Genomic DNA, 115,343 nt, shown 5'->3' on the forward strand with positions numbered 1-115,343 from the left:
CATATCGAACCCGGAAGCTAAGCCTTACAGCGCCGATGGTACTGCAGGGGGGACCCTGTGGGAGAGTAGGACGCCGCCGAACAATCATTCAAAGGGTTGGACCCGGAACTTCGGTTCCGGGTCCAACCCTTTTTTGTCACCCGTCACTTCAAGTTCACGTTGCGCTACGACCATCACTCGTATGGGTACTGCAGCAATGCTCAGGGCCGCCGGCGTAGGCGTCGGTGACGAGGTCGTCGTACCTGCCTTCGGCAACGCGGAAGTCGCCGAAGCCGTCGCTCTGATCGGCGCGTCGCCGGTCTTCGCAGACATCGACCCGGAGACGTACTGTCTGGACGCTGCCGCCACGGAGGCGACGCTGACGCCCCGGAGTGCGGCCGTGGTCGCCGTCCACCGGTTCGGGAGGCCGGCGGACATGAGGGCGCTGCACGATGTCGGCCGGCGGCACGGGCTGCTCGTGCTGGAGCAGGGCGACTCCGAGATGCCGTACGAAGAGATGGCGCAGCGCAGACAGCGGGCCGCCTACCTCGACGGGAGGCTGAGGGGCGTTCGTATCCCGGAATGGGGTCACGGACACACCTACCAGCAGTACGTGGTGCGAGTGCCGGGCAACGGGCGGCCGGACCGTGACGCGTTCGCCCGGGCCGTGCGTGGACGGGGAGTCGAGTGCCGGGTGCCGGTGAAGACGCCCGTGCACCGGATGCCCGGCTTCCGGCTGTGTGTGTCGCTGCCGGAGACGGAGCGGGCCGCGGACGAGACACTCGCGCTGCCGGTCGACGCCTCGCTGACCAAGCGGGACATGCAGCGGATCGTGTCCGCCTGCAACGCTCTCGGCGGACTCCTCCAGACCGCGTACTGAAATCCCTGGTTGGGAGCACCGGCCTGTTCGGGGTATGATCTATTCCGTTGCCACGGGGAAACCCCCGAAAGCGACAGGCCCCTATAGCTCAGTCGGTAGAGCGTCTCCATGGTAAGGAGAAGGTCAACGGTTCGATTCCGTTTGGGGGCTCCACAGGGAAAGGCCCCGCCCGATTGGGCGGGGCCTTTCGCATGCCCGGACCGATCCCCGGCCCGGTGCGCTAATCCGTGTGCGGCTCCGGGACACGCATCGCGAGAATCGCCATGTCGTCCGACGGGGCGTCCGACGCGAAGCGTTCCACCGCGCGCATGATGCGGGCCGCCACCGCGCCGGCCGTCAGGCCCGTGCACGTGGTGAGGACGTCGGCGAGACCGTCGTCGCCCAGCATGCGCGTGCCCTCACGGCGTTCCGTGACGCCGTCCGTGACACAGAGCAGGACGTCGCCCGGGTCGAGGGTGACCGTCTGCTCGTACAGCTCAAGGTCCTCGATGACCCCGAGGAGGGGCTGCGGCTCCGCTGCCGGTTCGACCGTGCCGTCCTGGCGCAGACGCAGCGGGAGCGGGTGCCCGGCGCAGACCACCTTCAGCTCCGCGCTGCCGTCCGGCTGCGGGCGCATCTCGCCGTACAGCAGCGTGAGGAAGCGGCTGCGGGCGCCCTCGTCCAGGATGGCCGAGTTGAGGCGCTCCAGGACCGCCGGGCCGCTGAGGCCCTCGCGGGCCAGCAGGCGCAGCGCGTGCCGGGCCAGGCCCGTGACGGCCGCCGCGTTCGGGCCCGTACCGCAGACGTCGCCGATGGCGAAGCCGTACGCGCCGTCACTGATCGGGAAGAGGTCGTAGAAGTCGCCGCCGACCTCGTTGCCCTCGCCGGCCGCGCGGTAGATGACCTCGACCTCGACGCCGTCGATCAGAGGCAGCTCCGGGGGCAGGAGGCTGCGCTGGAGGGACTGGCTGATGGCCGTGCGCTCCGAGTACAGGCGGGCGTTGTCCAGGGCCAGAGCGGCCCTGCGGGACAGGTCCTCGGCGAGTTCCAGGATCTCCTGGCGGAAGTGTTCGTCGGTGGGCTTGCCGAGCGTGAGCATGCCGATGACGCGGTTGCGGGCGACCAGCGGAAGGACCACCGTCTCGCCGCCGACCGCGGAGGCCGTGGCCAGGGTCGGGCCGATGCCGGTGCTGAGCCGGTGCGTCGGACCGCCGCTGAGACCGAGGTCGCGCATGGATGTGCGCAGAGCCGCCTGATGGGCCACCTCGCCGGGCGCCGACCAGACGCGGGCGCCCGGAGTGGGCACCGGATCGGGCGGGGCGATCTTCGACAGCAGGGACTTGATGCCGTCGATGAGCTCCTCGTCCTCATGCAGGACGTACGAGAGATACGGGTCCGACGCCTGGTCGGCGATCGTGTAGACGGCGCACCAGGTGGCCAGGGTCGGCACGGTCATCTGTGCCATCAGGGCCAGCGTCTGGTCGCGGTCCAGAGTGCCGGCGAGCAGGTCGGAAGCCTCGACGAGGAAGCTGAGGGAGCCGCGGCGCAGCCGCTCCAGCTCGCCCAGGCGTGCCGACTCGACGGCCAGCGCGATGCGGTCGGCGGCGAACTGGAGGCGCAGCGCCTCCTCGTTGGAGTACCGGCCGGCCGACTCGGCCGCGACGCCCAGGGAGCCGGTGAGACGGCCCTCGACCTTGAGGGGGACGGTGACGACCGAGCGCATGCCCGTGCCGTTCAGCAGCGGGACGGCGCCGGGGACCGCGGCGAGGTCGTCGTGGACGGCGGGCATGCGCGCGGAGCCGTAGCGGCCGGGACCGGCCTCGACCGGGACGCGGGCGAAGCGCTGGCGGGCGGAGGGCAGGCCGGTGGAGGCACGGACCTCCAACTCCGTTTCGTCGTCGGTCGCCAGGAGCAGGAAGGCGGCGTCGGCGTCGAGCATGTCGCGGGCGCGTTCCACCGTGCGCTGGAGGAGGCCGTCGAGGTCGTCCGGCGCGGGGGAGCCGATGAACACCTCGAAAGGATCGGCACTCTGGCCCTCGGAGGAGGAGGAGTCCGCGGACGGTACGCGCAACGGCGTCTGCAGCACCGCGCGTTCGTGGTCCCGGACGAGGAGACAGACCGTGGACGGCTCGCCGCCGGCGTCCCGGACCCGGAGGTGCGAGGCGTAGACGGGTGTGACGCGGCCGTTGGCGCCTCTTATGCCGTAGCTGCCCTCCCAGCGGGAGAGTCGGAGCGCCTCGGCGATCCCGGTGCTCGTGCCCGGGGTGTGCGGCCAGGCGGCGAGGTCGGTCAGCGGCTTGCCGGTGACCTGATCGGCGGGATACCCGAAGAGTTCCTCGGCGTCCTCGTTCCAGGACGAGACGGCGCCGGTGCGGTCGATCTGGACGACGGCGACGCGGACGCGGGCGTCGGCGAGGGGGAGCAGGTCCGCCGGGAGGGAGGGGCCGGCGGCACGGGTGCCGACCGGACGCTCCGGAAGATGGAGGTGGAACCAGACGTTCTTCAGCGTGGACGTGTACTCGACGCCCCAGCGGTCGGCCAGGGCCGCGCACAACTGGAGTCCGCGGCCGCCCTCGCGGTCGAGGCTGCCCATGTGGGCGGGAGACCCCTGGAGAGGGACCTCGCGCTCCGGGTAGTGGTCGGCCACCTCGATCCGTACGCCGTCGTCGCCGCGCAGGCAGACGACGTCGGCGGTGGTGCCGGCGTGCACCACGGCATTGGTCACCAGTTCGCTGGTGAGCACCACGGCGTCGTCGACGATGTCGGCATGGCCCCAGCCCTGGAGCGTGTCCCGGACGAAGGACCGGGCGCTCGCCACCGATCGTCCGACGGGCTCGAAGCTGGCGGCCGCGCGCGCGGTGATCACAGAACTCCTCGACCCTCTCTCCCCGTGCACGGCCTCATGGCCGACCGGCTCACTCCGCTGCTGCGGCAGTCCGCCCGTCGGCCCGGGATCCGGGGGCTGCTCCCCCGGGATCAGTCCGGTGGTCATTCCGGCCGCCCCTCCGATGCCCGCTCGTCTCCGTGCCACAGCCGCCCAGACCGGACACACCGGCGTGGCTGGACAGCCGCATGCAAGGTTACTTACCTTCGCCGTCCGTTCGGATGCCGGTCTGCAGTGTTTCCGCCCAGAGGGTGTGCGGACGATGTGCGAAGCTGCCGAACTGTTATGGCCGGGTTCGACCGGGGTGAAACACTGGGCAAGCTTCCTGCGAAGGTCAGGGCAGGCTGAATGCGCACCGAGTGCGGCGGGCAGCAGCCCTGGAAGCGGTCCGGCGAGCCGGTCCGGATCGCGCGGCAGCACAGGAACACGCGGCAGTAACCGGTCCGCCGAGCGGTGGGACCCGGGCACAGCAGTAACGGTCGACCCCTGCGGGAGGGACACAGTGGAGTCTGGCGCAGCGACGCGGACCACGAAGACGCGCGCGAAAGGCGGACAGTCCCTGAGTAACCAGGGCAGAACGCGGGGTGGCAGTACGACGGTGGACACGGCCGCGCTGAATCGGCTGCTCGCGGCCCTCGTGTCCATGCGGGAGGGGAACTTCCGCAAGCGGCTCACGGTGTCCGGCGACGGCGTGATGTCGGAGATCGCGGCGGTCTTCAACGAGGTGGCCGACCGCAATCTCCACCTCACGGGTGAGCTGGCCCGGGTGCGGCGCATGGTCGGGCGTGAGGGAAAACTCACGGAACGGCTGGAGACGGGTGCCTGCGAGGGGTCCTGGGCTGCCGCGATCGACAACTCGAACGCGCTCGTGGACGACCTCGTACGGCCGGTCTCCGAGGTCAGCCGGGTGCTGTCGGCCGTGGCGGACGGCGACCTGTCGCCGCGTATGGAACTACGGACGCAGACGGCGGAGGGCACCGGGCAGCCGCTGCGTGGTGAGTTCCTGAAGGTCGGGCGGACGGTGAACAACCTGGTCGACCAGTTGTCGACGTTCACGGACGAGGTCACCCGGGTCGCCAGCGAGGTCGGGACCGAGGGCAAGCTGGGCGGGCAGGCCCGGGTGCGTGGCATGTCCGGTTCGTGGAAGGACCTCACGGACTCCGTCAACACCATGGCGTACCGGCTCACCGCGCAGGTGCGGGACATCGCGCTGGTGACGACGGCGGTGGCCAAGGGTGATCTGTCCCGGAAGGTCACGGTTCACGTGGCCGGTGAGATGCTCGAGCTGAAGAACACCGTCAACACGATGGTGGACCAGCTCTCCGCGTTCTCGTCCGAGGTGACGCGCGTCGCCCGGGAAGTGGGCACCGAGGGAGCCCTGGGCGGTCAGGCGCAGGTGCCGGGCGTGGCCGGTGTGTGGAAGGAGCTCACCGACTCCGTCAACACCATGGCAGGGAATCTGACGGCCCAGGTGCGCGGGATCTCGGAGGTGACGACCGCGGTCGCCAACGGTGACCTGTCGCGGAAGGTGACCGTGCCGGCCCGGGGTGAGGTCGCGCAGCTCGCCGAGACGATCAACCAGATGACCGAGACGCTGCGGATCTTCGCGGACGAGGTCACGCGGGTGGCGAGCGAGGTCGGTGCCGAGGGGCAGCTCGGCGGGCAGGCGAACGTGCCGGGGGCGGCCGGGATCTGGAAGGACCTGACGGACTCCGTCAACACCGTCTTCCGGAACCTGACGACTCAGGTGCGTGACATCGCCGCTGTGACGACGGCGGTGGCCAGCGGTGACCTGTCGCAGAAGGTCACCGTGGACGTGGCCGGTGAGATGCTGGAGCTGAAGAACACCGTCAACACGATGGTGGACCAGCTGTCGAGCTTCGGTGCCGAGGTCACCCGGGTGGCCCGCGAGGTCGGTGTCGAGGGCGAGCTGGGCGGTCAGGCGCAGGTGCCGGGCGCGGCGGGGACGTGGAAGGACCTCACGGACTCCGTGAACACCGCGTTCCGCAACCTCACCGGCCAGGTGCGCAACATCGCCCAGGTGACGACGGCGGTGGCCAACGGCGACCTGTCGCAGAAGGTCACCGTGGACGTCTCCGGCGAGATGCTCCAGCTGAAGAACACCGTCAACACGATGGTGGACCAGCTGTCGAGCTTCGCCGACCAGGTGACCCGGATGGCCCGGGACGTGGGCACGGAGGGCCGTCTCGGTGGACAGGCCCGTGTCGACGGGGTGTCGGGGACCTGGAAGGAGCTGACGGACTCCGTCAACTTCATGGCGGGCAACCTGACCTCTCAGGTGCGGCAGATCGCCCAGGTGACGACGGCCGTGGCGCGGGGCGACCTGTCGCAGAAGATCGACGTCGACGCGCGCGGGGAGATCCTGGAGCTGAAGAACACCATCAACACGATGGTCGACCAGCTCTCCGCCTTCGCCGAGCAGGTCACCCGGGTCGCCCGCGAGGTGGGCACCGAGGGCCGCCTCGGCGGTCAGGCGCAGGTGCCCGGGGTCGCCGGCGTGTGGCGCGACCTGACCGACTCGGTGAACGGCATGGCCGGGAACCTGACCGCGCAGGTGCGCAACATCGCCCAGGTCGCGACGGCCGTGGCCCGCGGTGACCTGTCCCAGAAGATCACCGTGGACGCGCGCGGGGAGATCCTGGAGCTGAAGAACACCCTGAACACGATGGTGGACCAGCTGTCGTCGTTCGCCCAGGAGGTCACCCGGGTGGCCCGTGAGGTGGGCACCGAGGGCATCCTCGGCGGCCAGGCGGAGGTGCAGGGCGTCTCCGGTACCTGGAAGGACCTCACGCAGTCCGTGAACGGCATGGCCAACAACCTGACCATGCAGGTCCGCAACATCGCCGAGGTCACGACCGCCGTGGCCAAGGGCGACCTGTCGAAGAAGATCACCGTCGACGCCAAGGGCGAGATCCTCGAGCTCGTCACCACCGTCAACACGATGGTCGACCAGTTGTCGTCCTTCGCCGAGCAGGTCACGCGCGTGGCGCGCGAGGTGGGCACCGAGGGCATCCTGGGCGGCCAGGCGAGCGTGCCCGGCGTCGTGGGTATCTGGAAGGACCTCAACGACAACGTCAACCTGATGGCCAAGAACCTCACGGTCCAGGTGCGGAACATCTCCCAGGTGGCCGCGGCCGTCGCCAACGGCGACCTGACCCGGACGGTGACGATCGAGGCGCGCGGCGAGGTCGCGCAGCTCGCCGACACCTTCAACACCATGGTGCGGACGCTGCGGTCCTTCGCCGACCAGGTGACCAAGGTGGCCCGCGAGGTGGGCACCGACGGCATCCTCGGCGGCCAGGCGCAGGTGCCGGGGGTGGCCGGCACCTGGAAGGACCTCACCGAGTCGGTGAACCAGATGGCGTCCAACCTGACCGGTCAGGTGCGCAACATCGCGATGGTCACCACGGCCATCGCCAAGGGCGACCTCACCAAGAAGATCGACATCGACGCGCGCGGGGAGATCCTCGAACTGAAGACGACCATCAACACGATGGTCGACCAGCTGTCCTCGTTCGCCGAGGAGGTCACCCGCGTGGCCCGCGAGGTGGGCACGGAGGGACAGCTCGGCGGTCAGGCACGCGTGCGTGACGTCGACGGCACCTGGCGGGACCTGACCGAGTCCGTGAACGAGATGGCCGGGAACCTCACCCGGCAGGTGCGTGCCATCGCGCGCGTGGCGACCGCGGTGACGCGCGGCGACCTGAACCTGAAGATCGACGTGGATGCCTCCGGGGAGATCTCCGAGCTCCAGGACTACATCAACAAGATGATCGCCAACCTGCGCGACACCACGATCGCCAACAAGGAACAGGACTGGCTCAAGGGCAATCTGGCCCGGATCTCGGGGCTGATGCAGGGCCGCCGCGATCTCCAGGACGTGGCCTCGCTGATCATGAGCGAGCTCACCCCCGTGGTCTCCGCGCAGCACGGGGCGTTCTTCCTCGCCATGCCGCACGTCGACGGCCAGGAGCAGGCCGGCGCCCAGAGCGACCAGTACGAGCTGCGCATGCTCGGGTCGTACGGCTACTCGATGGGCTCCATGCCCACCTCGTTCAGGCCGGGAGAGGCGCTGGTCGGCACGGCTGCCGAGGAGAAGCGCACGATCCTCGTGGAGAACGCGCCGAGCGGCTACCTGAAGATCTCCTCCGGGCTCGGGGAGGCCCCGCCCGCCCAGGTGATCGTCCTGCCGGTGCTGTTCGAGGGGCAGGTGCTCGGCGTCATCGAGCTGGCGTCCTTCACGCCGTTCACGAAGATCCAGAAGGACTTCCTCAACCAGATCGCCGAGATGATCGCGACGAGCGTCAACACCATCTCCGTCAACACCAAGACGGAGGTGCTGCTGAAGCAGTCGCAGGAGCTGACCGAGCAACTGCGGGACCGGTCCGAGGAGTTGGAGCAGCGACAGAAGGCCCTCCAGTCGTCCAACGCCGAACTGGAGGAGAAAGCCGAGCTGCTGGCACAGCAGAACCGCGACATCGAGGTGAAGAACACCGAGATCGAGGAGGCGCGGCAGGTCCTGGAGGAGCGTGCCGAGCAGCTCGCGGTCTCCATGCGCTACAAGAGCGAGTTCCTGGCCAACATGTCGCACGAACTGCGTACGCCGCTCAACTCGCTGCTGATCCTGGCCAAACTGCTCGCCGACAACGCCGACGCGAACCTGTCCCCGAAGCAGGTCGAGTTCGCCGAGACGATCCACGGCGCGGGCTCCGACCTGCTCCAACTCATCAACGACATCCTCGACCTGTCGAAGGTCGAGGCGGGCAAGATGGACGTCTCGCCGACGCGCATCGCGCTCGTCCAGCTGGTCGACTACGTGGAGGCCACCTTCCGGCCGCTGACCGCGGAGAAGGGTCTCGACCTGTCGGTGCGGGTGTCGCCGGAGCTGCCCGCCACGCTGCACACCGACGAGCAGAGGTTGCTCCAGGTGCTGCGCAACCTGCTGTCCAACGCGGTGAAGTTCACCGACTCGGGAGCGGTCGAGCTGGTCATCCGGCCGGCCCGGGACGAGGTTCCGCAGGCCATCCGGGAGCAGTTGCTGGAGGCCGGCTCGATGAGCGACCCGGACGCGGAGCTGATCGCGTTCTCCGTGAGCGACACCGGGATCGGGATCGCGGCCAGCAAGATGCGGGTGATCTTCGAGGCGTTCAAGCAGGCCGACGGCACCACCAGCCGCAAGTACGGCGGTACGGGACTGGGGCTGTCCATCTCGCGGGAGATCGCGCAGCTGCTGGGCGGTGAGATCCACGCGCAGAGCGAGCCGGGCCGTGGGTCGACGTTCACGCTCTACCTGCCGCTGCACCCGAGCGAGCTGCCCGCGCACGGTTACCAGCAGCCCCTTCCGACGCTGGAGCCCGGCGGGCAGCTCACCTCTCCGGGCGCCATGCCCGAGCTGCCGGGGACGCAGGCCGAAACGCCGGCCGAGGCGACGTCGTACCACGACGCGCGGAACGGTGCGGCGGCGCTCTTCCGGCGCCGCCGCAGGGCGGTTCCGGAGACCGAGGGCCGGCCCTCGGCGCAGGAGCAGCAGCCGGCCTCCGGGCAGGAGTCGGCGCCGCAGCCGAACCGGGGGATCCGGTTCGGCGGGCAGAAGGTGCTGATCGTCGACGACGACATCCGCAACGTCTTCGCGCTCACCAGTGTCCTGGAGCAGCACGGCCTGTCCGTGCTGTACGCCGAGAACGGACGCGAGGGCATCGAGGTCCTGGAGCAGCACGAGGACGTGGCGGTCGTTCTGATGGACATCATGATGCCCGAGATGGACGGTTACGCGACGACCACGGCGATCCGTCGGATGCCCCAGTTCGCCGGTCTCCCGATCATCGCGCTGACCGCGAAGGCGATGAAGGGCGACCGGGAGAAGGCCATCGAGTCGGGCGCCTCCGACTACGTGACGAAGCCGGTCGACCCCGATCACCTGCTGACGGTGATGCAGCAGTGGATGCGGGAGGAGTGAGGAGCGGGTCCGGACGGCACCTCCGGTCGGCCCGCTCGCGGTACGGTCGGGCACGGCGTCCGTGGTGCATCGGGGCACGCACTTCGTGGTACGTACGGGCACCGGCCGCGCGGCGCGTCGGGGCAGTGTGCGAACGTGGGGTGCGCATGAGCGGCGGGGACCTTCGGTCTTCACGCGAGTTGCTGACTCAGTGTGCCCGGAGTCGTGTAGAAGTACGGGATTCGGGGAACCTTCTGGTCCCCCGCCGCGTTTCTGCTACGTGCACAGTGACATCGCGGTGACAGGGTGTGGCGACAGGCGGGGTGCGGCTACGATGACCGGCACAAGGACGGGCGGCGCAAGGGAGTCGTCCCCTGGGGCGGCGCCCGCCGGTGCCGTCCCAAGTCCTGCGGACAGGGGAGGCCCCACGCCGGGGCGAGGAGGGCGGGCCATGGTGCAGAAGGCCAAGATCCTCCTGGTCGATGACCGGCCGGAGAATCTGCTGGCGCTGGAGGCGATCCTCTCGGCGCTCGATCAGACGCTGGTGCGGGCATCGTCCGGGGAGGAAGCGCTCAAAGCACTGCTCACGGACGACTTCGCGGTCATTCTGCTGGACGTGCAGATGCCGGGCATGGACGGTTTCGAGACCGCCGCGCACATCAAGCGACGGGAGCGGACCCGGGACATCCCGATCATCTTCCTCACCGCGATCAACCACGGCCCGCACCACACCTTCCGCGGGTACGCGGCGGGCGCGGTGGACTACATCTCCAAGCCGTTCGACCCGTGGGTGCTGCGCGCGAAGGTCTCCGTCTTCGTCGAGCTGTACATGAAGAACTGCCAGCTGCGCGAGCAGGCGGCGCTGCTGCGGCTCCAGTTGGAGGGCGGCGGCAAGGCCGCGGGCGGTGAGGCCAAGGAGCCCGCGGGGCTGCTCGCCGAACTGTCGGCGCGGCTGGCGGCCGTCGAGGAGCAGGCAGAGGCGCTCTCCAAGCAGCTCGGCGACGAGTCGACGGACGCGGCGGCGGTGGCGACGGCGGCGCATCTGGAGCGCAAGCTCACGGGACTGCGGCGGGCGCTGGACGCCCTCGAGCCGGGCTCGTCCGGAGACCAGACCGCGGTCAACTGAGGTCCGTCGACGGGCCGGGCCGGGAAAACCGGCGAGACCGGCCCGTGAAGGCATGTCAGCAGCTGTACCGGAGGCGTCAGTTCCGGTCTCGCCCGCGGGCGACACGAACGGGTGAAGCGGTAGGCACACGTGTCGACCGCCGTCTCCCCCGGTAACCTCACACCTATGGCCTCACGTCCCTCCGCAGCCAAGAAGCAGCCCGCGAAGAAGGCGGCCGCTCCCACGAAGGCTCCGGCGAAGAAGGCCGCTGCGAGAAAGGCACCCGCGAAGAAGGCGCCCGCCAAGAAGGCCGCGGCGAAGAAGCCCGCGCCGGGGCCGGCGCCCAGCCCGACCGGTGGCGTCTACCGGCTCGTACGCGCCCTCTGGCTGGGCGTCGCACACGCCGTCGGCGCCGTCTTCCGCGGCATAGGGGCGGGGGCGAAGAACCTCGACCCGGCGCACCGCAAGGACGGCGTAGCGCTGCTGCTGCTCGGCGTCGCGCTGATCGTCGCGGCGGGTACCTGGGCCGACCTCAAGGGCCCCGTCGGCGACCTCGTCGAGATCCTGGTGACCGGTGCCTTCGGCCGGCTGGACCTGCTGGTGCCGGTACTGCTCGGCGCCGTCGCCGTGCGCCTGATCCGGCACCCTGAGAAACCCGAGGCCAACGGCCGGATCGTGATCGGCCTGTCCGCGCTCGTCATCGGCGTCCTCGGCCAGGTGCACATCGCCTGCGGCTCACCGGCCCGCAGCGACGGCATGCACGCCATAAGGGACGCAGGCGGCCTCATCGGCTGGGGCGCGGCGACCCCTCTGTCGTACACGATGACCGACGTCCTGGCCGTGCCCCTGCTCGTGCTGCTCACCGTCTTCGGGCTGCTGGTCGTCACGGCCACGCCGGTCAACGCCGTTCCGCAGCGGCTGCGACTGCTCGGCGTGCGGCTCGGCCTCGTCCGCGATCCGGAGGCGGAGGCCGACGCGTTCGGCGACGACGACGAGCGCTACGAGGAGCAGTGGCGCGAGGCGCTGCCCGCGAAGCCCCGCAGACGCGGGGGACCGGCGTCGGAGCCGTACGACCCCGACGCGGCCGAGCAGGAGGCGCTCACCCGGCGTCGCGGCAGGCCCCGGCGTTCCACCGCGCCGCAGCCCGAGGCGAACCGGCCGATGGACGCCGTGGACGTCGCCGCCGCGGCCGCCGCCGCGCTCGACGGCGCCGTGCTGCACGGGATGCCGCCCTCGCCCCTGGTCGCCGACCTCACCCAGGGCGTGACGACGGGGGGCCGCGAGTCGACGACGCCCACTCCCACGCCCCTGCCGGCCGCGCGCCCGCAGCCGGGCAAGCTCAAGCAGGACAAGGCTCACCAGGGCGATCCCGGCAAGGGCACGGGGGTGGTCGCCGACCTCACCAAGACGCCGCCCCCCAAGGAACGGGACCTGCCGCCGCGCGCCGAGCAGCTCCAGCTCTCCGGCGACATCACCTACTCCCTGCCGGCCCTCGACATGCTCACCCGCGGCGGCCCCGGCAAGGCGCGCAGCGCCGCCAACGACGCCATAGTCGCCTCGCTGACCACCGTCTTCACCGAGTTCAAGGTCGACGCCGCCGTCACCGGTTTCACCCGCGGACCGACGGTCACACGGTACGAGGTCGAGCTCGGGCCCGCCGTGAAGGTCGAGCGGATCACCGCGCTGGCCAAGAACATCGCGTACGCCGTCGCCAGCCCCGACGTGCGGATCATCAGCCCGATCCCCGGCAAATCCGCGGTCGGCATCGAGATCCCCAACACCGACCGGGAGATGGTCAACCTCGGCGACGTGCTGCGCCTCGCGGAGTCCGCCGAGGACGACGACCCGATGCTGGTCGCCTTCGGCAAGGACGTCGAGGGCGGCTACGTCATGCACTCGCTGGCGAAGATGCCGCACATGCTGGTCGCCGGTGCCACCGGCTCCGGCAAGTCGTCCTGCATCAACTGCCTGATCACCTCGATCATGATGCGGGCGACCCCGGAGGACGTCCGGATGATCCTGGTCGACCCCAAGCGCGTCGAGCTGACCGCGTACGAGGGCATCCCGCACCTGATCACGCCGATCATCACCAACCCGAAGCGGGCCGCGGAGGCCCTCCAGTGGGTCGTGAGGGAGATGGACCTCCGCTACGACGACCTCGCCGCCTACGGCTACCGGCACATCGACGACTTCAACCGCGCGGTGCGCGAGGGCAAGGTCAAGCCGCCCGAGGGCAGCGAGCGCGAGCTCCAGCCGTACCCGTACCTGCTGGTGATCGTGGACGAGCTGGCCGACCTGATGATGGTGGCGCCCCGCGACGTCGAGGACGCCATCGTGCGGATCACGCAGCTCGCGCGCGCGGCCGGCATCCACCTGGTGCTCGCCACCCAGCGGCCGTCAGTGGACGTCGTCACCGGCCTGATCAAGGCCAACGTGCCCTCCCGGCTGGCCTTCGCCACCTCCTCCCTGGCCGACTCGCGGGTCATCCTCGACCAGCCCGGTGCCGAGAAGCTGATCGGCAAGGGCGACGGCCTCTTCCTGCCGATGGGCGCGAACAAACCGACCCGTATGCAGGGCGCGTTCGTGACCGAGGAAGAGGTCGCGGTCGTCGTCCAGCACTGCAAGGATCAGATGGCGCCCGTCTTCCGGGACGACGTCACCGTCGGGACCAAGCAGAAGAAGGAGATCGACGAGGACATCGGCGACGACCTCGACCTGCTGTGCCAGGCGGCCGAACTGGTCGTCTCCACGCAGTTCGGGTCGACCTCCATGCTGCAGCGCAAGCTGCGCGTCGGCTTCGCCAAGGCCGGGCGGCTGATGGACCTGATGGAGTCGCGCAGCATCGTCGGGCCGAGCGAAGGCTCGAAGGCTCGTGACGTTCTCGTGAAGCCTGACGAACTGGACGGCGTGCTCGCGCTGATCCGGGGGGAGTCTGAAGGGTAGGGAAGGGTACGCGTGGGTTCCCCGACGGGGGGCACGGTGGCCGGGCGGCCCATCGTGACTCACCCGTTAGGGATCATTGAGCAACCGTTCTCCCACGGCGTACGTCAAGTTGAGGGAAACGACAAACAGGTGATCCACCATCGGGACGCGGGGTCATTCCGATGGCGTACAAAGTACGACCGTCCGGTTGCCCCACCGGTTTGTACCCCCCCTAGACTGAACGTCCAGCGCAGGCGGCCATACGCTCGAAAGGCGCCCCCGTGTCCAACGGCAACTCCCCTGAAGACGAGCGTCCGATCGAAGACGTGTCCCACGACGTTCCCGAAGACCTTTCCGCGGAGGCCCGCCCCTCCGTCGGCCGCGCCCTGCACCAGGCGCGGATCGCGGCCGGGTTGACCGTCGACGACATCAGCATCGCCACCCGCGTCCGGATCGCCATCGTGCACGCCATCGAGGCGGACGACTTCACGCCCTGCGGCGGTGACGTCTACGCGCGCGGTCACATCCGGACCCTGGCCAAGGCCGTCGGGCTCGACCCGGCCGAACTGCTCGCACAGTTCGACGCCGAGCACGGCGGACGCCCGGCGCCGACCTCCGCCGCACCCCTGTTCGAGGCGGAACGTATCCGTCCCGAGCGGCGCGGACCCAACTGGACCGCCGCCATGGTCGCCGCGATCGTCGCGGTGATCGGCTTCGTCGGCTTCACGTTCGTCAAGGGCGGCGACGACGGCGGCTCCGAGGCGAGCGTCGCCGAGGGCTCCCAGCCGACGGCCGGCGAGTCGGCCTCGCCGAGCGCCAAGCCGAACAAGCCGGCCGACCCGAAGCCGGACCCGACCGACAGCGCCATCGCCGCCGCTCCGCAGGACAAGGTGACGGTCAAGGTCAGCGCCGACGACGGTCGCAGCTGGATCTCCGCGAAGGACCACAACGGCCGGCTGCTCTTCGACGGCCTGCTCAAGCAGGGCGACTCCGAAACCTTCCAGGACAACGAGAAGATCAACCTCGTCCTCGGCGACGCCGGCGCCATCCAGCTGTATGTCAACGGCAAGAAGATCGAGGACGACTTCCAGCCGGGCTCCGTGGAACGCCTGACGTACACGAAGGGCGACCCGGAGGTCGGATAGGGGCGCGAAACGCACCGGCGCGGACGGGGTTGTCCAAGATCGGGCAACCCCGTCGACGTGGGCTGTCGGCGGGACGAAGTAGTCTTGAGCCCATGCCTGAAAGCCGTACCGTCGCACTCGTCACCCTTGGCTGCGCCCGTAACGAGGTGGACTCGGAGGAGCTCGCAGGCCGTCTGGAGGCGGACGGCTGGAAGCTCGTCGACGACGCCGAGGAAGCGGACGTCGCCGTCGTGAACACCTGCGGCTTCGTCGAGGCCGCCAAGAAGGACTCCGTCGACGCCCTCCTGGAGGCCAACGACCTCAAGGGCCACGGCAGAACGCAGGCCGTGGTGGCGGTGGGCTGCATGGCCGAGCGGTACGGCAAGGAGCTCGCCGAGGCCCTTCCCGAGGCCGACGGTGTACTCGGCTTCGACGACTACACCGACATCTCCGACCGCCTGCAGACCATCCTGAACGGCGGCATCCACGCCGCCCACACCCCGCGCGACCGTCGCAAGCTGCTGCCGATCAGCCCCGCCGAGCGCCAGGAGGCCGGTGCCTCCGTCGCCCTGCCGGGGCACGGTCCGACCGACCTCCCCGACGGCGTCGCCCCCGCCTCCGGGCCCCGCGCGCCGCTGCGCCGCCGCCTGGACGGCTCCCCGGTCGCCTCGGTGAAGCTGGCCTCCGGCTGCGACCGGCGCTGCTCCTTCTGCGCCATCCCGTCCTTCCGCGGCTCCTTCATCTCGCGCCGCCCGAGCGACGTGCTGAACGAGACGCGGTGGCTGGCCGAGCAGGGCGTCAAGGAGATCATGCTGGTCTCCGAGAACAACACCTCCTACGGCAAGGACCTCGGCGACATCCGCCTGCTGGAGTCGCTGCTGCCGAACCTCGCCGACGTCGACGGCATCGAGCGCGTGCGCGTCAGCTACCTCCAGCCGGCCGAGATGCGCCCCGGCCTCATCGACGTACTGACCTCCACCCCGAAGGTCGTGCCCTACTTCGACCTCTCCTTCCAGCACTCCGCGCCGAACGTGCTCCGAGCAATGCGCCGCTTCGGCGACACCGACCGCTTCCTGGAACTGCTGGACACCATCCGGAGCAAGGCCCCCGAGGCCGGCGTGCGCTCCAACTTCATCGTGGGCTTCCCCGGCGAGAGCGCCTCCGACCTCGCCGAGCTGGAGCGGTTCCTGAACCACGCGCGGCTGGACGCCATCGGCGTCTTCGGTTACTCCGACGAGGAGGGCACCGAGGCGGCGACCTACGGCGACAAGCTGGACGAGGACGTCGTCGCCGACCGGCTGGCACGTGTGTCCCGCCTGGCCGAGGAACTCGTCTCGCAGCGGGCCGAGGAGCGGGTCGGCGCGACCGTGCGCGTGCTCGTCGAGTCCGTGGAGTCCGCGGACGAGGGGGACGGCGTGCGCGGCCGCGCGGAGCACCAGGCGCCGGAGACGGACGGCCAGGTGCTGCTCACGAGCGGCGAAGGCCTGAGTGTCGGTCGTATGGTCGAGGCGAAGGTGGTCGGTACGGAGGGTGTCGACCTGGTGGCCGAACCGCTGCCGGGCTCGCCCGAGTGGAGTGAGGAGGCCGGCAGATGACCGGAGTCCCGGCGTCCGCCGCGGGCGGCTCCTCCGGCGCGCGCAGGGTCGGCCCGCGTGGCGCCTCGGGCGCCGCGCAGGAACCGGCGGAGCGTACGACTCCGGGAGGCGCCGTGGAACGGGGCGCGGCGGAACGAGGTGCCACCGAGGGTGGTGCGGCCGGGCGCGGCGGCAAGATCGCGGCCGCCGCCGTCAACCAGGCGAGCGTCTGGAACGTCGCCAATCTGCTGACCATGCTCCGGCTGCTCCTGGTGCCGGCCTTCGTCGCGCTGATGCTGGGCAACGGCGGGTACGACCCGGCCTGGCGGTCGTTCGCCTGGGCGGCCTTCGCCGTCGCCATGATCACCGATCTCTTCGACGGTCACCTGGCGCGCACCTACAACCTCGTCACCGACTTCGGGAAGATCGCCGACCCCATCGCCGACAAGGCGATCATGGGGGCGGCGCTCATCTGTCTGTCCGCGCTGGGCGACCTGCCGTGGTGGGTGACGGCCGTCATCCTCGGCCGGGAACTGGGGATCACCGTGCTGCGTTTCGTGGTCATCCGGTACGGCGTCATCCCCGCGAGCCGCGGGGGCAAGCTCAAGACCCTCACCCAGGGCATCGCCGTCGGCATGTACGTCCTGGCGCTGACGGGTCCCCTGGCCACCCTGAGGTTCTGGGTGATGGCGGCGGCGGTCGTCCTGACGGTGGCGACCGGACTCGACTATGTGAAGCAGGCCATCGTGCTGCGCCGTCAGGGAATCGCCGAGCGCACAGCGGCGTTGAAGGAGACGGAAGCTTGAGTTCCACGGCCGCCGACGTGGTGCGACTACTCACCGTGAAGGGCGAGACCCTCGCGGTCGCCGAGTCGCTGACCGGTGGAATGGTGGCGGCCGAGATCACGGCGGTCCCCGGAGCGTCCAAGGCGTTCCGAGGGTCCGTGACCGCCTATGCGACAGAGCTGAAGCGGGAACTGCTCGGCGTCGACGCAACGGTGCTCGCGGCTCGTGGAGCGGTGGATCCGCAGGTCGCCGCCGAGATGGCGGCAGGCGTACGCGAGGCGCTGGGTGCCGACTGGGGTATCGCGACGACGGGCGTCGCCGGCCCGGATCCGCAGGACGGACAGCCGGTGGGCACGGTCTTCGTGGCTGTCGACGGGCCCTTCGGAGCAGACGACGGTTCCGCCTCTGGCGGAAAAGTGGAGGCGCTGCGGTTGAACGGCGATCGCGCGGAAATTCGTATGGAGAGTGTACGGAGCGTACTCGCACTCCTTTTGAGGGAGCTTGCGGGCGAACAGACCGGGAATGAGCGGGCACAGGATACGGAACGGAACGGGGGGTTTTGATGTTTGCAGCCCTGAGTGAACACGACATCGCTCCCCGCACGGCCGCGGCGCGAGGCGGTACGGTGGGGCGTGAAGGATGCGGTTACACGGTCCGAGGAGGGAGCCACCGATGATTCTGCTCCGTCGCCTGCTGGGTGACGTGCTGCGTCGGCAGCGCCAGCGCCAGGGCCGTACTCTGCGCGAAGTCTCCTCGTCCGCCCGAGTCTCACTCGGCTATCTCTCCGAGGTGGAGCGGGGGCAGAAGGAGGCTTCTTCCGAGCTGCTCTCCGCCATCTGCGACGCGCTGGACGTACGGATGTCCGAGCTCATGCGAGAAGTGAGCGACGAACTGGCCCTCGCCGAGCTGGCCCAGTCCGCTGCGGCCACGCCCAGCGAGACCGTGCCCGCGCCGGTGCGCCCAATGCTGGGTTCCGTGTCGGTGACCGGTGTGCCACCGGAACGGGTGACCATCAAGGCGCCCGCCGAGGCAGTGGACGTCGTCGCCGCCTGAGCGCTGAGAACGTGTGCGTGTGAGGCCCCGGCCGGGGTCTTTCCGGGAGACCGGAGAGGTGCGGTCGGGGTTTTTGCGTGCCTGGGCCTCAGCACTCGCCCGGTTTGCCGGTCCCCGGTGGTGCGGTCATCGTGGAGGGACATGGCCGGGGGGCCGACCGACGGAGGCGCGGATGTACGTCGTGAAGAGCCCGTTGTCCGATGCGAACCTGAAGACGGTGTCCGAGGCGCTGCAAGGCGCCCTCGTCGACCTGGTGGACCTGTCCCTGGTGGCGAAGCAGATCCACTGGAACGTGGTCGGTCCGCGGTTCCGCTCCGTACACCTCCAACTCGACGAACTGGTCGGCACCGCGCGCACGCACTCCGACACCGTGGCGGAGCGCGCCTCGGCGCTCGGTGTGTCCCCGGACGGGCGTGCCGCGACGGTGGCCGTCGGCAGCGGCATCGGTGTGACCCCGGAAGGGTGGGTCGACGACACCGCGGCCGTACAGACGATCGTGGACGCGCTGGGCGCGGTGATCGGGCGGATGCGGGAGCGTATCGCGGCGACCGGGGATCCGGATCCCGTGAGCCAGGACCTCTTCATTCAGGTCACGGCCGACCTGGAGAAGCAGCACTGGATGTTCCAGGCCGGAAACGGATGACCCGGTTATGACGTCCGCGCGGACTGCTCGCCGGGCGGCCGCGCTGGGGCTGGGTGCGTTGTGGTGGTGGGCCGTGCTGCGTCTGGCGCTCGAGCCCCGCGCCGGGGTGCTCGAAGGGGCGGTCGCGGCCGGCGGCTGGGGACTGAGCGTGCTGCCGGTGCACTGTGTGCCCAGACGCCGGGCCGTGGGTGCCTTGGAGGCGGGGCGGTGGAGACGCGCCCTGCGCACGGCCTCGGGCGCCTCGCCCTCGGGGCGGCCCGGGGCGGAGGCGGGGTCCGGATCGGAGGTGGGGTCCGGCAGCCCGTCCGGTGTGGACGGGCCGTGACGGTGACCGTCGACGCCCGGCGCTTTACAGGGGGACGTGACTCGACTAACGTACAACCAAATGGTTGTAGATGGGGTGCCCGAAGGAATCGAAAGAGCCGAGGAAGGTGTGAACCGCTTGTTCCACGCCCTCGCCGACATGACGCGCCGCGACATCCTGCGTCGCTGCCTACGGGACGACGTGTCGGTGTCGCGACTGGCCGAGGCCTATCCGATGAGCTTCGCCGCGGTGCAGAAGCACGTCGCGGTACTGGAGCGGGCCGGCCTCGTGGTCAAGCAGCGCCGCGGGCGGGAGCAACTCGTGCGTACCGAGCCCGACGCCGTGAACCGGGCCCGGCAGGCACTGGACGAACTGGAGACGGCCTGGCGCGGCCGGGTGGAGCGCATGTCCCAGATGCTCGCCCAGGACGCGGAACCCGAGGCACACCACCCGACGGAAGGACAGAACCGATGAGTGTCACCAGCCTTGACAAGGATCTCGACAACCTGACCCTCACCCTGACCGCCGACTTCGCCGCCCCCGTCGAACGGGTGTGGCAGCTGTGGTCCGACCCGAGGCAACTGGAGCGCTGGTGGGGCCCGCCGACCTACCCGGCGACGGTGGAGGAGTACGACCTGACCCCTGGCGGAGACGTCACGTACTTCATGACCGGACCCGAGGGTGACAAGCACCGCGGGTGGTGGCGGATCACCTCCGTCACCGAGCCCACGTCCCTCGAGTTCACCGACGGATTCGCCGACGCGGACGGCGTGCGGAGCGCCGGCATGCCGACGACGACGACCCGGGTGACGCTCACCGAGCGAGACGGCGGCACTCGCATGGAGATGCGCTCGGCCTTCGACACCCGGGAGCAGATGGACCAGCTCATGAAGATGGGCATGGAGGAGGGACTGCGGGAGGCGGTCGGTCAGATGGACGGCCTGCTCGCCGGCTGAGTCACCCGGTCCCGCGCCGCGGCCCGGTAGCGGCAGGGCCGTCCGGGCGCGGTGAGGGACCGGTCTGGCAGGTCGGGCACCAGTACGTGGGGCGCTCTCGGGAGCCGTCGCCCTGGTTCGCCACGCGCACCGATGTGCCGCAGCGCAGGCAGGGGCGGGGCGCTCGGCCGTACACGAACAGGTCCTGGCCCCGCAGGCCCGTCGTACGGCGGACCGGGCGGTCGCGGTTGGCCTCCAGGAGCTTCTTCGCGAGCGCGGTCAGCTTCACGGCGTGCGCGGCGGGCAGGTCCCCTACGGGGAGCCAGGGAGTCACGCCGAGCAGGAAGCAGAGCTCGCACTTGTAGACGTTGCCGATACCCGCCAGATTGCGCTGGTCGAGCAGGGCCTCGCCGAGCAGGCGGGCGGGCTCCGCGCGCAGGTTGGCCAGGGCCTGTCCGGGGTCCCAGTCCGGGCCCAGCAGGTCCGGGCCGAGGTGGCCGACGGCGCGCTCCTCGTCGGCGGTGCGGAGGATTTCCAGCACCGGGAGGCGGTAGCCGACTGCCGTGCGGTCGGCGGTGCCGAGGATCACCCGGATCTGGTGCGCGGGGCCGCCGCTCCAGCGCTGACCGGCCGCGAACACCTTCCAGGAGCCGTCCATCCGCAGGTGCGAGTGCACCGTCAGGCCGCCCTCGACGCGGGTGAGCAGGTGCTTGCCGCGTGGGGTGACGTCCAGGACCGTACGGCCGGTGAGGTCGGCCGTGGCGTGCCGGGGCACGCGGAAGTCGCTTCGGGTCAGCACTTCGCCCGCGAGGGCGTCGTGCAGCCTTCGTGCGGCCTGCCAGACCGTGTCTCCTTCGGGCATGGGACAAGGGTGCCAGGCTCAGGCTCTGATGCGCAGGCCGCGTGGGGTGGCGATGAACCCCGCCTCCTCCAGCAGGGGACCGAAGGGGGACGTCAGAGCCGCCGTGCCGTTGACGCGCTCCACCGTGACCGTGCCGAGCGAACCGGCGAGGGCGGCCGAGGCGAGGGCCTCCGTGGCGGCTCGCAGATGGGTGTCCTCGGTGGGTGGACCGTCCGGCGCGGAGGGCCACAGCAGGAGCGTCTTGCCGCCGCGCTCCATGTAGAGCGTCGGCTCGCCCTCCACGAGCACCACCAGGGAGCCTGCCTTGCGGCCCGGCTTGTGCGTGGCACCGGCCGGGGGATCGGGCCAGGTGAGGGCCGCGCCGTACGCGTTCGCCGGGTCGGCGGCGGCCAGGACGACGGCCCGTGGGGCGGCGGAGGGCCGGCCGTGGCGGGTGGGGAATCCGGTGTCGTACGAGTCGCGCGGGCCACCGAGGCCGCCGCCGCGTGGGCCGCCGAAGCCGCCGCGTGGGCCGCCGAAGCCGTCCTGTGCGCCGCCGCCGCGTGGGCCGCCGGCGCCCGGTTCCGCATGGTCGCGGGGGGAGACGTAGGCATCCTGGGAAGGCGGAAAGTGCCGGGATGCCGCGAAGGCGTCGCCGGGTCGGTCCGGGGCACCGGTGTTCTCGTGGCCGCTGGCCGCGAAGCCGGCGAAGGGTGAGTCGCCGGAGACGGGATCCTCCGGGCCGTCGGTGCCGTCGGTGCCGTCGGGTGAGGCGTGGTTGTGGGGGCCGGCGCCGGTGAACTCCGGCCGGCCGGGCGGGCCCTCGCCGCGCTCCCGGGCGTTCGAGACGGCGCGCAACCGGTCCACGGCGCCCTCCATGGCGAACTGCGCCGCGCCGAGCCCCTCCACGACATAGCCGCGCCGGGCCTGACCGCTCTCCTCGAAGGCGGCCAGGATGCGGTACACCGCCGAGAAGCCGCCTTCGACGCCCTCGGCGGCGACGGCGCCACGGGTCACCACGCCGTGCCGGTCCAGGAGGGTGCGGGCCAGGGCGTGGGCACGCACCGTGCTGTCACCCTCGCGGGCCGGGAGCAGCGACCAGCGGCCCGCGACAGTCGGCGGGCCGGTGCGGGACGCGGGACGGGCGGCGGCCGTCAGCGAGCCGTAACGTCCGCGTGGCACGGCGCGCTTGGCGCGGTGTGCGGTGGAGCCCGCGGTGCGGCCGGAGCCCAGCAGGGAGCGCAGGGGCGCGAGCGTGTCGTTCGTCAGCCGTCCGGACCAGGCCAGGTCCCACAGGGCGTCGGCGAGCTGAGGATCGGTGACGTCCGGGTGGGTGGTGGCGCGGACCTGGTCGGCGATCTGCCGGAAGAACAGGCCGTAGCCGCCGGAGAGGATGTCGAGCACGGACTGGTGGAGGGCGGTCGGCTCCAGGGGGTGCGGGTGCGGCAGGAGCAGCGGGGCCGCGTCCGCCAGATAGAGGGAGACCCAGCCGTCCTTCCCGGGGAGCGAGCCGGCCCCCGCCCACACCACCTCACCGGCGGCCGTGAGCTCGTCCAGCATTGCCGGGTGGTAGTTCGCCACCCGGGAGGGCAGGACCAGTTTCTCCAGGGCGGAGGCCGGGACGGAGGCGCCCTGCAACTGCTCGACGGCGCGGACCAGCCCGTCGATGCCCCGCAGCGCGTGCCCCTTGCCGATGTGCTGCCACTGGGGGAGGAACTGGCCGAGCGCGGCCGGCGGTACCGGCTCCAGTTCGTGCCGCAGCGCGGCCAGGGAACGGCGGCGCAGTCGGCGCAGCACCGTCGCGTCGCACCACTCCTGACCGATCCCGGCCGGATGGAACTCGCCCTGCACGACCCGGCCCGCCGCCGCGAGCCGCTGCAGGGCGCCCTCGGTGACCGCGACGCCCAGACCGAAGCGGGCCGCCGCGGTGACCGACGTGAACGGGCCGTGGGTACGGGCGTGGCGGGCGATGAGGTCACCGAGGGGGTCCTTGACCGGCTCGGTGAAGGCCTCGGGCACGCCCACGGGCAGCGCTGTGCCGAGCGCGTCGCGCAGCCGGCCCGCGTCCTCGATCGCGGCCCAGTGGTCGGCGCCGGCGATACGCACCCTGATCGCGCGGCGGGCGGCGGCCAGCTCCTGGGCCCAGTGCGGCTCGGCGCCCCGCTCGGCCAGCTCGGCGTCGGTGAGCGGGCCGAGCAGCCGCAGCCTGTCCGCGACGCCCTCCGGGTCCTTGATGCGGCGGTCCTCGGTGAGCCACTGCAGCTCGCGCTCCAGCTCGGTGAGCACCTCCGCGTCGAGCAGCTCGCGCAGCTCCGCCTGACCCAGCAGTTCGGCCAGCAGCCGCGAGTCCAGGGACAGGGCGGCGGCGCGGCGCTCGGCGAGAGGCGAGTCACCCTCGTAGAGGAACTGGGCGACGTATCCGAAGAGCAGGGAGCGGGCGAACGGGGACGGCTCCGGGGTGGTGACCTCGACAAGGCGCACCTTGCGGGCTTCCAGGTCGCCCATCAGCTCGACCAGGCCGGGCACGTCGAAGACGTCCTGGAGGCACTCGCGGACCGCTTCCAGGACGATCGGGAACGATCCGTACTCGCTCGCCACCTCCAGCAGCTGCGCGGCGCGCTGGCGCTGCTGCCACAGCGGGGTCCGCTTGCCGGGGCTGCGGCGCGGCAGCAGCAGCGCGCGGGCGGCGCACTCGCGGAAGCGGGACGCGAACAGGGCCGAGCCGCCCACCTGGTCGGTGACGACCCGGTCGACCTCGCCCTTGTCGAAGGCGACGTCGGCCGCGCCGACGGGCGCCTGCTCGGCGTCGTACTCCAGTCCTGGCTTGGCCGGCTCCTGGTCGAACAGGTCGAGGCCCATCAGGTCGGCGTCGGGCAGGCGCAGCACGATGCCGTCGTCGGCGTGCATGACCTGGGCGTCCATGCCGTACCGCTCGGACAGGCGGGCGCCGAGCGCGAGGGCCCAGGGGGCGTGGACCTGGGCGCCGAAGGGGGAGTGGATCACGACCCGCCAGTCGCCGAGCTCGTCCCGGAAGCGTTCCACGACGATGGTGCGGTCGTCGGGGACGTGGCCGCAGGCCTCGCGCTGTTCGTCGAGGTACGCCAGGACGTTGTCCGCGGCCCAGGCGTCCAGCCCCGCGGTGGCCAGACGCAGCCGGGCGTCCTCCTTGGTGAGGGCGCCGACCTCGCGCAGGAACGCGCCCAGCGCGCGGCCCAGTTCCAGAGGGCGTCCCAGCTGGTCGCCCTTCCAGAACGGCAGCCGTCCCGGCACGCCCGGCGCGGGTGAGACCAGGACCCGGTCGCGTGTGATGTCCTCGATCCGCCAGGAACTGGTGCCGAGCGTGAAGACGTCCCCGACGCGTGACTCGTAAACCATCTCCTCGTCGAGCTCGCCGACCCGGCCGCCCCCCTTTTTCGGATCGGCACCGGCGAGGAAGACCCCGAAGAGCCCCCGGTCGGGGATCGTGCCGCCCGAGGTGACCGCGAGGCGCTGCGCCCCCGGGCGGCCGGTGACCGTGCCGGCGACCCGGTCCCACACCACGCGCGGGCGCAGCTCGGCGAACGCGTCGGACGGGTAGCGGCCCGCGAGCATGTCCAGGACGGCCGTGAAGGCGGACTCCGGCAGAGAGGCGAAGGGCGCGGCGCGGCGGACGGTGGCGAGCAGGTCGTCGACCTGCCAGGTGTCCAGCGCCGTCATCGCCACGAGCTGCTGGGCCAGGACGTCCAGCGGATTCGCGGGGACCCTGAGCGCCTCGATGGCACCGCTGCGCATCCGCTCGGTGACCACGGCGGCCTGCACCAGGTCGCCGCGGTACTTGGGGAAGACCACGCCCGTGGAGACGGCGCCGACCTGGTGGCCCGCTCGGCCGACGCGCTGGAGGCCGGAGGCCACGGAGGGCGGTGACTCGACCTGGACGACGAGGTCGACGGCGCCCATGTCGATGCCCAGTTCGAGGCTGGAAGTGGCGACCACCGCGGGCAGGCGGCCCGCCTTGAGGTCCTCCTCGACGAGGGATCGCTGCTCCTTGGAGACCGATCCGTGGTGGGCGCGGGCGATCACCGGCGGGGCGCCCTGGGCGGCCCCCGAGCCGCCCATGAGTTCGGCGGGGGAGTGGTGCTCGCCCAGGGGCTCACCGGTCGCCCGCTCGTACGCGATCTCGTTGAGCCTGTTGCACAGGCGCTCGGCCAGACGCCGGGAGTTGGCGAAGACGATCGTGGAGCGGTGCGACTGGACGAGATCGGTGATCCGCTCTTCGACGTGCGGCCAGATCGACGGGCGCTCCGCGCCCTCGTTGCCGTCCGCGACGGGGGAGCCGCCCAGCTCGCCCAGGTCCTCCACCGGGACGACGACGGACAGGTCGAACTCCTTGCCCGAGTCCGGCTGGACGATCTCCACCCTCCCGCGCGGTGCGAGGAACCGCGCGACCTCGTCCACCGGGCGGACCGTCGCCGAGAGGCCGATGCGGCGGGCCGGCTTCGGGAGCAGCTCGTCCAGCCGCTCCAGGGTGAGCGCGAGGTGGGCGCCGCGCTTGGTGCCCGCGACCGCGTGCACCTCGTCCAGGATCACCGTCTCGATGCCGGTCAGCGCGTCGCGCGTGGCCGACGTCAGCATCAGGAAGAGGGACTCCGGAGTGGTGATCAGGATGTCCGGCGGGCGGGTGGACAGGGCCCGCCGCTCGGCGGGCGGGGTGTCACCGGAACGGATGCCGACCTTGACCTCGGGTTCGGGCAGGCCGAGGCGTACGGATTCCTGGCGGATGCCGGTCAGCGGGCTGCGGAGATTGCGCTCGACGTCGACGGCGAGGGCCTTGAGCGGGGAGACGTACAGGACGCGGCAACGCTTCTTGGGGTCGGCGGGCGGGGGCGTCGAGGCGAGCTGGTCCAGGGCGGCGAGGAAGGCGGCCAGCGTCTTGCCGGAGCCGGTCGGGGCGACCACCAGCACGTCCGAGCCCTCGGAGATGGCCTGCCACGCGCCCGCCTGGGCGGCGGTGGGCGCGGAGAAGGCACCCGTGAACCAGCCGCGGGTCGCGGGGGAGAAGCCGTCCAGGGCTCGGTGTGCGGAGCTGACCATGGATCCATCGTGCACCCGGCCACTGACAATCGGCCTGAGCTGGGCGGATGCCGGGCGGTGACTCGTGGGCGGGCTGGGGGTGGCTCCGGTCGGGAGCCACCCGGGCCAGAGCCCTGGAGGCCGACCACCGGCGGCACAGAAGCAGTGGCGCAGCAGCGGTGGCGCAGGGAGGCCGTGGCGGAGAGGCAGTGGCGGAGAATACGAGTATGACGGCATCGGGTGAGCGGGCACGGCACTGGCGGTACACAGAGCTGCCAGACGTCGATCTGCTGCGGGCCCGGTACATACGGAAAACCTTCGTACGCCACACGCATGAGCACTTCGTGATCGCCGCCATCGCCGACGGAGTGGAGGTCTTCCACCACGGCGGGAGCGATCAGTACGCCGGGGCGGGATCGCTCGCCCTGGTCAACCCGGACACACCGCACACGGGCCGGGCCAAAGGACCCGAGGGGTGGCGGTACGGGGCCGTCTATCCGGCGCCCGAGCTGGTGGCCGGCATCGCTGCGGAGACGACCACGCTGCGCGGGACGCCCGGGTTCGTCCGGCCGGTGCTCGACGACCCGTACGCCGTCGAGCTGGTGCACCGCGTGCTGCGGGCTGCCGACGAGGGGAACGCGCTCGCTGCCGACACCCTGCTGCGGGTGGCCGTGACCCGGCTGCTGCGGCTGAACGGCGGCCCGCTGCCGAGGCGGGAGGTGCGGACGGCCGGAACCCGGATCGCGGCACGCGCGCGTGCCGTGCTGGAGGAGCGCATGGCCGCCCCGCCGAGTCTGGAGCGGCTCGCCGGGGAGCTCGGGAGCAGCCCGTTCGCGCTGCTGCGCGCCTTCCGGGACGCCTACGGCATGCCGCCCCACACCTGGCTGACGGATGCCCGGGTGCGCCGTGCCCGGCGGCTGCTGGACGCCGGTACGACACCGTCCGAAGCCGCCGTCGCCGTGGGCTTCACCGACCAGCCGCACCTGAACCGGCACTTCGCGCGGATCGTGGGCGTACCGCCCGGCGCATACCAGCGGGAGCGCAAGAACGTACAAGACGCGCGGCGGCGGCTTCTTCTACCGTCCGAGGCGTGACAGAAAAGACAGCAGTCCCTGACACGGGCGTCGTCGTCGGAGCCAAGCCGGACGCCGCCGTCGTACGGGACGCCCTCGGGGTCGGGGTCGCCGTCGGACTCTCCGGGTTCGCCTTCGGGGTGACCTCGGCCGGCAGCGGACTGACGCTCATGCAGACGTGTGCCCTCAGCCTCCTGGTGTTCACCGGAGCTTCCCAGTTCGCGCTCGTGGGCGCGCTCGCGGCCGGCGGCAACCCGCTCACCGCCGCGGCGGGGGCCTTCTTCCTGGGCGTGCGCAACGCCTTCTACGGGCTGCGGCTTTCGCAGTTGCTGGCCCTCCCGCGCGCGGTGCGGCCGTTCGCCGCGCAGTGGGTCATAGACGAGACGACGGCCGTGGCCCTCGCCCAGCCCACGCGGCGAAGCGTCCGGATCGGGTTCACCGTCACCGGGCTCAGCCTGTATCTGCTGTGGAACCTCACCACACTGCTCGGTGCGCTGGGCGCGGAGGCCATCGGGGACACCGACGCCTGGGGGCTCGACGCGGCCGGCCCCGCGGTCTTCCTGGCGCTGCTCGCGCCGATGCTGAAGACCACCGCCGAGCGGGCGGTGGCCGCCCTGGCCGTCCTCCTGGGGCTCGGCCTGCTGCCCGTGCTGCCCGCCGGAGTGCCCGTCCTGGTGGCCGCGCTGGCGGCACCGGTCGTCCTGTGGGCACAGGGACGTCGCGGGAGCCGCGTTGTCGAGGACTGCGCGCGGTCCGCCCGGGAGGAGGAGCGATGAACGTCTGGATTGCCATCGGCGTGACCGCGGTCGGCTGCTACGCCGTCAAGCTTCTCGGCCTGCTGGTGCCCGCCGGTGCCGTGGAGCGGCCTCTGGTCCGGCGGCTCGCCGCCCTGGTGCCCGTCGCCCTCCTCGCCGCGCTCACCGCCCAGCAGACCTTCTCCGACGGGCCCGCGCTCGTGCTGGACGCGCGGGCCGCAGGAGTCGCCGCGGCCGCCGTGGCGCTGGTGCTTCGCGCGCCGTTCCTGCTCGTCGTCGCGGCGGCCGTGGTGGTGACCGCGGGCGTACGGGCCATGGCCGGGTGATACGCGTCAGCCGACGCAGCGGCCGTACGCGCGGAGCGTGCGCAGGGCCTGCAGTGTCACCTCGGGACGGGCTTCCAGCGTGGGGGCGGGTGCCCACTGGTGCCGGCGGACGGGCCAGCCGCCGTCGTCCTCCTGCCCTGCCGCGAGGAAGTCGAGTGAGCGGGCCATCTCGTCGTCCGTGAACCACGCGCGCGCGAGGGAGCGCGGGTGCCTCGCGTAGTCGTGCGGGAAGTGGTGCCCGCCCGGGGCGTAGCCGGGGGAGAGCGGGTATGTGTCGAGGTCGTCCGGGTCCAGCACCGCGAGGCGATGCTCGCGCACCAGGCGGCCCAGTCGACCGGCCGCCGCCTCCGCGCGCGGGCGGTCGGGGGCGGCGTCCAGGAAAGCGACGGCGGCCGTGACCTCGTACGGGTGCGAGGTCCGCAGCGACTCGGTCGCCTGCCAGCAGAAGTCCGTGGCCCGGAACAGCCACGCGTGCCAGACCTCGTTGCGGTGCAGCACGCCGACCACCGGGCCGGTGGCGAGCAGATCGCCGGGCGGATCGTCCACGACCGGCACGAAGGGTGCGCCCGGATACCCGCGGCGGCTGGGAGGGACCGCCGGGAGGGCGCCTTCCGGAGTGGACACGGAGGTCAGATAGCGGCACATCCGCTCCACGCGCTGTCCGCCGCAGCGCCCGACGGCGTCCAGGACGCGCAGTGCGTGCGCGGTGTGCCGCGGCTGGCTGACCGGGCCGCGCAGGTCGGGCTCCAGAGCGTGGCCGTACCCGCCGTCCTCGTTGCGGTAGGCGTCCAGCGCGGTCTCCACCGGACCGGCGTCGCCGCCGCGGAAGTGGTAGGCGAAGAGGCGCTGCTCCAGCACGCGCGCGGTGAGCCACACGAAGTGCTCCGCGCGCGCGAGCGGTGAGTGCGCAGGAGGAGCCGGGGGCGTCGGGGGAGTGGGGGAACTCCGGTTTTCGGCCATGGGTCAGACCGTAGGCCGAAAGGCGGTCTCGGCACCTGCGGTCCGGCTCAGGGCCCACTCCCAGGAGCGGGATACTGGAGTCATGCGGTTGACGGTCTTCTGGGAGCGGATGACGGATCACTTCGGTCCGGGGTACGCCGACACCTTCGCGCGCGATCACGTGATGGCGGAGCTGGGCGGGCGTACGGTGCACGAGGCGCTGGACGCGGGCTGGGACGCCAAGGACGTGTGGCGGGTGGTCTGTACCGTCATGAACGTGCCCCAGGAACAACGCTGATCCGTCATGAACGTGCCATGAAGGCAGCGCTGACCGGTCATGAACGTGTCCCAGGAACAACGCTGATCCATCACGAAGATCACCGGGCGGGACTCCGCTGTCCCTGGCGTGGGCGAGACTTGGTCCGTGGCACCCACTGACGAGACCGGGCAGGCGACCCGGCACGCATCCCCGACCGGTACTACGCCGCCCACCGGGCCCCCCTCCGGCGGCGCCGCCGGGCCGGGTGCACGCATGCCGCGCTGGCTGCCGCGCGCCATGGTGCTGGCCCTCTCGCTCATCGCCGTCTTCCAGTTGGGCAGCTGGGCCTTCCACCAGCTCACCGGCCTGCTGATCAACATTCTCATCGCGTTCTTCCTGGCCCTTGCCATCGAACCCGCGGTGAGCTGGATGGCAGGGCGCGGCCTGCGCCGCGGACTGGCCACGTTCCTCGTGTTCCTCGCCGTGCTGGTCGCCGCCGCGGGGTTCGTCACGCTGCTCGGCTCCATGCTCGCGGGCCAGATCGTCAAGATGGTCGAGGACTTCCCGGAGTACCTCGACTCCGTCATCAACTGGGTCAACGGCCACTTCCACACCGAGCTGAGACGGGTCGACATCCAGGAGGGCCTGCTCCGCTCCGACTGGCTGCGCAACTACGTGCAGAACAGCGCCACGGGCGTCCTGGACGTGTCGGCCCAGGTCCTCGGCGGCCTCTTCCAGATGTTGACGATCCTGCTCTTCTCCTTCTACTTCGCCGCCGACGGCCCCCGGCTGCGGCGCGCGCTCTGCTCCGTCCTGCCGCCTGCCCGGCAGGCCGAGGTGCTGCGCGCGTGGGAGATCGCCGTGGACAAGACCGGCGGCTACCTGTACTCGCGCGGTCTGATGGCGCTGGTCTCCGGCATCGCGCACTACATCGTGCTGGAGGTCCTGGAGGTGCCCTACGCCCCCGCGCTCGCCGTGTGGGTGGGTCTGGTGTCGCAGTTCATCCCCACCATCGGCACCTATCTCGCGGGCGCTCTGCCCATGCTGATCGCCTTCACGGTCAACCCGTGGTACGCGATGTGGGTACTGATCTTCGTGGTGATCTACCAGCAGTTCGAGAACTACGTACTGCAGCCCAAGCTGACGTCCAAGACCGTGGACATCCACCCGGCGGTCGCCTTCGGCTCGGTCGTCGCGGGCGCCGCCCTGCTCGGTGCCGTCGGCGCGCTGATCGCCATCCCGGCGATCGCCACGCTGCAGGCGTTCCTCGGGGCGTACGTCAAGCGTTACGACGTCACGGACGATCCTCGCGTCCACGGACGACGCAACCGCCGGTCGGGGCCCGGGGCACCCACGCGCTTGCGGAAACTGTGGGCCCGGCGACCGGAGCCAGGACGCCCCGGGACGGAGGGGGCCGGAGACGGCGGCTCGCCCTGAGGGCCGCGTTCAGTACGGGAGGCCGGCCCAGGGTGCCGCGCCGGCGAGGGCGGCCGCGCAGCGGCTCGACCTCGGGCCGCGACCCGCTGCCCTCTCCCCGCGCTCCACGGGGAGAGGGGCGGCAGCCAGGCCGGTGCCGGCAGTACCAGGACCCGCGCCGTACGCGGGAAGCAGCCGGGGCGGCCGGTCCCCGACGGACGGCTGCCGGGTGCGGGGTCAGCCGCCCTGCGGTTCCTGCGGCTTGGCGTCGACCTCGCGCAGGTTCCGGTCCGTGAACTCGGTGCGGGTCTCCGTGCGGTGGCCGCGGGCGATGTAATCCCGTACCACCGCCTCGACGGCGTCCTGGGGCGAGCCGATGCCCGCCAGGACCATCACCTCCACCACCAGTTCGGCGTCGAGACTGATGCTGACCTGGGCCATGGTGTCCCCCTCCTCCACGTGGCATCCGCACTCTAGTCACCCGACCACCGGCCCGGCAGACGTACTCTCGGAAGAGCCGTGGTGCGCTTGACACCAAAATCGAACATCCATTCTCATGGAGGCTCTGGCGAGGCTCGTGACGGGTGATTCGACTGGGTTTGGGCCGATAAGTGCCCGAGTTATCCACAGGCCGGACCCGCAGCAGGGTGGATTGTCAGTGGCAGGCATTAGCGTCTTTGACGTGAAGCGATCGAATCAAGCAAACCGGGTGGAACCCATGGCAGGAACCGACCGCGAGAAGGCCCTGGACGCCGCGCTCGCACAGATTGAACGGCAGTTCGGCAAGGGCGCGGTCATGCGCATGGGCGACCGGTCGAAGGAGCCCATCGAGGTCATCCCGACCGGGTCGACCGCGCTCGACGTGGCCCTCGGCGTCGGCGGCCTGCCGCGTGGCCGTGTCATCGAGGTCTACGGTCCCGAGTCCTCCGGCAAGACGACCCTGACCCTGCACGCGGTGGCGAACGCGCAGAAGGCCGGCGGCCAGGTCGCGTTCGTGGACGCGGAGCACGCCCTCGACCCCGAGTACGCGAAGAAGCTCGGCGTCGACATCGACAACCTGATCCTCTCCCAGCCGGACAACGGTGAGCAGGCCCTGGAGATCGTGGACATGCTGGTCCGCTCCGGCGCCCTCGACCTCATCGTCATCGACTCCGTCGCAGCCCTCGTGCCGCGCGCGGAGATCGAGGGTGAGATGGGCGACAGCCATGTCGGTCTGCAGGCCCGCCTGATGAGCCAGGCCCTGCGGAAGATCACCAGTGCGCTCAACCAGTCCAAGACCACCGCCATCTTCATCAACCAGCTCCGCGAGAAGATCGGCGTGATGTTCGGCTCTCCCGAGACCACCACCGGTGGCCGGGCGCTGAAGTTCTACGCCTCGGTGCGGCTCGACATCCGACGCATCGAAACCCTGAAGGACGGCACCGACGCGGTCGGTAACCGCACCCGCGTCAAGGTCGTCAAGAACAAGGTCGCGCCGCCCTTCAAGCAGGCCGAGTTCGACATCCTCTACGGCCAGGGCATCAGCCGTGAGGGTGGCCTGATCGACATGGGCGTGGAGCACGGTTTCGTCCGCAAGGCCGGCGCCTGGTACACGTACGAGGGCGACCAGCTCGGCCAGGGCAAGGAGAACGCGCGCAACTTCCTGAAGGACAACCCCGACCTGGCCAACGAGATCGAGAAGAAGATCAAGGAGAAGCTGGGCGTCGGCGTACGTCCCGAGGAACCGGCCACCGAGCAGGGCGCGGACGCCGCCGCCTCCACCGCTCCGGCCGACGCCGCTCCGGCAGTGCCCGCCCCTGCGACCGCCAAGGCCACCAAGACCAAGGCCGCGGCAGCCAAGAGCTGACCCGTGACACGACGAACCGACTGGGCCGAGTACGCCTACCCGGACAACGCCTCGCGGGGGCGCGAGCGGGGGAGACCGGGTGGCGAAGGCTCCGCCGGGACGGACGCCGGCGCGTACGGGGTGGCGGCGGCCCCGTACGGGACGGACCTGTCCGCCGTCGCGTACGGCACCGCGGACCCCTTCGCGCCGTACGGCGCCGAGGACCCGTACGACGCGGGACCACCCGGTGACGGCGGGGCGCGTCGCGGTGACGGCGGGGCGCGTCGAGCGGGCGGGCGGGACAGTGGAACGGGCGGTGGGCGGGGACGCCGGCTGCGCGGTCGCGCGGAGTCGTCCGGCGAGGACGGAGGCGCCACTTCCTCGTCGAGGGCCGAGAAGGGGGAGCCTCCGCGGGACCCGGTCGAGCAGGCACGGGCGATCTGCTTGCGCCTGCTCACCGGGACCCCGCGCACCCGCAAGCAACTCGCCGACGCGCTGCGCAAGCGTGAGATCCCCGACGAGGCCGCCGAGGAGGTGCTGTCCAGGTTCGAGGAGGTCGGCCTGATCAACGACAGTGCCTTCGCGGAGGCCTGGGTGGAATCCCGGCACCATGGCCGCGGACTGGCCCGGCGAGCCCTCGCCAGGGAGCTGCGGACCAAGGGCGTCGACGCCACGCTCATCGACGCGGCGGTCTCGCAGCTGGACTTCGAGCAGGAGGAGGAGACCGCGCGCGAGCTGGTCGCCCGCAAGCTGCGCGCCACCCGTGGCCTGGACCGTGACAAGCGGCTGCGCCGCCTCGCGGGCATGCTGGCCCGCAAGGGCTACCCCGAGGGCCTGGCCCTGCGGGTGGTCCGCCAGGCGCTGGAGGAGGAGGGCGAGGACACGGAGTTCCTCGGCGACGAGGGAACCTGACCCGGTGCCACGCCGGACCGGCCGACACGACACCAGGGCACGGGCCGGCTCGCCCCGGCCCTCCGGCCCCCCAGCGCTCTGCCCCGGGACGGTCGGCTACGGGCCGGCCACCGGCAGGCCCTCCGCCCGCCATGCCTGGAACCCACCGATCAGATCGGTGGCCCGGTGCAGACCCAGGCGGTGCAGGGACTCCGCCGCCAGACTGGAGGCGTACCCCTCGTCGCACACCACGACAACGCGCAGGTCGTGGCCCGTGGCCTCCGGGAGGCGGTGGCTGCCCCGCGGATCCAGGCGCCACTCCAGTTCGTTGCGCTCGATCACCAGGGCGCCGGGAATCACGCCGTCCCGCGCGCGCAGGGCGGCGTACCGGATGTCGACCAGCAGCGCCGTGCCGGCCTCGGCGGCGTCGTACGCCGCGCGCGGTGCGATCCGCAGGTATCCGCTGCGCACCCGCTCCAGTAGAACGTCGATTCCGATCGGCTCGCTCACTGCCAGTCCTGCGGGCGTTCGACCTGCTCCAGGCGCAGGGTCTGCCCGCTGCGGCTGTAGCGGCGGATCTGCGGCAGGGGCGGGTAGTAGGCGTGTACGGAGACCGCGTGCCGGTCGGGTGACTCGTTGAGTACCTCGTGCACGTGGTGCCGGCCGAACGCACGTCCCTTGCCGGCGGGCAGCCGGCGTTCCCGGTCCACCCCGTCGGTGAGTTCCAGGGTCTTCCAGCCGTCAGTGGGCAGCCGGGCGGCGAGTGCGTTCTCGGTGAGCTCGCCCGCGGCGGTCAGGAAGGCGCCCACGGACTCGGCGTGGTCGTGCCAGCCGGTGCCGGTGCCGGGCGGCCAGCCGATCAGCCAGGCCTCGCTGCCGCCCGGTCCGGCCAGCCGCACCCAGGTGCGGCCCTCCGGGTCGAGGGGGAGGGAGGCGATCAGGTCGGCGTCGGCGGCCGTACGCCGTACGAAGTCGAGGAGTTCGTCCTGAGTGGGCGCGGCCGTGGCGGCGGAGGAACGGGCAGGAGCAGGGGAGGACACAGACACGGATACCGTCCTGGAGTTTCGCGAGGGAGCGCGCGATGCCACATCCGAGCGGCACGCGCGAAGAAAGAGAGGCGAATTCAGCAGGACGGGCGACACATGCAGCCCGCATAGCGGACGAGGTCCATATGGACCCTCCGCCACAGGCGCACACAGGTGTCGGGCACGATCGGGAGTACACCACGGCGGTGTGGGCCGGTCAACTCACCGTCACCATACGGACAGTCCCGGGCCCCGCAGTCGGCCTCGGGCAACCACAGTCAGCAGCCGGCAGCCGCGTGGCAGCAGCCGGCAGCCGCGTGGCAGCAGCCGGCAGCCGCGTGGCAGCAGCCGGCAGCCGTGTGGCGACAGCCGGCCGCCACGAGCCTCCCGGGAGTACCCGGACGGCAGGTCAGCGGGACCCTGCCGCGGCTCCCGCCCCCGCCTCCTTCTCCGTGGCCTCCGTGTCTGGCGAGGCCCCCGCCGTCGCTCCGCCCAGTGCCGCCTCCGCTGCCGCGTACAGGTCGGCCGGGCGCACCCCGTTCAGCGCCGTGACCAGGTGGCCGTCGGGCCGTACCAGCAGCACCGTGTGGGCCGCGGCCCCCGGATAGGCCTCGGCGACCAGCAGCTCGGCATGGAGGGGCAGCGCCGTCACCGCCGCCGCCAGCCGGGGCATGATCCCGGCGGTCACCCAGTGCTTGCGGTCCCACACACCCGTGCCCGGCGCGATCAGCAGCACCAGCAGTGCCCCGCGCCCGAGCCGGTCGCGCAGCCGCACGAACGTGCCGTCCTCCGCCGTGACCCGCACGTCCGTGACGGGCGCCCCGGGCGGTGTGCCGACGGGCACCTCCCCGGCGAGTTGCCCGGGCGCGAGCGGCGAGTCGGCGTACGCACCCGGCGCAGCGAGCGCTCCGCGCCCCAGGTGGCCCTCCGCGAGCAGTGCGTCGTTGCCGCGGGTCGAGCCGGGGACGTAGGAACGCAGGCCCCCGCCGCCCCGCAGCAGCGGCAGGAGCTGGTCGGCGGCGCGCAGCCGTGCGGCGATCGCCGTGCGCCGCTCCGTCTGGTAGCTGTCGAGCAGTGCCTCGCGCGGCCCGTGATGCCAGGCCAGGGCCAGTTTCCAGGCGAGGTTGTCGGCGTCCAGCAGCCCCTCCTCGAGCCCCTGGGTGCCCAGCGCGCCCAGCAGGTGGGCCGCGTCCCCGGCGAGGAGTACGCGGCCCACCCGCCAGCGGCGGGCCAGCCGGTGGTGGACGGTGTGGACTCCGGTGTCGAGGAGTTCGTACGACGGGGCCGTCCCGCCGCCCCACCCGGTGAGGGTCTCGCGGACCCGGTTGACCAGCAGTTCGGGCGTGACCAGGTCCTTGCCGGGGGGAAGCAGCCAGTCCAGGCGCCACACGCCGTCCGGCAGGGGGCGGCCGACGATCTCGCCGGCCGACGGTCCGGACGTACGCCACGGCGGCATCCGGTGGAGCAACGCCTCGTCGGTCCAGGGGAGTTCCGTGCGCAGTGCGGCGACGGCGTATCGTTCCACCGCCGTACGGCCGGGGAAGCGGATGTCCTGGAGCTTGCGGACGGTCGAGCGGGGGCCGTCGCAGCCGACCAGGTAACTGCCGCGCCACCAGGTCCCGCTGGGGCCGCGGGTGTGGACCGTGACGCCGGAGGTCTCCTGCTCGATACCGTCCACGCGGCTGTCGACCGCGATCCTGACGAGCGGCTCGTGGCGGAGCGCCGTGCGCAGGACGCCGGTCAGCTCGTGCTGGGCGATGTGCAGTGGCGCCGGGTCGGTCTCGCCGAAAACGACCTCGCGCGTCACCTGCTTGCGCCGCATCGACCGCCATCCGGCCCAACGGACCCCCGGCCCCGCCAGCGGTGTGCCGGTCAGCCGCTCGACGACGGCGACGGCGTCCTCGCGCAGGACTACGGTGCGCGCGGGACGCGGGTCGTCCTTGCCCGGCCCTTCGTCGAGGACGACACAGGGCACCTCCTGCCGCGCCAGCGCCAGGGCGAGCGTGAGCCCGACGGGCCCCGCTCCGGCGATGATCACCGGGTCCACGGCGCGGCGCCCCCTGCCCGTGGCGGTGTCCCGGGGGACGCAGGTGAACAGGACGTTGGAGCAGGGTGCACGGTCACAGAACGTATGCAACCTATTGCCGCCGCTTGCGTCAAGCGACGGAGGCAGTGGCGATCACGCCACTGCCTCCGTTGATGGTCATACGAGGTGACCGAGTGTCAGGAGGCTCCACCGGTGCCGGTCGCGTCGGTTCCGGCGATGCCGGCGTCGTCGGCCTTGAGTACCGCACCGGTCGACTTCTTGGCCCGCCGCAGCCGGCGCTCCAGCCAGCTCGCGAAACTGGTGAGGGCGAAGTTGAGCGCGATGTAGATCACGGCGACCACGGTGAAGCTGGCGATCACGTTGGCACCGTAGTAGCCGCTCATCGTGTTGGCCGACGCGAGCAGCTCGGGGAAGGTGAGGACCGCACCGCCGAGCGCGGTGTCCTTGAGGATCACGACGAGCTGGCTGACGATGGCCGGGAGCATGGTGGTGACTGCCTGCGGCAGCAGGATCAGCCTCATCGACTGGCCCTTGCTCAGCCCGATCGCCATCGCGCCTTCGGCCTGGCCCTTGGGCAGCGCCAGGATGCCCGCCCGGACGATCTCCGCTAGGACGGAGGCGTTGTACAGCACCAGGCCCGTGACGACTGCGTACAGCGGACGGTCGTCCGAGCTGACATTGGTGTACTCGGCGAACAGGGCGAGGCCGAAGATCATCAGGACCAGCACGGGGATGGACCGGAAGAACTCGACCACGACCGCGACCGGCATCCGCACCCACGCGTGGTCCGACAGCCGGGCGATGCCCAGCACGGCACCGAGCGGCAGGGCGATGACCATCGAGAGAGCCGCTGCCTTCAGGGTGTTCTGCAGCCCCGGCCAGATGTACGTCGACCAGGGCTCGTCACTGGTGAAGAACATCTCCCATTTCGCCCAGTCGAGCTGGCCCTTGTCGTCGAGGGTCTTGTAGACCCACCACAGCAGAGCCACTGCGGCGACCAGGGATACGGCCGTGAGCAGGATGTTGCGCCGCTTGGCGCGTGGGCCCTGGGCGTCGTAGAGAACGGAGCTCATCGCTTCACCGCCACCTTCTTGCCCACCCAGCCGAGAATGAGGCCGGTCGGCAGCGTCAGAACCACGAAGCCGAAGGCGATGATCGCGGAGATCAGCAGCAGCTGTGCCTCGTTCTCGATCATGTCCTTCATCAGTGCCGCCGCTTCGGCGACGCCAATGGCGGCGGCCACCGTGGTGTTCTTGATGAGCGCGATCAGTACGTTGGCCAGGGGGACGACCGAGGAGCGGAACGCCTGCGGGAGCACCACCAGCCGGAGGACCTGACCGAAGCTCAGGCCGATGGCCCGGGCAGCCTCCGCCTGACCGACGGGCACCGTGTTGATGCCGGAGCGCAGCGCCTCGCACACGAACGACGACGTGTACAGGATCAGGGAGAGGACAGCGAGCCGGAAGTTGGTCGTCTCGAAGTCGCCCTCGGCACCGAGGTGGATACCAAGGGTCTGGCTCAGGCCCAGCGACGAGAAGAGAATGATCACTGTCAGCGGGATGTTCCGCACGATGTTCACGTACGCGGTCCCGAAGCCGCGCATCAACGGCACCGGGCTGACGCGCATGGCGGCCAGCAGGGTGCCCCAGATCAGGGAGCCGACGGCCGACAGCACAGCGAGCTGCACTGTCGTCCAGAAGGCTCCCAGCAGGTCGTAATCCTGAAGAAAGTCGAACACGATCTCCCGCGCTTCCGCGTGTAGGGATGCCCGCCCCGGTGCGCCGCCCCTTCCGGAGGGCGGCGCACCCTGTCAGGCCCGGCCTCAGCTCTTGATGTCACCGATCTTCGGCGCGGGCTCGTTCTTGTAGTTGGCCGGCCCGAAGTTGTCCTTCACGGCCGTCTCCCAGGCACCGTCGGTGAACATGGCCTCGAGCGCGTCGTTGATCTTGGCCTTGAGGTCGCTGCCCTTCTTGACGCCGATGCCGTAGTTCTCGTTGGTCAGCTTGAAGCCGCCCAGCTTGAACTTGCCCTTGAACTGATCCTGGGAGGCGTAGCCGGCGAGGATCGAGTCGTCGGTGGTCAGCGCGTCGATGGCGCCGGTCTGCAGACCGTTCAGGCAGGCGGAGTACGTCGGGTAGTTCTGCAGCTGCGCCTTGGGCGCCAGCTTGTCCTTGACGTTCTGCGCCGAGGTCGAGCCGGTGACCGAGCAGAGCTTGGCGTCGTTCAGGTCCTCCGGCGACTTGATCTTGTCGTCGTCGGCGCGGATCAGCACGTCCTGGTGGGCCAGCAGGTAGGGGCCGGCGAAGTCGACCTTCTCCTCGCGCTTGGGCGTGATCGAGTACGTCGCGGCGATGAAGTCGACGTCGCCGCGCTGCAGCATGGTCTCGCGGTCGGCGCTCTTCGACTCCTTCCACTCGATCTGGTCCTCGGCGTAGCCGAGCTTCTTGGCGACGTACGTGGCGACGTCGACGTCGAAGCCCTCGTAGCCGTCCGGGGTCTTCTGGCCGAGGCCGGGCTGGTCGAACTTGATGCCGATGGTGATCTTCTTGCCGCCGCCACCGGAGGAGCCGCTGTCGTCTCCGTCGTCGGAGCCGCACGCGGTGGCGGTCAGGGCGAGGGCGAGCACGGCGGCCGAGGCGGCGGTGACCTTGCGGAGCTTCATGGTGAACATCCTTTGGCTGTGATCGAGCTGTGATCGAACTGCGATCGGACGATCAGAGGATCAAGTGATCGGATGCGGCCGACGGGGGTGGGCCGCCAGGGCGGGCGACGCAGAACGCCGGAGCCGCGCCGGGAGCGTCAGTGGTGCAGGATCTTCGACAGGAAGTCCTTGGCGCGGTCACTGCGCGGGTTGCTGAAGAACTGGTCCGGCGTGGCCTCTTCGACGATGCGGCCGTCTGCCATGAACACCACGCGGTTGGCCGCCGACCGGGCGAAGCCCATCTCGTGCGTGACCACGATCATGGTCATGCCGTCCTCGGCGAGCTGCTTCATGACCTCCAGGACCTCGTTGATCATCTCGGGGTCGAGAGCCGACGTCGGCTCGTCGAAGAGCATGACCTTCGGGTCCATGGCCAGCGCCCGCGCGATGGCGACGCGCTGCTGCTGACCGCCGGAGAGCTGCGCGGGGTACTTGTCCGCCTGGGCGCTCACGCCGACGCGGTCGAGCAGCGCGCGGGCCTTCTCCTCGGCCTTCTTCGCGTCGATCTTGCGGACCTTGACCTGGCCCAGGGTCACGTTCTCGAGCACGGTCTTGTGCGCGAAGAGATTGAAGGACTGGAAGACCATGCCGACGTCGGCCCGCAGCCTCGCGAGCTCCTTGCCCTCCGCGGGCAGGGGCTTGCCGTCGATCGTGATCGAACCTGAGTCGATGGTCTCCAGGCGGTTGATGGTGCGGCACAGGGTGGACTTACCGGACCCGGAGGGCCCGATGACCACGACGACCTCGCCGCGGGTGATCGTCAGGTCGATGTCCTGGAGCACGTGCAACGCGCCGAAGTGCTTGTTGACACTCTTCAGGACGACCAGTTCGCCGGTCGCGGCCACATCTTCCTTGGCCACCGATACTTCGGTCATCGCTCTCGGGCTCCGTCCTCCTCGGTTTCGGAGGACAGTAGTAAGGGGGAGCGACCTGCGTCTCTACATCTGAGGGGAATCTGAGCATCACGATCCGATAGCAATCGGACACGAGTCGTAGCACTTGTGAGCAGGGCGCATATCGGCCGGATAACTTCGAGCGGCCGCAACCGGAACCCTCTTGACGCCGTCCCCCTCGATCGGCGTCACTGCACAAGGTGCACGCGCGCGCGGCACGTGTCTTTCTAGCCGTCCCGAGCGTACGGCCGATGAACCGAAGGAGGCCCGGATGAGACTGCTGCTCGTCGAGGACGACAACCACGTAGCCGCCGCCCTGTCCGCGATCCTCGCGCGTCACGGCTTCGACGTCACCCATGCGCGCAACGGCGAGGAAGCACTCCAGGCGCTCGTCCCCGAAGGCGACTCCTTCGGCGTGGTCCTGCTCGACCTCGGCCTGCCCGACCAGGACGGCTACGAGGTCTGCGGCAAGATCCGCAAGCGCACCAGCACCCCGGTCATCATGGTCACCGCCCGCGCCGACGTCCGCTCCCGCATCCACGGCCTCAACCTCGGCGCCGACGACTACGTGGTCAAGCCGTACGACACCGGCGAGCTGCTCGCCCGCATCCACGCCGTCAGCCGGCGCACCGCCCACGAGGACGCCCCCGGGAGCGCCGAGACCGTGGTCCGCCTCGGAGCGGTGCGCATCGAACTGTCGACGCGCCAGGTCAGCGTGGAAGGTTCGGTCGTCCAGCTCACCCGCAAGGAGTTCGACCTGCTCGCCCTGCTCGCACAGCGCCCCGGAGTCGTCTTCCGCCGGGAGCAGATCATCAGCGAGGTGTGGCGCACCAGCTGGGAGGGGACCGGGCGCACGCTGGAGGTGCATGTCGCCTCCCTGCGCGCCAAGCTGCGCATGCCGGCGCTCATCGAGACCGTCCGCGGCGTCGGCTACCGCCTCGTCGCCCCCACCGGGTAGCGGGGCCGGGTGAGCACCCGTCTGCTCCCGCTGCTCATCGTCCTGATGGCGGCCGTACTGCTCGCGCTCGGCGTTCCGCTCGGCGTCAGCGTCGCCCGCGCGGAGCAGCAGAAGGTCGTCATCGACCGCATCGACGACACGGCACGCTTCGCCGCGCTCGCCCAGTTCGTCACCGAGGACGTGCCGGGCGGCTCGCGCCGGACGACCACGGACGAACGCCTGGAGACCCTGCAGACCGAGCTCACCAGCTACTACGAGGTCTACGGCATCAAGGCGGGCGTTTTCTACCGCAACCACATTCCGATGGCCAACGCGCCCACGACCTGGTTCCTGCCCGAGGCGGGCGAGGTGCGCGACAGCTTCGACGAGGCGCTGCTCAGCCGCCGCAGCCACGACCCGCAGCAGGTGTGGCCCTGGGAGGACGGCCGGCTCGTGGTCGCCTCGCCGGTCATCCGGGACGGGGACGTGGTCGCGGTCGTGGTCACCGACTCGCCCACCGACTCGATGCGGTCACGCACCCTGCGCGGCTGGCTGGTCATCGGCGCCGGAGAGATCGCCGCGATGCTGCTCGCCGTCGGCGCCGCGCTCCGGCTGACCGGCTGGGTGCTCAGACCGGTACGCGTCCTGGACGCCACGACCCACGACATCGCCACCGGGCGGCTCAAGTCCCGGGTCGCGCCGGCCGGGGGACCGCCGGAGCTCAGACGACTGGCCCGGTCGTTCAACGAGATGGCGGACCATGTGGAAGACGTGCTGGAGCAGCAGCGCGCCTTCGTCGCCGACGCCTCGCACCAGCTGCGCAACCCCCTCGCGGCACTGCTGCTGCGCATCGAACTGCTCGCTCTCGAACTCCCCGAGGGCAACGAGGAGATCGCCTCCGTCCAGACCGAGGGCAAACGTCTCGCCCGGGTCCTGGACGACCTGCTCGACCTGGCGCTGGCCGAGCACAGCCAGGCCGACCTGAAGGTCACCGACATCGGCGCGCTGGCCGCCGAGCGGCTGGCGGCCTGGTCCCCGACGGCCGACGCCAAGGGCGTACGGCTGGAGGGGGACTGCCCGCCGACCACGGGCTGGGCCGACCCCGTGACGCTGTCCAGCGCCCTGGACGCGGTCATCGACAACGCGCTGAAGTTCACGCCGGTCGACGAGACCGTCCGCCTCACGGTGGCGTCCACGGGCAACGCCGCGACTGTCGTCGTCACCGACAACGGCCCCGGGCTGACCGACGAGGAGCTCGCGCGCGTGGGTGACCGTTTCTGGCGCAGTGGCCGGCACCAGAACATCAAGGGCTCCGGCCTCGGCCTGTCCATCTGCCGGGCACTGCTCGCGGCGGGCGACGGCTCGATCTCCTTCGGCCACCACGAACCGCACGGCCTCGAGGTGACGGTCACGGTGCCGAGGACGGGGCCGGCGCCGGAGCCGGGAGGGCGGATGGAACCGGGCGGGCGGAAGAAGCCGTAGCAGCCCTACGGCTTCACCGACCGGTAGTAGCGCCGGGCACCCTCGTGCAGTTCCAGCGGCGCGGTGTAGATCGCGGTGCGCAGGTCCACCAGCTGCGCGGAGTGGACGGTCGCCCCGATGCCGTCGCGGCTGTCGAGCACCGTCCTGGTCAGCCACTCGGTGAGCCTCGGATCCATGTCCGCGCGTGTCACCAGCAGGTTGGACACCGCCATCGTGGGCACCACGGAACCGTTCTGCACGGTGGGGTAGGCCGACTCCGGCATGTTGGTGGTGCGGTAGTAGCGGGTCGCGCCGCCGGATTCGTGCAGCTTGGTGACGAGGTCCTCGCCGATCGGCACGAACCGGAAGTCGGAGGTCTCCGCGATCTGCTTGAGCCCGTCCGTCGGCACCCCACCCGACCAGAAGAACGCGTCGAGCTGGTCGCCCAGCCGCCCGGGGCCGGTGTCGATCCCGTCCGCACGGGGCGTGATGTCCTCCTCCGGGTCGATGCCCACGGCCTTCAGCAGCCGGGTGGCGATCAGCCGTACGCCGGAGTTCGGCAGCCCGATGGCCACTCGCTTGCCGCGCAGGTCGGCGACGGTCTGGATGTCCGAGTCGCCCGGCACCACCAGCTGTACGTAGTCGTCGTAGAGGCGGGTGACACCGCGCAGTTCCTCGGCGCCGGGACGGCCGGCGATCTTGTACGTCTCCACCGCGTCGGCCGCGGCGATCGTGAAGTCGGCCTCTCCGGACGCCACCCGCCCGACGTTCTCCTGCGAGCCCGCGCTGGTCATCAGCCGCACCTTCAGGTCCGGCATGTCTTTGCGCAGCTCGGTGCGCAGCAGCTCGCCGTACTTCTGGTAGACCCCCGCGTGGGTGCCCGTGCTGAAGGTGATCGTGCCGCCCGGCGGCTCCTCGCCCAGTGGCAGCAGCCACCACAGCAGCAGCCCGAGGGCGACGGCACCGGCGACCGCGCCCCGGACGGCGGCCCGGCGCCTGCCGATACGGGAGAGCAGCGTGGACATGGGCGCGATCCTGCCAGCCCGCAACCCCGCTGACCAGGGCCGAGCTCACACGGCGCCTGTTCAGGCGCGCGGGACCGGGTTGCGGGTGACGCTCGCCACGACGTTGCCGCAGCCGCGCTGCCACGTGGGTACGGCGGCACGTGGGTACGGCGCCGCGTGGGTACGGCCTGACATGCCGGCGCGTCGACGCGGTGGCCCGCGCCGCGCCTCCGCGTGCGTGCCCGCGGTCTCCATGTCGCCGCAGGACGATACGACGACCCCGGCACCTGCGTGCCGGGGTCGTGTCGCAGCCGGCACCTTGCGCCGGGCCGGGGCATGCCGGGGTCAGTCGCCCACCGACGCCTCCGCCCCCGCAGTGCGGGGCGTCCCGCCGCCCCCCTCGGGAACACCGCCGCCGGGGCGGTCGGGATTGTCGCGGCGGCGGAAGAGACGGCTCGCCAGCGGTTCGGTGAAGCGGGCGGTGAGGGGACCGAGGACGACCAGGATGAGGACGTAGGCCGTGGCCAGGGGTCCCAGGGACGGTTCGATGCCGGCCGAGACCGCGAGGCCCGCGATGACGATCGAGAACTCGCCGCGGGCCACCAACGCACCGCCCGTCCGCCAGCGGCCCTTGACGGAGATCCCGGCGCGCCGCGCCGCCCAGTACCCGGTGGCGATCTTCGTCACCGCGGTGAGCAGCGCCAGCGCGAGCGCGGGCAGCAGGACCGGCGGAATGCTGGCCGGATCGGTGTGCAGCCCGAAGAAGACGAAGAAGACCGCGGCGAACAGGTCCCGCAGCGGACTCAGAAGCGTGTGCGCGCCCTCCGCGACCTCCCCGGACAGAGCGATTCCCACGAGGAACGCCCCCACCGCGGCCGACACCTGGAGCTGCTGCGCGACGCCGGCGACCAGGATCGTCAGACCCAGCACCACCAGCAGCAGCTTCTCGGGGTCGTCACTGGAGACGAACCGCGAAATGAGACGGCCGTAGCGCACCGCCACGAACAGCACCAGACCCGCCGCGGCCAGCGCCACCGCCAGCGTGATGCTCCCCGTCATCAGCCCGGCACCGGCGACCAGGGCCGTGACGATCGGCAGGTACACCGCCATCGCCAGGTCTTCCAGGACCAGCACGCTCAGGATCACCGGGGTCTCCCGGTTGCCGACGCGGCCGAGATCTCCGAGTACCTTGGCGATGACCCCGGACGACGATATCCACGTCACCCCGGCCAGTACGACGGCGGCCACCGGGCCCCAGCCCATCAGCAGCGCGGCCACCGCCCCCGGCACCGCGTTGAACGCGCAGTCGACGAGGCCGGCCGGATAGTGGGACTTGAGGTTGGTGACCAGGTCACCGGCCGTGTATTCGAGGCCCAGCATCAGCAGCAGGAGGATGACGCCGATCTCGGCGCCGGTGGCGACGAACTCCTCGCTCGCGCCCAGCGGCAGCAGCCCGCCCTCGCCGAACGCCAGACCGGCCAGCAGGTACAGCGGGATGGGGGAGAGGCGGTACCGGCCGGCGAACCGGCCGAGCAGCCCGAGTCCCAGGATGATGGAGCCGAACTCGATCAGCAGAACCGCGGAGTGCACCGGCTCACTCCTGCCCGAGTATCGTCGCGGCCGCGTCGACGCCCTCGCGGGTGCCGATGACGATCAGAGTGTCACCACCCACCAGACGGAAGTCCGGCGCCGGCGACGGAATGGCCTCGGCCCGCCGCAGCACCGCGACGATCGACGCGCCGGTCTCGGTCCGCATGCACGTCTCGCCCAGCAGCCGACCGTTCCAGCGGGACGTCGCGGCCACCTCGATGCGCTCGGCGACCAGCCCGAGAGCCGTGGTGTAGAGCAGGTTCGCGCTGTGGTGGGACGGCTTCAGCGCGTCGATCAGCGCGCCCGCCTCCGAGGCGGCCAGGCGGAGCGAGTGCGCGCAGGAATCGGGGTCGTCGGCCCGGTACACGTTCACCGTCCGGGCGCCGTCGCGGTGTGCCACCACCGACAGATGGCGGTGTTCGCGGGTCACCAGGTCGTACTGGACCCCGATACCCGGCAGCGGCGTCGCCCTCAGGCGTGGAGCTGACACGAGCTTTCCCCTCATTCATTCGTCCTGCGTCTCTTGCTGCGCTTCGGGCACGTACGTGACGTGCTCGCGGCCTCGCCATGCTGTCATCCACACGTACGGTGGCGATATGGGTGTCGTGACGGATATACGCAGCCGGGCGCGGGCGGCGAAGCTGGTTGCGGCAGTGTCGTGGACGAAGGCAGGGAGGAGCGGGAAGAGGACCGTGTCGCTGTTCTGGCGGATCTTCCTGCTCAACGCCGCGGGTCTGGTCGTCGCCACCGCACTCCTGCTGGGACCGGTCACCGTGTCGACGCCTGTGCTGGCCGGCGAGGCGCTGGTACTGCTGGCCGGCCTCGCGGCGCTGCTGGCCGGCAACGCCGTCGTCCTGCGCATAGGACTCACCCCGCTGCACCGGCTCGGCCGGGCCATGGCCACCGCCGACCTGCTGGTGCCCGGCGCCCGGCCGCCGGTCTCCGGGCCGGCCGAGGCGGCCCAGCTGATCGCGACGTACAACACGATGCTGGACCGGCTCCAGGCGGAACGCGCCGCGGGCGCCGGCCGCGCGCTGCAGGCCCAGGAAGGGGAACGCCGGCGCATCGCCCGCGAGCTCCACGACGAGGTGGGCCAGACCCTCACCGCCGTCCTCCTCCAGCTCAAGCGCGTCGCCGACCGGGTGCCGGGGGAGCTGCGCGAGGAGGTGTCCGTGGCGCAGGAGGCCACCCGGGCCGGCCTCGACGAGGTCCGCCGCATCGCGCGCCGTCTGCGCCCCGGCGTCCTGGAGGAGCTCGGCCTCGCCAGTGCCCTGCGCTCACTCGCCGTCGAGTTCACCCACCACGGGCTGACGGTCCACCACCATGTCCCCGGCGACCTGCCCCCGCTCGCCCCGGAGGCGGAACTCGTGATCTACCGGGTCGCCCAGGAGGGCCTGACCAACACCGCCCGCCACGCCGCAGCCGACCGCGCGGAGCTCAGCCTCCGCCCACTGCCCGACGGCGTCGAACTGCTCCTGCGCGACAACGGCGCCGGCCTCGGCGACGCCCCCGAGGGCGCCGGAATCCGCGGCATGCGCGAACGGGCCCTGCTGATAGGAGCCGAGATCCACTTCCAGTCCGCCCCCGGCCGGGGCACCGACGTACGCCTGCGCGTCCCAGCCCCGCCGGGAGACCGAACCGGAAACCGGGCGGGGGGCGCGGTCGGGACCCAGTCCGTGGAGCGGACCAGGGGTGACGCGGTCGGGACCCAGTCCGAAGACCGAACCAGGGACGCGGTCGGGGACCGGTCCCCAGACCGAACCGGAGACCGCCCCTGATGCCCGCCCGGCCCCCGATCCGCGTCCTGCTCGCCGACGACCACACCCTCGTACGCCGCGGAGTCCGCCTCATTCTGGACGGCGAACCGGACCTGACCGTCGTCGCCGAGGCCGGGGACGGTGCCGAGGCCGTCGCGGCGGCGCGGGCCACCGAGGTCGACCTGGCCGTCCTGGACGTCGCCATGCCCCGCATGACCGGCCTCCAAGCGGCCCGCGAGCTCTCCCGCCGCCTGCCCGAGCTGCGGATCCTCATCCTGACCATGTACGACAACGAGCAGTACTTCTTCGAGGCCCTCAAGGCCGGTGCCTGCGGTTACGTCCTCAAGTCCGTCGCCGACCGCGACCTGGTCGAGGCATGCAGGGCGGCCGTGCGTGACGAACCCTTCATCTACCCGGGCGCCGAACGGGCCCTGGTCCGCTCCTACCTGGACCGTCTGCACAGTGGCGGCGGCCTGCCCGAGCGGCCCATCACCGAACGCGAGGAGGAGATCCTCAAGCTCGTCGCCGAGGGGCACACGTCCAAGGAGATCGGTGAGCTGCTGTTCATCAGCGCCAAGACCGTCGAACGCCACCGCGCCAACCTTCTCCAGAAGCTCGGCGTCCGCGACCGCCTGGAACTCACCCGGTACGCGATCCGCGCGGGCCTCATAGAGCCCTGACCACCAGCGACGGCCCCCGGCTCCGGCCGGCCCCGGCCGGCCCCGCCCCCGGTTGTCCACAGGCGGCCCGGGCCATCGCCGCCGACCGCCTACCCTTATGGCCATGAGCAGCATCGACCGGAGCCAGTCAGTGGGCGGCACACGCACCTATGAAGTACGCACCTACGGGTGCCAGATGAACGTCCACGACTCCGAGCGATTGTCCGGTCTGCTGGAGGACGCGGGCTACGTCCGTGCCCCCGAGGGTGCCGACGGCGACGCGGACGTTGTCGTCTTCAACACCTGCGCCGTACGGGAGAACGCCGACAACAAGCTGTACGGCAACCTCGGCCACCTCGCCCCGAAGAAGGCGAGCCGGCCCGGCATGCAGATCGCCGTCGGCGGCTGCCTGGCGCAGAAGGACCGCGACACCATCGTGAAGCGGGCGCCCTGGGTGGACGTCGTCTTCGGCACGCACAACATCGGCAAGCTGCCGGTGCTGCTGGAGCGCGCCCGCGTGCAGGAGGATGCGCAGGTCGAGATCGCCGAGTCCCTGGAGGCGTTCCCGTCCACGCTGCCGACCCGGCGCGAGAGCGCGTACGCGGCCTGGGTCTCCATCTCCGTCGGCTGCAACAACACCTGCACCTTCTGCATCGTCCCGGCGCTGCGCGGCAAGGAGAAGGACCGGCGTCCCGGAGACATCCTCGCCGAGGTCGAGGCCCTGGTCGCCGAGGGCGTCAGTGAGATCACCCTCCTCGGACAGAACGTCAACGCCTACGGCTCCGACATCGGCGACCGCGAAGCCTTCAGCAAGCTGCTGCGCGCCTGCGGGACGATCGAGGGCCTGGAGCGCGTCCGCTTCACCTCCCCGCACCCGCGCGACTTCACCGACGACGTCATCGCCGCCATGGCCGAGACGCCCAATGCGATGCCGCAGCTGCACATGCCGCTCCAGTCCGGCTCCGACCCGGTGCTGAAGGCGATGCGCCGCTCGTACCGGCAGGAGCGCTACCTCGGGATCATCGAGAAGGTGCGCGCCGCCATTCCGCACGCGGCGATCACCACCGACATCATCGTGGGCTTTCCCGGCGAGACCGAGGAGGACTTCGAGCAGACCCTGCATGTGGTGCGCGAGGCCCGGTTCGCCCAGGCCTTCACCTTCCAGTACTCCAAGCGGCCCGGCACCCCGGCCGCCGAGATGGAGAACCAGATCCCCAAGGCGGTCGTCCAAGAGCGCTACGAGCGTCTCGTCGCCCTCCAGGAGGAGATCTCCTGGGAGGAGAACAAGAAGCAGGTCGGCCGCACCCTGGAGCTGATGGTCGCCGAGGGCGAGGGCCGCAAGGACGGCTCCACGCACCGCCTCTCCGGCCGCGCCCCCGACAACCGCCTGGTGCACTTCACCAAGCCCGGCCAGGAGGTACGGCCGGGCGACGTGGTGACGGTCGAGATCACCTACGCCGCCCCGCACCACCTCCTCGCCGAGGGTGAGGCGCTCGACGTGCGCCGCACGCGCGCGGGCGACGCCTGGGAGAAGCGCAACGCGGCCGAGCAGGCCAAGCCCGTGGGTGTGATGCTCGGCCTGCCGAAGGTCGGCGCTCCCGATCCCCAGCCCGCCGTGGCGAGCGGCTGCGGCTGCGACTGACCGCAGGGCGGGCGGCCGCTGACGGCGGTGCGGGGTTACGCTGCCGATCATGCTTGTCGCCGTCGCTGTCTGCCCTTGTCCGCCGCTCCTCGTGCCGGAGGTCGCCGCGGGTGCCGGACCCGAACTGGACGCCGCGCGTGCCGCGTGCACGGACGCGCTGGGCGTGCTCGCCGCCGCCCGGCCCGACCGGCTCGTGGTCGTCGGCCCCGCCAACGGTGCCGACGCCGGGCCCGAGGCCTACCCGCAGGGCGCGCGGGGCTCCTTCCGCGGCTTCGGCGTGGACCTGGAGGTGAGCCTGGGCCCGGACGCCGGTACGCAGGCGGAGCGGACCGAGCCGCAGCTGCCGTACGGGCTGGCCGTGGGCGCCTGGCTGCTCGGACGGAGCGGGTGGGCCGACGCACCCGTCGAGGGCATCGGTGTCGGGGAGGCCCTCCCCGGCGAGCGCTGCGCCGCCATCGGACGGGACGTCGCCGCTCGGGCCGGGCGGGTGGCCCTGCTGGTGCTGGGCGACGCCAGCGCATGCCGCACCCTCAAGGCCCCCGGATACCTCGACGAGCGGGCGGCACCCTTCGATGCCGAGGCGGGGCGCGCGCTGGGAGCGGCGGACGTGGCCGCCCTCGCGGCGCTGGACGCCGCACTCGCCCGCGAGCTCAAGGTGTCCGGCCGGGCCCCCTGGCAGGTCCTGGCGGGCGCGGCCGAGGGCACGGACCTCGCCGGCACGCTGCTGTACGAGGACGCGCCGTACGGGGTCGGGTACGTCGCGGCCACCTGGTCGTAGACAGGGCGGTCGAGGGGCGCCACCGGGCCGTCGTGAAACGTCGAGGGGCGCCGCCGGGCCCTCTGGAAACGTTGGCAGGCGGTCGAGGACCGTCGCAGGGCCGTCGGCACATTGGCTGGGCGGTCAAGGGCGGTCAAGGGCGGTCGAGCGTGGCCGAGACGGGCGGTCGGCAGGGAGTGACGCGGCCGCCGGACGCCGTCCACGCATGAGCCGGCGGACGGTCCGGAGCTGAGCCGCTCGTGACCGTCCGCCGATGCGCCGGTGACCCGCCGGTGCGCCGGGGCGCGCGGGTCAGGAAGCCGGAGGCGGCCCTGTCGGCGGGCTGGTGCCCGGTGTGCCGCCGCCTCCGTCCGTGGTGCCGGTGTCCTTGTGGGCGAGCCGGTCCATGGCGCCCTTGGCCTTGCCGGTGCCCGTCTGGATCCGGTCGCTGTACTTGCCCTTGGTCCTCTCGTCGACGGTCCTCGCCACCTTGTCGAGACCGCGGTCGATCTTGTCCCCGTGCTGCTGCGCGAGGTCGGAGACCTTGCCCTTCGCCGGTCCCAGTCTGGCCTTCAAGTTGTCCATGAGACCCATGGTTCGCCCTCCCTCACGGGGCAGTCAGGTGCGGGCGCCCTTGTCGGCCTCGTTGTCGACGGCCTCACCGGCGGACTGCTGCTTGGGGATGCCGACGCTCTCCGAGTCGGCGGCGTCCGCCGCGCCGGTGGCCTCGTCGGCCTGCGTGGCCTCCGCGGTGTTCCGGGGTCCGGCGTCGGCCGTTTCCGCGGCTTCCGTCGTCTTCTCCTCAGCAGCACGCTCGGGCTCCGGGGTGACGGCCGGCGTCTCGGCGGCCGTCATCTCCTCCGTGGTCTTCGGCCTCCGAAAAAGCCGTGCAAAAACGCCCATATCAACTCCATAGGTTACTCGTGCGGGCGAAATCCCGCGGCATCCGGTGCGTCCGTTTGCGTGGCCGGGGCCGTGGCCCCGGTGGTCCGGGGCGCGGGAACCTCGCAACGGGCAACGATCCCGGCCCCGTGCCGTCACGTAACTCGTTCGAGGGCCGGGTGAGAGGTTTGCGAGACTGGTGCGGTGAGCAGCGCACCCCCCGCCCCCCGCGTCATCGCCGTAGTCGGACCCACCGCGGCCGGAAAGTCCGATCTGGGCGTCTTCCTGGCCCAGCGGCTCGGCGGTGAAGTCGTCAACGCCGACTCCATGCAGCTCTACCGTGGGATGGACATCGGAACCGCCAAGCTGACGCCCGAGGAGCGCGGTGGCGTCCCGCACCACCTTCTCGACATCTGGGACGTGACGGTCGCGGCATCCGTCGCCGAGTACCAGCGGCTGGCGCGGGAGCGCATCGACGCGCTGCTCGCCGAGGGCCGCTGGCCGATCCTCGTCGGCGGCTCCGGCCTCTACGTCCGCGGAGCCGTCGACAACCTGGAGTTCCCCGGCACCGACCCCGAGGTCAGGGCCCGACTGGAGCAGGAGCTGGAACTGCTGGGCCCGGGAGAGCTGCACGCCCGCCTGGCCGCCGCCGACCCGGAGGCCGGGCAGGCCATCCTGCCCGGTAACGGGCGCCGGATCGTGCGCGCCCTGGAGGTGATCGAGATCACCGGCAGGCCCTTCACCGCCAACCTCCCCGGCCACGACTCCGTCTACGACACCGTGCAGATCGGCGTCGACGTGGCGCGCCCCGAACTGGACGAGCGCATCGCCCGCCGGGTCGACCGGATGTGGGAGGCGGGTCTGGTCGACGAGGTGCGCGCACTCGAGGCGCAGGGGTTGCGCGAGGGGCGTACGGCGTCGCGCGCGCTCGGCTACCAGCAGGTACTCGCGGCGCTCGCCGGTGAGTGCACGCTCGACGAGGCGCGGGCCGAGACCGTCCGTGCCACCAAACGCTTCGCGCGCCGTCAGGATTCGTGGTTCAGGCGCGACCCCCGGGTGCACTGGTTGAGTGGGGCTGTGGCGGATCGCACGGAACTTCCGCAGCTCGCCCTGTCGTTGGTCGAACGACCGGTTACAGCCTGATCACGTGATGGCATCGGGACGCCCCGGCCGTCATCCGGGTCTTCGGCGGCGTGCCATCATCGAGCTTCGATCGACCGAGTGAGTCCTAGTTGGGAGGGGCGCGTGGCGATGGAGGCCGGCCCTCACAACACCGCACCGAGCACCGAGCACGGCACCGCCGACCACGGCGCACCGGAGCCGGACGGAGGTGCTCTGAGCCCCGACGGCCCCGACGAGGCGCGGGAGGGCGTGACCACCGACGGTCCCGAGCCCGACGAGATGTACGGGGACGAGGTCGAGGTCGAGCTGCGTCCGCAGCGACGGCTGCGGATCTGGCAGCTCGCGCCCATCGTGTGCCTGGCCGCGGTCGGCTCCCTGATGTTCGCCTTCCCACTCGCCTTCGACTTCGGCGACAGCGGCGCCGTGATCGCGATGCTGGGACTGCTGATCTGCTCCTGCGCGGCCGGCTGGGGCATGATGGCCGCCCGCCGGGTCGGCTACACCTGGCCGGGCCTGCCGCAACGCGGCTCGGGACGCCGTGCCGACTGGCGGATGATCCTCCTGTACGCCCTGGCGGTCGCCGCCGTCGTCGTCCTGGCCGTGTGGCGGGTGGCCCGCCTGCGCGGCTGACACGCGCCCGCCGACCCGGTGCCGGCAGGCCACGGGCCCGCACCCCCGTCCACGTGCGCGCCCCCGCTCCGCGTCGTCCGTCGTACCCACGCCGTACGATCGAGGAATGAGCACGCGGATCGCCTTCCTCAAGGGCCACGGTACCGAGAACGACTTCGTGATCGTTCCGGATCCGGAGAACGCCATCGACCTGCCCCCCGCTGCCGCCGCCGCCCTGTGCGACCGCCGCGCGGGCATCGGCGGCGACGGACTGCTGCACGTGGTGCGGTCCGCGGCACACCCCGAGGCCAGGGGCATGGCGGCCGAGGCCGAGTGGTTCATGGACTACCGCAACGGCGACGGTTCGGTCGCGGAGATGTGCGGCAACGGCGTGCGGGTCTTCGCGCGCTACCTCCAGCGCGCCGGGTACGTCACCGAGGGCGACCTGGCCGTCGCCACGCGCGGGGGCGTGAAGACCGTGCACATCGCCAAGACCGCGTCCGGCAACGGCACCGCCGAGGGGGACATCACCGTCGGCATGGGCCGTGCCCTGCTCCCCGAGGGCGACGTCGTGGTGAGCGTCGACGGGCGCAGCTGGCCCGCGCGGAACGTGAACATGGGCAACCCCCACGCGGTCGCCTTCGTCGCCGACCTCGCCCACGCGGGCGACCTGCACTCCCCGCCGCCCTACGAGCCCGCCACCGCCTACCCGGACGGCGTCAACGTGGAGTTCGTGGCCGACCGAGGCCCTCGCCACGTCGCGATGCGCGTGCACGAGCGCGGTTCCGGTGAGACCCGCTCCTGCGGCACGGGCGCGTGCGCCGTCGCTGTCGCCGCCGCCCGCAGGGACGGTGCCGACCCGGCGGTCACCGGCACGCCTGTGACGTACACCGTCGACGTGCCCGGCGGCACCCTGGTGATCACCGAGCGTCCCGACGGCGAGATCGAGATGACTGGCCCCGCCGTGATCGTCGCCGAGGGCGAGTTCGACTCCGGTTGGCTGGGAGGGGTACTCGCCTGAACCGCAAGCCCGGTCCGTGACTCAGACCAGATCATCGGTCCGTGACACTCAGTGCGAAAACGTAAACCCTCGGACCATCGCTCGAATGGGTGATCCGTTTCACGCTCGGCGAGAGGCGGTCGGCCGCACGTGATCGGCTCGATAGCATCAAGCACCGGCCCGGACGGGGGACCGACACCATCCCCTGAGCCGTGTCCGCCCTGGGATACCCCGTCCGCCGGTCCGTGCAGCCGGAGGTGCCCATGAATGCGGAGGCCGTGAATCCAGCGAGCCCAGGCCCTGTGACGCCCGCAGCCACCGGCGCGGCCGTGCCGACGGCGCCCCGCAGAAGGGCCCGGCCCCGGATCGACCTGCGCCGCCTGGGCCGCGCCGCACTGCTCGGCTCCGCCGCCCGCGGACGGCTGCCCGACGCCATCGGCCATGTCGCCGAGGCGCACCGCGCCCACCACCCCGACGCCGACCTCGACCTGCTGCGCCGCGCCTACGTGCTCGCCGAGTCCTCGCACCGCGGCCAGATGCGCAAGAGCGGCGAGCCGTACATCACCCACCCCCTCGCCGTCACCCTGATCCTCGCCGAACTCGGCGCGGAGACCACCACGCTGACCGCCTCCCTCCTCCATGACACCGTCGAGGACACCGAGGTGACCCTCGACCAGGTCGGCGAACAGTTCGGCGCCGAGGTCCGCTACCTCGTCGACGGTGTCACCAAGCTGGAGAAGGTCGACTACGGAGCCGCCGCCGAGCCCGAGACCTTCCGCAAGATGCTCCTCGCCACCGGCAACGACGTCCGCGTGATGTCGATCAAACTCGCCGACCGGCTGCACAACATGCGCACCCTCGGCGTCATGCGCCGCGAGAAACAGGAGCGCATCGCCAAGGTGACCCGGGACGTGCTCATCCCGCTCGCCGAACGGCTCGGCGTGCAGGCGCTCAAGTCCGAGCTGGAGGACCTCGTCTTCGCGGTCATGCACCCCGAGGAGTACCAGCGCACGCGGGAGCTGGTCGACGAGAACGCCGCCCGCGCGGACGACCCGCTCGCCGCCGTCGCCGACGAGGTACGGGGCGTGCTGCGCGAGGCCGACATCCCGGCCGAAGTCCTTATCCGGCCCCGTCACTTCGTCTCCGTGCACCGCGTCTCCCGCAAACGCGGCCGGCTCGGCGGCGCGGACTTCGGCCGCCTCCTGGTGCTCGTACAGGAGGACGCCGACTGCTACGCCGTTCTGGGTGAACTGCACACCTGCATGACGCCCGTCGTCTCGGAGTTCAAGGACTTCATCGCCGTACCCAAGTTCAACCTGTACCAGTCGCTGCACACCGCGGTGGCCCGCGCGCAGGACGGTCAGGTCGTCGAGGTCCTCATCCGCACCCATCAGATGCACAAGGTCGCCGAGGCCGGTGTCGTCGCGCTCGGCAATCCCTACGCCCCGCCGTCGGAGGAGCAGGCCGCGGGCGACGGCGAGCGCGCCGACCCGACCCGGCCCGGCTGGCTCTCCCGGCTGCTCGACTGGCAACGCGGCGCCCCCGACCCCGACACCTTCTGGTCCACCCTCCGCGAGGACCTCGCCCAGGACCGCGAGATCACCGTCTTCCGGCCCGACGGCGGCACCCTCGGCCTGCCCGAGGGCGCGACCTGCGTGGACGCCGCGTACGCCCAGTACGGTGAGGACGCGCACGCGACCATGGGCGCCCGGGTCAACGGCCGTCTGGCGACCATGAGCACGGTGCTGCGGGACGGCGACACCGTGCAGCTCCTGATGGGCCAGGACCCCGCGTCCGAGCCCTCCAGACAGTGGCTGGAGCACGCCCACACGCCCGCCGCGCGGATCGCCATCCAGCGCCGGCTCGCGGCCCAGCCGGAGCCGGCGCCCGCCGACGTGGAGGAGGCGCCCCGCGGCCCCGCCGCCGGCGACGCACCCGCCGCGCGCCCCACGCCCGGTGGACCGGCCGTCCGCCCGGCCTCCGCCGACGTCCTCGTCGACCCGCCGGGCGCGACCGTACGGCTGGCCGGCTGCTGCACCCCCGTACCGCCCGACGAGATCACCGGCTTCGCCGTGCGCGGGGGCGTGGTGACCGTGCACCGCGCGGAGTGCGCCGTGGTGGCGCGCATGAAGAGCGCGGGGCGCGCGGAGGTCGGCGTGCGCTGGGGGGAGAGCAGCCAGTGCCGGGTCACCCTGCTCGCCGAATCGTTCGGCCGCCCGCACCTCCTGGCCGACCTCACGGAGGCCATGGCCGTCGCGGGCGCCGAGATCGTCTCCGCGACCGTCGAGCCCCCCGACCGGCAGCGGGTCCGTCACACCTACACGGTCCTGCTCCCGGACGCGGCCCGGCTGCCCGCCCTCATGCGCGCGATGCGAGACGTGGCCGGAGTGTACGACGTGAGCAGAGCGCAACCGCAGACCACGGGTGTCTGAGCCGGACCGGACGTCAGGCCAGCGGGTTCCAGCCGGGCCGCGGGTGTCTGAGCCGGACCGGACGTCAGGCCAGCGGGTTCCAGCCGGGCCGCGGGTGTCTGAGCCGGACCGGCCGCCGGGAAGTACCCGTTCGGGTGCTCCGGGCGCGCGCCGTCGCCGCAGGGCACGCGCGCGCTGATAGCCGTGGGGCATGCTGCACACCCCTCACACCCCGAATCCGCGAACCCGCGAGGGAGTCCGCCGCCGGCTCAGGGCCGCGGCGCTGCTCGCCTCGGCCGTCTCCGTCTGCCTGGTCGCCGCGAGCGCCCCGCCGGCCCCCCTGGGCGTCGGCGACCGGCTCTTCCCGCACCTGGGCAACCCCGGTTACGACGTGACGGCGTACGACCTCTCCTTCACCTACTCCGGCAGCAACAGCGAGCCGCTGAAGGCCGTCACCACCATCGACGCCCGGACGACGGCCCACCTGGACCGGGTCAACCTCGACTTCGCCCACGGCAAAGTCGAGTCCGTCGAGGTCGACGGCGAGCCGGCCGGCTTCGCCACGGCCGGCGAGGACCTCGTCGTCACGCCGGAGGGCGCGCTCGGCGAGGGGGAGCGGATGCGGATCACCGTGCGGCACACCAGCGACCCCGTGTACCCGGAGGACCGGGCGGGCGGCTGGGTGCGCACCGCCGACGGCCTCGCCATGGCCAACCAGGCCGACGTCGCCCACCTGGTGTTCCCCTGCAACGACCACCCCTCCGACAAGGCCCGGTTCACCTTCCGTGTCACCGCCCCCGACGGGCTCACGGCCGTCGCGACCGGTCTGCCGGCCGGCGTGGACCGGGCCGGTGGATCGACCACCTGGACGTACCGGACCGGGCATCCCATGGCCACCGAGCTGGCCCAGGTCTCCATCGGCCGCTCCACGGTGCTGCACCGCACCGGCCCGCACGGACTGCCCGTCCGGGACGTCGTGCCGACGCAGCACCGCGCGGCGCTGGAACCGTGGCTGAAGAAGACCCCCGGCCAGATCGCCTGGATGGAGGAGAAGGTCGGGCGCTACCCCTTCGAGACGTACGGCCTGCTCATGGCCGACGCCAGCACCGGTTTCGCACTCGAGACCCAGACGCTCTCCCTCTTCGAACGGGAGCTCTTCACCGAGCCCGGCTACCCGAAGTGGTACGTCGAGTCGATCATGGTGCATGAGCTGGCCCACCAGTGGTTCGGCAACAGCGTCAGTCCGGGTACCTGGTCCGACCTGTGGCTGAACGAGGGACACGCCACCTGGTACGAGGCGCTGTACGCGGAGGAAACCGCTGACCGGCTCATCGAGGCGCGCATGAAGGACGCCTACGGTGCCTCCGACCGCTGGCGCACGGCGGGCGGTCCGCCGGCCGCCCCCAAGCCGCCCACGTCCGGCAGCAAGACCGGCATTTTCCGGTCCAACGTCTACGACGGCGCGGCGCTCGTCCTCTACGCCCTGCGCCAGGAGATCGGCCACCCGGCCTTCGAGCGCGTCGAACGCGCGTGGGTCACCCGGCACCGGGACGGCTCGGCGACGACCGCCGACTTCGTCCGGCTCGCCTCCGAGATCTCCGGCCGCGGCCTGGGCGACTTCTTCCAGGCCTGGCTGTACGGGGAGAAGACCCCGCCGATGCCCGGCCACCCGGACTGGAAACCCATGGCCGCCGATCAGGCCCCGAAGGCCGCCCCCGGGAAGGCACACCGGGAATAAGCCGGTGACGAGACGGCCCGTGCCGTGCGACCATCTTCGGGACGGCACGGCAGGGGCCGCGGGAATCTCCCCGGCGGCTCGCGCGTTGTGCCCAGTGTCGCGGTATCAGCGCCGCGCGACTCGTTCCCCGGCTACGTAAGGATCCAATGACCTTCTCTTCTTCCCCCTCCCAGGACACCAAGCGTCTCGCGCAGACCCACCCCGAGGGCCTTCGGGCCGATGCCCTGATGGAAGAGGACGTCGCCTGGAGCCACGAGATCGACCAGAAGTGGGACGGCGAGCAGTTCGACCGATCCGACCGCGCGGCTCTGCGCCGGGTGGCGGGCCTGTCCACCGAGCTCGAGGACGTCACGGAGGTCGAGTACCGCCAGCTCCGCCTGGAGCGGGTCGTCCTCGTCGGCGTGTGGACCTCGGGCACCGTGCAGGACGCGGAGAACAGCCTCGCCGAGCTGGCCGCCCTCGCGGAGACCGCCGGCGCCCTCGTGCTCGACGGCGTCGTCCAGCGCCGCGACAAGCCCGACGCCGCCACGTACATCGGCTCCGGCAAGGCCGAGGAGCTGCGGGACGTCGTACACGACACGGGCGCGGACACCGTCATCTGCGACGGTGAGCTCAGCCCGGGCCAGCTGATCCACCTCGAGGACGTCGTCAAGGTCAAGGTCATCGACCGCACGGCCCTGATCCTGGACATCTTCGCCCAGCACGCCAAGTCCCGAGAGGGCAAGGCGCAGGTCGCACTCGCGCAGATGCAGTACATGCTGCCGCGGCTGCGCGGCTGGGGACAGTCGCTGTCCCGGCAGATGGGCGGCGGCAAGGGCGGCGGGCTCGCCACCCGTGGTCCCGGTGAGACCAAGATCGAGACGGACCGGCGCCGCATCCGCGAGAAGATGGCGAAGATGCGCCGGGAGATCGCGGAGATGAAGACCGGCCGCGAGATCAAGCGCCAGGAGCGCAAGCGCCACAAGGTTCCGTCCGTCGCCATCGCGGGCTACACCAACGCCGGCAAGTCCTCGCTGCTCAACCGCCTCACGGGCGCGGGCGTGCTGGTGGAGAACGCGCTGTTCGCCACCCTCGACCCGACCGTGCGCCGTGCGGAGACGCCGAGCGGACGGCTGTACACCCTGGCGGACACCGTCGGCTTCGTCCGGCACCTGCCGCACCACCTGGTCGAGGCGTTCCGCTCCACGATGGAGGAGGTCGGCGACTCCGACCTGATCCTGCACGTGGTGGACGGCGCGCACCCGGCTCCGGAGGAGCAGCTGGCCGCCGTGCGCGAGGTGATCAGGGACGTCGGCGCCACCGACGTACCCGAGATCGTCGTGATCAACAAGGCCGACATGGCCGACCCGCTGGTGCTCCAGCGGCTGATGCGGGTCGAGAAGCGGTCCATCGCCGTCTCGGCACGCACCGGCCAGGGCATCGACGAGCTGCTCGCCCTGATCGACAACGAGCTGCCGCACCCGTCGGTCGAGATCGAGGCGCTCGTGCCGTACACCCACGGCAAGCTGGTCGCCCGTGCGCACGACGAGGGCGAGGTGATCTCCGAGGAGCACACCCCGGAGGGCACCCTGCTCAAGGTGCGGGTGCACGAGGAACTGGCGGCGGAGCTCACGCCGCACGTTCCCACGCCCGCGCTCTGACCCGTGGGCTGACGTACACGCGAGAAGGCCCGCTTCCGCACATCGCGGAGGCGGGCCTTCTCCATGCCGAGGTGCCGAGACCCCGTGCGGTCACTGACCGCCGTACGTCCTGCTCATGTTCTGGTACATCGCCTCGGCCTCCCGGCCCAGCTGCGGGCCCGCCAGCCAGGTGTTGTCCAGCGGGCCGATCGAGGTGTTCGACACCAGCCGGGTCTCGCCGTCCACCACCCTGAACCAGCCGCCGCCGGACGAACCACCGGTCATGGTGCAGCCGATGCGGTACATCGTCGGCAGCGACGGGCTCAGCGACAGCCGGCCGGGCCGGTCGACGCACTTGAACATCGTCAGGCCGTTGTACGGAGCTGCGGCCGGGTAGCCCCAGGCGCCCATGCTGGCGACCTCGGTCGCGGAGGGAGTGGAGAAGTCCACCTCCAGCGCGGCGCCGACCGTCTCCTCGAGGGACTTGCTGCCCTGCTCCGGCTTCACATGAAGCACGGAGTAGTCGTACGCGGCCCCGTCACCGCCGTCCTCCGCACCGCCTGCGATCCACTGGTTCGAGGTCGACGCCCAGTCGGCCCACCAGGTCCCGTACGGGGCCATCTCGGTGGTCGTCGCGCCCGCCAGTTCCGTCTCGGACTTGCCGAGGTCGTTGTACGACGGCACGAACGCGATGTTGCGGTACCAGCCACCGCTGCCACCGGCGTGCACGCAGTGGCCCGCCGTCCATACCAGGTTGGACCTGCCCGGGTGGTTCGCGTCCTTGATGACGGTGCCGGAGCAGACCATCGACCCCTCGGGGCCGTCGAAGAAGACCTTGCCGACCGGGGCGGCGTTGTCGTGGTACGGGGTCGTCTCTGCCACGGCATCGACGGGCGCCGGCTCCGGGTCGGTGGCGCCCTGGTCGGCGGAGGTGTCCTTGGTCGTGACGGTCTTGTCGGCCTCCTTCGCGGACCGCATCCGGTCCGGCTTCCACAGGCCCTCGATCACCGGGTTGACGAAGTCCTTGGCCTCACTGAGCCACTTGTCCTTGTCCCAGTCCTTCCAGCCGCCGTCCTTCCACCGGTCGACGTCGATACCGTGCTCCTTGAGCCGGTCCGCGAGGTCGGCCGGGAGCTGAACCCCGCCGTCACCCAAGTCGCCGGCGCCGGCGGCCTGGGAGGTGCCCCCGCTGGGCTTGGCGTCGGCCTCGTCCTTCTCCGAACCGCCGCAGGCGGTCGCGGTGAGCGCCAGGGCGGCGACGAGACCGGTGGCGGCGAGTGCGGTGCGCCGCCGGTGCCGCGGAGCGGCGGGCGCGGATACGGAACGCATGGTGGAGACCCCCGTTGGAACGTATGAATGTCAACCTCCGAACGTCGACGTACGAGCGCCGACGTACGAATGTCGGACGTACGAATGTCGATGTACGAATGGGACGGGTCGGGAGGTGGGACGTCGGACTCGTCGCCGACGCACCCCACCGCCCTCCGAACTGAGCGCCGTCATCAGCGCTCGATCACTGACCGGCGAACTTCGCGCTCACCGCGTCGAACACACCCTTGGCCTCCTCGCCCAGCCGCGGACCGGCCAGCCAGCCGGCCGTCACCGGGCCGATCGAGGTGTTGGACACCAGCGCCGGCTTGCCGTCGGACCCGGCCGCGACCCAGCCACCGCCGGACGAACCGCCGGTCATGGTGCAGCCGATGCGGTACATCGTCGGGTCGGAGGCGCTGATCGACAGCCGACCGGGCTTGTCCTCGCACTGGAACAGCTTCTGACCGTCGTACGGCGGCGCGGCCGGGTAGCCGATCGCCTTCATGCTCTCGACCTGCGGCACGGCGGGCGCGTCGAAGTCCACCGGAAGCGCCGCGCCGACCGTCTCCTGCAGCGACTTGCCGTCGCTGCCCTTCTCCGGCGTCACATGGATGACGGCATAGTCGTGCGAGGCGCCGTCACCGCCCGTCGCGCCGCCCTGCTCGATCCACTGGTCCGAGGTCTGGGCCCAGTCGCCCCACCAGACGCCGTACGGAGCGACCTCCTCCTTGGTGGCGTTCTGAAGTTCCTCGGTCGACTTGCCGGCGTCGTTGTACGACGGCACGAAGGCGATGTTGCGGTACCAACCGCCCTTCTTGCCCGCGTGCACGCAGTGGCCGGCCGTCCACACCAGGTTGGACTTGCCGGGGTTGGCCGGGTCCTCCACGACGGTCGCCGAGCAGACCATCGAGCCCTGGGGGGAGTCGAAGAGCAGCTTGCCCGCGGTGGCGGCGCTGTCGTGGTACTTGGGCGGCACGGCCTGCGCCTGCACCGGCTGCGGCTCCGGATCGGTGACGCCCTGATCACCGGAGAGGTCACTGTCGTCGACCTCCTGCTCGGGCTGCTCGGCCTCCCGCATGCGGTCCGGGTCCCACAGGTCCTCGATGATCGGGTTGACGAAGTCCTGCGCCTCGCGCAGCCAGTCGTCCTTGTTCCAGTTCTTCCAGGCGCCGTTCTTCCACTCGTCGACGTCGATCCCGTGTTCCTTGAGCTTGTCCTTGATGTGGTCCGGGATCCGGATCTCGCCGTTGCCGCCGTCCGCGGCGGACGCGGAGGCCGAGGCGTCGCCGCCCGCCTCGGCGTCGCCGGACTCGCAGGCGGTGGCGGTGAGTGCGAGCGCCGAGACGAGCGCCACGGTGACCGGCACAGGGGACGCGCCGCGCCGCCCGCGCCTGTGCCCGCGCGTGGTGAACGACGGCCGTATGGATCGCATGGTGGTGACTCCCCCTACTGCTGTGAACTGCACTGGAACGGCACCACACACTATTGGTTCGCTGTGGGGGAAGCCCGGTGGAACGGCAACGGTTTCGCTACGAGCGGGCTGCGGTTCGAGGCGCGGCCGAACGCTGCGTGCCGGAGCGTTGCGCACGGCGCCTGTGTCGGCGAACGAGTCGGTTACCTCAGGACCCGCGGCTGTCGCCACGACCCGGCGGGGATCTCCAGGCAACCCGTAACCCGGCGGACGGTCCACGGTTGTAGCGGTGGGGGGCCTGCTGTCCGGGTGCGGTCCTCCGTGCCGAGGGCGACCCGGCGCGTCGGGTCGCGTCTGGACAGCGGGAGGTCAGGGAGCCGTGGCGGAATCCGCGTACACGGGGTTTGCGTCCGGAACCGGGAACGCCGGGCCGTACGCGGCCAAGGGCCCTGCCCACGAGGTGTCCGCGAGGGTGCGCACCGAACGAGAGCGCACCGAACGAGAGCGCACCGAACGGGAGAACGCTCCGAAGCGCCGGTCGACGCGTGAGCAGGCGGACCGTACCTACGCGCGGGCGCTGCCGGTCGTGCCGGTCCGGGCCCGCGGTCTCACCATCGAGGGCGCGGACGGCCGCCGCTACCTGGACTTCGTCTCGGGAGCGGGGGCACTGGCTCTGGGCCACAACCACCCGGTGGTCATCGAGGCGATCCGCAAGGTGCTCGACTCGGGAGCCCCCTTGCAGGTCATGAACCTCACGACCCCTGTCGAGGACGCCTTCGTCACCGAGCTGCTGCGCACCCTGCCGCCCGGACTTGCCGACGACGCCCGCGTGCGGTTCTGCGGACCGGCCGTCACGGACCCGGTCGGCACCGCGGTCGAACTGGTCCGCGCCGCCACCGGGCGGGATCGCGTGGTCGCCTTCACCTACCATGTCAACGGGCCGGTTCCAGAGGCCTGCGCGGGGCCCGGCGACGCCTGCGGCACCCCTCTCACGCGACTGCCGTACCCGGGCGACGAACACCGCCCGGGTGGCGTCGCGGGCGCACGCGGGAACGAACTCGCGTTCCACGGGGCCGAGTCCGTCCTCGGCGACCGCCGGTCGGGGGAGACACTGCCCGCCGGGTTGATCCTGGAACCGGTCCGGAGCGAGCAAGGCGTGCTGCCCGCACCGGACACGTGGATGCGGCGCATGCGACGCATCACGGCCGAACGTTCCGTCCCACTGATCGCCGACGAGAGCGCGACGGGTGTCGGGCGGACCGGTGCCTTCTGGGCGGTCGAACACAGCGGAGTCACCCCCGATGTCCTGGTCCTTTCCAGGGCGGTCGGCGGCAGCCTGCCGCTGGCCGCGGTGGTGCACCGCGCCGACCTGCACGCGGGGGAGCCCGGAAGCGGCACCTTCCGCGGCAACCAACTCGCCCTGGCCGCAGGTGCGGCGACCCTCGCCCACGTCCGCGAACACCGTCTCGCCGAGCACGCCGCCGCGCTGGGCACTCGGATACTGACCCGACTGCGCGGACTGGCCGAGGAGTTCCCGTTCATCGGCGACGTGCGGGGACGGGGCCTCATGACCGGCATCGAACTGGTCGCACCGGACGGTGCGCCCGACACCCCCGCCCACGGCGTCCACTCCGCTTCCGCCGCCGAACTCGCGGCCCGTGTCCAACGGGAGTGCCTGCGGCGTGGATTGATCGTGGACGTCGCCGGTCCGGCCGCGAACGTCGTACGCCTGCTGCCGCCGCTGATCGTCACCGAGGAGCAGACGGCGGCGGCCTTGGACCGACTGGCCGACGCGGTCGAGGCGGTGGACCGAAGCCGTAGCGACCATGCCCCGCCGTGCGGGGCGCGCGCTCCGCGTTGAGACCCGCCGCCCCGACACAGCACGTCAAGAGGACCCGCCTTGCACTCCGACTCCGCACCACGTCCGGCCACCGCCGCCGTCACCGAACACGCGCCGCCGCCCGCACCCGTCACTGCCACCGTCGCCGCGCCGGACCTCGGGGACCACTCCGGCACCTACGCCGCGGCCCAGGCAGCGGCTGTCGAGAACCTCCTCCGCTGCTGGGCCCGCGAGGCCGACGTGCCCGCACCCGGCAACGGCGTTCTCCACGTGCCGCTCCCCGCGAGCGGCACGGCCCTGACCGTGCCCGTCCACTACTGGTCCCGGACTGGCCGGCACGGTTTCGGCCTCCCGCGCCTGGCCGGCACCCCCGACTCGGCTCCGTCCGTGGACGCGATCACGGTCGCCGCGCTGCTCGCCCGGGAGACATCCGGCGGCCCGGGGCGCGACGGGGCCGACCTCGTCGCGGGAGTCGCCGACTCCGTCCGCCGTACCGCCGCATTCCTCCACGACCGCCGGGAACGCTCCTGGGGCGACTCCGCTCCTCACGGCGGCCCCGACCTCTTCCTCGCCGCCGAGCAGGCCCTCCTCCTCGGGCATCCGCTGCACCCCACGCCGAAGAGCCGCGAGGGTCTCACCGAGGCGGAGTCGCGGCTGTACTCACCCGAACTGCGCGGCTCCTTCCCGCTGCACTGGCTGGCCGTCGCACCCTCCGTACTCGCCACCGACTCGGCCTGGACGGAGCGTGGCCGCCCCGTCGCCGCACCCGGGCTCACCGCACGCCTCGCCGCAGACGGGCCGGCACCGCCGGACGGATACGCGGTCCTCCCCCTGCACCCCTGGCAGTTCCGCGCGGTACGGCACCGGCCCGGGACCGCGGCCCTGCTGGACGCGGGACTCCTCAGAGACCTCGGTGCCCAGGGTGCCCCGTGGCATCCCACCTCCTCCCTGCGGACCGTCCACCGGACCGGCGCCCCCGCCATGCTCAAGCTCTCGCTGGCCCTGAACATCACCAACTCCCGCCGGGAGAACCTCCGCAAGGAACTCCACCGCGGAGTCGAAGTACACCGTCTGCTGCGAAGCGGCCTGTCCCGGCAGTGGCAGGCAGCCCACCCGGACTTCGACATCGTCCGCGACCCGGCCTGGCTCGCCGTCGACGGGCCGGACGGCACGCCCGTGCGCGGGCTCGACGTCATCATCCGGCACAACCCGTTCCGGCCCTCGGACGACGTCTCCTGCGTCGCCGGTCTCGTCGCGCCGTGGCCGCGCGGGCAGGAGGACGGCTCCGACCGGCACCCCTCCCACGCCCCGCGCTCCCGGCTGGCCGAGATCATCACCCGACTCGCCGGGCGGACCGGCCGCCCCCGCACATCGGTCGCCACCGAGTGGTTCCTGCGCTACCTCCACCACGTCGTACATCCCGTCCTGTGGCTGGACGCCCACGCCGGTATCGTCCTGGAGGCGCACCAGCAGAACACCCTCCTCCTGCTGGACGCCGACGGCTGGCCCGCCGGCGGCCGCTACCGCGACAACCAGGGCTACTACTTCCGCGAGTCCCGGCGCGAGGAACTCGACGCCCGGCTGCCCGGCATCGGCCGGCGCAGCGACACGTTCGTCGCCGACGAGGTCGCCGACGAGCGCTTCGCCTACTACCTGGCCGTCAACAACGTCTTCGGCCTCATCGGCGACTTCGGTTCCCAGCACCTCGCCGACGAGCGACTGCTGCTCGCGGCCTTCCGCCGCCTCCTCCGCGATCTCACTTCGGGCCCCGAGCCGCTGCGCAGCCCGCTGCCGGCACACCTCCTCGACTCGCCCGTCCTTCGCTGCAAGGCCAACCTGCTCACCCGGCTGCACGGGCTCGACGAACTCGTCGGCCCGGTGGACACCCAGTCCGTCTACGTCACCGTCACCAACCCGCTGCACTGCTGACAGGCGGACGACGTCCCCTCCGACTCTCTCTCCTCCTCACCCAGAAAGAGCGACACTGTGGCTTTCACCGACGCAGGCGCCGACGACACCCTGGAGCTGCACCTTCCCGAGGAGTTCGTCGCCCTCTTCGGGAAGGAGGGGGACGACCTGGACGACCTCACCGAAGCGGAGACGACGCGGGGCGATGACGACCTGCTCGACCGTGTCGCCGACTGGGGGCCGGTGCTCAGCCCCGTGGGGGTGTTCCACCTGGTGCCCGTCCGTGTCGGGCAGGACGTACCGCTCATCAGCCGCTGGATGAACGACCCCGCCGTCGCCGCTTTCTGGGAGCTGACCGGACCGCCGAGTACGACCGAGGAGCACGTACGGGCGCAGCTCGCCGGCGACGGACGCAGCGTCCCGTGCGTCGGCATGCTGGACGGCGTGCCGATGAGCTACTGGGAGATCTACCGGGCCGACCTCGACCCGCTGGCCCGGTACTGTCCCGTCCGGCCGCACGACACCGGCCTCCACCTTCTGATCGGCGACGTCGCCGACCGCGGGCAGGGCGTCGGGACCACGCTGATCAGCACCGTCACCGACCTCGTCCTCGCGAGGCGGCCCGTCTGCACGCGGGTGCTCGCCGAACCCGACGTCCGCAACACGGGCTCCGTCGCCGCGTTCCTCGGCGCCGGGTTCCGGTTCTCCGCCGAGGTCGACCTGCCAGCCAAGCGGGCCGCCCTCATGATCCGCGACCGGACGCCCCGCGAGCTGCCGTAACGTCGTGTGGCCCGGTTCGACGGCCCGACCAGTGCCGCCCCCACCCGCGGACCGGCCTCTCACCCGCACAGGAGCCCACCCTTGCCCACGCCCTCCCCACAGACCCTCCCGTCCCTCCCGTCCCTCGCTCCCGCCTCGCTCGCCCGTTTGTCAGTCCCGGGCCGTAGGGTGGTCGCGCTATGACGAAGCCCTCACTCCCCGAACTCCTGCACGCCGCCGTCACCGCCGTCGGCGGCACGGAGCGTCCCGGCCAGGTGGCCATGGCCGAAGCCGTCGAGGAAGCCATCGACAGCGGCTCCCATCTGCTGGTCCAGGCCGGCACCGGCACCGGCAAGTCGCTGGGCTACCTGGTGCCCGCGCTGGCCCACGGGGAGCGGGTCGTCGTGGCCACCGCGACCCTGGCCCTGCAGCGCCAGCTGGTCGAGCGGGACCTGCCCCGCACGGTCGACGCACTCCATCCCCAGCTGCGCCGCCGCCCGGAGTTCGCGATGCTCAAGGGCAGGTCGAACTACCTGTGCCTGCACCGACTCCACGAGGGAGTCCCGCAGGACGAGGAGGAGGGCCTCTTCGACCAGTTCGAGGCCGCCGCCCCCACCAGCAAGCTGGGCCAGGACCTGCTGCGGATGCGCGACTGGGCGGACGAGACCGAGACCGGCGACCGCGACGACCTCACGCCCGGTGTCTCCGACCGGGCCTGGTCGCAGGTGTCGGTGTCCTCCCGGGAGTGCCTGGGTGCCTCGAAGTGCGCCTACGGCGCCGAGTGCTTCGCCGAGATGGCCCGGGAGCGCGCCAAGCTCTCCGAGGTCGTCGTCACCAATCACGCGCTGCTCGCGATCGACGCCATCGAGGGTGCCCCGGTCCTGCCGCAGCACGAGGTGCTGATCGTCGATGAGGCGCACGAGCTGGTCTCCCGGGTCACCGGGGTGGCCACCGGCGAGCTCACGCCCGGCCAGGTCAACCGCGCGGTGCGGCGGGCCGCCAAGCTCGTCAACGAGAAGGCCGCCGACCAGCTCCAGACCGCGGCCGAGGGGTTCGAGCGGCTGATGGAGCTGGCGCTGCCGGGCCGTCTGGAGGAGATCCCGGAGGACCTCGGCTACGCGCTGATGGCGCTGCGCGACGCCTGCCGTACGGTCATCTCGGCGATCGGCGCGACCCGCGACAAGTCCGTGCAGGACGAGGACGCCGTCCGCAAGCAGGCGCTGGCCTCCGTGGAGTCCGTGCACGACGTGGCGGAGCGGATCACGAACGGCTCCGAGTGGGACGTCGTCTGGTACGAGCGGCACGAGCCCCGGGCCGGAGCCGCGTATCGATACAGCGGCGCCTCCCTGCGGGTCGCCCCCATGTCCGTAGCCGGCTTGCTGCGCGAGAAGCTCTTCACGGACCGCTCGGTGGTCCTGACGTCCGCGACCCTGAAGCTGGGCGGCGACTTCAACGGCGTCGGAGCATCCCTCGGCCTCGCCCCGGAGGGCACCGAGGGCGACGACGTACCCCAGTGGAAGGGCTTCGACGTGGGGTCGCCCTTCGACTACCGCAAGCAGGGCATCCTGTACGTCGCCAAGCACCTGGCGCGCCCCGCCCGGGACGGTGACCGCGGCGACATGCTCGACGAGCTCACGGAGCTGATCCAGGCCGCGGGCGGCCGCACGCTGGGGCTGTTCTCCTCGATGCGGGCGGCTCAGCTGGCCGCGGAGGAGCTGCGCTCCCGCATTCCGGAGTACCCGATCCTGCTTCAGGGCGAGGAGACGCTCGGTGAGCTGATCAAGAACTTCGCCGCCGACCCGAAGACCTGCCTCTTCGGCACACTGTCGCTCTGGCAGGGCGTGGACGTTCCCGGGCCGAGCTGCCAGCTGGTCGTCATGGACAAGATCCCGTTCCCGCGCCCGGACGACCCCTTGATGAGTGCCCGCCAGAAGGCGGTGGAGGAGGCCGGGGGCAACGGTTTCATGGCGGTCGCCGCCACGCATGCCGCGCTGCTGATGGCTCAGGGCGCGGGCCGTCTCGTGCGGGCGTCGGGCGACCGTGGTGTGGTCGCCGTGCTGGATCAGCGCCTGGCGACGGCCCGGTACGGAAGCTATCTGAAGGCGTCGCTGCCCGACTTCTGGTTCACCACGGACCGTAACCAGGTCCGCAAGTCACTCGCCGCGATCGACGCGACGGCACGGCAGACGGAGACGGCACGGCAGACGGAGACGGAGACGGCGGCGGAGGGCGACTGAGCGCTGCTCCGCACGGTCGTACCGGGGCCCCGGCCCTCCGCACAGCGCGGGGCCCCGGAACCGGCGCAGAGGTTCCGGGGCCCGGTCGGGTCGGCGGGTCGCTGTCGTGGCGTACCCGCCCGCCGTGGCGCTCAGACGCGGCGCAGTACGGCCACCACCTTGCCGAGGATGGTCGCGTCGTCTCCGGGGATGGGCTCGTACGCCGAGTTGTGCGGGAGGAGCCAGACGTGGCCGTCCTCGCGCTTGAAGCGCTTGACGGTGGCTTCGCCGTCGAGCATCGCGGCCACGATGTCGCCGTTCTCGGCGACCGGCTGGCGGCGGACCGTGACCCAGTCGCCGTCGCAGATGGCGGCCTCGATCATCGAGTCGCCGACGACCTTCAGGACGAACAGCTCGCCGTCACCGACCAGCTGCCGGGGCAGGGGGAAGACGTCCTCGACGGATTCCTCGGCGAGGATCGGGCCACCGGCGGCGATGCGCCCGACGAGCGGGACGTAGGACGCGGCCGGCTTGCCGGCGGTGTCCGTGGGCTGTACGGAGGCGGCCTGGTCGGAGCCGCGCACCTCGTAGGCGCGCGGCCGGTGCGGGTCGCGGCGCAGGAAGCCTTTGCGTTCCAGCGCCATCAGCTGGTGCGCGACGGAGGAGGTGCTGGAGAGGCCGACGGCCTGGCCGATCTCCCGCATCGACGGCGGGTATCCGCGCCGCTGCACCGAGTCGCGGATGACTTCGATCACCCGGCGCTGGCGGTCGGTGAGTCCCGAGCTGTCCGCCCGGATGCCAGGAGGTCGTCCTGGCAGGGAGCGCTTGTGCCCCTCTGGATTCACGGCGTCGCTCATCGCGTGCACCGGCTCAGGTCGGCCCTGGGGGCGGTCCTGGGCAGTGATGGTGGCACTGTCGGCGGTGGTGGTCACGTCGGCCCCTCTCGATGGTCTCCCTGCTGCACAACGGTAGTAGCTTTCGAAAGGTTGCGCCAAACACACGTTCGAGTGAAAAATCGCGAATAGCTCGCCCGGATCGCGTATCTGCGTGTATAGCCCTCACGATGCCTGGCGGACAAAAGGGCCCATTGCTGTACTCTTCACCGCCGTGGTGACAACCTCGTGGATGTCGCTCCAGTCTGCCATCCGGCATCCCGCTCGACGGTGTGGGTCCCCCATCTGCGCGGTAGCCCCACGCCCCCTTCTCGCGGCGCCCACGGTATCTCCGCACATCGCCGGGCGACACGGCTGTGCGGAGATGTCGCGGGGCGATGCGGCCGTCCGGGTGTGTCGGCCGCGGCCGTCCCGGCCGTGCGGCACCTGCGTGTACGGCACCCGTACGCACGGTGCGTGCACGTACGGGAGCGACACCGGTGCGGGTGTGTATGTATGAGCCAATCCCCACATCTAGTGGTTGGATTGCATCCGTAGCCCACAAGTTGTGGTCCCCCGGGTCTTCGGGTCTGCCGCGATCGCCTATGCTGGGGGCTGCTTCGAGGGGCCTGAAGGGCCTTTCGAGGCCATCGTGTCTGCTGTGAGGAGGGTTCGGAGTTCATGCACTGCCCCTTCTGCAGGCACCCCGACAGTCGCGTCGTCGACAGTCGTACGACCGACGACGGCACGTCGATCCGCAGGCGCCGCCAGTGTCCTGACTGCTCCCGTCGCTTCACGACCGTGGAGACGTGCTCGCTCATGGTGGTGAAGCGGTCCGGGGTCACCGAACCGTTCAGCCGGACCAAGGTCATCAACGGTGTGCGCAAGGCCTGCCAGGGTCGGCCCGTCACCGAGGACGCGCTCGCCCAGCTCGGTCAGCGGGTCGAGGAGGCGGTGCGGGCCACCGGAAGTGCCGAGCTGACCACCCACGACGTGGGGCTGGCCATACTCGGTCCGTTGCAGGAACTCGACCTCGTCGCCTATCTGCGATTCGCCTCCGTCTACCGGGCGTTCGACTCGCTCGAGGACTTCGAGGCCGCGATCGCGGAGCTCAGGGAGGCGACGGGGCGCCCCGGCGGGGACGGCGACGACGCCGGCGCGGGGAGCCAGGAGAACGACCGCGGGTCCACGGGGGCGGCACAGGTCCCCGAGCCCGCAGGCACCGCCGACTGACCGGCGGGCCGGACCCGGACGTCGGCGCCCGGGTGCGGCCGGACGGCGGCGAGTGACAAAGACCTGTTGCGGGCGGAGCGAGACATGCCCGCAACACAAGACAGAACACCGTGCCCGGGAACAATCGGGGCACTTCAGGGCGTTTTTGCCCGTACATGGGAGGCGGCATGACAGAGACGGCGAGCGGTCCGGCACGGAGTTCCCGCGCCAAGGGCACCAAGGCGGGCAAGGGACTCCGCGTCGAGCGCGTCCACACCACTCCCGGAGTCCACCCCTACGACGAGGTGGCCTGGGAGCGTCGTGACGTCGTCATGACCAACTGGCGCGACGGCTCGGTCAACTTCGAGCAGCGTGGCGTCGAGTTCCCCGAGTTCTGGTCGGTGAACGCGGTCAACATCGTCACCAGCAAGTACTTCCGGGGCGCCGTGGGCACCCCGCAGCGAGAGGTGAGCCTGAAGCAGCTCATCGACCGCATCGTGAAGACGTACCGGAAGGCCGGTGAGGACCACAAGTACTTCGCCTCGCCCGCCGACGCCGAGATCTTCGAGCACGAGCTGGCCTACGCCCTCCTGCACCAGATCTTCAGCTTCAACAGCCCCGTCTGGTTCAACGTCGGCACGCCCCAGCCGCAGCAGGTCTCCGCCTGCTTCATCCTGTCCGTCGACGACTCCATGGAGTCGATTCTCGACTGGTACAAGGAAGAGGGCATGATCTTCAAGGGTGGCTCGGGCGCCGGCCTGAACCTCTCCCGGATCCGCTCCTCCAAGGAACTGCTCTCCTCCGGCGGCAACGCCTCAGGACCGGTCTCCTTCATGCGCGGCGCCGACGCCTCCGCCGGCACGATCAAGTCCGGTGGCGCCACCCGCCGCGCCGCCAAGATGGTCATCCTCGACGTCGACCACCCCGACATCGAGGACTTCATCGAGACCAAGGTCAAGGAGGAGGAGAAGATCCGCGCCCTGCGCGACGCGGGCTTCGACATGGACCTGGGCGGCGACGACATCACGTCCGTCCAGTACCAGAACGCCAACAACTCGGTCCGCGTGAACGACACGTTCATGAAGGCCGTGCAGGACGGCGGCAAGTTCGGCCTGACGTCCCGCATGACCGGCGAGGTCATCGAGGAGGTCGACGCCAAGGCGCTCTTCCGCAAGATGGCCGAGGCCGCCTGGGCCTGCGCCGACCCGGGCATCCAGTACGACGACACGATCAACAACTGGCACACCTGCCCGGAGTCCGGCCGCATCAACGGCTCGAACCCCTGCAGCGAGTACATGCACCTGGACAACACGTCCTGCAACCTCGCCTCGCTGAACCTGATGAAGTTCCTGAAGGACGACGGCAAGGGCAACCAGTCCTTCGACGCCGAGCGCTTCGCGAAGGTCGTCGAGCTCGTCATCACCGCGATGGACATCTCCATCTGCTTCGCGGACTTCCCGACCCAGAAGATCGGCGAGAACACCCGCGCCTTCCGCCAGCTCGGCATCGGCTACGCCAACCTCGGCGCCCTGCTGATGGCGACCGGCCACGCGTACGACTCCGACGGCGGCCGTGCCCTGGCCGGTGCCATCACCTCCCTGATGACCGGCACGTCGTACCGGCGCTCCGCCGAGCTCGCCGCGATCGTCGGCCCGTACGACGGCTACGCCCGCAACGAGCAGCCCCACCTGCGGGTCATGAAGCAGCACTCCGACGAGAACGCCAAGGCCGTTCGCATGGACGACCTGGACACGCCGATCTGGGCCGCCGCCACCGAGGCCTGGCAGGACGTGCTGCGCCTCGGCGAGAAGAACGGTTTCCGTAACGCCCAGGCGTCCGTCATCGCCCCGACCGGCACCATCGGTCTGGCGATGTCCTGCGACACCACCGGCCTCGAGCCCGACCTCGCCCTGGTCAAGTTCAAGAAGCTGGTCGGCGGCGGCTCGATGCAGATCGTCAACGGCACCGTCCCGCAGGCCCTGCGCCGCCTGGGCTACCAGGAGGAGCAGATCGAGGCGGTCGTCGCCCACATCGCCGAGCACGGCAACGTGGTCGACGCCCCGGGCCTCAAGCCCGAGCACTACGAGGTCTTCGACTGCGCCATGGGCGAGCGCTCCATCTCCGCGATGGGCCACGTCCGCATGATGGCCGCGATCCAGCCGTGGATCTCCGGCGCCCTCTCCAAGACGGTCAACCTGCCGGAGTCGGCGACCGTCGAGGACGTCGAGGAGGTCTACTTCGAGGCCTGGAAGATGGGCGTCAAGGCGCTCGCCATCTACCGCGACAACTGCAAGGTCGGCCAGCCCCTCTCCGCCAAGACCAAGGAGAAGGAAAAGGCCGAGGTCACGGAGAAGGCCGAGGCGACCATCCGTGAGACGGTCGAGAAGGTCGTCGAGTACCGTCCCGTCCGCAAGCGCCTCCCGAAGGGTCGTCCCGGTATCACCACGTCGTTCACGGTCGGCGGCGCCGAGGGCTACATGACCGCCAACTCCTACCCGGACGACGGTCTCGGCGAGGTCTTCCTGAAGATGTCCAAGCAGGGCTCGACCCTCGCGGGCATGATGGACGCCTTCTCCATCGCGGTCTCCGTCGGCCTCCAGTACGGCGTGCCACTGGAGACGTACGTCTCGAAGTTCACCAACATGCGCTTCGAGCCGGCCGGTATGACGGACGACCCGGACGTGCGGATGGCGCAGTCGATCGTCGACTACATCTTCCGCCGTCTGGCGCTGGACTTCCTGCCCTTCGAGACGCGCTCCGCGCTCGGCATCCACTCCGCCGAGGAGCGTCAGCGTCACCTGGAGACGGGCTCGTACGAGCCGTCCGACGACGAGCTCGACGTCGAGGGCCTCGCCCAGTCGGCGCCGCGCGCCCAGGAGCTGAAGGCCGTCGCCACGCCGAAGGCCGAGGTCGAGGCGGCCAAGCCCGCTCCGCAGCAGGCGCACACCAGCGCCGAACTGGTGGAGATGCAGCTGGGCATCCAGGCCGACGCCCCGCTGTGCTTCTCCTGCGGCACGAAGATGCAGCGCGCCGGTTCCTGCTACATCTGCGAGGGCTGCGGCTCGACCAGCGGTTGCAGCTGACGCGTAGCTCCCTGTAGTGGCCCATGAGTAAGGGGCGTCCGCCATGGCGTACGCCCCTTACTCATGCGTCGATGTCCGACTCGCGCTCCTGCGTCGTCAGGGCCTGCGTGCCGCGCCCATGGTCGCGGCGAAGGCTGCGGGATCGCCGTCGAAGCCGTGGACGCCGGCCCGGAACTCCCATGCCCCCGTCTCGTCCCGGACGAACTCCGCGACCGTCGCCGCGGTGGCGCCGAGAACGCCGGTGAAGTCGTCCGTGGCCAGGTCGGTGTAGCCCTCCCTGATGCGCAGGCCCGGGTTGGACACGTCCCTGAAGGTGCGGTCCTCGGTGCGCTGCTGTATGGCGACACCCACCACCACGCGCGCGTACCGGATGTCCAGCCGCTCCAGCTCCAGCGTCATGACCTCGTCGAAGCCGAAGCCCTTGCCGTCCTGGCTGTCCCGGTTGAGGTAGATGGTCCCGTCGGGGGAGCGGCTGTCGAAGTGCACCACGTAAGAGGGAGCGCCGTACGGATCGTCGGCCGGATAGGCGCCTGCGACGACGTCCAGGTCGGCGGGTGGCTGTCCCGCCGGACTCGGGTCCCACCGCAGCGCGATCTCGACCTTGCGAATGCCCTTGCTGAGGCCGTTCACAGATTTCCCCTTCCCAGGTCCCCCGCCCTGCCCGGCGACCTCAAGTGCCGAGCGGTGACGGCCGGTTGTCCATCCTGCCACGCACGGCGAGCCGTAGGCGGGCAAGTGGTCCTCCGTAGAGTGACCGGTGCCACGTTCCTGGCCTTACCATGGCGCGGTGCTGGTCAAGTGGATTCGCTGCACCGTGGTGGACCGCCGCGGTTTCGAGCGGGGGCAGCGGAAGTGGGCGGGGCTTCCGGGGGAGCCGGGTTTTCGGGGACAGGGGGGTGGCTGGAGCCGGGGGCGGCCGGACGTGGCGCACGTCTTCGCCTTCTGGGAGAGCCGCGCCTTCTACGACTCCTTCATGGCCCGTTCCCACGACCGCCTCGCCTCGGCCCAGGCGGGTACCTTCAAGGACGCCCAGGTCAGGCTCTTCGACTACCGGTTCGACGTGAAGACCGGGTTCGAACCGCGCTTCACGGACGCCGACCTGTTGCGGGTGGCGCTCTGCCGCGTCCACGAGGAGCGGGCCGAGCACTACGTCCTCATGCAGGAGAAGGTCTGGAACCCCGCGATGGCCGGTTCGCCCGGTATGGTCCGCGGGCTGTTCGGCGAGGCGCCGGGAAACGAGTACCTGGTGCTGTCCATGTGGCGGTCGGCCGCCGAACACGGCAAATACCGCACCGAGCGGGTGGAGCGGCTCGCCCTGCGCGCCCAGACGGAGGCCGACATCGCGGCGCTGACGGGGGACATCGTGCAACTGGAACCCTCGTGGACCGTCTGAGGTCCGGACCGGCCTCCCCGGTGCCGACGCGTGCCCGACCGAGATGTGGAAACTGTGTGACGTACGCCGGACGGGGTCTGTCCGAGTGCTTGCTTCCGTCCGTTTCGATCTAGGGTTCTGACATGGCACGACCACGGCGCATCGTTCTTGTCCGGCACGGCGAGTCGACGGGCAATGTCGATGACACCGTGTACGAGCGCGAGCCCGATCACGCGCTGGCCCTCACCGAGCGGGGCCGGGCGCAGGCCGAGGAGACGGGCAGGGGACTGCGCGAGGTGTTCGGCCGCGAGCGGGTCAGCGTGTACGTCTCCCCGTACCGCCGGACCCACGAGACGCTGCGCTCCTTCCGCCTCGACCCCGAACTCATACGGATACGGGAGGAGCCCCGGCTGCGTGAGCAGGACTGGGGCAACTGGCAGGACCGCGACGACGTGCGCCTGCAGAAGGCCTACCGGGACGCCTACGGCCACTTCTTCTATCGGTTCGCCCAGGGCGAGTCCGGTGCCGACGTGTACGACCGGGTCGGCGGCTTCCTGGAGAGCCTGTTCCGCAGTTTCGAGGACTCCGACCATCCGCCGAACGTACTCCTGGTGACCCATGGCCTGGCGATGCGGCTGTTCTGCATGCGGTGGTTCCACTGGACGGTCGCGGAATTCGAGTCGCTGTCGAACCCCGGGAACGGCGAGATGCGCATGCTCGTTCTCGGTGAGGACGGCAAGTACACCCTTGACCGTCCCTTCCATCGCTGGCGAGATCCGGAACCGTACGGGATCACCGGATAGAGTGGCAGGGCGATGACCGCTCTTTCATCTCCCGACGGGCGCCTGCACCGGGCCCTGTCCAGCCTGCGCGGACTGTCGGTGGGTGACGCGCTGGGCTCACAGTTCTTCGTGCCCGCGAACTACCCGCTGCTGAAATGCCGCGAGCTGCCCCCCGGCACCTGGCAGTGGACGGACGACACGGAAATGGCCTGCTCCGTGGTCTCTGTCCTGGCCACCCACCACCGCATCGACCAGGATGCGCTGGCGCTCTCCTTCGCCCGGCACCACGACTTCGACCGCGGCTACGGTCCCGCCGTCAACCGGCTGCTGCGACTGGTCCGGGAAGGCGGCGACTGGCGCGAACTCGCCGCCGCGCTGTTCAACGGCCAGGGCTCCTGGGGCAACGGCGCCGCGATGCGTATCGCGCCACTGGGCGCCTGGTACGCGGACGACCCGGAGCAGGCGACCCACCAGGCGGAGATCTCCGCCTACCCCACGCATCAGCACCGCGAGGCGGTGGTCGGCGCCATGGCGGTCGCCGCGGCCGCCGCCCTGGCCGCGGACCCCGGCGGTCCTCCCACCGCGCACGCGCTCCTCGACGGGGTGATCGCCCTGGTACCGAAGAGCGCGGTCGGCGCCGGACTCCGACGAGCCCGGGACATGCTCGACTACGGCGACGCGACCACGGTCGCGGCGGTACTGGGCTGTGGCAGGCGTACCACCGCCCACGACACGGTCCCCTTCGCCCTCTGGTCCGCGGCGCGCGCACTCGGAGACTACGAGCGCGGTTTCTGGACGACCGCCCAGGTCGGCGGGGATGTGGACACGACCTGTGCCATCGTGGGCGGTGTGGTCGCCGCGGGCGAGGCCGGTGCGCCGCCGGCCGAGTGGGCGGGGCGGGTCGAGGCGCTGCCCGAGTGGATGCCGGTGTCGGCTTAGCCGACTCTCCGTATGCGGCGGGAACTCTCCGTGACCGTTCGTCCGTTGTCGTGACAACCGTTGTGCGAGGCATGAGCCTGGCTGGAGGCCGGGAGCGTCACGAGGGGGGTGGATCATGGGGTGGTTCTCACTGGTACCGGTCGTCCCGCTGCTCCTTTTCGTGGTGCTGTCTCTTGCGCCGCTGCCCTACGGGCTGCCCGTCCGGTCGGGCACGCCGTTGGCCGGGAGCCGGCGGCGCGGGCACCGGCAGGCGCGCATGACGCCCGCCGGCCGACACCGCCCGGCCCGTGGTGCCGCACCGTCAGCCGATTCCCGGCCCGGCCGAGCCGGACAGTGCCTCCAGGTCGCTCTTGCGTACCCGGATCACCAGCCACGCCGTGGCCAGGGCCAGTACGGCCATGGCGGCAGCCGGCATGAAGGCTGCCGAGATGCCCTGCGCCAGCACTTCGTGGCCCCATGGCGCCGGCAGTTGGTGCGTCTGGGCGAATTCCGCCTTCTGCTCCGCCGAGCCGTTGGTGAGGAAGTCCGCCCCCTGCTTCTCCGCCTCGTCCTTGGTGGCCGTCCCGAACACCGTCGTCAGGATGGCGAGGCCGATCGACCCGCCCACCTGCTGCATCGCGTTCAGGAGGCCGGACGCCGCGCCCGCCTCGTGCTGGGCGACCCCGGAGACCGCGGTCAGCGTCAGGGTCACGAAGTTCAGTCCCATGCCGAACCCGAAGATCAGCATCGGCCCGAGGACACCACTGACGTAGGTGCTGTCGGAGCTGATGAGGGCCTGCCAGCCGAGCCCGATCGCGGCGAGCGCCGAGCCCACGAGCATGAACGGTTTCGGGCCGAACACCGGCAGGAACCGCTGCGACAGGCCCGCACCGAGCGCGATCACCACCGTGACCGGAAGGAAGGCAAGACCGGCCTGGATGGGGGTGTAGCCCAGTACGTTCTGAACGAACAGCACGATGTAGAAGAACATGCCGAACATCGCCGCGGCCAGGCTCAGCATGATCACGTAGGTGCCGGAGCGGTTGCGGTCGGCGAACATCCGCAGTGGGGTGATCGGCTCCTTGGCCCGCGACTCGATGAACACGAAGGACAGCAGCAGGATCACCGAGGCCGCGAAGGAACCGATGGTCAGGCTGTCCTGCCAGCCCTCGTCCGCGGCGCGGATGAAGCCGTAGACGAGGGACGCCATACCCGCCGTCGAGGTCACCGCCCCGGCGATGTCGAAGCGTCCGGAGTGCCGCTCGGACTCGCTGATGTACAGCGGGGTGAGCACGGCGATCAGTACGCCGATCGGCACGTTGACGAAGAGCACCCAGCGCCAGTCGAGCCACTCGGTGAGCATGCCGCCCGCCAGCAGGCCTATGGCGCCGCCGCCCGCGGAGACGGCGGCGAATACACCGAAGGCCCGGTTGCGTTCCGGCCCCTCGGGGAAGGTGGTGGTGATGAGGGCCAGCGACGTGGGCGACGCGATCGCGCCTCCCACACCTTGCAGGACGCGCGCCGCCAGAAGCTGCCAGGGCTCCTGGGCGAAGCCGCCGAGCAGCGAGGCGAAGGTGAACAGCAGGATGCCGGTCATGAAGACCCGGCGACGGCCGAGGATGTCACCGGCCCGGCCGCCGAGCAGCAGCAGCCCGCCGAAGGTGAGCGTGTAGGCGCTGACGACCCAGGTGAGGTCGGTGGTGCTGAAGCTGAGCGCCTCTTGAATGTGCGGGAGGGCGATGTTCACAATCGTCGCGTCGAGTACCACCATGAGTTGGCAGGCCGCGATGACGGTGAGCGCGATGCCGGGGCGACCCTCCCGGCGAGCCGCCCCCGGCTTCTGGTCTCGGATCAGAGAAGAGGTTGTCACTATGTGTCCCCCACGAATGACTTAGTGAACGCTCGCGTTCACTGTTGCTTCAACGTTAGTGACTCCCCGACAGTGAACGCAAGCGTTCACTTGTTGTGCTGCCGCGTGACCCGTCCCCCGTCGCGGCCGTGCGGCGCGTCCCCTGCCCTCAAAATCCGATTTCCCCGCTCCCTGGAGACCTACGACATGGTTGCTTCGCACTGGGCGGCCGCCTCCGCCAGGACGCCCTCCCGCCGGCGTGGCGCGGTCCTCGAGCGCGCCATCCTCGACGCCGCGCTGGAGCAGCTCAGCACCGTCGGCTGGAACGGCCTGACGATGGAGGGCGTGGCCGCCGGAGCACAGACCGGCAAGGCGGCGGTCTACCGCCGCTGGCCGTCGAAGGAGGACCTCGTCGCGGACGCGCTGCGGGCCGGGCTTCCGCGCTTCGATACGGTGCCCGACCTCGGGAGCGTGCGCGAGGATCTCCTGGCACTGTGCCGGAGGGCGCGCGACGCGATGTACTCCCGTCCTGGATTCGCGTTGCGGTCCGTGCTTCACGAATGCGACAGCGTGCAAGCGGAGCGTTTCCACGCGGTGATCGTCGCAGGGGTGATCGAACCGACCCTCACGATGCTCCGAGAGGTCGTCAATCGTGGAATAGAGCGGGGAGAGGTCAGACCGGAGGCGTCCAACGGGTACGTCTTCGACGCCATCCCGGCGATGATGATGTACCGGTCGAAGGTTTGTGGAAGTGAATGGGCGGACCAGGAGGTCGAGGAAATGATCGACCAGCTGATGGTTCCGCTGCTGCGACCGGACGGTGTCTGACCCCAGGCTTCGCGGGCCCGGGTCCCGTTTGGGGAACCGGGGTGTCGTCGGAGGTTCGGGGCGGCGTAGGCTAAGGACGCCATGCCGTACGAACCACCTACTCACACCGTCGAGCGCTCTCTCCGCGCCACGACCGGAGCGAAGATCATTGCCGGTGTCGACGAGGTGGGGCGCGGTGCGTGGGCCGGTCCGGTGACCGTCTGCGCCGCGATCACCGGACTGCGTCGGCCCCCGGCCGGCCTCACCGACTCCAAGCTGCTCACCGTCAAGCGACGCACCGAACTCGCAGTGGAGCTGCGGACCTGGGTGACGTCCTACGCCCTGGGGCACGCCTCTCCGGAGGAGATCGACGCTCTGGGAATGACCGCGGCGCTGCGACTCGCGGCGGTGCGCGCCCTGGAGACCCTGCCGATCCGCCCCGACGCCGTCATCCTCGACGGCAAGCACGACTATCTCGGGGTGCCTTGGAAGGTTCGCACGGTGATCAAGGGTGACCAGTCCTGCGTGGCCGTCGCGGCGGCTTCGGTACTCGCCAAGGTCCAGCGCGACAAAATGATGGCCGAACTGGGTATCGACCATGCAGACTTCGGTTTCGCGGACAACGCCGGGTATCCGTCGCCCGTGCACAAGTCCGCACTGGAGGAGCGGGGACCCACCCCGCACCACCGGTTGTCGTGGGCGTATCTTGATGCGCTGCCCCAGTGGCGGCACCTCAAGAAGGTCCGTAGCGGGGTGGACGGAAGCGTTCCGGAAATCGAGGGTCAGCTCGGATTCGATTTCTGACGGATCCGCTCGCAGGCATGTGCCACCCGCCGACGCGAGCCGCACCAACGTTTGATAAAAATCAGCTCATGCCTCTCAGTCCCGAGGAGCCTCAGATTCACGAGAAGGCCCAGGGTCCCCGCGCCACTCCGGCCAGCGGCCGCACCGCGTCGACCCCCCGCCCCGTACCCGGCCCCCGTCCCGCGGCACCGCCGCGCCCCGGCCGTCCCGGCCCCGTGCGGCCGGCGCCGCCGGCGCAACGCGCGTCGCGCGACACAGCCCCGACCAAACCCGGCCCGTCGGGCCCGGCTGCTCCGGCCGCCGCCCCGGCCGCCCCGCAGATCCAGCTGATCCCGGCCACTCCCGAAGGTGCGCTCGACGCAGCCGAAGAGGCTGTGGACCTGCTGCTGGATTCGGGCCGTACCCCTGGTGACGTGCTGGTGATCACCACCGGCGAACCGCACCCGTGGGCCGCCCACGAACTGTCCTTCGGCGATGTCGCCTACTGGGCGCAGCACGACGCGGGCGACGACGTCTTCTATGCGGACGCCGCCGTCGCGGACCGTGCCACGTCGCGGGCCGTGGTCGTGGTCGTGGTCAACGGAGGCCCCGAAGCCGCCGCTGTCACCGCCCTGTCCGTGGCCCACTCGCGGGCCGGTGCCCTGCTGATCGTCTGCGGTGACCCGCAGCGGATCAACTCGGTGCTGGGCGCGGGCGTCTGAGTCCGTACCGCCGCGTGCGGCGGGCGCCGGTGGCACCACAGAGGGCCGCCGGACCGGCCCGCGCGCGGCGGCTTCGCCTGCCCGGGCAGGCGAAGCCCGCTGGGCGGCGTACGGGCGTTGTCAGGTATCTCTTGTGCCTGGACATCGCTCCGGGTGTCGCGGCGCGGTGCCGGAGCGCACCGTGTCCGTGATGCTCAGCGAGCCGCCGCCCGGCGAAGCACGTCCGAGGCGACGCCGCCGGTCCGCGGCGGCGGCGCAGGCGTCTCGGACGTGGCGAACGGCTCCGGCGCTGACACCGTGTTCGGCCGGCGCCCGCCGCGGCCCTCGCCGAGTACCTGCCAGCCGTCCCGGGTCAGCGTGATGTACGCGCCGCAGCGCAGCCCGTGCAACGTGCACGCGTCCCGCAGCCCCCACATCCACGCACCGTCCTCTTCCGTCCAACGAGCGTCGCCCTCGCGGCAGTAGAGCAGCACGGCGGTGCGCACCGGAGTGCGGCGCCGCAGATCGTGCGGGATGACCCGGCGCAGTTGGGAGAGCAGCGCGTTGCGGAACATCCACCCGTCGGCCGGGGTCCGGCGGCTGGTGAACGAGGCGCTCGCACGCAGGCGTTCGTCCGGATCGAGTACGGCCACGATCGCGGTCGCGGGCTTCGGGCGGTGCCGCGAGTGCAGCCCGCTGACTACCTCTCGCGGATTGCGCAGCAACGGGATTCCGGCGGCGGCCCACTCCGCCGGTTCGAGCACGCGAGTGGCGGAAGCGGCGGACGACGACAACGATGCCGCCGAGGACGGAGCGAATCCGAAGGTCACGTTCCTCCCTTCGGCTACGCGCCCACACTGCGGGCGGGGTCGGATGTGAGGGAGCGCGCACCGCAGTGAGGCCCTGCCGGATCACGGACGAGCCGTGCGGGGAGCGGACTTCAATTCTTCCTGTCGAACTTGGATGCGGCAACGAGCAATTGGGGCCGACGACCGTTATCGGATGATGCGCGTCCTATATCCCTACCCAGAGCCCAGCCGGGTGACGCACGGGGCGCGCCACCCCGCGATCGCGTGGAGCTGCCGCCCCGCGAAGTGCTCCCGTGGCGGGCGGTCATCCCTGCACAGCCAGGACCATGGGCAACACCCCCTGGGCGCCGGCGCGACGGAGCAGCCGGGCCGCCACCGCGAGGGTCCAGCCGGTCTCGGTGCAGTCGTCCACGAGCAGGACCGGGCCATTGAGGCCGGCGAGCGTGGCGGCGAGTCCGGGCGGTACCGTCAGCGCGCCGTCGAGTGCCTTGAGCCGCTGCGCGCTGTTGCTGCGCGGCGCTCTGGGCACCTCACCCGTGTACTCGAGCGAACCGAGCAGCGGCAGCCGGCCGACCTCGGCGATGCGTGCTCCCAGGGAGTGGACCAGTTGGGGCCGGGTGTGCGAGGGGACGGTCACCACTCCGACGGGACGTGGCCGGCCGTCGGCAGCTCCCAAGGCCCATCCGCCGGGACCCTTCGCCCAGTCGGCCAGCACCGTCACGACGGCCCTCGCGACATCGTCAGGCACCGGGCCGTCCGGTGCCTGGGCCGAGAGCATCGGCCGCAGCCGGTTGCCCCAGCCGATGTCTGACAGACGGCCCAACGCTCGGCCGGTCCCGGCCTGTTCCCCGGCCGGAATGCGCCCCTTCAGGTCGACGCCGATCGCGGGAAGTCCGGTCGGCCACATGCGGCGCGGCTCCACCTCGACGCCGGCCCGGCCGAGGTCGACCCGCGCGGCGTCGAGAGCATCGGTGGAGGTGTCCGCGGTGAAGCGCGGACCCGCGCAGTTGTCGCAGTGGCCGCAGGGCTTGGCCCCCTCGTCGTCCAGCTGGCGTTGCAGGAACTCCATCCGGCAGTCCGTCGTCGAGGAGTAGTCGCGCATCGCCTGCTGTTCGGCTCTCCGCTGCCGAGCCACCCAGTCGTACCGCTCAGCGTCGTACGTCCACGGCTGCCCGGTGGCGATCCAGCCGCCCTTGACCCGCTGGACCGCGCCGTCCACGTCGAGGACCTTGAGCATGGTCTCCAGCCGGGAACGGCGCAGCTCCACCAGGGGTTCCAGAGCGGGCAGCGACAAGGGCCGCTCCGCGCGCGAGAGGATGTCGAGCGTGCGGCGCACCAGGTCCTCCGACGGGAAGGCCAGCGAAGCGAAGTACTCCCAGATCGCTTCGTCCTCCTTCCCCGGCAGCAGGAGCACTTCCGCGTGCTCGACACCACGCCCGGCACGGCCGACCTGCTGGTAGTACGCGATGGGGGAGGAGGGCGAACCCAGGTGCACCACGAAACCCAGGTCCGGTTTGTCGAATCCCATGCCCAGTGCCGAAGTGGCGACCAGTGCCTTGACCCGGTTGGCGAGCAGGTCGTCCTCGGCCTGCTGACGGTCGGCGTTCTCGGTCTTGCCGGTGTAGGAGGCCACGGTGTGGCCGCGCTGCCGCAGGAAGGCGGTGACCTCTTCGGCGGCGGCCACGGTGAGCGTGTAGATGATCCCGGACCCCGGCAGCTCGTGGAGGTGGTCGGCGAGCCAGGCCATCCGGTGCGCGGCGTCGGACAGTCGCAGCACAGCCAGGCTGAGGCTCTCCCGGTCCAGCGGGCCGCGCAGCACCAGCGCGTCCGACGTGCCGCCGGTACCGAGCTGCTCCGCCACGTCGGCGGTCACACGCGCGTTGGCGGTGGCGGTGGTCGCCAGGACGGGCACGCCGGCCGGGAGGTCGGTGAGCATCGTGCGCAGCCGCCGGTAGTCCGGGCGGAAGTCGTGGCCCCAGTCGGAGATGCAGTGGGCCTCGTCCACCACGAGCAGACCGGTCGCGGCGGAGAGCTTGGGCAGCACCTGATCGCGGAAGTCCGGATTGTTGAGCCGCTCGGGACTCACCAGCAGCACGTCGACCTGGCCGGCGGCGATCTCTTCCTGGACGGTGTCCCACTCCTCGGTGTTCGAGGAGTTGATGGTACGGGCGCGGATGCCGGCCCGGGCCGCCGCCTCGACCTGGTTGCGCATCAGCGCGAGCAGCGGGGAGACGATCACCGTGGGCCCGGCACCGCGGTCCCGCAGCAGCGCGGTCGCCACGAAGTAGACCGCGGACTTGCCCCACCCCGTGCGCTGGACGACCAGGGCCCGGCGCCGGTCGGCGACCAGCGCCTCGATCGCCCGCCACTGGTCCTCCCGCAGCCGGGCGGTGCCGGTGGCGTCCCCGACGAGGCGGGCGAGGACCGTGTCGGCCGCTGTCCGGAGATCCGCGTTGCTCGTGTGCTCCATGCCTTCCATACAACAGGACGGGACTGACAGTCGGGCGGCGGGGCGGGGAGGCCGCCGGCGACGAGCGGGGCGGACGCGGCCGTCGGAGGACGTGTGTGATGTGTCCCTGATCGAAGTTATCCACAGGTGAAAGCGGAATTTCTCGATCCGCGAGATCGTCGGGCCATGACGAACCACAGCGAAACGACCGGATCCTCCGAGAACGGCGACGTGTCCGGCCCCGTGAAGCCTGGCCCCGCGGCCCGCACCCCGTACGACAACCTTGGTGACGAGCACCAGGTCACCCTGCGCACCCCCGCCGAACTGGCCGACGCCCTGCCTTACCTCCTCGGATACCGTCCGGAGGACAGCATCGTCCTCGTCGCCCTGCGCGACAGGGCCGGGCGGGGCCGTTTCGGTGGCCGGGCCCGGCTCGGCATTCCGGGGGACGCGGACGACTGGACGGGTGCGGCCGGACAACTGGTCCACGGCCTGGTGAACGGCAGCGAGCGCCGAGGGGTGCGGCCCGAGCAGATGGTCGCCTACCTCTGTCAGGAACCAGCGCGGGGCGAGACCGGCCGAGAGGTGATGGAGCGACTGCGGCCGCTGGCCCAGAAGCTGCGCGTCGCATGCGGCGCCCTCGACGTACCCGTGGTCGAGGCACTGTGCATCTCGGCCGGGCGCTTCTGGTCGTACTGCTGCGACGACGCCGTCTGCTGCCCGGCCGACGGCACCCCCATGGGACTGCCGGGCACGTCCGTGCTGGCCGCGGCGGCCACCTACGCCGGTATCCAGGTGCGCGGTTCGCTGAGCGACCTGCGGGCTAGGCTGCTGCCCCGGGAGAACGCGGCGGCACTCGAACAGGAGGCCGCACTGGACGCGGCCGCCGTGACGGTGGTCTCCCGGATCCTCGACGACAGCGGCCGTGCGGAGGTGGCCGAGGAGACGCTGGAACTGGCGCGGCGGGTCATGCGACGCCTCGCCGAGGCCCCGCCCGTCTCCGGTATGCCCGCCGAGGACCTGCGCGACGACCAACTGCTCGGTCACGACGAGACGGCGGCGCTGATCCTCGGCCTGCAGGACCGTACGACACGTGACCGCGCGGCTGAATGGATGGAGGGTGACGAGGCGGGCCCCGCGCTGCGCCTCTGGCGGGTTTTGGCCCGCCGCTGCGTCGGATCGTACGGCGAACACGCGGCCGCGCCCCTCACCCTCGCCGGATGGGTCGCCTGGTCCACCGGCGACGAACTGGAGGCCCGAGAGGCTCTGGCCATGGCACTGGGCGCGGATCCGGACTATCTCTTCGCCCGGCTCCTGCACCAGGCGTGCAACGAGGGCCTCGATCCCGAGTCGGTCCGCCGCTGCCTGCGTGCGGAGCGCGGGGGCCGTGCCGGCACGGGAGCCGGTGCGCCGGGTGCCGGAGAGCCGGCCTGCGGGCCCGTGAACGGCGAGCCGGCCGAGCCCTCGTCCGCTCCGCGGACCCATGGCAGCCCTCGGCGCCGTACGCGCTCCGTCGCCCCGGCCGGCGGAATCCGTCGCCGTGCGAGGGCGCGGGACCGTGAGCCTGGCGCGGAGATTGGGCGTCCCCGCATGCCGGCGGGCGGCGAACGCCCGGGCAGCGCGCGAACTGGTCGTACGCGGTCACGTGCTTCGCGGACAGGAACAGGAACAGGAACAGTGACGGGGGCGAGGGCGGGAGCCAGGGGCCCGATGGACGCGTGCGCGGAAGGCGTGGACAGGGGAGAACCCGGGGCCGGAGGGGGCGGCGAGCGGCTTTGAAGAGGGGTTGCGGGTGGGTGAACCGCGACACCGTCCTCCGGCCGTGGTCGGCCAGCACCTAGCGGCGTTCCGGGTTGGGGAGGCGGCTCGTGGCTCGCGCCCCACCGGCGGGCAACCACCTGGGGCGTGACCCGGAGGACGCCCCCTCCGTTCACCTGAGTGGCGGAACGCCCGGACCGTCCGGGATGCCGCACCGCACTCGTCAGGCCGCACCACCGCACACGGCGCCGTTCCGTCCGAGGCGCACCGAGCACACAGAGGGAGCCTTCCCGTGCACCAGCCGACTCCGCCCTCCGCAGCCACGGACACCGCCGCCTCCGGCCGGAGGGCGACGCTGCCGTCCCTCGCCGTGTCCATGACGCCTGTCAGCCAGCGTGGCTCGGGGCCGGGACAGGCGCAGAGCCTCTGCCCGCCGGCGGTCCGACCCCGGCCGGCGCCGTCCCCGTCGTCGGCACGGTCGGGTGTGGAGCCGGTCGTTCCTCGGAGTGCGCCGCCTGCGATGCCGCACATGGGCGGGGACCTGCCGCCCATCCACCGAACCATGATCGGCGTTGCCCTCCCCGGTCTCGTGATCTCCACGGAACAGGGGCAGTTGACCGGCCTGGGCCTGGAGGGCTTCTACCGTGCGGGCCGGCGTCTGCTCTCCCGGTGCCGCCTGCGCGTGGCCGGGCGGGAGCCGGTTCCGTCGCAGGCCCGGACGGCAGGCGCCGACCGTGCCCTCTTCGTGGGAACGCTTCGGACATCGTCCGCGCCGGGTCCCGACCCGGATGTCATGGTCGAGCGGGCCCGGGACGCCGGTGGTACGGAGCGGATCACGCTGCGCAGTTGGGCGTCCCGCCCGCTGCGGTTGCCGGTCGAGGTGGCCCTCGGTACGGATCTGGCAGACCTCGGACTGATCGCCGCGGGCAGCGCGGGCCCCGACCTGCCGGCCAGCGTCCACGACTCCGGTCTGCGGTGGTCCTGTGCCGCGGGCAGCGCGTCGGTCACAGCAGTCCCGCCGCCCGCCGACGCTCTGGCCGCCGCCGGCGTGCTGCGGTGGGAGTTCGTACTGCCTCCGGGCGGCAGCGTGAGCGTCGAGCTGCGCGTACGACCGGACGGCGCGGGCCCGCTCCGGGCGGTGGGCCGCACGGCGGCCGGCCAGCTGGCCTCCGCACAGGCCACCGGTGACGACCCGGCGGTCACCGCCCTCCTGCGCACCAGCATCGAGGACCTCCGCGCCCTGATGCTGCGCGATCCCGCACACCCTGCCGACGTCCATCTCGCGGCCGGCGTCCCCTGGCGCTGCGGTCCGGCCCCCGCCGAGGCGCTCGCCGCCGCCCGGATGGCGCTGCCCCTCGGCACCAGGCTCGCCGCGGGTACGCTGCGCGTCCTCGCCCGCACCCAACTTCGTGGCCCCGGCCCTCGGGACGGAATGATTCCCGGGCCCAGACGTGACACCGGCCCGCATCTGCCGCCGGGCTGCACCGGCACCGAGGCGACCCTCCTGTTCCCCGTACTCCTCGCGGAGGCCCGCCGCTGGGGGCTCGGGGAACAGGAGACGCAGGAGCTGATGCCGGCGGCCGAGCGGTGTCTGACCTGGCTGCGCGCCACCGTCGGGGACGGCACGTACGTACCCGATCCGCACCCCGGCGGCCCTGTCCGCTGCGAGACCCAGGCCCACGCACACCGCGCCGCCCTGCTCGGTGCCGAATTGCTCGACGCCTTCGGCAGACCGGGCGGTGACGGACTGAGGCAGTGGGCCCGGAGGCTGCGGACGGCGTTCCGGCGGGATTTCTGGATCGACGACCCGGCGGGCGGACGGCCGGCGGCGGCCCGGGCCCCGGACGGACGCCTCGTGCCGCACCTGAGCGTGGCCGCGGCTCACCTTCTCGACACCGGGCTGCTCGGTGGGGGCATCGCGGCCCCGGGCCTGCTCGACCCGGTGCAGACCGGCCAACTCGCCCGCCTGCTGGGCAACCCGGTCATGGACTCGGGCTGGGGTCTGCGTGGACTGGCCGCGAAGGAAGCGGGATACAACCCCTTCGGGCACCGCGCCGGGGCAGTACGCGTCCAGGAGACGGCGATTGCGGTGGCGGGCCTGGCCACCGCCGGTCATGAGAAGGAGGCGGGCTCACTGCTGCGCGGCGTGCTGGCCGCGGCGGGCGCCTTCGGCCACCGGCTGCCGGAGATGTACGCGGGGGAGCAGCGCACCGATGCGAGCGCTCCCCTGCCGCATCCCGCGGCCTGCCGCCCGGCCGCCACCGCGGCTGCCGCAGGGGTGATGCTGCTGACGACGCTCGTCGGCATTCGTCCCGACGCCCCGGCCAGGACCGTCACCCTGCGTCCCGTACGCAGCGCACCGCTGGGGGAGCTCGGACTGACGGGGCTGCGGGTCGCCGGAGCGCCCTTCTCGGTGCGGGTCGGCCGGCTCGGCCTGGCCATGGTCGAAGAGGCCGCCGACGGCCTGCAACTGGGAGCTTGACCTGGAATGACGTGGTCGCGCACGGCGACCGGGAGGGGGCGGCGGGGGCCGCGTCGGACCGGATCGGATCAGTCGTCGAAGCGGTCGGTGAAGGGAGTGTTTATCGTCAGGCAGACGACTATGATCGCCGCATGCCCTACGACCCGTCAGCCTTCCCGCCCTTCGCCGTCACTGTGGACCTGGTCGTGCTGACCGTGCGCCGCCACTCCCTGTGCGCGCTGGCGGTACGCAGGGGCGAGCCGCCGTTTCAGGGCCGCTGGGCCCTGCCCGGCGGTTTCGTACGGGCCGGCGAGGATCTGGCGCAGGCGGCGGCGCGGGAGCTGGCCGAGGAGACGGGACTGTGTGTCCACGACCCCGTCGCACCCGCCCAGGACAACGGTGCCCACCTGGAGCAGCTCGCGACGTACGGCGACCCCGAGCGCGATCCCCGGATGCGCGTGGTCAGTGTCGCCCACCTCGCGCTCGCTCCCGACCTGCCCGCGCCACGGGCGGGCGGTGACGCCAGCAACGCGCGCTGGGCGCCGGTCGAGGAACTGCTGGAGCAGGCCGGCTACGGCCGTGTCGGCGAGCCGGTGGCGCCGCTCGCCTTCGACCACGCCCAGATCCTGGCGGACGGGGTGGAGCGAGCTCGCTCCAAGATTGAGTACTCGTCGCTGGCCACCGCGTTCTGTCCCCCCGAGTTCACCGTCGGCGAGTTGCGCCGCGTCTACGAGGCGGTGTGGAGTGTGGCGCTCGATCCGCGCAACTTCCACCGCAAGGTGACGGGCACGCCGGGCTTCCTCGTTCCCACCGGTGGTACGACCACCCGCCAGGGCGGGCGTCCCGCCCAGCTCTTCCGGGCCGGCGGCGCTACTCTCCTCAATCCTCCGATGCTGCGCCCCGAGGTGTGACAGCGCGCCCGGCCAGAACCTCGGAGCGAACGGCGAGCAAGAGATCGGAGTGAACCGTCACCCTCTGCCCGTTCCGCCTTGCGATGCCCGAAAAATCGGATATGGCACGCTATCTTGCTACGGGTGATCCAGGCCTTCGGACTGACCAGCAACCCCCGCAAGGAGCTTCCGCCCGCCGTCGACGACGTCTCGTTCGAGGCACGTGCGGGCCGCGTCACCGCGCTGCTCGGTGCATCGGGCGCCGGCAAGACGACGGCGCTCAGACTCATGCTCGAACTGCAGCACGGCCGTGGTCTCGCCTACTTCAGAGGCCGTCCCCTGCACCGCATCGCCCATCCCTCGCGTGAGGTCGGCGTGCTGCTGGGAGATGTTCCGGGACACCCGGCCCGCACGGTTCGCGGCCATCTCCGCATGCTGTGCGCGGCGGCCGGTGTTCCCGTCCGGCGGGCCGACGAAGTCCTGGAGTCGGTCGGCCTCGTGAGCCTGCGAGACGAACGTCTCGGCACGCTCTCCCGTGGCATGGACCGACGCCTCGGAATGGCCTGCGCACTGATCCCCGACCCGCACACCCTGGTACTCGACGACCCTGCCGGCGCGCTCTGCGCCCGCGAGGCCCGCTGGCTCCACGGCGCGCTGCGCGACCATGCCGGCCAGGGCGGCACCGTCCTTTTCAGTACGGCCGACCCCAAGGAGGCGGCGCGTACCGCCGACCACGTCGTCACGCTGGAACGGGGCAGAGTCGTCGCCGACCAGGACGCGGCGGACTTCTCCCGCACCCGTCTGCGCCCCCGCGTCGCCGTCCGCAGCCCGCACGCCGCCCGCCTCGCTGCCCTGCTGGCCAAAGAGGCACGCACGGCCCGCCGTTCCGTCGAGGTCGTACGCGAGGGCGGCAACCGCCTCGCGGTGTACGGCAGTACGTGCGCCGAGGTCGGCGAGACCGTGTTCCGACACGGAATCCTGGTCCACCAACTCGCGGACGAGGTCGGTGACATGGGGCCAGGCGCGGGGGTGGTGCCCGTGGACCTGCAGGCGGGGGCAGCGAGCGACGGGACGCCGGTCACCGGAGCCCCGGCCGCCTCCCGCCCGGCCGCCCCTCGTCCGGCCGTCGCCGGCCCGCGCCACCCGGCTGCCACCGAGGCCCTCCCGGCATCCACCGGCCCACACCACCCGGCCGCCCCCGTTTCCGGCACGGTCGGCCCGCACCGGCCTCCCGCCGGTGACGGCAGCACGCAGCCCGGTGGACCACAACCGCCCGCCCCGGCCGACTCCTCCCAACGGTCGGCCGGCGCGGTCCCGCGCGATCCCGGGGAGGCGCACTCCCTCGCTGACGCACCTCGGCCGACGGACGGTGAGGCCGGGCCAGCGGGGGCGGAGCCGCCCCGTGGCGACGACAATCCTCAGTCCTCCTCCACCGAGACCGGGCCGACCGCCGCGAACCCCCGACACCTCGCCGATGATCCTCAGCCGATGACCGGCCTTCAGCCCCTCAACGGAGCTGGAAAGGCGTCCCCCGCCATGGGCGGAGGCACCGGTGCGGCCACCGCCGTTGCCGCCTTCACGGCCGACACCCGGAAGGCGGCGTCGTCGCTTCCGCCCCCCGTCTCCGTCCGCTCGGCCCCCAGCCCCCTGCGCCCGCTTCGCTACGAACTCCGCCGTGCGGTCGGCATCGGCACCGGGTTCGTCACCGGCGCTGTCGTGCTCGTCGTGTCCGCCGTCATCGCCGTGGTCCTGGCGCGTGTCGGGCACACCCCGCAGCCGCGGCTCCTGGCCGCGTGGCCGCGGGAGCTGCCGTTGCCGCCCGCGGCGCTCGGCGCGGGGCTGCTCGGTGCGCTCGCCTTCGGCGACGAGTTCCGCCACCCTGCCCTGGCGGCGGACCGGGGTACCGTGCCCCGCCGGATGGGGCTGCTGACCGCCAAGCTCCTCGTCTCCGCCGCCACCGCGTTGGTGCTGGCCGTTCTGACGGTGGGCTGCGACGCCGAAGTGCTCCGGTTGTTCTACGGACAGGAGCTCGCCCGAGTTCCCGCCGACTGGCCCGGGCTGAGCGCTGGTTGGCTCGGGCTCGTCGTCGGATGCGCCTGGTCCGGTGTGCTCGCCGCGGGTGTCTTCCGGTCCACCACGGCCGGGCTCGCCGCGGTGGTCGCCGTTCCCGTGCTCGTCGTACCGCTCGTACAAAGGGCCTGGGAGGGGCCGTCCGTACGGACCGCCGCCGGTCTCCCGATGCGGGTGCGCGAGGCCCTCCTGACGCAGTGGCCGTTCGGCGGCGAGCGGTATCTGGCCGAGGTGCTGCATGTGATCGTCCAACCTGTGGGCAGCGCGCTGACGTTGTCGCTGACCGCTCTGCTCTGCGCATACCTGCTCGTGACCCTGCGCGGCAGGGTCCGGTGACGCCCCCCGCGCCCTTCCGGTCCGACCGTGTGCGCAACTCCCCGGGGAAAGCCCATTTCTTTCCGATAAGGCGTCAATTGCGACGGGGTGAGCGATCACCCTTTCGTGTGCTTTTCACCAAAGACCTCAAGGGAGTTGAGAACGGCGCCGACAAAGGATGCGTGAGTACCCTTGCGCACACCATGATGACCGCCGCCCGCTCCGCCGACTCCGGCCTCGCGAACCCGGGCGAACTCGACCGCTACCCCTACGCCGAGGCGCCCGCCGTCGACCGCGTCGGAGTGCCCGCCTGGGAAGGGGCGGAGCCCGAGCTGGGCCGCGTGGGCCGGCGTGCCGGGGGCAGCCGCGGCCGCGGACTGCACGGGCAACTCGTCCAGCAGCTGGGCCAGATGATCGTTTCGGGTGACCTGGGCGCCGACCGCCCGCTGGTGCCCGAGGAGATCGGCCAGCGCTTCGAGGTGTCCCGTACCGTCGTCCGTGAGTCCCTCCGCGTCCTGGAGGCCAAGGGCCTGGTCAGCGCCCGCCCGAACGTCGGCACGCGCGTGCGCCCCGTCAGTGACTGGAACCTCCTCGACCCTGACATCATCGAGTGGCGCGCCTTTGGACCGCAGCGCGACGACCAGCGCCGCGAGCTCAATGAGCTGCGCTGGACGATCGAGCCGCTCGCCGCGCGCCTCGCCGCAGGGCACGGACGCGAGGATGTCCAGCAGCGCCTGTCGGACATGGTCGGGATCATGGGGCACGCCATGGGGCAGGGTGACGCGCTCACCTTCTCCCGTGCCGATGCGGAGTTCCACACGCTGCTCATCCAGATCGCGGGCAACCGCATGCTGGATCACCTCTCCGGGATCGTCTCCGCCGCCCTGCACGTCTCCGGCGGCCCGGTCACGGGCTGTGACCGGCCGAACGACGTCTCGCTGGCGCAGCACGGCAGGATCGTCGACGCCCTCGCCGCGGGGGACGGCGCGGCGGCCGAGACGGCCATGCGTCAGCTTCTGACCGTTCACCCCGAGGTGGAACGCGTGGTGCCCGCCCCGCGCGAGCACTGACCGCGTTCCGCCGCAAACGGCGCGGGCCGGGCACGCCAGACCCCTCCTATGGCTGTGGCCGGCCGGTCCGCCGCCACCGCGGGCCCCGCGGAGTCCCTCGGGATTCCGCGGGGTCCGAAGGTGTGATGAGAGGCTGAGCATCCTGGAGCGATGAGAGGCTGAGCTCCTTGGTGTGATGACAGGCTGAGCTCCCTGGAGCGATGACAGGCTGAGCATCTCGGAGCGACGACAGTCAGAGCCTCCGGTGCGGCCGAGTCGTACTCGTCAGTGACCTTGTTCGGCCAAATTTGACCTGTTTTGAACGCTTACGGGGTGTGACTCGGGCCACGCGGATTGGGCGTAACGCTCGTGGGAACAACGCGATGACCTAAGAGGTGACAGCCGCGGAGGGAATACGGACGCCGTTCATGGCGCTGTGCATCTCCCCGGCCCGCCCGCGCCGTCGGCCCACTCCTAAGCCGACGGTCGGCTCCTGTCCTCCATGGACGGGGCCGGAAGCCGTTTTCCAACGTTCCGAGAGGTTGTTCGTGTCGGCCAGCACATCCCGTACGCTCCCGCCGGAGATCGCCGAGTCCGTCTCTGTCATGGCGCTCATTGAGCGGGGAAAGGCTGAGGGGCAGATCGCCGGCGACGACGTGCGTCGGGCCTTCGAAGCTGACCAGATTCCGGCCACTCAGTGGAAGAACGTACTGCGCAGCCTCAACCAGATCCTCGAGGAAGAGGGTGTGACGCTGATGGTCAGTGCCGCAGAGCCCAAGCGCACCCGCAAGAGCGTCGCAGCGAAGAGTCCCGCCAAGCGCACCGCCACCAAGACGGTCGCGGCGAAGACGGTGACCAGCAGGAAGGCCACCGCCCCCGCCACCCCGGCGGCGCCCGCCTCTGATTCCGCCGGTGAGGAAGAGTCCTCCGCCAAGAAGGCGGCGGCCAAGAAGACGACCGCCAAGAAGGCGGCAGTGAAGAAGACGACCGCCAAGAAGACGGCGGCGAAGAAGACCACCGCCAAGAAGGAAGACGGCGAGCTTCTCGAGGACGAGGCGATCGAGGAGCCGAAGGCCGCGACGGAGGAGCCCGAGGGCACCGAGAACGCGGGCTTCGTACTCTCCGACGACGACGAGGACGACGCTCCGGCCCAGCAGGTCGCCGCGGCCGGCGCCACCGCCGACCCGGTCAAGGACTACCTCAAGCAGATCGGCAAGGTGCCCCTGCTCAACGCCGAGCAGGAGGTCGAGCTCGCCAAGCGCATCGAGGCGGGCCTGTTCGCCGAGGACAAGCTGGCGAACTCCGACAAGCTCGCGCCCAAGCTCAAGCGCGAGCTGGAGATCATCGCCGAGGACGGCCGCCGCGCCAAGAACCACCTCCTGGAGGCCAACCTCCGCCTGGTGGTCTCCCTGGCCAAGCGCTACACCGGCCGCGGCATGCTCTTCCTGGACCTCATCCAGGAGGGCAACCTCGGTCTGATCCGCGCGGTGGAGAAGTTCGACTACACCAAGGGCTACAAGTTCTCCACGTACGCCACCTGGTGGATCCGTCAGGCGATCACCCGCGCGATGGCCGACCAGGCCCGCACCATCCGTATCCCGGTGCACATGGTCGAGGTCATCAACAAGCTCGCGCGCGTGCAGCGCCAGATGCTTCAGGACCTGGGCCGCGAGCCCACCCCGGAGGAGCTGGCCAAGGAGCTCGACATGACCCCGGAGAAGGTCATCGAGGTCCAGAAGTACGGTCGCGAGCCCATCTCGCTGCACACCCCGCTCGGCGAGGACGGCGACAGCGAGTTCGGTGACCTCATCGAGGACTCCGAGGCGGTCGTCCCGGCCGACGCGGTCAGCTTCACGCTCCTGCAGGAGCAGTTGCACTCCGTCCTGGACACCCTGTCCGAGCGTGAGGCGGGCGTCGTCTCCATGCGTTTCGGTCTCACCGACGGTCAGCCGAAGACCCTCGACGAGATCGGCAAGGTGTACGGCGTCACGCGCGAGCGCATCCGCCAGATCGAGTCGAAGACGATGTCGAAGCTGCGTCACCCGTCGCGTTCCCAGGTGCTGCGCGACTACCTCGACTAGATCGCGGTCGTACGAGCGACGAGGCCCGGTTCCGGCAGGTGGGGAACCGGGCCTCCGTGTTGACCAGCGGGTGCGCGGCACGGCGGGCTGGATCACTCTTGGTGTTCCACCACGACTCTGAGTGAGGAGCCTGCATGCGTCGCCTCTTTGCCCGGGCACTGGCCCGGCCGCTGGTCCTGGCGGCCGCGGCGACCGCGATACCGCTGGTGTCCGCCGCCCCCGCATCCGCCGACAGCGTCGTCGTCGGAGGCTTTCCGGTCGAAGTGACCGACAGTCCGTGGACCGTCGCCCTGTCCAGCCGTGACCGGTTCGGAGGTACGCGGGCGGGACAGTTCTGCGGGGGAGTGGCCGTCGGCCGTACCACCGTGCTCACGGCGGCCCACTGCCTGGGCGAGGAGGTCCTCGGGTCGCCGCCCGAGCAGGTACGCGACCTGAGGGTCATCGCCGGCCGTACGGATCTGCTCTCGGACCAGGGTCACGAGGTTCCGGTCCGCGACGTCTGGGTGAACCCGGCGCACGACAACGTCACCAATGCCGGTGACTTCGCGGTGCTCACCCTCTCCGCGGCTCTTCCCGCCGGCTCGGTCGTGGGGATGGCGGCCGAGGGAGACCCCGCCTACGAGCCCGGGACGGGAGCGCTCGTCTACGGATGGGGGGACACCTCGGGTGCCGGGGACTACGCGGGCAACCTGCGGGCGGCACGCGTGCGCGTGCTCCCCGACGCGCGCTGTGAGCGGGCGTATTCGGGAAGCGACGACGGACGGTATCTCGCCGGCAGCATGCTCTGTGCCGGAGAGGACGTCGGAGGCCGCGACGCCTGCCAGGGAGACAGCGGAGGGCCGCTGGTCGCCCAGGGAAGGCTCATCGGACTCGTGTCCTGGGGGAGCGGCTGCGGGCGCCCCGGTAGTCCCGGGGTGTACACACGCGTCTCAGCGGTTCTGCGGACGCTGGGATGGGACGACACCGTCGCGCGGCAGCGCGAGGGCGCCTGACGGCCCCTGAGAGCCTTCCGCGCACGAGCACGGGCGGCCGCCTCCTGGCTTGCGGAGGCGGCCGCCCGTTCATCGGCCTGTGCCGAGCCGGCTCGTCGTCGGGCGCGGAGCGTCAGCGCTCTTCCTCGGCGGAAGATTCCGGAACGGCCGTGAGCCGCTCCGTCTCGTCCTGTATCTCAGCGGCGATCTTCTTGAGTTCCGGCTCGAACTTGCGCCCGTGGTGAGCGCAGAAGAGCAGTTCTCCGCCGCTCAGCAGGACGACGCGCAGGTATGCCTGGGCGCCGCAGCGGTCGCAGCGATCAGCGGCCGTCAGCGGGCTTGCGGAAGTCAGAACAGTAGTCACGTCGCCTCTTCTCTAGCTCGACGAGCTGTCGTACCAGGGTCAACATCCAACCAGCCCCAAAACGTTCCCGCTCGTGGCTTTTCCTCGAAAAAACTTTCCGAGGGGCAGGCTGTTGCCGGTTGGCGGCGAATGTGCCGTATTGCGTGTCTGTGTGTCGTACGGGTTCGCGCAGTCGGTCAGTGTCAGTCCCGCCGGCTGGGTTGCCGGTTTGTTCATGAGGACGTGCCCGGAGCCTAAATGGTTCATGCCTCGAAGGGAACGTGATGTGTACTTCACCCCATCGAGGGATCGAACAAGCATGCGACGCTGGACTAGGGTGAGTCCACGACGAGGGTGGCGTTACAACGGCTCTACCAGGCCTCGGTACCCTCTGACCGGTGAACCGAGCCGCGCCCTTACCCAGCGGGGCCCCATCTGAAATTCAGCGAGGAGCGAACCGCGTGACCGCCGAGACATCCGTGCCGTCCACTGCGCTGCTGGCAGGAGCAGACCGGGACGGATCCAACTACACCGCGCGGCACCTGCTCGTCCTCGAAGGGCTCGAGGCCGTACGCAAGCGTCCGGGCATGTACATCGGATCGACCGACAGCCGTGGCCTGATGCACTGCCTGTGGGAGATCATCGACAACTCCGTCGACGAAGCCCTCGGCGGTTACTGCGACCACATCGAAGTGATCCTCCACGACGACGCGTCGGTGGAGGTCCGGGACAACGGCCGGGGCATCCCGGTCGACGTCGAACCCAAGACCGGCCTGTCCGGTGTCGAGGTCGTCATGACCAAGCTGCACGCCGGCGGAAAGTTCGGAGGCGGCTCGTACGCCGCCTCCGGCGGTCTGCACGGTGTCGGTGCCTCCGTGGTGAACGCGCTGTCCGCACGGCTGGACATCGAGGTGGACCGCAGCGGGCACACCAACGCCATCAGCTTCCGGCGTGGCGTTCCGGGCGCCTTCACGGGGAGGGGGGCGGACGCGAAGTTCGAGGCCGGCAGCGGACTGCGCAAGGCCAAGAAGATCCCCAAGAGCCGCACCGGCACGCGCGTGCGGTACTGGGCCGACCGCCAGATCTTCCTCAAGGACGCCAAGCTCTCCCTGGAGACGCTGCACCAGCGGGCCCGCCAGACCGCCTTCCTGGTGCCCGGACTGACCATCGTCGTCCGCGACGAGTTCGGCCTCGGCGACGGCGGCAGCAAGGGCGAGGAATCCTTCCGCTTCGACGGCGGTATCAGCGAGTTCTGCGAGTTCCTGGCCAGTGACCGGCCCGTCTGCGACGTCCTCCGCTTCAGCGGGAACGGCAGTTTCAAGGAGACGGTCCCCGTGCTCGACGAGCACGGCCAGATGACGCCCACCGAGGTCACCCGCGACCTCGGCGTCGACGTCGCGATGCGCTGGGGCACCGGATACGACACCACCCTCAAGTCGTTCGTCAACATCATCGCCACGCCCAAGGGCGGCACCCACGTCGCGGGCTTCGAGCAAGCGGTGGCGAAGACGATGAACGAGGTGCTGCGGACCAAGAAGATGCTGCGCGTCGCCGAGGACGACATCGTCAAGGACGACGCCCTGGAGGGGCTGACGGCGGTCGTGACGGTCCGCCTCGCCGAGCCGCAGTTCGAGGGGCAGACAAAGGAGGTCCTCGGCACCTCGGCGGCCCGCCGCATCGTGAACAACGTCATCACCAAGGAACTCAAGGCGTTCCTGACCTCCACCAAGCGCGACGCCGCCCAGCAGGCCCGCGTGGTCATGGAGAAGGCCGTCGCCGCGGCCCGCACCCGCATCGCCGCCCGTCAGCACAAGGACGCCCAGCGCCGCAAGACGGCCCTGGAGTCCTCCTCGCTGCCCGCGAAGCTCGCCGACTGCCGCAGCGACGACGTCGACCGCAGCGAGCTGTTCATCGTCGAGGGCGACTCCGCGCTGGGTACGGCGAAGCTCGCCCGGAACTCCGAGTTCCAGGCGCTGCTGCCGATCCGCGGCAAGATCCTCAACGTCCAGAAGTCGTCCGTGACCGACATGCTGAAGAACGCCGAGTGCGGCGCGATCATCCAGGTCATAGGAGCCGGGTCCGGCCGTACCTTCGACATCGACGCGGCCCGCTACGGCAAGATCATCATGATGACCGACGCCGATGTGGACGGGTCCCACATCCGTACTCTGCTCCTGACCCTGTTCCACCGCTACATGCGGCCCATGGTGGAGGCAGGCCGGGTGTTCGCCGCGGTGCCGCCGCTGCACCGCATCGAGCTCGTCCAGCCGAAGAAGGGCCAGGACAAGTACGTCTACACGTACTCGGACCGGGAGCTGCGGGACAAGCTCATGGAGTTCCAGAGCAAGAACATCCGGTACAAGGACTCCATCCAGCGGTACAAGGGTCTGGGTGAGATGGACGCCGACCAGCTGGCGGAGACGACCATGGACCCGCGGCGCCGCACCCTGCGCCGGATCAACCTCACCGATCTGGACTCCGCCGAGCAGGTCTTCGACCTGCTGATGGGCAACGACGTCGCTCCCCGCAAGGAGTTCATCTCCAGTTCGGCGGCGACGCTGGACCGTTCGCGTATCGACGCGTGACCGCGCGTAGCCGTTGAGCCGGGCCCGGCGACCGAGAACGGGCCCGGCGAGGTGACCTCGCCGGAGGGGCACAGTCACCTGATGGAGTGAAGTGTGGAGGGAAGAAGAGCAGGGGATCTTCCGGTTCTGCCCATCCTTTGGGCATGCAGTCGAGCAACGGTCGCCCCCGAGGCGCCGGGGGTGGTCCCGAAAGCGCGGTCGGCCACCGTGAAGCCCGCCACCGTGAAGCCCCGGACCGGCCCTCCGCCGTGGCGCCCCCGAGTCCGGGGTACGACGATCCCTGGTATGACGCGCTCGCTTCCGGCTGGGGCGAGTCGTCCGGCGCGGGGGGCCCTGAGCAGGCGCTGCCGTCGATGCGCTCGGAACCGCCGGACCCCGGTCCGGGGCCCGCGGAGCCACCCCGGGCCGCCGGCGACGTGTACCTGGAGGTTCAGCGCAGCGCGGCCTTCCAGGAGGTCCGCAGCCGGTACCGCAGATTCGTCGTGCCGGCGGTGGCCGCCTTCCTCGTGTGGTACGTCACCTACGTGGTGGCCGCCACGACGATGCCCACGCTGATGGCCCGGCCGGTGGCCGGGGCGGTGAACGTGGCGATGCTCGCCGGGCTCGGGCAGTTCCTCACCACCTTCCTGCTCACCTGGGCGTACGCCCGGCACGCCCGGCTGCACAGGGACCGGGCCGCGCTCGAACTGCGCTGGGACACGCAGGAACTGACGCGCGGAGTGCGGGGCGACGCGTCGTGACGGGCGACCATCAGACGGCGGCGCTGCTGTTGTTCAGCACGTTCGTCGCCGTCACGCTGGTGATCACCACGTGGGTGAGCCGTAACCGGCAGGGCTCGCCGGAGGAGTTCTACGCGGGCGGCCGTCTCTTCTCACCGATGGAGAATGGTTTTGCCATCGCCGGCGACTACATGTCGGCGGCGTCCTTCCTCGGCATTTCGGGGCTCATCGCGCTCCACGGCTACGACGGCATGCTCTATTCGGTGGGCTTTCTGGTGGCCTGGCTCGTCGTGCTGTTCCTCGTCGCCGAACTGGTGCGCAACTGCGGGAGGTTCACCCTCGCCGACGTAGTGGCGGCACGGATGCGTGAGCGGCCGGTACGGATCGCGGCGGGAACCTCCTCGGTCACCGTGTCCGTCATGTACCTGGTGGCGCAGATGGTGGGCGCGGGCAGCCTCGTCGCGCTCCTGCTCGGCGGCACCGGCGAGGCCGCGCGGACCTGGACCGTCGTCGGCGTCGGTGCCCTCATGGTGATCTACGTGTCGCTGGGAGGGATGCGTGCCACCACCTGGATCCAGATCGTGAAGACGGTGCTGCTGCTCGGTGGCACCGTGGCGCTGACCACGCTCGTCCTGGTCCGCTTCCACGGCGATGTCGACCGGCTGCTGCGCACGGCGGCCGAGCGCAGCGGTCACGGTGAGGCGTTCCTGGCGCCCGGGCTCGCGTACGGCGGGGACTGGACCTCGCGCTTCGACTTCATCAGCCTGGGGCTCGCCCTGGTACTGGGCACGGCCGGGCTGCCGCACATCCTGTCCCGCTTCTACACCGTGCCCACGGCCCGGGCGGCAAGGCGGTCCGTCGTCTGGTCGATCGGTCTCATCGGCGGCTTCTACCTGATGACGATCGTGCTCGGGTTCGGTGCCGCCGCCCTGGTCGGTCCGGATGCCGTACGGGCGTCGAACGCCGCCGGGAACACGGCGGTCCCGCTGCTGGCCCTCGACCTGGGCGGCGGCGCGGACTCCACCGGGGGGACGGTTCTGTTCGCGGTCGTCGCCGCCGTCGCCTTCGCCACCATCCTCGCGGTGGTCGCCGGCATCACCCTGGCCTCCTCGGCGTCCGTGGCCCACGACCTGTACGCGTCCCTGCGGCGCCGCGACGCGAAGCCACGCAGTGAGGTCGCCGTGGCGCGTATCGCCGCCGTCGGTATCGGCGCCGTCGCGATCGCTCTGGGCCTGCTCGCCCGCGACCTCAATGTGGCGTTCCTGGTGGGCCTCGCCTTCGCCGTCGCCGCGTCCGCCAATCTGCCGGTGCTGCTCTACTCGCTGTTCTGGCGCGGCTTCACCACCCGGGGTGCCGTGTGGGCCGTCTACGGCGGCCTTGTCCCGGCCGTGGTGCTCGTGCTGCTGTCCCCCGTCGTGTCGGACAACCCGCAGTCGCTGTTCCCGGGCGTCGACTTCCAGTACTTCCCGCTGCGGAACCCGGGCCTGATCTCGATCCCGCTGGGCTTCCTCGCGGGCTGGCTCGGCACGGTCACCTCGCCGGAGAGCCCGGACGAGGCCAAGCACGCAGAGACGGAGGTGCGGTCGCTGACCGGGGCGGGGGCGGTGTAGGAGGGCGGGCCGGACCTCTTCAGGCCCGGGTCGCCCACTCGTAACGGTGCTCCGGGCGGCCCGCGTCGCCGTACTTGAGGGTCAGCCGGGCCCGCCCCGTGCGCTCCAGGAGCTTCAGATAGCGCTGCGCGGTCTGGCGGCTCACTCCGGTCAGTTCGGCGATCTTCTGGGCGGAGAGAGCACCGTCGGCCTTCAGCAGGCACTGGCGCACGAGCTCGGCGGTGGTGGGGGAGTGCCCCTTGGGCAGCCCCGGCTCCGACGGTGCCGAGAGGGCGCCGAAGATCCGGTCGACCTCCGCCTGCTCCGCCTCACCACCGCCGTCGAGAGTGCGCCGCAGCTGCGCGTACGCCTCCAGCTTGGCGCGCAGGCCCGCGAACGCGAACGGCTTGACCAGGTACTGCAGGGCGCCCTGGCGCATCGCCGCCTGGACGGTCGACACGTCCCGTGCCGCCGTCACCATGATCACGTCGGTCTGGTGGCCACGTCGCCGCATCTCCTGGACGACCTCCAGACCGGTCCGGTCGGGCAGGTAGTGGTCCAGCAGGATCAGATCCAGGCGCGGCAGCGTCTCCACGCTGCGCAGCGCCTCCAGCGCGTTGTGCGCCTCGCCGGCGACGTGGAAGCCCGGAACCTTCTCGACGTAGGCGGCGTTGACCCGCGCGACCCGCGTGTCGTCGTCCACGACCAGGACCTCGATCATCGGGACTCCTCCTCGGCAGCGGTGTTCACGGGGGCGGTGAAGGCGTGTTCCAGGTCCGGTTCGGTCAGGGCCTCGGGCAGGACGACGACGAACTCCGCGCCCCCGCCGTGGGCCTCGCCGACGGTGGCGCTGCCGCCCTGCCGTTCGGCCAGCCTGCGTACCAGAGACAGCCCGAGGCCGCGCTGGCGGTGGGCCGGCGGCTCCTTGGTGGACCATCCCGCCGTGAACACCAGCTCGCGGTGTTCCGCCGGAATCCCGGGCCCGGTGTCGCGCACCCTGAGCGTGGCGGTACGCCCCTGCGCGCGCAATTCGACCTCCACGCGCGCGTGCGGCGTCCCCGCGACGGCGTCGAGCGCGTTGTCGACCAGGTTGCCGACGATCGTGACGAGTCCCCTGGGGTCGACCAGGAGGTCCGGCAGCCGCGTCCGGTCCGACACCCACAGGGCGACTCCGCGTTCGGCCGCGACGGTCGCCTTGCCGACCAGCAGGGCGGCGAGAAGGGGATCCCGGATCCGCTCGGTGATCTGCTCGGCGGTGACCCGGTGGTCGCCGACCACCTCGCCGACGAACTCCACGGCGTCGTCGTACATCTCCAGTTCGAGGAGCCCCAGCAGGGTGTGCATGCGGTTGGCGTGCTCGTGGTCCTGCGCGCGCAGGGCGTCGATCAGGCCGCGCGTCGAGTCCAGCTCCCGGCCGAGCTGTTCCAGCTCGGTGCGGTCGCGCAGCGTGGCGACGGCACCGCCGTCGTCGGTGGGCATCCGGTTGGCGATCAGGACCCGCTGGCCGCGCACCGTCAGCAGGTCGGTCCCGGTCACCCGGCCGGCCAGGACGTCGGCCGTGCGCCCCGCGCCGAGCGCCTCGTCGGGGGAGCGGCCGACGGCCTCGCCGTCGATGCCGAGCAGCCGCTGAGCCTCGTCGTTCAGCAGGCGCACCCTGCCGCCGCCGTCCAGGGCGACGACACCCTCCCGGATGCCGTGCAGCATGGCCTCGCGTTCCGCGAGCAACCCCGCGATGTCCGAGAAGGCCAGGTCCCGGGTCTGCCGCTGGACCCGGCGCGAGATGAGCCAGGCGGCCAGCGCGCCCACTGCCAGGGCGCCGCCGGCGTACGCGAACAGTCCGGGGATGGCGTGGACCAGCCGGGCCCGGACGCTGTCGTACGCGATGCCGACCGAGACGGCGCCGACGACGGCGCCGTCGCTGTCGCGCAGTGGCACCTTGCCGCGTGCGGAGCGGCCCAGGGTGCCGTCGTCGATCTCCATGACCTCACGGCCGGCCAGGGCCTGCCCGGGGTCGGTGGAGACGATCTCGCCGATGCGCTCCGGATCGGTGTGCGACCAGCGCACGCCCTGCCGGTCCATCACGACGACGTACTCCGCCTCCGTGGCCCTCCGGATCCGCTCCGTCTCCTGTTGCACCGGTCCGTCGGGCACGGGCCGGGTGGCGTGCAGGTCCCGTACCACCTGTGGCTGCTGCGCGGTGGTCTGCGCGATCGCGAGCGCCCGGCGCATCGCCTGGTCGTCCAGCTGGTCGCTGAGCGGGGCCAGGAAGAGCCCGGTCGCGAGCACGACGACCCCCGCGGCGATCGCCAGCTGCATCAGCAGCACCTGCGAGAACACCCGCCGCGGCAGGCCGAGGCGCAGGCGGCGTACGGGGGGAGTGGGACTCATACCCATGACGGTACGTGGGGGCTGCGGCATGCCGTAGAGGGGTGTGGCGTGGATCTCCCGAAAGGCTGAGGCGCGGGAGGTCCGGGTGGTGCCCTCGCCGCCGCCGGACTCCGCCCGTGCCCCGGGCCGGAACGTCAGCTCGCGAGCGCCGCCGTCACCGACAGCTCCCGCAGCGCGGTGACAGCCATCCGCGCCGGCGAGCCCAGCACCGACGTCCCGCAGCTCTCCGGACGCGGCGGCGCGGAAGCGTCCTGCTCGACGGTGACCCGCCAGTGCCGGCCGTCGGCGTGGGCCACGGTCACCTCCCAGCGCGGTGCGGCACCGTCCGTCCGTACGACGCTCAGCACCTGCGCCGCGTCCTCGCCCACGGCCGAGCGCACGGCCAGCTCGGCCGCCTGCCCGGGGCGCTCCCACGACGAGTTCCCGCGGCAGCCCTCGACGACGACCCGCGCCTCCCGCGCACCGTGCAGGATCTCCTTGACCGCGTGGGCCCGGACCCGGCCGTACGCGTACCCGTGGGGCAGCACGAGTACCGTCGGCGAGAAGCGGTGACCGCCCAGATGGGTGACCTCCCATACGTCCTCGGCCCCGGACGCCGCGAGCTCGGCCGCCAGCGGCCGGCCGAGGAGCGCGCAGCACCGGTCGCGCTTGCCGTTGGTACAGACGAGAGCGAGCGGATCGCCCAAGGGGGGGCCGCCTTCGAGCACCGACTCGAAGGTACGGCGCTCGCCCCTGCCGAGCGCGGTGAAATCGAGGTCGAGCAGCCGGCGGGGGTCCGTGAGTGTGGTGCCGTGCAACCACACGTTTCCCGGCACGGTGTGGGCCGCGTACACCCGGCGCTCGGCCGCAGTGCCGCCGTCCGCGTGGCGACCGGGCCGGCGGATGAGTGCGACGCGTACGCCCGTCCCCTTCACCGCCGCCTCCAGGGCACGCCCCAGCGCGGGATCCAGATGGCTCGACGTGAGCGCCTTGGCGCCCCACGGGCCGGGCTGTTCGAGCAGCAACCAGGTCCTCGCGACGGGTGCGGTGCCCGAAACGGGCTCGTCGAGGTCCTGGGAGACGGTTGAGCACGTACTCACAGAGGTGAGCCTAACCTGACTTCCGCCGCGGCGACTTCCAGCCGCGCCTGAGCGCTGGTCCGGCAGGGTCCGGCAGCGGCTGCGGACCCGGGTGGAGCCTGCCGGGTACGCATGCGCGGTGGGCGCTCGCCGTGCTCCTCCAGTGCGTGCGTGATCCAGCCCGCCGTCCGGGCCACGGCGGTGCGGTATGCGGGGCCGGGGGCGCGGGTCGGGCGCCGGCGGCGGCTGAGGATCCGTGCGGCCTGGTGCCGTTCCGGCGCCAGGCCTCATCGGTGGGGCCGTCGAGCGGGACGGGGTGCCGAGGGCTCGACGGACGGCTGGTCCGGCGCGGTGGACGGTTGCGCGCGGCCGGGACGGTGTGACGGGGGTGCGGGTCCGGGTGGACGCGCGCCTCGCGGGAGGTCAGGCGTCGGGGATGTCCGCCTTGGCGCGGATCAGGGTTTCCCGGCTGATGACCACGATGCGTTCGTAGTCGGCGCGGGCGGCGTCGGCGGGCAGCTCACGCTCCAGCGCCTCGGTGGCCTCGGTGCCGATGACGGCGAAGTTGCCGTCGCTCAGTTCGAACAGGTCGGGGCAGTTGGCTCCTGAAGCACTGCCACGGGCACTTGGCGGCACACCGATACGGCGCACGATTTTCAAGGGTTACCGGTCCTTACGTCGGACTTGCTCTCTCAGGGGCGGGCAGCACCCTACTGGTTACCGGTGAGCGGTGAGGACGACAGGAAGGCGTGTCCTGCTTTTCCGTCTTGTCGCGCCCCTCAGGTGCGTGGGGGAGCGGAGGACGTGCTGGGGGTCTTCTCCGGGGCTGCGGGCGGCGGCGGTGTGGTCGGCGGGCCGCTGGGCGACAACAGGCAGAGAACGGCTATGACGGCGGCGCCTGCCGCGACGCCGGCCCCGATTCCCTCCCGCCGGTTCACCAGGTAGCCGACGGCTGCGGCGACGGCGAGGAAGACGATGGCTTCCAAGGTCATGTGACACCTCCATGATCCACCTGCCCGCCGGTGCGAACCGGCACGGCGGACAGGCCGGCGACCGTGCGCTGTTCCGAGCGCATCGCTTGGAGGAGGAGAGTAAAGGTGTTCGTGGGGACGGGGGTGCCCGCACGGCCGAAGTACTCACCGTGGTGACCCTCATGTCGCCTTCGTTTACTGCGCCGCCGGGACGGAGGTCAGGGCGAGGGAGGCGTGCCCACCACCCACCATTCCTCCGTGTCGGCCTCGTCGAGGTCGCCGATGAGGCCGTCTACCAAGCGGCCGATCCGGGCTTCGTCGGACGACTGCTTGAGGGTCGCCCGTTGTGCCCTCGACGCCTCCCAGTACTCGCGCATCACGGGGTTCTGGAAGAGCTCGCGAGCGTGCCCGTGGAGTTCCTCCTGGTCCACGAGCCCCGCGCGGTAGAGGTGGTAGAGGTTGACGTACCAGGCGTTGGCATAGAAGTACTGACGGCGCTTCTCCGCCGGAATGTCGGGTGCGTAGGTGTCGATCACCGAGGCCAGCGACGGGTCGTCGATCGCCCTCGACAGCAGTTCCCAGTGCATGCGCTGCTGGTGCGCGAGCGCCCGGCGGCGCGAGGCGGTCTCCTCGAGTTCGAGCCGCCGTATGCGCAGCCGTTCCGCTTCCAGCGCACGCTGACGCGCGGCCAGCGTCAACCCGGCCGTGGCGACCAGCAGACTGGCCGCGGCGGAGCCGAACCTCCCCGTGATGTTCATCCGTGTGCCCATGTCAACCCCCGAATCAGGCGACCGCCCGCCGGTCGTCGAGTGCGGGTCGGCTGACGGGGACCGGCGAGCGATGGTGGCGCTGCCGCCTCCAGAGTGCCGAGCGGCGCTGACCGGCGGGGAGGCGGAGAGGAGGCGCACGGAGGGAAGCGAGGGTCGCACGGTCCGGCGCCATGCAAAACGTCTGCCCAGCGAGGGCTGCTAACAATCGTTCACTCCGCGGGCACTCCGCCGGCTCGTATCCTGAGCAGGCAATTCCGTATGTGGGTGTACGTCCTGCCGCGGGCCGGCGTGCGCATGGGTGAGAGAGAGGTCGCACGGTGGGGCAGCGCCCGACTCCGCAGCAGATCCCGGTCGTCGTACTCGCCGGATTCCTGGGCTCCGGAAAGACCACACTTCTCAACCACCTCCTCCATCGCAGCGGCGGCAGCCGAATCGGCGCCATCGTCAACGACTTCGGCTCGATCGAGATCGACGCGATGGCAGTCGCCGGCGCACTCGGCGACTCCACCGTCTCTCTCGGCAACGGGTGCCTGTGCTGTGCCGTCGACGCGAGCGAACTGGACGGGTACCTGGAACGCCTCGCCCGGCCCGACGCCGGTATCGACGTCATCGTCATCGAGGCCAGCGGGCTCGCCGAGCCGCAGGAACTCGTGCGCATGCTTCTCGCGAGTGAGCAGCCGGAGGTCGTCTACGGCGGGCTCGTCGAGGTCGTCGACGCCGCCGAGTTCGACGACACGCGAGCCAAGCACCCCGAGATCGACCGCCACCTGGCGCTCGCCGACCTGGTCGTGGTCAACAAGACCGACCGGGCCCCGGACGCCGAACGCGTCCTCGCGCTCGTCCGGTCGCTCGGCGACCGCGCCGCCGTCGTACCCGCGACCTACGGCCGCATCGACCCCGAGTTCCTCTACGACTGCCGGCCGAACGAGGAGCGTGTGGGACAGCTGTCCTTCGACGACCTGCACGACCACTCCAGGGGCGGCGCCCACGACGGGCATCCGCACGCCGCCTACGACACCCTGTCGTTCGTCTCCGACCTCCCGCTGGACCCGCGCCGGCTCATGCGGTTCCTCGACAGCAGGCCGGAGGGCCTGTACCGGATCAAGGGGTACGTCGACTTCGGCCCGTACGACACGCGGAACCGGTACGCCGTCCACGCCGTCGGCCGTTTCCTGCGTTTCTACCCGGAACCCTGGACGTCTGCCGACGCCCACCGCACCCAGCTCGTCCTCATCGGCTCCGGCATCGACGCGCCCGCCCTCGGCAAGGAGCTCGAAGGCTGCCGCGCGGACGCCGACGCCCCGCACGCCGACGAGCACGGCATGTGGGGCGTCCTGCGCTACGTACCGGAGCCCGAGGGCGGGGAACCGGCGGCCGGTGAACCGGGCGGCGAAGAACCGCCGCCCGCCACCTGGGACGGGCCCTAGACCGGTCCCGCCACCACCGACACCGTCTTCGGCAGCGACACGCCCGAGCCGTCGCGGCGCGGGTCGATGTCCGGGAGCTGGGCCGGGGTGCCGTTCTTCTGCGCGGCGAGGGCCGGGGTGGTGCCTGCCCAGGCGAAGGCCAGGCAGTCCTCGCCCTTCAGGAACCGCTGGCAGCGCACACCACCTGTCGCGCGGCCCTTGCGCGGGTACTGGTCGAACGGCGTGAGCTTGGCCGTGGTCTGGACGGAGTCGTCCAGCGTGCCGCGTGAACCGGCGACCGTGAAGACCACCGCGTCCGCGGCCGGGTCCACCGCCGTGAAGGAGATGACCTTGGCGCCGTCGGTGAGCTTGACGCCCGCCACACCGCCCGCCGGACGGCCCTGCGGACGGACCTGCGAGGCCTGGTAGCGCAGCAGCTGCGCGTCGTCCGTGATGAAGACCAGGTCCTCGTCGCCGGTGCGCAGCTCGGCCCCGCCGACGATCCGGTCGCCCTCCTTGAGGCTGATGACCTCCAACTCGTCCTTGTGGGACGGGTAGTCCGGCACCACGCGCTTGACGACGCCCTGTTGCGTGCCGAGCGCCAGGCCGGGCGAGGACTCGTCCAGCGTGGTCAGGCAGATGACCGTCTCGTCGTCCTCCAGGGTCACGAACTCCGCGAGCGGTGCGCCACCCGAGAGGTTCGGCGTCGGCAGGGGCTCCGGGAGCTGGGGCAGGTCCACGACGTTCACCCGCAGCAGACGCCCCGCGGACGTCACCACGCCCACCTCGCCGCGGGCCGTGGCCGGCACCGCCGAGACGATCACGTCGTGCTTGACGCGCTTGGCGCCGGCCTCCGTGACGAGCGGCTCGTCGTTCGCGGTGCGGGCCAGCAGGCCCGTCGAGGAGAGCAGTACCCGGCACGGGTCGTCGGCCACCTGGAGCGGCACGGCGGCCACCGGCGCACCGGACGACTCCAGCAGGACCGTACGACGGTCGGTGCCGAACTTCTTGGCCACCGCGGCCAGTTCGGTCGAGACCAGCTTGCGCAGCTCCGCGTCCGAGTCGAGGATCCGGGTCAGCTCCTCGATCTCCGCGTTCAGCCGGTCCTTCTCGGACTCCAGCTCGATGCGGTCGAACTTGGTGAGCCGCCGCAGCGGCGTGTCCAGGATGTACTGGGTCTGGATGTCGCTCAGTGAGAAGCGCTCCATCAGGCGCTGTTTGGCCTGCGCGGAGTTCTCACTGGAGCGGATGAGGCGGATGACCTCGTCGATGTCGACCAGGGCGGTGAGCAGACCCTCGACCAGGTGCAGTCGGTCGCGTCGCTTGGTGCGGCGGTACTCGCTGCGGCGCCGTACGACGTTGAAGCGGTGGTCGAGATAGACCTCCAGCAGCTCCTTGAGGCCCAGGGTGAGGGGCTGGCCGTCCACCAGGGCGACGTTGTTGATGCCGAAGGACTCCTCCATCGGCGTCAGCTTGTAGAGCTGCTCCAGGACCGCCTCCGGCACGAAGCCGTTCTTGATCTCGATGACCAGGCGCAGTCCGTGCTCGCGGTCGGTGAGGTCCTTGACGTCGGCGATGCCCTGGAGCTTCTTCGCACCGACCAGGTCCTTGATCTTGGCGATCACCTTCTCCGGCCCGACCGCGAAGGGCAGCTCGGTCACGACGAGTCCCTTGCGGCGGGCCGTCACCGTGTCCACGGTGACGGTCGCCCGGATCTTGAACGTGCCGCGGCCCGTCTCGTAGGCGTCCCGGATGCCGGGCAGGCCGACGATCCGGCCGCCGGTGGGCAGGTCGGGGCCCGGGACGTGCTTCATCAGGGCTTCGAGGTCGGCGTTGGGGTTCCGGATCAGATGCCGGGCGGCCGCGATGACCTCGCGCAGATTGTGCGGCGGCATGTTCGTGGCCATGCCGACCGCGATGCCCGAGGCGCCGTTGACCAGCAGGTTCGGGAAGGCGGCGGGCAGGGCCACCGGCTCCTGCTCCTGGCCGTCGTAGTTGGGGCCGAAGTCGACGGTGTCCTCGTCGATGGACTCCGTCATCAGGCTGGTGGCCTCGGCCATCCGGCACTCGGTGTACCGCATGGCGGCCGGCGGGTCGTCGTTGCCCAGCGAGCCGAAGTTGCCGTGGCCGTCCACCAGGGGGACGCGCATGGAGAACGGCTGGGCCATGCGCACAAGGGCGTCGTAGATCGACGCGTCGCCGTGCGGGTGCAGCTTGCCCATGACCTCGCCGACGACGCGGGCGCACTTCACATAGCCGCGCTCGGGCCGCAGGCCCATCTCGTTCATCTGGTAGACGATGCGCCGGTGCACCGGCTTGAGGCCGTCACGGGCGTCCGGCAGCGCACGGGAGTAGATGACCGAGTACGCGTACTCGAGGAAGGAGCCCTGCATCTCGTCGACGACGTCGATGTCGAGGATCTTCTCCTCGTACGAGTCGTCGGGCGGCGGGGTCTTCGTACTACGGCGGGCCATCGCTGCCGGCTCCTTGCTGAAGCGTGAACGGTGATCTGACGCGGTCCATTGTGGACTGCGGCACTGACAGCGACCGACCAGGACCCGTCACGGGCTGCCCGGCCCGGCGCTGCCCGCAGCGTACGCCCTCGTCCCGCGCCCCCGCCCCCGTCGGGCCGCCGACCCCGATCTCGCTCTCGGCGTACGACGTCCGGGAACTCCACCGGCGTCCCGCACGCTTGCATACAGTGGCAGGATCGGAAGGATCGGCGGAATTCCGCAGTTCCGCCCGATGATCCACCAAGTGATCCGACCAAGTGTCACCACCAAGGATTTCGCGATCGAAGGGACGTACATGCCCATGGGTCACACGGCCACAGCCCAGGCAGGCTCCGGCGGCCTGACAGCGACCGAGCACCGCCTGGCCAACGGCCTGCGCGTGGTGCTCTCCGAGGACCACCTGACCCCGGTCGCGGCGGTGTGCCTCTGGTACGACGTCGGCTCGCGCCACGAGGTCAAGGGGCGTACCGGCCTGGCTCACCTTTTCGAGCACCTCATGTTCCAGGGCTCCGCCCAGGTCAAGGGCAACGGCCACTTCGAGCTGGTGCAGGGCGCGGGCGGCTCGCTCAACGGCACCACCAGCTTCGAGCGGACCAACTACTTCGAGACCATGCCCGCCCACCAGCTGGAGCTCGCCCTCTGGCTGGAGGCCGACCGCATGGGCTCCCTGCTGTCCGCCCTGGACGACGAGTCGATGGAGAACCAGCGGGACGTCGTCAAGAACGAGCGCCGGCAGCGCTACGACAACGTGCCCTACGGCACGGCCTTCGAGAAGCTGACCGCCCTCGCCTACCCGGAGGGCCACCCCTACCACCACACGCCGATCGGCTCGATGGCCGACCTGGACGCGGCGACGCTGGAGGACGCGCGCGCGTTCTTCCGCACCTACTACGCGCCGAACAACGCCGTGCTGTCGGTCGTCGGCGACATCGACCCCGAGCAGACGCTCGCCTGGATCGAGAAGTACTTCGGTTCCATCGCCTCGCACGACGGCAAGCAGGCCCCCCGGGACGGCTCGCTGCCCGACGTCATGGGCGGCGAGCTGCGCGAGATCGTCGAGGAGGAGGTCCCGGCCCGCGCCCTGATGGCGGCCTACCGCCTGCCGGAGGACGGCACGCGCGCGTGCGACGCGGCCGACGTGGCCCTCACCGTCCTCGGCGGAGGCGAGTCCTCCCGCCTGTACAACCGGCTGGTACGCCGCGACCGCACGGCCGTCGCCGCCGGGTTCGGCCTGCTGCGGCTCGCCGGAGCGCCCTCCCTGGGGTGGCTGGACGTGAAGACGTCCGGTGACGTCGAGGTGCCGGTCATCGAGTCCGCCATCGACGAGGAGCTCGCCCGGTTCGCCGAGGAGGGCCCCACGCCGGAGGAGATGGAGCGCGCCCAGGCCCAGTTGGAGCGCGAGTGGCTGGACCGCCTGGGCACGGTCGCGGGCCGCGCCGACGAACTGTGCCGGTACGCCGTCCTGTTCGGCGACCCGCAGCTCGCCCTCACCGCCGTACAGCGGGTGCTCGAGGTGACGGCCGAGGAGGTCCAGGAGGTCGCCAAGGCCCGCCTGCGCCCCGACAACCGCGCGGTGCTCGTCTACGAGCCGACCGCGCCCGCCGACGACGCCGACACGAACGCCACCGACGAGAACGAGGAGGCGGCCAAGTGACCGAGCTCGCCACCATGGAATTCCACTCGCAGCCGCAGGCCGGCGAGCCCAAGCCGTGGGCGTTTCCGGCCCCGGAGCGCGGCAGCCTCGACAACGGCCTCACCGTGCTGCGCTGCCACCGCCCCGGCCAGCAGGTCGTCGCTGTCGAGGTCAATCTGGACGCGCCCCTCGACACCGAACCGGCCGGCCTCGACGGCCTCGCCACGATCATGGCGCGTGCCTTCTCCGAGGGCACCGACAAGCACTCCGCCGAGGAGTTCGCCGCCGAGCTGGAGCGCTGCGGCGCCACCCTCGACGCACACGCCGACCACCCCGGCGTCCGGCTGAGCCTGGAAGTGCCCGTCTCGCGCCTCGCCAAGGCCCTCGGCCTGGTCGCCGACGCCCTCCGGGCGCCCGCGTTCGCGGACAGCGAAGTCGAGCGGCTGGTCCGCAACCGGCTCGACGAGATCCCGCACGAGCTGGCCAACCCCGCCCGTCGCGCGGCCAAGGAGCTCTACAAGGAGCTCTTCCCGGCCGGGACGCGCATGTCGCGCCCGCGTCAGGGAACGGAGGAGACGGTCGCGAGCATCGACTCCGCGGCCGTACGCGCCTTCTACGAGAAGCACGTCCGACCCGCCACGGCCACCGCGGTGGTCGTCGGCGACCTCACCGGCGTCGACCTCGACGCGCTGCTCGGCGACACGCTGGGCGCGTGGACCGGCTCCGCCGCCGAGCCGCGTCCCGTGCCCCCGGTGACCGCCGACGACAGGGGCCGGGTCGTCATCGTGGACCGCCCCGGAGCCGTCCAGACGCAGCTGCTGATCGGCCGAACCGGCTCCGACCGGCACGACCGCGTGTGGCCCGCCCAGGTGCTCGGCACCTACTGCCTCGGCGGCACCCTCACCTCGCGCCTGGACCGCGTCCTGCGCGAGGAGAAGGGCTACACCTACGGTGTGCGGTCGTTCGCGCAGGTCCTGCGTTCGGCGCCCGACGGCACGGGGGCCGCCCTGCTGGCCATCAGCGGCTCCGTCGACACCCCCAACACCGGTCCCGCACTGGAGGACCTGTGGACGGTGCTGCGCAAGGTCGCGAAGGGCGGGCTCACCGACGCCGAGCGCGACGTCGCCGTGCAGAACCTGGTCGGTGTGGCGCCGCTGAAGTACGAGACGGCGGCGGCCGTGGCGGGCACGCTGGCCGACCAGGTCGAACAGCACCTGCCCGACGACTACCAGGCCACGCTCTACCGCCAACTCGCCGCCACGGGCACCGTGGAGGCCACGGCGGCGGTCGTGAACGCCTTCCCGGTGGACCGTCTGGTGACGGTCCTCGTCGGCGACGCGGCGCAGATCAAGGAGCCCGTCGAGGCCCTGGGCATCGGTGAAGTGACCGTCGTGGCGGCCGAGTAGCGGCACGCGCGCGTGGCGGCCCTGGTGACCACAGTGTCACCAGGGCCGCCATTTGTCCGAATTGAGGGAGTGGCTGACCGTCTGCCCTGTGGCGTGCGCTACAAAAAGCCTGTTGCGTTTGAGGATTGAAGACACCACGTTTAGCGTCGTCCGGGCTGTTCGTCAGGCAGTGCGCCGCACCCGCGGCACCGGACAGTCATCGCCGAGTCCCCGTACGGCGCGAGCCAGGGGAGCCGGGGACCCATCGCAGTCCCTGGGGTGAATCGGACGCCCGCGCGTGCAGCGAGGGGGTCCGTAGGAGACCTTCCTGCTCCGAACCCGTCAGCTAACCCGGTAGGCGAGAGGGAAGGAAAGGACCAGCCTCTACATGGCGTTCACGCGCGCCACCGGTAAGCACCGCCGTCCCAGCCGGATGCACCGCACCACCGCCCGCGCGGCGGGTGTCGCGGCCCTCGCCACCACCGGCGTCGTCGGCACCCTCGCGGCTCCGGCGCTCGCCGCCGAGTCCGAGGCGGAGCAGAGCGGACTCACCCCGGTCGTCACCATCGGGGACGCCGTAGCCGACGAGATCGACGCCCAGGCCACCGCGCAGAAGCGTGCCGCGCTGGACGCCGCCGCCCGTGAGGCGGCCCAGGAGGCCGCACGCGAGCGGGCCGCCGAGGCGGCCGAGGAGGCGCGCGAGGCCAAGGAACGCGCCGCACGCGAGGCGGAGCGCAAGCGCCTCAACACCTTCGTGTCGCCGATCACCGCCTCCTACGTCTCCACCGCCTACCAGGCCGGCAGCTCGCTGTGGTCCTCGGGCAGCCACACCGGCATCGACTTCCACGCCGCGAGCGGCACCCCTGTGCACGCGGTCGGCGTCGGCACCGTCGTCGAGGCCGGCTGGGGCGGGGCGTACGGCAACCAGGTCGTGATCAAGATGCACGACGGCACGTACACGCAGTACGGCCACCTGTCCTCCATCGGCGTCTCGGTCGGCCAGGCGGTCGCCCCCGGTCAGCAGATCGGCCTCTCCGGTGCCACCGGCAACGTCACCGGAGCGCACCTGCACTTCGAGGCCCGTACGAGCCCCGAGTACGGCTCGGACCTGGACCCGGTCGCCTATCTCCGCTCCCACGGCGTGAACGTCTGACGACGGACGGTACGGAAATGCGAATGCCCCGGCTCACGAGCCGGGGCATTCGCATTTCCGTACGCGGTCCAGAGGCCGTCGCTGTCCAAAAGATGCCCATGAAATCCGCCTGGCCGTCGGAATATCCGCTCGATTGGCCTAGAGTCACTGCACACGCGTCAATCGTCGACGTTTCACGGGGATTAAGGCGGAGGTCGGGCATGCGTATTCCGGCGCACTCGGTGTGCACGGCGATCCGGGACGACATCGTCGCCGGCGTACACGGGCGCGGCAGCCGGCTCACCGAGGAACTGCTCGCCCGCCGCTACGGAGTCTCCCGCGTCCCGGTCCGTGAGGCCTTGCGCACGCTGGAGGCCGAAGGTTTCGTGGTGACCCGGCGGCACGCGGGCGCGTGCGTGGCGGAACCCACCGAGCAGGAGGCCGCCGACCTGCTGGAGACCCGCACGCTCCTCGAACCCCTCGGCGCCTCCCGGGCCGCCCGGCGCCGCACCGAGGTCCACCTCAAGGTGCTGCGCGGACTGGTCAGGCTGGGTCAGGAGCGCGCCAGGCAGGGCAACAGCGAGGATCTGCGCTCCCTGGGCGGCTGGTTCCACGACACCCTCGCCCAGGCCGCGGGCAGCCCCTCGTTGACGGCGTTGCTGACCCAGCTGCGCCACAAGATCGCCTGGATGTACATCGTGGAAGCGCCGGCCGGACCCGTGGAGTACTGGGCGGAGCACGGCGCGATCGTCGATGCGGTGGCCCGGGGTGACAGCGAGCGCGCGCGGGCGCTCATGGCGCTGCACACCGAGAGGTCGAAGCC

At 71.2% G+C, this 115,343-nt stretch carries 92 protein-coding genes, 1 tRNA gene, 1 rRNA gene, 1 pseudogene and 1 riboswitch (1 of these 96 running past the window's edge); of the genes and pseudogenes, 61 read left to right on the forward strand and 34 right to left on the reverse strand.

Annotated features, from left to right (window positions below; translation table 11 throughout):
• The 3 genes from rrf to ACH4F2_RS26770 all read left to right on the forward strand — a co-directional run.
• Positions 1–82, forward strand: a 5S ribosomal RNA gene (gene rrf, locus ACH4F2_RS26760); the annotation flags it as partial.
• Between the two features lie 99 nt (positions 83–181).
• Entirely contained in the window at positions 182–859 is a 678-nt protein-coding gene (locus ACH4F2_RS26765; RefSeq protein WP_398135297.1) for a DegT/DnrJ/EryC1/StrS family aminotransferase, read from the forward strand.
• 77 nt (positions 860–936) lie between these two features.
• A tRNA-Thr gene (locus tag ACH4F2_RS26770) sits at positions 937–1,012 on the forward strand.
• A 67-nt stretch (positions 1,013–1,079) separates the two neighbouring features.
• Here ACH4F2_RS26770 and ACH4F2_RS26775 read toward each other — a convergent pair.
• Positions 1,080–3,830: a SpoIIE family protein phosphatase gene (locus ACH4F2_RS26775; protein ID WP_398135298.1), complete on the reverse strand. Its 2,751-nt coding sequence runs from the start codon at positions 3,828–3,830 to the stop codon at positions 1,080–1,082.
• 394 nt (positions 3,831–4,224) lie between these two features.
• On the opposite strand from ACH4F2_RS26775, the gene ACH4F2_RS26780 reads away from it, so the two are divergent.
• The 12 genes from ACH4F2_RS26780 to ACH4F2_RS26835 all read left to right on the forward strand — a co-directional run bounded on the left by ACH4F2_RS26780 (position 4,225) and on the right by ACH4F2_RS26835 (position 20,144).
• The gene (locus tag ACH4F2_RS26780) at positions 4,225–9,699 is read left to right on the forward strand and encodes a HAMP domain-containing protein (protein WP_398135299.1); all 5,475 of its coding nucleotides are present in this window, start codon (positions 4,225–4,227) and stop codon (positions 9,697–9,699) included.
• Positions 9,700–10,129: 430 nt separating this feature from the next.
• On the forward strand, positions 10,130–10,804 hold the full coding sequence (locus ACH4F2_RS26785) for a two-component system response regulator (RefSeq protein WP_398135300.1): 675 nt from the start codon (positions 10,130–10,132) through the stop codon (positions 10,802–10,804).
• A 165-nt stretch (positions 10,805–10,969) separates the two neighbouring features.
• The gene (locus tag ACH4F2_RS26790; RefSeq protein WP_398135301.1) at positions 10,970–13,726 is read left to right on the forward strand and encodes a DNA translocase FtsK; all 2,757 of its coding nucleotides are present in this window, start codon (positions 10,970–10,972) and stop codon (positions 13,724–13,726) included.
• 260 nt (positions 13,727–13,986) lie between these two features.
• Entirely contained in the window at positions 13,987–14,850 is an 864-nt protein-coding gene (locus ACH4F2_RS26795) for a helix-turn-helix domain-containing protein (RefSeq protein ID WP_398135302.1), read from the forward strand.
• 92 nt (positions 14,851–14,942) lie between these two features.
• A complete protein-coding gene (rimO, locus tag ACH4F2_RS26800; protein WP_398135303.1) occupies positions 14,943–16,424 on the forward strand; it encodes a 30S ribosomal protein S12 methylthiotransferase RimO in 1,482 nt (493 codons plus the stop codon).
• Positions 16,421–17,209 (forward strand): CDP-diacylglycerol--glycerol-3-phosphate 3-phosphatidyltransferase, encoded by a 789-nt coding sequence (gene pgsA, locus ACH4F2_RS26805; protein WP_398135304.1) that lies wholly within the window; start codon positions 16,421–16,423, stop codon positions 17,207–17,209. Before rimO ends, pgsA begins: the two co-directional genes overlap by 4 nt.
• Complete coding sequence (locus tag ACH4F2_RS26810) at positions 17,206–17,751, forward strand: CinA family protein (RefSeq protein ID WP_398135305.1); 546 nt, start codon at positions 17,206–17,208, stop codon at positions 17,749–17,751. The genes pgsA and ACH4F2_RS26810 overlap by 4 nt, the downstream gene beginning before the upstream one ends.
• 109 nt (positions 17,752–17,860) lie before the next feature.
• Entirely contained in the window at positions 17,861–18,241 is a 381-nt protein-coding gene (locus tag ACH4F2_RS26815; protein WP_007387871.1) for a helix-turn-helix domain-containing protein, read from the forward strand.
• A gap of 172 nt (positions 18,242–18,413) precedes the next feature.
• Entirely contained in the window at positions 18,414–18,884 is a 471-nt protein-coding gene (locus ACH4F2_RS26820; RefSeq protein ID WP_398135306.1) for a Dps family protein, read from the forward strand.
• A 7-nt stretch (positions 18,885–18,891) separates the two neighbouring features.
• Positions 18,892–19,209 carry a hypothetical protein gene (locus ACH4F2_RS26825; RefSeq protein ID WP_398135307.1) on the forward strand — a complete coding sequence of 106 codons (318 nt, stop codon included), beginning with the start codon at positions 18,892–18,894 and terminating at the stop codon, positions 19,207–19,209.
• Positions 19,210–19,269: 60 nt separating this feature from the next.
• Positions 19,270–19,662, forward strand: a complete 393-nt coding sequence (locus ACH4F2_RS26830) for an ArsR/SmtB family transcription factor (protein WP_398135308.1) — start codon at positions 19,270–19,272, stop codon at positions 19,660–19,662.
• Positions 19,659–20,144, forward strand: coding sequence for an SRPBCC domain-containing protein (locus tag ACH4F2_RS26835; protein WP_398135309.1), 486 nt, complete (start codon positions 19,659–19,661; stop codon positions 20,142–20,144). Before ACH4F2_RS26830 ends, ACH4F2_RS26835 begins: the two co-directional genes overlap by 4 nt.
• Before the next feature lies 1 nt (position 20,145).
• Here the strand turns inward: ACH4F2_RS26835 and ACH4F2_RS26840 are convergent, their stop codons facing one another.
• Positions 20,146–20,985 carry an Fpg/Nei family DNA glycosylase gene (locus ACH4F2_RS26840; RefSeq protein WP_398135310.1) on the reverse strand — a complete coding sequence of 280 codons (840 nt, stop codon included), beginning with the start codon at positions 20,983–20,985 and terminating at the stop codon, positions 20,146–20,148.
• A gap of 18 nt (positions 20,986–21,003) precedes the next feature.
• Positions 21,004–26,034, reverse strand: coding sequence for an ATP-dependent helicase (locus tag ACH4F2_RS26845; RefSeq protein ID WP_398135311.1), 5,031 nt, complete (start codon positions 26,032–26,034; stop codon positions 21,004–21,006).
• 206 nt (positions 26,035–26,240) lie between these two features.
• On the opposite strand from ACH4F2_RS26845, the gene ACH4F2_RS26850 reads away from it, so the two are divergent.
• Genes ACH4F2_RS26850 through ACH4F2_RS26860 form a run of 3 tightly spaced genes read left to right on the forward strand, consistent with a single transcriptional unit; the run spans position 26,241 to position 28,167 of the window.
• Complete coding sequence (locus ACH4F2_RS26850; RefSeq protein WP_398135312.1) at positions 26,241–27,107, forward strand: AraC family transcriptional regulator; 867 nt, start codon at positions 26,241–26,243, stop codon at positions 27,105–27,107.
• The gene (locus tag ACH4F2_RS26855; protein ID WP_398135313.1) at positions 27,104–27,862 is read left to right on the forward strand and encodes an AzlC family ABC transporter permease; all 759 of its coding nucleotides are present in this window, start codon (positions 27,104–27,106) and stop codon (positions 27,860–27,862) included. Before ACH4F2_RS26850 ends, ACH4F2_RS26855 begins: the two co-directional genes overlap by 4 nt.
• Positions 27,859–28,167: an AzlD domain-containing protein gene (locus ACH4F2_RS26860; RefSeq protein WP_398135314.1), complete on the forward strand. Its 309-nt coding sequence runs from the start codon at positions 27,859–27,861 to the stop codon at positions 28,165–28,167. Before ACH4F2_RS26855 ends, ACH4F2_RS26860 begins: the two co-directional genes overlap by 4 nt.
• Before the next feature lie 6 nt (positions 28,168–28,173).
• Here ACH4F2_RS26860 and ACH4F2_RS26865 read toward each other — a convergent pair whose 3' ends face one another.
• Complete coding sequence (locus ACH4F2_RS26865) at positions 28,174–29,127, reverse strand: hypothetical protein (protein ID WP_398135315.1); 954 nt, start codon at positions 29,125–29,127, stop codon at positions 28,174–28,176.
• An 82-nt stretch (positions 29,128–29,209) separates the two neighbouring features.
• Here ACH4F2_RS26865 and ACH4F2_RS26870 point away from each other — a divergent pair, with 82 nt between their 5' ends.
• Both ACH4F2_RS26870 and ACH4F2_RS26875 read left to right on the forward strand, forming a co-directional pair.
• Positions 29,210–29,404, forward strand: coding sequence for a DUF3046 domain-containing protein (locus ACH4F2_RS26870; RefSeq protein ID WP_210962767.1), 195 nt, complete (start codon positions 29,210–29,212; stop codon positions 29,402–29,404).
• 234 nt (positions 29,405–29,638) lie between these two features.
• The gene (locus ACH4F2_RS26875) at positions 29,639–30,802 is read left to right on the forward strand and encodes an AI-2E family transporter (protein WP_398135316.1); all 1,164 of its coding nucleotides are present in this window, start codon (positions 29,639–29,641) and stop codon (positions 30,800–30,802) included.
• Between the two features lie 216 nt (positions 30,803–31,018).
• On the opposite strand, the gene ACH4F2_RS26880 is transcribed toward ACH4F2_RS26875, so the two are convergent.
• Positions 31,019–31,222, reverse strand: coding sequence for a DUF2191 domain-containing protein (locus ACH4F2_RS26880; RefSeq protein WP_398135317.1), 204 nt, complete (start codon positions 31,220–31,222; stop codon positions 31,019–31,021).
• Positions 31,223–31,499: 277 nt separating this feature from the next.
• Between ACH4F2_RS26880 and recA the strand changes: the two genes are divergently transcribed.
• Together recA and recX are read left to right on the forward strand one after the other, a co-directional pair.
• A complete protein-coding gene (gene recA / locus ACH4F2_RS26885; protein WP_398135318.1) occupies positions 31,500–32,627 on the forward strand; it encodes a recombinase RecA in 1,128 nt (375 codons plus the stop codon).
• Between the two features lie 3 nt (positions 32,628–32,630).
• Positions 32,631–33,518: a recombination regulator RecX gene (recX, locus tag ACH4F2_RS26890; protein WP_398135319.1), complete on the forward strand. Its 888-nt coding sequence runs from the start codon at positions 32,631–32,633 to the stop codon at positions 33,516–33,518.
• A 96-nt stretch (positions 33,519–33,614) separates the two neighbouring features.
• Here the strand turns inward: recX and ACH4F2_RS26895 are convergent, their stop codons facing one another.
• The 8 genes from ACH4F2_RS26895 to ACH4F2_RS26930 form a co-directional block, all read right to left on the reverse strand.
• Positions 33,615–34,007 carry a rhodanese-like domain-containing protein gene (locus ACH4F2_RS26895; protein WP_398135320.1) on the reverse strand — a complete coding sequence of 131 codons (393 nt, stop codon included), beginning with the start codon at positions 34,005–34,007 and terminating at the stop codon, positions 33,615–33,617.
• Positions 34,004–34,543, reverse strand: a complete 540-nt coding sequence (locus ACH4F2_RS26900; RefSeq protein WP_398135321.1) for a cysteine dioxygenase — start codon at positions 34,541–34,543, stop codon at positions 34,004–34,006. Before ACH4F2_RS26900 ends, ACH4F2_RS26895 begins: the two co-directional genes overlap by 4 nt.
• A 77-nt stretch (positions 34,544–34,620) precedes the next feature.
• Positions 34,621–34,668 (reverse strand): hypothetical protein, encoded by a 48-nt coding sequence (locus ACH4F2_RS26905; protein ID WP_359100516.1) that lies wholly within the window; start codon positions 34,666–34,668, stop codon positions 34,621–34,623.
• A 263-nt stretch (positions 34,669–34,931) separates the two neighbouring features.
• A complete protein-coding gene (locus ACH4F2_RS26910) occupies positions 34,932–36,569 on the reverse strand; it encodes an FAD-dependent monooxygenase (protein WP_398135322.1) in 1,638 nt (545 codons plus the stop codon).
• Between the two features lie 176 nt (positions 36,570–36,745).
• Entirely contained in the window at positions 36,746–37,642 is an 897-nt protein-coding gene (locus ACH4F2_RS26915) for an amino acid ABC transporter permease (protein ID WP_398135323.1), read from the reverse strand.
• Positions 37,639–38,307, reverse strand: coding sequence for an amino acid ABC transporter permease (locus ACH4F2_RS26920; RefSeq protein WP_398135324.1), 669 nt, complete (start codon positions 38,305–38,307; stop codon positions 37,639–37,641). Before ACH4F2_RS26920 ends, ACH4F2_RS26915 begins: the two co-directional genes overlap by 4 nt.
• An 84-nt stretch (positions 38,308–38,391) precedes the next feature.
• Complete coding sequence (locus tag ACH4F2_RS26925; RefSeq protein WP_398135325.1) at positions 38,392–39,231, reverse strand: glutamate ABC transporter substrate-binding protein; 840 nt, start codon at positions 39,229–39,231, stop codon at positions 38,392–38,394.
• Between the two features lie 137 nt (positions 39,232–39,368).
• Positions 39,369–40,145 (reverse strand): amino acid ABC transporter ATP-binding protein, encoded by a 777-nt coding sequence (locus tag ACH4F2_RS26930; protein WP_398135326.1) that lies wholly within the window; start codon positions 40,143–40,145, stop codon positions 39,369–39,371.
• 289 nt (positions 40,146–40,434) lie between these two features.
• On the opposite strand from ACH4F2_RS26930, the gene ACH4F2_RS26935 reads away from it, so the two are divergent.
• Together ACH4F2_RS26935 and ACH4F2_RS26940 are read left to right on the forward strand one after the other, a co-directional pair.
• Positions 40,435–41,121 (forward strand): response regulator transcription factor, encoded by a 687-nt coding sequence (locus tag ACH4F2_RS26935; protein ID WP_398135327.1) that lies wholly within the window; start codon positions 40,435–40,437, stop codon positions 41,119–41,121.
• Between the two features lie 9 nt (positions 41,122–41,130).
• Positions 41,131–42,582 carry an ATP-binding protein gene (locus tag ACH4F2_RS26940; protein WP_398135328.1) on the forward strand — a complete coding sequence of 484 codons (1,452 nt, stop codon included), beginning with the start codon at positions 41,131–41,133 and terminating at the stop codon, positions 42,580–42,582.
• A gap of 5 nt (positions 42,583–42,587) precedes the next feature.
• Here ACH4F2_RS26940 and ACH4F2_RS26945 read toward each other — a convergent pair whose 3' ends face one another.
• From ACH4F2_RS26945 to ACH4F2_RS26955, 3 genes are all read right to left on the reverse strand, one after another.
• The gene (locus ACH4F2_RS26945; protein WP_398135329.1) at positions 42,588–43,586 is read right to left on the reverse strand and encodes a TAXI family TRAP transporter solute-binding subunit; all 999 of its coding nucleotides are present in this window, start codon (positions 43,584–43,586) and stop codon (positions 42,588–42,590) included.
• A gap of 324 nt (positions 43,587–43,910) precedes the next feature.
• Complete coding sequence (locus ACH4F2_RS26950) at positions 43,911–45,155, reverse strand: cation:proton antiporter (RefSeq protein ID WP_398135330.1); 1,245 nt, start codon at positions 45,153–45,155, stop codon at positions 43,911–43,913.
• A 4-nt stretch (positions 45,156–45,159) separates the two neighbouring features.
• Positions 45,160–45,645: a cation:proton antiporter regulatory subunit gene (locus ACH4F2_RS26955; RefSeq protein WP_398135331.1), complete on the reverse strand. Its 486-nt coding sequence runs from the start codon at positions 45,643–45,645 to the stop codon at positions 45,160–45,162.
• A 106-nt stretch (positions 45,646–45,751) separates the two neighbouring features.
• On the opposite strand from ACH4F2_RS26955, the gene ACH4F2_RS26960 reads away from it, so the two are divergent.
• The 4 genes from ACH4F2_RS26960 (at position 45,752) to ACH4F2_RS26975 (ending at position 49,991) form a co-directional block, all read left to right on the forward strand.
• Complete coding sequence (locus ACH4F2_RS26960) at positions 45,752–46,933, forward strand: HAMP domain-containing sensor histidine kinase (protein ID WP_398135332.1); 1,182 nt, start codon at positions 45,752–45,754, stop codon at positions 46,931–46,933.
• Positions 46,933–47,592, forward strand: a complete 660-nt coding sequence (locus ACH4F2_RS26965) for a response regulator transcription factor (protein WP_055419881.1) — start codon at positions 46,933–46,935, stop codon at positions 47,590–47,592. Before ACH4F2_RS26960 ends, ACH4F2_RS26965 begins: the two co-directional genes overlap by 1 nt.
• 103 nt (positions 47,593–47,695) lie before the next feature.
• Positions 47,696–49,213 carry a tRNA (N6-isopentenyl adenosine(37)-C2)-methylthiotransferase MiaB gene (gene miaB / locus ACH4F2_RS26970; protein ID WP_398135333.1) on the forward strand — a complete coding sequence of 506 codons (1,518 nt, stop codon included), beginning with the start codon at positions 47,696–47,698 and terminating at the stop codon, positions 49,211–49,213.
• Positions 49,214–49,262: 49 nt separating this feature from the next.
• On the forward strand, positions 49,263–49,991 hold the full coding sequence (locus tag ACH4F2_RS26975) for a class III extradiol dioxygenase subunit B-like domain-containing protein (protein WP_398135334.1): 729 nt from the start codon (positions 49,263–49,265) through the stop codon (positions 49,989–49,991).
• Positions 49,992–50,282: 291 nt separating this feature from the next.
• On the opposite strand, the gene ACH4F2_RS26980 is transcribed toward ACH4F2_RS26975, so the two are convergent.
• Together ACH4F2_RS26980 and ACH4F2_RS26985 are read right to left on the reverse strand one after the other, a co-directional pair.
• Positions 50,283–50,564 (reverse strand): antitoxin, encoded by a 282-nt coding sequence (locus tag ACH4F2_RS26980; protein WP_398135335.1) that lies wholly within the window; start codon positions 50,562–50,564, stop codon positions 50,283–50,285.
• Between the two features lie 24 nt (positions 50,565–50,588).
• Entirely contained in the window at positions 50,589–50,825 is a 237-nt protein-coding gene (locus ACH4F2_RS26985; protein ID WP_398135336.1) for a hypothetical protein, read from the reverse strand.
• Between the two features lie 231 nt (positions 50,826–51,056).
• Between ACH4F2_RS26985 and miaA the strand changes: the two genes are divergently transcribed.
• The 6 genes from miaA to hflX all read left to right on the forward strand — a co-directional run bounded on the left by miaA (position 51,057) and on the right by hflX (position 59,372).
• Positions 51,057–51,995 (forward strand): tRNA (adenosine(37)-N6)-dimethylallyltransferase MiaA, encoded by a 939-nt coding sequence (gene miaA, locus ACH4F2_RS26990; RefSeq protein ID WP_398135337.1) that lies wholly within the window; start codon positions 51,057–51,059, stop codon positions 51,993–51,995.
• Between the two features lie 108 nt (positions 51,996–52,103).
• Positions 52,104–52,604 carry a hypothetical protein gene (locus ACH4F2_RS26995; protein ID WP_398135403.1) on the forward strand — a complete coding sequence of 167 codons (501 nt, stop codon included), beginning with the start codon at positions 52,104–52,106 and terminating at the stop codon, positions 52,602–52,604.
• Between the two features lie 106 nt (positions 52,605–52,710).
• A complete protein-coding gene (dapF, locus tag ACH4F2_RS27000) occupies positions 52,711–53,604 on the forward strand; it encodes a diaminopimelate epimerase (RefSeq protein WP_398135338.1) in 894 nt (297 codons plus the stop codon).
• 242 nt (positions 53,605–53,846) lie between these two features.
• Positions 53,847–56,015: a RelA/SpoT family protein gene (locus ACH4F2_RS27005; RefSeq protein WP_398135339.1), complete on the forward strand. Its 2,169-nt coding sequence runs from the start codon at positions 53,847–53,849 to the stop codon at positions 56,013–56,015.
• A 190-nt stretch (positions 56,016–56,205) separates the two neighbouring features.
• Positions 56,206–57,732, forward strand: coding sequence for a M1 family metallopeptidase (locus ACH4F2_RS27010; protein ID WP_398135340.1), 1,527 nt, complete (start codon positions 56,206–56,208; stop codon positions 57,730–57,732).
• Between the two features lie 146 nt (positions 57,733–57,878).
• Positions 57,879–59,372 carry a GTPase HflX gene (gene hflX / locus ACH4F2_RS27015; RefSeq protein ID WP_398135341.1) on the forward strand — a complete coding sequence of 498 codons (1,494 nt, stop codon included), beginning with the start codon at positions 57,879–57,881 and terminating at the stop codon, positions 59,370–59,372.
• 90 nt (positions 59,373–59,462) lie between these two features.
• Here the strand turns inward: hflX and ACH4F2_RS27020 are convergent, their stop codons facing one another.
• Both ACH4F2_RS27020 and ACH4F2_RS27025 read right to left on the reverse strand, forming a co-directional pair.
• Entirely contained in the window at positions 59,463–60,680 is a 1,218-nt protein-coding gene (locus ACH4F2_RS27020; protein ID WP_398135342.1) for a trypsin-like serine peptidase, read from the reverse strand.
• A gap of 184 nt (positions 60,681–60,864) precedes the next feature.
• Positions 60,865–62,094 (reverse strand): trypsin-like serine peptidase, encoded by a 1,230-nt coding sequence (locus tag ACH4F2_RS27025; protein WP_398135343.1) that lies wholly within the window; start codon positions 62,092–62,094, stop codon positions 60,865–60,867.
• A gap of 451 nt (positions 62,095–62,545) precedes the next feature.
• Here ACH4F2_RS27025 and ACH4F2_RS27030 point away from each other — a divergent pair, with 451 nt between their 5' ends.
• The 4 genes from ACH4F2_RS27030 to ACH4F2_RS27045 all read left to right on the forward strand — a co-directional run bounded on the left by ACH4F2_RS27030 (position 62,546) and on the right by ACH4F2_RS27045 (position 68,817).
• Positions 62,546–63,934, forward strand: a complete 1,389-nt coding sequence (locus ACH4F2_RS27030) for an aminotransferase class III-fold pyridoxal phosphate-dependent enzyme (protein ID WP_398135344.1) — start codon at positions 62,546–62,548, stop codon at positions 63,932–63,934.
• 39 nt (positions 63,935–63,973) lie between these two features.
• Positions 63,974–65,842 (forward strand): IucA/IucC family protein, encoded by a 1,869-nt coding sequence (locus tag ACH4F2_RS27035; protein WP_398135345.1) that lies wholly within the window; start codon positions 63,974–63,976, stop codon positions 65,840–65,842.
• A gap of 57 nt (positions 65,843–65,899) precedes the next feature.
• Positions 65,900–66,601 carry a GNAT family N-acetyltransferase gene (locus tag ACH4F2_RS27040; RefSeq protein ID WP_398135346.1) on the forward strand — a complete coding sequence of 234 codons (702 nt, stop codon included), beginning with the start codon at positions 65,900–65,902 and terminating at the stop codon, positions 66,599–66,601.
• 179 nt (positions 66,602–66,780) lie between these two features.
• The gene (locus ACH4F2_RS27045) at positions 66,781–68,817 is read left to right on the forward strand and encodes an ATP-dependent DNA helicase (protein WP_398135347.1); all 2,037 of its coding nucleotides are present in this window, start codon (positions 66,781–66,783) and stop codon (positions 68,815–68,817) included.
• A gap of 131 nt (positions 68,818–68,948) precedes the next feature.
• Here ACH4F2_RS27045 and lexA read toward each other — a convergent pair whose 3' ends face one another.
• The gene (gene lexA / locus ACH4F2_RS27050; protein WP_398135348.1) at positions 68,949–69,728 is read right to left on the reverse strand and encodes a transcriptional repressor LexA; all 780 of its coding nucleotides are present in this window, start codon (positions 69,726–69,728) and stop codon (positions 68,949–68,951) included.
• Between the two features lie 621 nt (positions 69,729–70,349).
• Here lexA and nrdR point away from each other — a divergent pair.
• Both nrdR and ACH4F2_RS27060 read left to right on the forward strand, forming a co-directional pair.
• On the forward strand, positions 70,350–70,901 hold the full coding sequence (gene nrdR, locus ACH4F2_RS27055; RefSeq protein ID WP_398135349.1) for a transcriptional regulator NrdR: 552 nt from the start codon (positions 70,350–70,352) through the stop codon (positions 70,899–70,901).
• A gap of 167 nt (positions 70,902–71,068) precedes the next feature.
• Entirely contained in the window at positions 71,069–73,963 is a 2,895-nt protein-coding gene (locus ACH4F2_RS27060; protein WP_398135350.1) for a vitamin B12-dependent ribonucleotide reductase, read from the forward strand.
• Between the two features lie 96 nt (positions 73,964–74,059).
• Here ACH4F2_RS27060 and ACH4F2_RS27065 read toward each other — a convergent pair whose 3' ends face one another.
• Positions 74,060–74,593 carry a TerD family protein gene (locus ACH4F2_RS27065; protein WP_398135351.1) on the reverse strand — a complete coding sequence of 178 codons (534 nt, stop codon included), beginning with the start codon at positions 74,591–74,593 and terminating at the stop codon, positions 74,060–74,062.
• A 157-nt stretch (positions 74,594–74,750) separates the two neighbouring features.
• Here ACH4F2_RS27065 and ACH4F2_RS27070 point away from each other — a divergent pair, with 157 nt between their 5' ends.
• From ACH4F2_RS27070 to ACH4F2_RS27080, 3 genes are all read left to right on the forward strand, one after another.
• Positions 74,751–75,356 (forward strand): YdbC family protein, encoded by a 606-nt coding sequence (locus ACH4F2_RS27070; RefSeq protein WP_037821600.1) that lies wholly within the window; start codon positions 74,751–74,753, stop codon positions 75,354–75,356.
• Between the two features lie 122 nt (positions 75,357–75,478).
• Positions 75,479–76,138, forward strand: a complete 660-nt coding sequence (locus tag ACH4F2_RS27075; protein WP_398135352.1) for a histidine phosphatase family protein — start codon at positions 75,479–75,481, stop codon at positions 76,136–76,138.
• Between the two features lie 12 nt (positions 76,139–76,150).
• Positions 76,151–77,056, forward strand: a complete 906-nt coding sequence (locus ACH4F2_RS27080; protein ID WP_398135353.1) for an ADP-ribosylglycohydrolase family protein — start codon at positions 76,151–76,153, stop codon at positions 77,054–77,056.
• Positions 77,057–77,357: 301 nt separating this feature from the next.
• Here the strand turns inward: ACH4F2_RS27080 and ACH4F2_RS27085 are convergent, their stop codons facing one another.
• Positions 77,358–78,905, reverse strand: coding sequence for an MFS transporter (locus ACH4F2_RS27085; RefSeq protein WP_398135354.1), 1,548 nt, complete (start codon positions 78,903–78,905; stop codon positions 77,358–77,360).
• Between the two features lie 186 nt (positions 78,906–79,091).
• On the opposite strand from ACH4F2_RS27085, the gene ACH4F2_RS27090 reads away from it, so the two are divergent.
• From ACH4F2_RS27090 to ACH4F2_RS27100, 3 genes are all read left to right on the forward strand, one after another.
• On the forward strand, positions 79,092–79,712 hold the full coding sequence (locus tag ACH4F2_RS27090) for a TetR/AcrR family transcriptional regulator (protein ID WP_398135355.1): 621 nt from the start codon (positions 79,092–79,094) through the stop codon (positions 79,710–79,712).
• An 81-nt stretch (positions 79,713–79,793) separates the two neighbouring features.
• Entirely contained in the window at positions 79,794–80,495 is a 702-nt protein-coding gene (locus ACH4F2_RS27095; RefSeq protein WP_398135356.1) for a ribonuclease HII, read from the forward strand.
• 68 nt (positions 80,496–80,563) lie between these two features.
• Positions 80,564–81,196 carry a hypothetical protein gene (locus ACH4F2_RS27100; RefSeq protein WP_398135357.1) on the forward strand — a complete coding sequence of 211 codons (633 nt, stop codon included), beginning with the start codon at positions 80,564–80,566 and terminating at the stop codon, positions 81,194–81,196.
• 194 nt (positions 81,197–81,390) lie between these two features.
• Here the strand turns inward: ACH4F2_RS27100 and ACH4F2_RS27105 are convergent, their stop codons facing one another.
• Positions 81,391–82,005 (reverse strand): hypothetical protein, encoded by a 615-nt coding sequence (locus ACH4F2_RS27105; protein ID WP_398135358.1) that lies wholly within the window; start codon positions 82,003–82,005, stop codon positions 81,391–81,393.
• Between the two features lie 283 nt (positions 82,006–82,288).
• Positions 82,289–84,454 (reverse strand): RecQ family ATP-dependent DNA helicase, encoded by a 2,166-nt coding sequence (locus ACH4F2_RS27110; protein ID WP_398135359.1) that lies wholly within the window; start codon positions 84,452–84,454, stop codon positions 82,289–82,291.
• Between the two features lie 165 nt (positions 84,455–84,619).
• Here ACH4F2_RS27110 and ACH4F2_RS27115 point away from each other — a divergent pair, with 165 nt between their 5' ends.
• The 7 genes from ACH4F2_RS27115 to ACH4F2_RS27145 all read left to right on the forward strand — a co-directional run bounded on the left by ACH4F2_RS27115 (position 84,620) and on the right by ACH4F2_RS27145 (position 96,049).
• The gene (locus tag ACH4F2_RS27115) at positions 84,620–86,212 is read left to right on the forward strand and encodes a DUF4192 domain-containing protein (RefSeq protein WP_398135360.1); all 1,593 of its coding nucleotides are present in this window, start codon (positions 84,620–84,622) and stop codon (positions 86,210–86,212) included.
• A gap of 541 nt (positions 86,213–86,753) precedes the next feature.
• Positions 86,754–88,673, forward strand: coding sequence for a glycogen debranching N-terminal domain-containing protein (locus tag ACH4F2_RS27120; RefSeq protein ID WP_398135361.1), 1,920 nt, complete (start codon positions 86,754–86,756; stop codon positions 88,671–88,673).
• Positions 88,674–88,804: 131 nt separating this feature from the next.
• Positions 88,805–89,563 carry an NUDIX domain-containing protein gene (locus ACH4F2_RS27125; RefSeq protein WP_398135362.1) on the forward strand — a complete coding sequence of 253 codons (759 nt, stop codon included), beginning with the start codon at positions 88,805–88,807 and terminating at the stop codon, positions 89,561–89,563.
• Between the two features lie 123 nt (positions 89,564–89,686).
• Entirely contained in the window at positions 89,687–91,948 is a 2,262-nt protein-coding gene (locus ACH4F2_RS27130; protein ID WP_398135363.1) for an ATP-binding cassette domain-containing protein, read from the forward strand.
• Positions 91,949–92,109: 161 nt separating this feature from the next.
• On the forward strand, positions 92,110–92,997 hold the full coding sequence (gene whiH, locus ACH4F2_RS27135; RefSeq protein ID WP_398135364.1) for a sporulation transcriptional regulator WhiH: 888 nt from the start codon (positions 92,110–92,112) through the stop codon (positions 92,995–92,997).
• A 527-nt stretch (positions 92,998–93,524) separates the two neighbouring features.
• A complete protein-coding gene (locus ACH4F2_RS27140; RefSeq protein WP_398135365.1) occupies positions 93,525–95,057 on the forward strand; it encodes an RNA polymerase sigma factor in 1,533 nt (510 codons plus the stop codon).
• A 134-nt stretch (positions 95,058–95,191) separates the two neighbouring features.
• A complete protein-coding gene (locus tag ACH4F2_RS27145) occupies positions 95,192–96,049 on the forward strand; it encodes a S1 family peptidase (protein WP_398135366.1) in 858 nt (285 codons plus the stop codon).
• Between the two features lie 112 nt (positions 96,050–96,161).
• On the opposite strand, the gene ACH4F2_RS27150 is transcribed toward ACH4F2_RS27145, so the two are convergent.
• Positions 96,162–96,392 (reverse strand): hypothetical protein, encoded by a 231-nt coding sequence (locus tag ACH4F2_RS27150; protein ID WP_031035360.1) that lies wholly within the window; start codon positions 96,390–96,392, stop codon positions 96,162–96,164.
• 440 nt (positions 96,393–96,832) lie between these two features.
• Between ACH4F2_RS27150 and ACH4F2_RS27155 the strand changes: the two genes are divergently transcribed.
• The 3 genes from ACH4F2_RS27155 (at position 96,833) to ACH4F2_RS27165 (ending at position 101,285) form a co-directional block, all read left to right on the forward strand.
• On the forward strand, positions 96,833–98,956 hold the full coding sequence (locus tag ACH4F2_RS27155) for a type IIA DNA topoisomerase subunit B (protein ID WP_398135367.1): 2,124 nt from the start codon (positions 96,833–96,835) through the stop codon (positions 98,954–98,956).
• 143 nt (positions 98,957–99,099) lie between these two features.
• Positions 99,100–99,696 carry a DUF485 domain-containing protein gene (locus tag ACH4F2_RS27160; RefSeq protein WP_398135368.1) on the forward strand — a complete coding sequence of 199 codons (597 nt, stop codon included), beginning with the start codon at positions 99,100–99,102 and terminating at the stop codon, positions 99,694–99,696.
• The gene (locus tag ACH4F2_RS27165; protein ID WP_398135369.1) at positions 99,693–101,285 is read left to right on the forward strand and encodes a cation acetate symporter; all 1,593 of its coding nucleotides are present in this window, start codon (positions 99,693–99,695) and stop codon (positions 101,283–101,285) included. Before ACH4F2_RS27160 ends, ACH4F2_RS27165 begins: the two co-directional genes overlap by 4 nt.
• A gap of 19 nt (positions 101,286–101,304) precedes the next feature.
• Here ACH4F2_RS27165 and ACH4F2_RS27170 read toward each other — a convergent pair whose 3' ends face one another.
• From ACH4F2_RS27170 to ACH4F2_RS27200, 7 genes and pseudogenes are all read right to left on the reverse strand, one after another.
• Positions 101,305–101,985 (reverse strand): response regulator, encoded by a 681-nt coding sequence (locus tag ACH4F2_RS27170; protein ID WP_398135370.1) that lies wholly within the window; start codon positions 101,983–101,985, stop codon positions 101,305–101,307.
• On the reverse strand, positions 101,982–103,652 hold the full coding sequence (locus ACH4F2_RS27175) for an ATP-binding protein (protein WP_398135371.1): 1,671 nt from the start codon (positions 103,650–103,652) through the stop codon (positions 101,982–101,984). Before ACH4F2_RS27175 ends, ACH4F2_RS27170 begins: the two co-directional genes overlap by 4 nt.
• Before the next feature lie 134 nt (positions 103,653–103,786).
• The gene (locus ACH4F2_RS27180; protein WP_398135372.1) at positions 103,787–104,731 is read right to left on the reverse strand and encodes a sucrase ferredoxin; all 945 of its coding nucleotides are present in this window, start codon (positions 104,729–104,731) and stop codon (positions 103,787–103,789) included.
• Between the two features lie 10 nt (positions 104,732–104,741).
• A pseudogene (locus ACH4F2_RS27185) lies at positions 104,742–104,910 on the reverse strand (citrate synthase); the annotation flags it as partial.
• Positions 104,911–105,133: 223 nt separating this feature from the next.
• Positions 105,134–105,370, reverse strand: coding sequence for a hypothetical protein (locus ACH4F2_RS27190; RefSeq protein WP_398135373.1), 237 nt, complete (start codon positions 105,368–105,370; stop codon positions 105,134–105,136).
• A 119-nt stretch (positions 105,371–105,489) separates the two neighbouring features.
• Entirely contained in the window at positions 105,490–105,702 is a 213-nt protein-coding gene (locus ACH4F2_RS27195) for a hypothetical protein (RefSeq protein ID WP_398135374.1), read from the reverse strand.
• A 197-nt stretch (positions 105,703–105,899) separates the two neighbouring features.
• Positions 105,900–106,451: a DUF6082 family protein gene (locus ACH4F2_RS27200; protein WP_398135375.1), complete on the reverse strand. Its 552-nt coding sequence runs from the start codon at positions 106,449–106,451 to the stop codon at positions 105,900–105,902.
• Positions 106,452–106,768: 317 nt separating this feature from the next.
• Here ACH4F2_RS27200 and ACH4F2_RS27205 point away from each other — a divergent pair, with 317 nt between their 5' ends.
• Complete coding sequence (locus ACH4F2_RS27205) at positions 106,769–107,878, forward strand: CobW family GTP-binding protein (protein ID WP_398135376.1); 1,110 nt, start codon at positions 106,769–106,771, stop codon at positions 107,876–107,878.
• On the opposite strand, the gene ACH4F2_RS27210 is transcribed toward ACH4F2_RS27205, so the two are convergent.
• Positions 107,875–110,331: a DNA topoisomerase (ATP-hydrolyzing) subunit A gene (locus tag ACH4F2_RS27210; protein WP_398135377.1), complete on the reverse strand. Its 2,457-nt coding sequence runs from the start codon at positions 110,329–110,331 to the stop codon at positions 107,875–107,877. The genes ACH4F2_RS27205 and ACH4F2_RS27210 overlap by 4 nt on opposite strands.
• Positions 110,332–110,665: 334 nt before the next feature.
• Between ACH4F2_RS27210 and ACH4F2_RS27215 the strand changes: the two genes are divergently transcribed.
• The 4 genes from ACH4F2_RS27215 to ACH4F2_RS27230 form a co-directional block, all read left to right on the forward strand.
• The gene (locus tag ACH4F2_RS27215) at positions 110,666–112,024 is read left to right on the forward strand and encodes a M16 family metallopeptidase (protein ID WP_398135404.1); all 1,359 of its coding nucleotides are present in this window, start codon (positions 110,666–110,668) and stop codon (positions 112,022–112,024) included.
• Entirely contained in the window at positions 112,021–113,409 is a 1,389-nt protein-coding gene (locus ACH4F2_RS27220; RefSeq protein ID WP_398135378.1) for a M16 family metallopeptidase, read from the forward strand. Before ACH4F2_RS27215 ends, ACH4F2_RS27220 begins: the two co-directional genes overlap by 4 nt.
• Positions 113,410–113,599: 190 nt before the next feature.
• Positions 113,600–113,764: riboswitch (cyclic di-AMP (ydaO/yuaA leader) on the forward strand.
• A gap of 12 nt (positions 113,765–113,776) precedes the next feature.
• Positions 113,777–114,541 carry a M23 family metallopeptidase gene (locus ACH4F2_RS27225; protein ID WP_398135379.1) on the forward strand — a complete coding sequence of 255 codons (765 nt, stop codon included), beginning with the start codon at positions 113,777–113,779 and terminating at the stop codon, positions 114,539–114,541.
• Between the two features lie 200 nt (positions 114,542–114,741).
• Positions 114,742–115,343, forward strand: partial view of a GntR family transcriptional regulator gene (locus tag ACH4F2_RS27230; RefSeq protein ID WP_398135380.1) — the 5' portion only. Its footprint extends 139 nt past the window's final position; only the first 602 of its 741 coding nucleotides appear in the window; its start codon is at positions 114,742–114,744; its stop codon lies off the right edge, out of view.

This window comes from Streptomyces sp. NPDC017890, from assembly GCF_044328675.1.
Lineage (GTDB): Bacteria > Actinomycetota > Actinomycetes > Streptomycetales > Streptomycetaceae > Streptomyces.

Coding starts and splice junctions, on each gene's coding strand:
- ACH4F2_RS26765 (WP_398135297.1), top strand. CDS start 182: ATGGGTACTGCAGCAATGCTCAGGGCCGCCGGCGTAGGCGTCGGTGAC.
- ACH4F2_RS27095 (WP_398135356.1), top strand. CDS start 79,794: ATGCCGTACGAACCACCTACTCACACCGTCGAGCGCTCTCTCCGCGCC.
- ACH4F2_RS27175 (WP_398135371.1), bottom strand. CDS start 103,652: ATGAGTCCCACTCCCCCCGTACGCCGCCTGCGCCTCGGCCTGCCGCGG.
- ACH4F2_RS26775 (WP_398135298.1), bottom strand. CDS start 3,830: ATGACCACCGGACTGATCCCGGGGGAGCAGCCCCCGGATCCCGGGCCG.
- ACH4F2_RS26835 (WP_398135309.1), top strand. CDS start 19,659: ATGAGTGTCACCAGCCTTGACAAGGATCTCGACAACCTGACCCTCACC.
- ACH4F2_RS27200 (WP_398135375.1), bottom strand. CDS start 106,451: ATGGGCACACGGATGAACATCACGGGGAGGTTCGGCTCCGCCGCGGCC.
- rimO (WP_398135303.1), top strand. CDS start 14,943: ATGCCTGAAAGCCGTACCGTCGCACTCGTCACCCTTGGCTGCGCCCGT.
- ACH4F2_RS27210 (WP_398135377.1), bottom strand. CDS start 110,331: ATGGCCCGCCGTAGTACGAAGACCCCGCCGCCCGACGACTCGTACGAG.
- ACH4F2_RS27215 (WP_398135404.1), top strand. CDS start 110,666: ATGCCCATGGGTCACACGGCCACAGCCCAGGCAGGCTCCGGCGGCCTG.
- ACH4F2_RS27145 (WP_398135366.1), top strand. CDS start 95,192: ATGCGTCGCCTCTTTGCCCGGGCACTGGCCCGGCCGCTGGTCCTGGCG.
- ACH4F2_RS27080 (WP_398135353.1), top strand. CDS start 76,151: ATGACCGCTCTTTCATCTCCCGACGGGCGCCTGCACCGGGCCCTGTCC.
- hflX (WP_398135341.1), top strand. CDS start 57,879: ATGACCTTCTCTTCTTCCCCCTCCCAGGACACCAAGCGTCTCGCGCAG.
- ACH4F2_RS26975 (WP_398135334.1), top strand. CDS start 49,263: ATGCTTGTCGCCGTCGCTGTCTGCCCTTGTCCGCCGCTCCTCGTGCCG.
- ACH4F2_RS27090 (WP_398135355.1), top strand. CDS start 79,092: ATGGTTGCTTCGCACTGGGCGGCCGCCTCCGCCAGGACGCCCTCCCGC.
- ACH4F2_RS27005 (WP_398135339.1), top strand. CDS start 53,847: ATGAATGCGGAGGCCGTGAATCCAGCGAGCCCAGGCCCTGTGACGCCC.
- ACH4F2_RS26915 (WP_398135323.1), bottom strand. CDS start 37,642: ATGAGCTCCGTTCTCTACGACGCCCAGGGCCCACGCGCCAAGCGGCGC.
- ACH4F2_RS26965 (WP_055419881.1), top strand. CDS start 46,933: ATGCCCGCCCGGCCCCCGATCCGCGTCCTGCTCGCCGACGACCACACC.
- ACH4F2_RS26985 (WP_398135336.1), bottom strand. CDS start 50,825: ATGACGGCCGCCGAGACGCCGGCCGTCACCCCGGAGCCCGAGCGTGCT.
- ACH4F2_RS26860 (WP_398135314.1), top strand. CDS start 27,859: ATGAACGTCTGGATTGCCATCGGCGTGACCGCGGTCGGCTGCTACGCC.
- ACH4F2_RS26925 (WP_398135325.1), bottom strand. CDS start 39,231: ATGAAGCTCCGCAAGGTCACCGCCGCCTCGGCCGCCGTGCTCGCCCTC.
- ACH4F2_RS27115 (WP_398135360.1), top strand. CDS start 84,620: ATGACGAACCACAGCGAAACGACCGGATCCTCCGAGAACGGCGACGTG.
- ACH4F2_RS26850 (WP_398135312.1), top strand. CDS start 26,241: ATGACGGCATCGGGTGAGCGGGCACGGCACTGGCGGTACACAGAGCTG.
- ACH4F2_RS26880 (WP_398135317.1), bottom strand. CDS start 31,222: ATGGCCCAGGTCAGCATCAGTCTCGACGCCGAACTGGTGGTGGAGGTG.
- ACH4F2_RS27075 (WP_398135352.1), top strand. CDS start 75,479: ATGGCACGACCACGGCGCATCGTTCTTGTCCGGCACGGCGAGTCGACG.
- ACH4F2_RS27010 (WP_398135340.1), top strand. CDS start 56,206: ATGCTGCACACCCCTCACACCCCGAATCCGCGAACCCGCGAGGGAGTC.
- ACH4F2_RS26785 (WP_398135300.1), top strand. CDS start 10,130: ATGGTGCAGAAGGCCAAGATCCTCCTGGTCGATGACCGGCCGGAGAAT.
- ACH4F2_RS26825 (WP_398135307.1), top strand. CDS start 18,892: ATGACGTCCGCGCGGACTGCTCGCCGGGCGGCCGCGCTGGGGCTGGGT.
- ACH4F2_RS27225 (WP_398135379.1), top strand. CDS start 113,777: ATGGCGTTCACGCGCGCCACCGGTAAGCACCGCCGTCCCAGCCGGATG.
- ACH4F2_RS27020 (WP_398135342.1), bottom strand. CDS start 60,680: ATGCGTTCCGTATCCGCGCCCGCCGCTCCGCGGCACCGGCGGCGCACC.
- ACH4F2_RS27120 (WP_398135361.1), top strand. CDS start 86,754: ATGATCGGCGTTGCCCTCCCCGGTCTCGTGATCTCCACGGAACAGGGG.
- ACH4F2_RS26820 (WP_398135306.1), top strand. CDS start 18,414: ATGTACGTCGTGAAGAGCCCGTTGTCCGATGCGAACCTGAAGACGGTG.
- miaB (WP_398135333.1), top strand. CDS start 47,696: ATGAGCAGCATCGACCGGAGCCAGTCAGTGGGCGGCACACGCACCTAT.
- ACH4F2_RS26840 (WP_398135310.1), bottom strand. CDS start 20,985: ATGCCCGAAGGAGACACGGTCTGGCAGGCCGCACGAAGGCTGCACGAC.
- ACH4F2_RS26845 (WP_398135311.1), bottom strand. CDS start 26,034: ATGGTCAGCTCCGCACACCGAGCCCTGGACGGCTTCTCCCCCGCGACC.
- ACH4F2_RS26875 (WP_398135316.1), top strand. CDS start 29,639: ATGCCGCGCTGGCTGCCGCGCGCCATGGTGCTGGCCCTCTCGCTCATC.
- recA (WP_398135318.1), top strand. CDS start 31,500: ATGGCAGGAACCGACCGCGAGAAGGCCCTGGACGCCGCGCTCGCACAG.
- ACH4F2_RS27125 (WP_398135362.1), top strand. CDS start 88,805: ATGCCCTACGACCCGTCAGCCTTCCCGCCCTTCGCCGTCACTGTGGAC.
- ACH4F2_RS27060 (WP_398135350.1), top strand. CDS start 71,069: ATGACAGAGACGGCGAGCGGTCCGGCACGGAGTTCCCGCGCCAAGGGC.
- ACH4F2_RS27045 (WP_398135347.1), top strand. CDS start 66,781: ATGACGAAGCCCTCACTCCCCGAACTCCTGCACGCCGCCGTCACCGCC.
- dapF (WP_398135338.1), top strand. CDS start 52,711: ATGAGCACGCGGATCGCCTTCCTCAAGGGCCACGGTACCGAGAACGAC.
- ACH4F2_RS26865 (WP_398135315.1), bottom strand. CDS start 29,127: ATGGCCGAAAACCGGAGTTCCCCCACTCCCCCGACGCCCCCGGCTCCT.
- ACH4F2_RS26935 (WP_398135327.1), top strand. CDS start 40,435: ATGAGACTGCTGCTCGTCGAGGACGACAACCACGTAGCCGCCGCCCTG.
- ACH4F2_RS27170 (WP_398135370.1), bottom strand. CDS start 101,985: ATGATCGAGGTCCTGGTCGTGGACGACGACACGCGGGTCGCGCGGGTC.
- ACH4F2_RS26870 (WP_210962767.1), top strand. CDS start 29,210: ATGCGGTTGACGGTCTTCTGGGAGCGGATGACGGATCACTTCGGTCCG.
- ACH4F2_RS26930 (WP_398135326.1), bottom strand. CDS start 40,145: ATGACCGAAGTATCGGTGGCCAAGGAAGATGTGGCCGCGACCGGCGAA.
- ACH4F2_RS27100 (WP_398135357.1), top strand. CDS start 80,564: ATGCCTCTCAGTCCCGAGGAGCCTCAGATTCACGAGAAGGCCCAGGGT.
- pgsA (WP_398135304.1), top strand. CDS start 16,421: ATGACCGGAGTCCCGGCGTCCGCCGCGGGCGGCTCCTCCGGCGCGCGC.
- ACH4F2_RS26980 (WP_398135335.1), bottom strand. CDS start 50,564: ATGGGTCTCATGGACAACTTGAAGGCCAGACTGGGACCGGCGAAGGGC.
- ACH4F2_RS26830 (WP_398135308.1), top strand. CDS start 19,270: ATGGTTGTAGATGGGGTGCCCGAAGGAATCGAAAGAGCCGAGGAAGGT.
- ACH4F2_RS26995 (WP_398135403.1), top strand. CDS start 52,104: ATGGAGGCCGGCCCTCACAACACCGCACCGAGCACCGAGCACGGCACC.
- ACH4F2_RS27025 (WP_398135343.1), bottom strand. CDS start 62,094: ATGCGATCCATACGGCCGTCGTTCACCACGCGCGGGCACAGGCGCGGG.
- ACH4F2_RS26960 (WP_398135332.1), top strand. CDS start 45,752: ATGGGTGTCGTGACGGATATACGCAGCCGGGCGCGGGCGGCGAAGCTG.
- ACH4F2_RS26945 (WP_398135329.1), bottom strand. CDS start 43,586: ATGTCCACGCTGCTCTCCCGTATCGGCAGGCGCCGGGCCGCCGTCCGG.
- ACH4F2_RS26815 (WP_007387871.1), top strand. CDS start 17,861: ATGATTCTGCTCCGTCGCCTGCTGGGTGACGTGCTGCGTCGGCAGCGC.
- ACH4F2_RS26790 (WP_398135301.1), top strand. CDS start 10,970: ATGGCCTCACGTCCCTCCGCAGCCAAGAAGCAGCCCGCGAAGAAGGCG.
- ACH4F2_RS27195 (WP_398135374.1), bottom strand. CDS start 105,702: ATGACCTTGGAAGCCATCGTCTTCCTCGCCGTCGCCGCAGCCGTCGGC.
- nrdR (WP_398135349.1), top strand. CDS start 70,350: ATGCACTGCCCCTTCTGCAGGCACCCCGACAGTCGCGTCGTCGACAGT.
- ACH4F2_RS27160 (WP_398135368.1), top strand. CDS start 99,100: ATGCAGTCGAGCAACGGTCGCCCCCGAGGCGCCGGGGGTGGTCCCGAA.
- ACH4F2_RS27110 (WP_398135359.1), bottom strand. CDS start 84,454: ATGGAGCACACGAGCAACGCGGATCTCCGGACAGCGGCCGACACGGTC.